Below are 115,343 nucleotides of genomic sequence, written 5' to 3'. Positions count from 1 at the left end.
ATCTTCTTTAAAAATTACGCTGTATTGATAAGGATTTGTGTACTCCCATTTTACCAAATTTGGAGCTTTAAACACCATTTTTCCTGAAGTTTGCACATCATTGGCTAAAAAATCTAGGTGCTTGAATTGCACAAAATCAGCTTTAATTGAATTTGTGCTTTTTGCAGTAGCGATAACTTTTTGTTTGAAAGCAGAAATTTCAGAAGCACTCATCGCAACTTCTTGTGCTGCAATACTACCGCCGATTAAAACAAAAACTAGTAAAAAAAGATAATTACGCATAAGGTTCTATTTCTAGCAAACGATCCACCGAAACCGACTGCAGTTCGTGCGGAGTCAAAGTTAACAATAACTGTTCCAATACGGCAACGGATTTTGAACTGCTATCGTGAAGTAACACTATATCACCTTTTCTCAGGTTGGGAATAATCCGTTTTAAAATCTTTTCTTCTGGAAGGTTCGTAGTATCCAAACTGCGTTTACTCCAACCAATAGAGTGATGCCCAGTTTTTTTCAAAGCTTTTTTGATATTCAGATTTGTTACACCAAAAGGAGGACGAAATAATTTAATTTCCTTTCCTGTGATTTCTTTCAGAACGCAATCAGATTTTTTTAAATCGGCTATAATTTTTTCAGAAGAAAAAAATCCAAAAGTATTGGCGTGTGAAAATGAGTGATTTCCTATAGTATGTCCATCTGCTATTATTTCACGGACTAAGTCTGGGTGTTTTTCAGCATTTTTTCCTATTATGAAAAAAGTAGCTTTTGCGTTGTGTTTCTTTAAAAGCGAAAGAACTTTTGGTGTATAATCTGAATTAGGTCCATCGTCGAAAGTGATGGATATATAGTTTTTTGAAGTTTTATAATTGTGGTTTAATGACTCTAAATGATAATTCCATTTTATTTGAAAAGACCCAATAGCAGTAATTACTATCCAAATAATTACAAATAATATATAAAGCCAAACCGGTACATCACCAAAAAAACCTGTTAGCAGCAATCCAAAAAAGATTACTAAGGCTATGGCGTTTATGGTGTAGAATTTCAACATTTTTTCAGGAGTACAAGACTGTGGTTTTCACCGCGATATTGATTGTAACACAAAATAATGTTAGGTTCTGTTGCTTCAATATCGTTTAAATTAACCATTGCTGGAATTTGTTGTGTTTTAATAATTTTTGAAGCCAACCAAACCCCAAATGCCGACACTGTATTATTTTCACCAACTAGGTGTTTGTAGTAAACCTGTTTCGTATTTTTAAAGATGTTTTTTGATAGTTGATTGTAATATCCATCAAACTCTACATCACCATTATTACCGAGCACCACAACATCTAAGTCTTCTGGTTTTAAGTTATTTTCTTTTAAAACGCTCTTAATTGCTTCAGAAACCTTGTCTTTTTCAAGAGTATTGTATGTTTCAACAGCAAGTAATTCAGCGTAACTGCTTTCTTTCCTATCGTTAGAAACCACAAAAAAATTAGCACCTTCACTAAACACAGCTCCTTCAGTATTGGAATTTAAAACTTCTGAAATTGTTACTGCCTCAGGTTTAATGTGATTAATAACCCGATGAACATCGGTTGTATGCGCACCTAATTCTTCTACGCCACCTACTAATATATTGTTTGCCTCGTCATTTTCTAATTGCATTTTGGCATCTAGCAAAGCCGATTCAAACGAAATGGCAGCGTGAACATAAGTGAAATTATAGGCTTTACACTCCATTCCTAAAGCTATCTGTCCAGCAACTGTATTGTGAGTACTTTGTATAAAGGAAGTCGGGGTCAAGTATTGCTCGTTGTTATCAATAATAGCACTGACAAATTTTTCAGAATCGATCATACACCCCATGCCTGTTCCTGTAATTATAGCATCTACTGTTCCAATCCCTGCTTCTTTCATTGCAAGTTTGGAAGCCACCACTCCCATTTTAATTCCTTTTGCCATCCGTCTAGCAGCTGCAGGCGGTATGTGCTCTTTATAGTTTGGGTCGAAAGCAGAAATTACAGTTTCATTATATTCAATAATATCATCTAAAAAGGACGCATTCTCAAAGGTTTTTTGAGGTGAAATAGAAGCGATACTATTAATATATACCTTTTTCATTAAGCTTCTTTTGAATAGATAACAGTTGAACAATTACCGCCAAACCCTAATGAATTTGAAAGTACTGTATTTAAATCTTTTTTCTTTAATATGGTTTGTGGAATTAAATTAAATTCTTTCATCGGAGTTTTAAAATTCAGGTTGGGAAAAATTACATTTTCTTGTAATGCCATAACTGAATAAACAGCTTCAATCGCTCCAGCGGCTGCCAAAGTATGACCGGTATACGCTTTTGTTGAGCTAAATTCAGGCATTTCATCCTTAAAAACGCGAAGTATTGCCCTTCCTTCCGAAAGATCGTTATTTCCTGTTGCAGTTCCGTGAGCGTTTATGTAATCTATATCAGACGGATTTAAATTGGCAACTTTTAAAGCCTTTTTCATCGCTAGTGTTGCGCCATCACCATCATCAGAAGATGCTGTTTGATGAAATGCATCATTGGCATTTCCATACCCTTTTACGTAAGCGAGTATCTTTTTATTTTCAGCTTTAACTACTTTATCGCTTTCTAAAACTAGATAAGCTGCTGCTTCTCCAAGGTTTAGTCCTTTTCTATCTTCGTCGAAAGGAGTGTTGAAAGTATCGCTTAAAATCATCAAGGTTTTAAATCCGTTGATGGTAAATTTTGAAAGGCAATCGGCTCCGCCTACTATTACTCTATCTAATTTTCCAGATTTTATAAGTCTCGCTCCCAACATAATTGCATTGGCAGCAGAAGAACAAGCAGTACTTATGGTTGTTACAAAACTTTCTTCAATGCCTAATTGCTCTGCAATTTTTTGTGTAGAATCTCCTGCGTGATGACTTTCAATATATTTTTGAGGTTCTTTTTCGGTGAGATATTCGTAATAGTACTTTTCGGTCATGTCCATTCCGCCTACACTAGTACCCGAAACAATGCCTGTTTTGTATTTTTTAATATCGCTTATTCCTGCCTGAGCAATGGCTTCTTTAGCTGCAATAACACCTAGCATCGCAGTACGAGAGTAATTGTTTTCAGGTGGAAGACCTAGTTGAGCTATTAATTCATCGTTTGTGAATTTAATTTCGCCAACCATAATTTCTTCGCGTTGTATGGTTTTAATATTATCAACACGAGTAATTCCTTTTTTTTGATTTATAAGCGCATCAAAGTTTTCAGCTACATTGTTTCCAATGGCCGAAATAATCCCCATTCCGGTTATCGCTACGCCTTTACTCATTTAAACAAGAGACTTTATAAAATTTTCAATAAGGTTTTAACTACCCTCAGTCTACAAAATTCAATAATTACTTAGTGCGGTTTGCATCTATATAATCTGCCATTACTTGTACAGATTCAAATATTTTACGGCCCTCTTTCGGATCACTCAAACGGATACCGTAATCTTTGTCCAACATTACGATAAGCTCCAAAGCATCAATAGAATCTAAGCCAAGACCATCGCCAAATAGTGCGTCATCGTCAGCAATTTCTTCAACTGAAACATCTTCAAGGTTTAATTGCTCAATTATTTTTGCCTTTAATTCTTCTTTTAATTCGCTCATAATAAATTATATAATCTGTTTATTTCTTCAGTGTTATGTACTATTTCGCCTTTGCTTTCAACTAAATATAAAAAAGCTTCATAGCTATTTTCATCAAAATCTACCCAACCACATAATACCTTTTCTGCTTTGTTATTTTGCAATAAATTATTGGCATACAGATATAAATGCTCGGCATTGAAGCGGTCAAAGATAAAAAAACTATTCTCAGAATAAAGCTTGTGTTTTATACTTATCTCACCAAGGCAAATGTTTGGTAAGGTATAAACAAAAACTGCCGGACTAGGGAAATATTCCTCTTGGTTTTCAATTGATTTTTGGTGTTTTCTATCTGTATCTAAACTCGATGCTTTATTTGAAAGTATAAGGGCAATATTGTTTTCCTCTTCACTTAAGCTTTCATGCATCAACAAGGTATCAGCCGCTAGAAATGCCAGCTTACTGAGGTTATCCATCTTGAAAAACTTAGAATAACTTGTCTTCAAGTGTTTGTACGCACTTTTTATAAAGTTTGGAAAATCAGCATCATCTCCTTTAAAAACCACATTTCCGTTTACTGAGACAGTTTGCCTTTTAATATGTGAGTAACTTTTTATGTGAAGTTTATTCGTCAATTTTATAATTCTTTAGAATCTCAACTTTGTATAGATGTTCAAATACGCTACTTTATTGTGATTTCTTTTTACAAACTAGCATAGTGTGATACTCCCCGATTTTGCAATCTTCGTGTAGTTGCAAGCCAGCATCTTCTATCAATTTAATAAATACACTCGCAGGGTACATTTTACTATTTCCATTTGCAAGCACTGTAAAATAAAGTGAAGTTGCTTCTAATATAAACTGCGAAGCCTTAAATGCTTGTCTATCTGTAAAGGTTTCAACAATAATCAACTCGGCATTATCATCCATCGAGTCTGCGCAAGTTTTCAAGATTTTTAAAATTTCATCTTCTGAAAAACAATCTAAAAACTGACACATCCAAATAAGATCTGCGTCTGTTGGTATCTGTGGATTTTCTGAAAGCCAATCTATTGGGTGACCTGTAATGCTGTCTTTAAAGCCTCGTTTTTCGGCATTGGCTAAAGCTATTTTTAATTGTCCAGGTAAATCAACAATAGTAATGTTTACCTCTTTATTAAATTCGGCACACTTAATTGAAAACTTTCCGGTATTCCCACCAATATCAAATAAGGTTTTTATGTCCTTTTGAAAAATCTTCTGAAGCGCTTCATCAAAAATGTTATCGGAATAATGATGATCGAAATCGAACCAAGCTTTTTGTTCCTCTGGTTGTAATTTTGAAAGCCCTTCGTATATAGTTGGCCATTCGCCTAATTCTTTAAGCCCTTCAGGTTTTCCAGTTTTTATAGCATCGTCTAAATGGAACAGCCCTTTATAGCAAACTTCATTAGTAAAATTGAGGTTTACGCTTGTTGTTGTGTCGTAATTTAAAAAATAACCAACCTTAGACAACTCATACTTTCCTGCTTCACACTTATTAACGATATTTGATGTTTCTGCGATTTCAAGAAGCACCCCCACACCATATGAACTTAGTGAAAGTTTTTCAGAAATTTCTTCGGCTGTAGGTCCTCCACCTTTTCTATTTTCAAAGATATAATCTAGGATCCCTAATTTCCGAAGCGAAACTGAAGCCTGAAAAACAAATGGCGCAAAGGCTATGCGATGCGCTTCTTCCAAAGCTTCAAATGCGTTAATATTCTTTTTATTTGCTTGCATTATGGTTGGTTAATTGGTTGTTTTTTGAAAAACTATTGCTGTATTACAACCTCCAAAACCTGATGCAGTTTTTAGGAAAACATTCAAGGTTTTCGGTGTATTGGACGTTATTATGTTTATATTTTGTGAAACCCCAAGTTCGGTAAATCCTTTGGAAGAAAAAAGTAAATTTTTCTTTACGGAATGCATCCCCACGATAGTTTCTAATAATCCAGAAGCACCCAAAGTGTGTCCGAAATATCCTTTTAAGCTATTTAAAGGTACGTTTTCTAATTGTAATCTATTAAATGCAATTGCTTCCATTTCATCGTTAAATGCAGTAGCAGTTCCGTGTGCAGACACGTAATCAACATCTGATGCCTTTATACTAGCCTCTTTCATTGCTGCCTTAACACTTCTATATAAACCTTCACCCGTTCGTGATGGGCCCGAAATATGATTAGCATCATTGCAAGTAGCGTCGCCTAAGATTTCAACCGCTTCACTATTTAAGTGAATTTTTGAAGAGGTAACCAAAATACTTGCTGCCACTTCGCCTAGGTTAATTCCTATTCTATTTTTATCGTAAGGCTTACAAGGTTCTGATGAAAGGGCTTGAAAAGAATTAAATCCAGATAATATAAATTTAGTAACTAAATCTCCACTTGTAATAAAAACGTGGTCGTATCTATTTTCAGCAATAAAACGCTTTGCTACCGAAATTGCTAAAACCCCCGAAACACAAGCATTAGAAACGACTATTGCCTCACTTTTAAACCCAAAGAAATCCTTTAGGGTTTTTCCTAACTCACTTAAATACGAGCGACTTTCGTGAAAACTACTTTCTTGTTCAAGAACGTCAATATTTCCTTTAGTTGTCGAAATTATTAGCCCAACCCGCTCATTTAAAGTTATCGAAGATGCATCTAAAACTTTTTTTAACGACAGAATTAACATCTGTTCAAGCTTAGTATATTTTGAAGCGTCTGATATTTTGTTGAATTCTTCTCTTACTACCTCGGTAGAAAGTAAGGAAGCGCAAAACGGTTGAGGTAAGAGAGAATTGTTGTCATATCTATCTAATCCTGAAACGTCATTAGACATTTTTTCAATAACAGTTTCAGAATCAAATCCAAGACTTGAAAAAATATTATTATATGAAAGATATGTTTTAGCCATTTTTAAACTCCCATTTTCTCTCTCCACTTAGCAAAAAACTCAGGCATTGTAAGAGAGAGCTTTCCGTCTTCATTTAAAAAAACCTGAATAGTTTCCCCTACACATACTTCTTTCCCTTCAGGGTTATAGATTTTGTATTTAAAAATCATTTTTGCTGCACGCGAGGGTACAAATGTGGTTTTGATAGTTGCTACATCTCCATATCGCAATGGTAATTTATGCTCACAAGTAGATTTAACAATTGGTGAGGTGTATCCATTGGCCTTTTGCTCTAAATACGAAATACCGTGTTCGCGCCCAAAGGCTTCTCTACCGTCTTCAAAGTATTGTATATAATTCCCGTGCCAAACAATCCCTAATGGATCGGTTTCGGTGAAACGCACTCGTATTTCAGAAGTGAAACTTATTTCATTATTTTTATCAGACGGCATTTTTACTACGATTATAAATTATTGCTATTAAAATTGTTAGCAGGAAAAACAGCAATAATAATGAAATTTCAGGAAGGATTTTAACAAAACTCACATTTCTTAAAAATACATCATAAAATGCTTCCAAGCCCCAATTCATAGGAGATATTTTTGAAATCAACTGCATAAATTTTGGCATCACAAATACTGGAACCCAAACCCCACCGAGTGCGGCTAAAATTACGACCGTTGTTGCTCCAAACGGCGCTGCTTGCTCTTGGGTTTTTGCTATCGTTCCCAAAAGCAACCCTAAACCAATAGCAGCCAATCCTGAAAATATAGCTACAACATATAGCAAAAACAGTTTACCTGTTACATCCACCACAGGAAGTCCGATGGCTGGAAAAATATATATTCCCACCAACAACATTAATGTAAATTGAATAAGGCAAACCCCTAAATACACTATCGTTTTTCCTCCTAAAACTGTGGCATAATTTACAGGTTGAGTTCGTAATCGAACAAAGGTTCCTTGATTTTTTTCTTTTACTAAATTTATTGATAGCGGAACAATAATGAAAAAGATTGCAAACAACGTCCAAGCTGGGACATTGTGTTGTGCCGAGTTTGGAACAATTTCTTCATTGTTCTTAGTTGGTAAAATTTCCTTGAAAGCAATAAAATTTTCTGTATCAAATATCGATTCGTCTTCGTCTTCCCCCAATTCCGATTGAAATGCTTTGTAAATACTTTGGGTTTCAATTTTTGAAATCATTTTATCGATTCCATTTTTAACTGAAGACTTAAAACTCACTTGTGTAGCTGGATCAAAGTAAAGTCGGACTTCCTTAACTGGAATAGTTTCTTTTTTAACAAGCAAACTATCTTCCTCCAATCCAAATTTGGATAATATTCCTTCAACATTTTGATTTACCTTCTTCTGAAGAGACGTAGAGAGACTTTCAGGAATTACGATAGCTAGCTGATATTTTCCTGCGAAAACAGCTTCTTTCGCTTCTTCTTCACTGTCTTTTTGAAGAATTTGAAAGGAATTAGATTCGGAAAGGTTATCTATAATATTCTTAGAAACTTCCCCTTTATCATTATCCACTAATAGCACAGGAATTGTAATGTCGCTTATGGTTTTAAACGTACTATCCTGAACCAAGGTAATAACTATAAGCAATAACATTGGCATTACGAAAAGGATTGCTATTCCGCCTAAATCGCGTAAAAGCAGTAGCAATTCTTTGTATGTTGAAGCCCAAAGTTTATGCATAATCTCGAAGTGCATTACCCGTTCTTGCCAAAAACACATCCTCGAGGTTGTTGGCAGCGACATGATTGTTTATTAATTCAGAAGGGACTCCTTCAACAATAATTTCTCCATTGTCGATTATAGCAACGCGCGTACAAAAAATCTCAGCTTCGTTTAGATGATGTGAGGTGTAAACAATAGTTGTTCCCTGCTTGTTTAAATATTTTAAATGGTCTATAATTACGTTTTTCGACTGTACATCTACTCCAACTGTTGGTTCATCTAGAAACAACACTTTTGGTTGATGAAGAATTCCCGCAATTAAGTTTACACGGCGTTTCATTCCTCCAGAAAAAGTTGCCGTTTTCTTATTGGCAAATTTTGAAAGCCCCATAATCTCCAAATGATGCTGGATAGATTTTTTTAAGGCTCCTCCGTTTATACCGTACATACTCCCAAAATACTCCAAGTTCTCATATGCAGTAAGTGTTGGGTATAGTGCGTATTCCTGAGGCACAATTCCTATTAATTGTTTTAGCTCATTTTTATGCTCTTTAAAATTTAAATCATCAATAGTAAACGTACCTGAAGTTGGTTTTAACAGTGAAGTTAGCATCGAAATAAGCGTGGTTTTACCTGCTCCGTTTGGACCGAGTAAACCGTAAATTTCACCCTTCTCAACTTTCAAATCAAGGTCTTTAACCGAAAATACTTCGGCACCTTTGTATTTTTTTGAAAGTTGATTAATTTGTATCATAAACTGAATTAAATACCAATGAGGGATTTTAAAACTTAATTAAATTGCCTTTTTTAATTTTTTGAAAAACACTTTTTCTAAGTCAGCTATATGGTCTAACTGATTGGCTACTTGGTTATAATTTTCGGATTGTCCTGCATCATTTCGCGATCTATTTTTATAAATTCTTGACGCTTCAACGGCAAAGTCACGCCATAAATCTCCAATTTCAGTCATTTCTTTTGCAAGTTCTATCAGTTTTTCATTTCCTATTAACTTACCAGATTCCTGAAGAAATGCAGCATAAATATATCGGAATCCACCGCCACCAGTTCCTATTTCTTCCTGCATTCGCACTACCTGTCCTAAATAATGATTCGCAGTTTTAATTCCTTTCTTCTTAGGCCATTTACGAATTAAATTTGCAATAGTTTTAATTCCCTTCACTCCTACAATTGGAATGGGCGCAAGCATAGTCTTACAAGTATCTTTAATACCTGAAACAATTGCTTTTTCAAGTTCTAGTTTTTCAGGAAAAGAAATAGGGTAATACATATGCCCTTTAGGTGCAAAAGCCCCTTTTGCAAATCGCACTTTTTCCAATTCTTTTTCAGAAAGTGAAGTAACTTCTTCCATTACGGGATCGCTAATTAAATAACGGCCATCTTGCTTTCCATACACCACCATATTGTGAGCGTTGAAATGGAAACGATATTCATCAGGAAAATATAAAAGGTTATAAACACCCACTTGTAAACCAACAGGATTGTTGCGCTCCAAATTTTCATCTAATTTGCTTTGCGCTTCTTTTGGATTACTGAACTTTTCACGCTTCATTTTTATACCAGTACGCTTGGCAAATTTTTTAAAGATATGACCAGGCATAGCGCGATATGTAATTACAGGGGCATGATTTACTTTTAGAAATGGTATATAACAGAATAGCAATCCACTGCCAATACCAAAAACCATAGGCTCGCTAACGCTAAAGCCGTTGTGTTTCATCAAGTTTGAAACTACCCCGTTCTCACAATGAGCAGTTTGATGGTGGGTAAAATTTATTATGGTTTCTTCTTTCAATATTAATGTTTTTAACCACAAATCTAAATAAGAAACAACTATCGTATTTATAGAGTTGCGGCAATTTGTATTCGATTAAAATTTAGGTTTTAACTGGATGAATTACGAAGTTTTAAAAGTGCTCATTAAAGGAATTAATTGTTTTCTATGTTGAGAATTATCACTTTATAGTTTTTAATTCATCGACTGAAATTTCGAAAACCTCAGCGTACTTCTGCAAAGTATTCATTTTTAATTTTTTAAAAACCGAAGGCTTAAAATGTCTTTTTACCCTCCATTGCCATAATCCAACATAGCTCGCTAAAATCCCAACATCCATTTTATGGAGTTCCATATGATATTCTATCGGGCTGGTTTTTCCTTCTAAAACACGCTTTTTCGCATCTTCAATTCTATCGTTTATTTCATCAATAGCATTGTTTAATGCCACTGTTTTAGGTTCCCAACCAGTGCTATTTGCTGTGGTATATTCACCATTTTCGTCAATCGCATAACAGAGTTCGCGAAAATTTGCAGATTCTAAATTACTCTTATCTTGTGGTACTTCTTCCTTTTTCATTATCAGACCTCGTGTATTAAAAAATTCATAGTAGAAGATACAATTAATTTTTCATCGATATAGGTTTCTGTGTCTAAACTACACATTGTCATTTCGCCTGTGTCAAACCGTGAAAGGAGTTTTGCCTTTGTTATAATAGTTTCACCTACTTTTGGCAACTGAAGTATCTCCACTTTTTTTACAGCACTTATATAACCAACTAACTTGTTGCCCGTTCCTTTTAGGTCGTCTTTTTCAAAAAATGTTTGTCCAACAACCCCAGAAGCTGCCTGTGCAGCATTTTCTATTAGTCCAGTTTCCGATAGAGTTCCGTTTTTTATAAAAACACCATCTTCAGCTATATAAAATTTCGTTGCCACAGAATCATCGTCTATCTCCACAACGGAGTCTACCATTAACATCGGCTTACGATGTGGTAGAAAATTTGAAATATCAATATCCGAAATACCGGTATCTTTCATTAGTTAGCTAGTACAGTTTTCATCTCACTGGATGCAATTACTTTTCCATCGCATTCAGTTTCAACATTAACAAGTGTAACTCCCATAATATCGTGGAGAATTTTAACAGTTGTTTTCAATTCTGCTCCCACTTCTGGAAGTTTAAAAATCTCAGCTTTTTTTATGGCTCCAATATAACCTATTGGCGCTTCTTCATCTTTTAAATGATATTGATAACCCGTATAAAGCGCTACCGATTGAGCCATATGCTCTATTAAACCTGGCGCCGTAAACTTTTTATTTTGAGTGAAAATATTTTCTTCGGAAATGGAAAAGCCAGCTACCACTTTATTTTCTTCAAAGTGAAGTAGTTTGTCTACCATTACAAACGGCGCTTTCTGTGGAATCAATTTTCCAATGAAATTTTTATCCGTTATTTCTTCCGTGAAATTAATCATTTATACTACAGTTAGGTATGCGTAAGAATAGGCAAAACGCGCACTTTCAGGAACCTGAAGAAATATTCTATCTCCTTTTTTAAGTTTTCCAGAATTAATTAATTCCTCCAACATAAGATATATTGAACCCGCACCTACATTCCCTACCTTTTGTAGATTTAAAAACCATTTTTCCCAAGGCATATGGAGCCCTTGATTTTCAATTTCTTTATACAAGTTTTCTTTAAAATAATATGAAGAAATATGCGGTAGGTAATAGTCGATATCATCTTCTGTAATATTGTGCTTTTCCATAGCCAACTTCATGCTTGCCACACCCTTTTGTAGGATATTTTCACCAAGTAATTTTACATCTTGCTTCATAGCAAAAAGTGACCTTTTACCCCATTCGTCTGCAGGATATTCACTCCACGGCTTTAGATGTCCGTTTTCTAACTTATCCCCACCAGCATACATACATGTTTCAAGCTCGAAGGCATAGCTATAGCCCTCCATCCATTCAATTTTTAAAGGTGTTTTTCCATTTGGTTCACTTTCTAAAAGCACAGCTCCAGCACCGTCAGAAAGCATCCAACGCAAAAATTCTTTGTTGAAAGCTAGAATAGGTTGCTCTTCTATTGATTCTAAATGCGCCACTTCATCTTCAAAAATATCAGATTTCATCCAAGAAGAAGTTCTCTCGGAACCTGTACAAACTGCATTTTTTACTTGATCAGACTTCACGGCCATATAGCCATACTTTAAGGCATTCATTCCCGCGCAACAAGCACCCGAAGGAGAGTTTACCTCAAGGTTTCCATTCTTTAAAAATCCGTGTACCATAGCTGCATGGCCAGGCAGAATTTGATCTGGACTTGAAGTACCGCAGGATAGGAGTTCGATATCGTTTTTGCTAAAAGTATCGTCGCATAAAGCCTCGACGGCTTCTGCTACTAACTGTGCATTGTTATGAGTTACATTTCCATCTTTATCGATGGCGTAATAACGGGTTTTAATTTGGTTGTTTCTAAGAATAATTCGGCGTGCTTTTGAGGTCTTGCCGTTAATAAAACCAAGTTTCTCCTCCATTTCCTCGTTTTCAACGGGGTCGTTAGGTAAAAACTTTGCAATTCTAGTAATGTAAACGTTCTTCATTAATCCTTCTTTAATTCAATTGATGAATAATAAGCTATATCTTTTTGTATTTTACGGTACATAGGGAGATAGGTAAGTAAAAATACAATAAATACTATTGGAGCTATAAGCCATATTGCAAATAACAAATAATATTTAAAATAAACGAGCCATTTCTTTCTTTCTTCGCCTTCTTTCTTAATTAATAGATTAGCCCATTTTTTAAAAACCATGTTTCCTCTAATGTCTGTAGCAATTAATGATGCTTCAACCTTTACCGATCCTATACTCAATAGATTATTTTGTAAATCTAAATAGTCATTTTTTAACAAAGCTGCTTTAATTGGGCCTCCAAATCGTGATGAAGCTTGAATATCACTATCAGAAACTCCTGGCTTCGGGAAGATACCAAACATTCTTGTTTTTTTACCGCCCATTAACCAATGTACGATTGTTATTACACTTATGTGATTTAGGTTTTTATCTACCAAAGCTATGTTCCCAACTAGTTTAGCCCTATTTGCTTGTAATAACATCTTAACTTTTTCCTGAGCCATAATCCACATATTTCTACTTGCGGAAACTGTAACTACAGGAGTGTCGTTAAGCAATACTTTAGCTTCTTCCGATTTTAAAAATGAATTTATAGGAATTGACGGTGTTAAATACCAAGTGGTATATCCTAATATTACTAAGTCGTATTTCTTTTGAAGCACATTAGGCGGTACTGCCTCTAAAGGTGTTGGAATTTGAAGAAAAGTTTCAGGAAAAGCACCATAAAATTCTTCTTGAGTCCAAGGGAAGGGAAATTTTTTCTTCGGAACTATTTCGTGATAAGAAATATTTACTTCTTCACCAGAAAGCTTTGTTGCAATATTATTTAAGATATTAGTTAACTGTCCAGTTTGGGAGTAATACACTATTAATACTTCTTTCATAAGCTGTCTATTTACACCTACAAGGCCTTGGATACTTTGAAGGATACGAAGGGATAATGACTGTACAAAAAAACTTTTCTTACTATAAAAGGTCGTGCAAGTCTTTTAGTAAGTTGCCAAGAAAAATAAAAACTAGTCATCTGTTTCCCAAAAATCAAAATAATTAAACCACTGCAAAGGATACATACCCAACATCCACTCTACACTTTCTGTATATTTTTTTAATAGCCCTTGTGCATCTCGGCTTTTCACTTCCGCTTTTCGAGCGTATAAATGGTAATGCTTGTTTGTTTCTTTCATAACATAAACAAACAAAACCGGCACTTTTAGTCTGCTAGCTAAAAGAAATGGTCCTGCTGGAAAATTAGCTTCTTTCCCCAACAACGGTTCGGACAACACCTTTTGATCTTTCATATATCTGTCACCAGTGAAGCAAACTAATTCTCCATTACTCAATGCGTTATTAATTTCAAATATATGTGACATATCATCCTTCACCAAAATAAATTTAATCTTAGAACGCACAGTAACTTTCTCCATATACTCCTTGATATTTCGATGTTCGGCATCTGTAGTTACAAGACTAATTTGAGATCTAGTATCAATTTCTTCAAAAAAGAATTCAGCAATTTCAAAATTCCCAACGTGAGCACTAATAAGTATTCCTCCTTGTTGCTTGTCAAGCAAGTCGGTTATATTTTCGACACCATCACATTCATGAGTGAATTTATTTTTTAAGCCTGAAGAGATTGCGGCTTTATCGATTATAGTTTTTCCGAAAACGTAATAACTTTTATAAATGCTTACCAAGCTTTTGAAGCTGGAATACTCAAGCCTTCTTCGAAAATAGTAATATATAGATTGAGTGCTTTTTCCTGCGAAGAAAACATAATAAAGCGCAACAAAATACAGCAAACCATAAGCTGCTTCAACACCAAGTTTTCTTATAAAAAAAATGAATATTTTATACCCTAAAACGGTGCCTTTGCTTTTACCTTCCCACTCGCCCGCCATATTAAGATAGGGTGTTTTATCCGATTTTTGTTTCGATTAAATCGTAAAAATCTTGAAGAGTTAGAATGTTTTGAAAATCTTCACCAGTTAATTTAACTCCAAAGTTAGCTTCAATAGCAACCACCAAATCCACGAAATCTAAGCTATCCAACTCAAGCGTTTCCTTTAGGTTTGCATTTGGTTCTATATCATCTTTATCCACCTCAAATTCATCTACCAAAAAGTAGTTGATCTTTTCTACTATAACTTCTTTGTTCATTTCTAAAGTTTGCATTTTTTAATAATTAATGCGGAATTGGTACCACCAAAGCCAAATGAATTCGACAAAAATACATCAATTTTTTTGTTTAACGTTTTGTTAACAAGGTTTAATTTTGAAGCAGCCTCGTCTACGCTTTCTAAATTGATGTTCGGTGCAACAAAAGAATGCTCCATCATTAGCATAGAATATATTATTTCGCTAGCTCCCGCCATCCAACATTCGTGCCCAGTCATTGATTTTGTAGAACTAACGCAAGGGCCATTTTCGCCAAAAACATCGGTGATTGCAAGGGCTTCATTGGCGTCTCCTACAGGGGTTGATGTGGCATGTGCATTTACATAATCTACTTCTGATGCTTTAATATTTGCCTGCAGTAAGGCCATTTTCATTGCTCGCGAAGGGCCATCGACGTTAGGAGTAGAAATATGATCTCCATTAGATGAAAATCCGTACCCAATAATTTCACCTAAAATTGGTGCGCCACGCTTTACAGCACTTTCGTAACTTTCTATTACTAAAGAAGCAGCTCCACCACTAGGTACCAAGCCATCGCGGTCTTTGTCGAAAGGACGACTAGCTTTAGTTGGATCTAATTGAGTAGAAAAAACTCCTAAGCCATCAAAACTACCCATAGCAAATTCGTTTATTTCTTGAGCTCCTCCTGAAATTATGCAGTCTTGTAATCCGTTTTTAATTAAAAAATATGCCATCCCAACAGAATGCGACCCACTTGCACAAGCTGCACTAATTGTAAAATTAATCCCTCTCAACTTAAAAATAGTAGCGAGATTCATAGTTACGGATGAGTTCATTGCTTTAAAAATAGCACCTGAACCTACAAGAGTAGTATCTTTCTTTTCTCGAATTTTATCTACCGATTCAATTACTGATTTTGCAGTACTATCATTTCCGTAGAGAATTCCTACTTCATTTTTTTCTAGAAATTGCTCGTCTATTTTTGCATTCTTTAGGGCTTCCAAAGTAGCAGCGTACGCATACGCTCCTTCTTCACCCAAACTAACACGTTCGCGACGAGAAAGTTGTTTTTTTAAATCTGGCTCTTCTACCCATCCTGTCAAACAAGAACGGTAACCAAAATCTTTGCGCTTTCCATCGCAGATAATGCCAGATTTTCCGTTGAATAACGACTCTTTTACTTCTTCTAGGTTCTTCCCTATACAGGAATAAATACCCATACCGGTTATAACTACTCTTCTCACTTTTCGTTCAATTTAGGAATAAATACCTCCATTAATATTAATAACTTCCCCGGTAATATATGAAGCTTTATTGGATGCTAAAAAACTTACTAAATGTGCTACTTCTTCTGCTTCACCAAAACGATTGGCTGGAACCATTTTTTTAAGTTCTTTCTGGTCAAGCTCAGCAGTCATATCACTATTTATAAATCCTGGTGCTACAGCATTTACAGTAATATTGCGTTTAGCAACTTCTTGTGCTAGGGCTTTTGTTGCACCAATAACCGCCCCTTTTGCAGCAGAATAATTTACTTGGCCCGGTGTCCCCTTTAGTCCAGAAACTGAAACCATATTTATTACTCTCCCATATTTATTAACCAACAGTTTCTGAATAAGAGCATTAGTAACATTGTAAAAACCATTTAAACTAGTATTAATTACACTATTCCAATCGTCTTGGTTCATCCACATAAACAAGCCGTCTTTAGTAATACCTGCATTGTTTACAATTACCTCAACAACAGCATCTTTGTTTTTTGAATGCCATGTATCAAGTGCTTTATTTACCGCTTCGGCATCGGTTACGTCGAACTGCATAATTTCACCTTTTCCTCCTAGGTCTTCAACTTCGTTCAGGGTTTGTTGAGCTGCTTCTTTGTTCCCGTTATAGTTTATTAAAAGGCCATAGTCTAAATCTTTTGCTAATTGTATGCAAATGGCACGACCTATACCACGTGACCCTCCAGTTATTAATGCGTATTTCGGTTTGTTTTTTTTCTCTTTCATATAAATTTATAACACGGAGTGACCCCTCCGCCTTCGGCACCTCCCCTTAAAAAAAAAGGGGAGAAACTTTTTGTAATTTATTTCAATCTAAGTCTTTTACTAAAAGATTACAACTAATAATTAGCTAGTAAAAACATTTAAATTATGCTATGTAATCGGCCCCACATATTCCTTAAAACAATAGAAAGGAACCTTTTAATTTATTTAAATCTAAGTCTTTTACTAAAAGATTACAATTAATAATTAGGTAATAAAAACATTGTTTATTCCTTGTAATCATCCCCAACTATTTCTTGAAAAAATAGGTGATACATTTTACAATATTAAAACTTAGACTTTTATTTTCAATTATTCTTAGCAGAGGTTCTATTTAGAAACATCTACAAAGTTTTCTGCGTTTTGAAACCATTTGCCAACTACTTGGCCGTTCTTATTTATAAACCCCCAGTTTTTCTTATACTTTACACGAGCAAGTCCGTTTTGAAAACCTTTTTCAGCACCTTTTTGTAAAAAGCCAAACATTCCCATTGAGATATCATATTCCATAGGAATTACTAGATTTCCTGTTTTGTCTATAAAGCCCCAAAGTTTTTTCTCTTTCACGGGTGCTAAACCATCGTCTGAAAATATTTCGGCGTCTCTGTATTTTATATCTATTACTTTTTCACCTTTTTCATTAATGTATCCCCATTCCTTACCTATATTAACGGGAGCAAGACCTGCATTAAACGCACGAACTTTATCGTAAGTTGGCTGTATAACCCATTCTCCCTTAGCGTTTACAAATCCCATTTTACCTCCGCTTCGAGCATAAGTTAAAGAGGAATCATTTGTGAAATCCCACATTTTTTCAACGCCATTAATCGGTGTAAAAGTTCCGTTGTTGACCACCCCAAAGCTATCGCCTTTTTTAGCCCAAATTCCGTTTTTGCTATAATTTCCTATCTCATCGTACTCGGCAGCTACAAACACCTTTCCTTTTTTACTTATCAACCCCCATTTTTCTCCTTCTTTGAACTTTGCATAGCCATCGTGAAAACTTTTAATTTCATCGTATTTTGTTTCAACAATCGCTTTCCCATTGGTGTCTATCAAACCTACTTTATCACCACTTCTAATAATCGCCACGCCCTGATCGAAATCGTAATACTTATCGGTGGCAGGTGTGTTGAGAGTTTCGCCTTTAGTGTTTATATACTTCCATTCTTTACCTTCTTCAACTAAAAAGTATCCAGAATTAAAAGGCTTTATACGATCGTAAGTAGGTTGAATCACCCATTCCCCTGAGGCGTTAATAACGCCCCATTTTTTATCTTCCATTACTGCAGCATACTTGCCCGAAAAGCTACCCGCTTTATCATACTGTGGTTGAATTACAAATTCACCAGATTTATTTATATATCCGAATTTTTTACCATCCCGCACCAAAGCAAGTTCCTGTGTATTTGCTGTATTGATACCAATAAAAAATAAGCTCAGAATTAAAATTATTGATTTCATAATAATATTATTTTAAGTTAGTTAAAGTTAAAATAAACAATTTTGAGGAGACTGAATAATTTTATTTGGAAGTATCCATCAAGTACTCTTTCACCTTATTTACATAAGGATACATTACCACATCCTCTTTAAATACAGGTACTATCGAACGAATTTGCTGATACATTTTTTTGGTTTCAGAAGACACCTGATCCTGCACCTCTAAATATTCGATAGCTTGAATAATGGTAATTAGCTCTATTGCAACCACTTCAAATGCATTTTCTATCACTTTTTTAGTGATAAGCGCAGCATTTGTACCCATACTTACAATATCTTGATTGTCGTTGTTATTTGGAATGCTATGGACATACATCGGATTGCTAAGCATTTGACTTTCTGCTGTTGTTGAAGTTGCAGTAAACTGAACTCCTTGCATTCCGAAGTTTAAACCCAATTTCCCCATATTAACAAATGGAGGAAGAATATCATTAAGTTTGGAATTCAATAAATAGTTAAGTTGACGTTCCGAAAGCATCGTCATTTTAGCCACAACAATTTTCAGTTTATCCATTTCTAATGAAATATAATCGCCGTGGAAATTTCCGCCGTGATATACATTTCTATTTTCAACATCTACAATAGGATTGTCGTTTGCAGAGTTTACTTCTTCAATCAAAATACTTTCAACTGAATCAAGCGTATCTAAAACTGGACCCAATATCTGCGGAACACATCGCAAAGAATAATACTCTTGTACTTTTTCAATAAAAACATCTTCTTTTTTAGTTCCGTTATAAAGATGGTGTTCACGTTTTCTTGTAAGCGCACTATCCTTTAAATGTGTGCGCATCATCTCGGCAACTTTACGTTGGCCGTTATGTTTTTTTGTTTGATTTAACTCGAAAGAAAGATGATCGTCGTAAGCTTTTACAATTTCATTGATGGCAGAAGACGCTTTAATCATCCAATCCATAATAGTTCTAGTATAAAGCACATTTACAACACCAATACCCGTCATAACCGAAGTTCCATTCATCAGTGCTAGACCTTCACGCAACTCAACTTTTATAGGTTGGAGGTTTTCAAGTTCGAAAACTTCTGCTGTATTTCTTCGTTCGCCTTTATAAAAAACTTCTCCTTCGCCAATTAGCACCAATGCCAAGTGTGCCAATTGTACCAAATCACCACTCGCCCCTACACCTCCGTGTTCGTATATTAGCGGAATAATATTTTTGTTAAGTAATTCACCCATCAAGTTAATTACAGACGGATGAACACCACTATTACCTAGGCTTAAAGTATTTAATCTAGCCAACATTGCCGCGCGTACGTGGTGCGCAGAAATAGGATTTCCAGTTCCAGAAGCGTGGCTGCGGATAAGATTGTATTGCAATTGAATTCGTTCCTCGTCCTTAATCTTGTATTGCGCCATCGGACCAAAGCCAGTATTGACGCCGTAAATAATTTTATTTTCAGAAAATTCCTTCAGAAAATTAAAACTACCTTGAACTCTTTCTATTATATCTTTGTGAAGTTGGACAGCTTCATTTTTGAAGATCGTTTTTTCAAAATCTGCTATTTCCAGTTTTCCTTGTAGTATTGGCATTTATTAATGAATCTAAGTGTGTAAAAATGTGTACTGCGAAAATAAATTGGTAACTTTCCACTGCAAATTTATATTTTTTTAACAATCTATTTCTTAATTATATGAATGATATTAATGTTGATGTGTTAATAATTGGAGCTGGTCCTTCGGGGTGCGTGGCTGCTGCTTATTTAAACAACAATGGAATAAGTTGCAAAGTAGTTGAAAAAAATATCTTTCCACGTTTTGTGATAGGTGAAAGTCTATTACCGCGTTGTATGGATCATTTTGAAGAGACTGGGCTATTAGATTGTTTGATGGCACAAGGATTTGAAATAAAATCTGGAGCTCGATTTTTGAAGGATAACATTGTTTGTAATTTCGATTTTAGTAAAAAACACACTCCTGGTTGGGATTACACCTGGCAAGTTCCTCGTGCTGATTTTGACAACACATTGGCTAAAGAAATAGTTAATAAAGGCGTAGATGTTTCGTTTGGACATGAAGTTGTCGATGTAAAATTCAATACAAACGATGAGGACATTAATTTAACTCAAGGGGTTGGAAGCTCTACCACAACTGTTAAAGATAAAAATGGAACACAATATAAAATAAAAGCCAAATTTATAATTGATAGTAGTGGCTACGGAAGAGTTTTACCTCGATTGTTAGGTTTAGACAAACCTTCGTCTCTTGATGCTAATTCAGCTATATTCACTCACGTTAAAGAGAATAAACGACCTGAAGGCGTAGAAGGAACTATTATAACCTTTGACGTTGTAAGAGATAATGTTTGGCTTTGGGTGATTCCTTTTTCAAACGGTGTTACTAGTATTGGTTTTGTAGGACCAACCTCGTTTATAGAATCTTACAAAGGCACAAATTCTGAGAAAATGAAGGAAATGCTGAAAATTTCAGACTACTACTATGATAGACTAAAGGACGAAGAATTTTTATTCGAACCCTATACAATTAAAAATTACTCGAAGGCCGTAAAACAACTTTACGGAAAGGGCTATGCTCTTACCGGCAACAGTGCCGAATTTTTAGACCCGGTATTCTCGTCGGGAGTAACTTTCGCAACAGAATCTGGATTAAAATCGGCCAAATTAATCACTAAAGAATTAAAAGGCGAACAAGTAGATTGGGAAACAGAGTACACAGGGTATATAATGAGAGGTGTAGATGTATTTAGAACGTATGTAAAGGAATGGTACACAGGGAATCTTCAGAAAATATTTTTTCACCGACCAGAAAATCCTGTTATTAAAGAACAAATCTGCGCTGTACTTGCAGGATATGTTTGGGATGAAACCAATCCTTTTGTAAAAAACCACAACCGCTTGGTTAAAACGGTTGCTAAGGTTATTGATATGGAAAATGAGCGATTAAGCGAGTAAAGTTATTTAGCTTTCTTTTTTATGTTGTAAGCAACTTCCTTAGCTAGTTTGGCATAAGCTTCTGAAATTCTATATCCAGAATCGAAGTCGTAACCCATAGCACCACTTCCTTCTACTTTGGTATAATTGGCAGACCATAGCACTTCTGAAGGGTTATTGGTTTTATAAACCGAAACTGTAGCTTCAAGCTTAGCGTTTTTTCTAACTATGCCAACGTTGTATCCTGCCCACATCATTGTGGAGTGAATTCTCATCGTGTATTCGGCATCTATATCTTTAGCTACCCTTACCTCACCATCAAAACGCTTATTAAAAGATTCGATAAATTTTGGCTCATATTTTTCTTCTCTATCTGCAAACCAAGATTTTTTAAATTCCTCTCCAGCTCCAGCTTCCTTATTTTCACGTTTTTCCATTTTGTCTTTTAAAAACGCTTCCTCTGAATCGTATTTAGGAATTTGAACTCCTGTGTAATCAAACTCAAGATTATACTCTGCAATACCCTTAAGGTTCTTGAAATCTCCTTCCATCACCTTTACTTTCTGTGAAAACATAACTGTAGAACTCAGTAAGATTGAAAGGATTAAAACTATTTTTTTCATAATTAAAGTGTGTTAGTTAAATACATCTTCTAAAAATAGCTAACATCTTCAATTAAATTATTTAAATCGTTAAAATAATATTGAGACGTATTTACTGCATAGACTGAGCAATTTTTTGATTGCTTTATATCTATTTCAAATAAAAAAAGCTGCCTCCCATTAGGAGGCAGCTTAAATTGAATTTAACTAAAATCAATTACTGCTTTATTACTTTGAAGTTTTCTGTTAATCCGTCTTCAAAAGTCACACGGAATAAGAAAGTTCCAGTTGATAATGCAGAAACATCAACCTTACCGTTAGTAACGTTAACGTTGCTCATTACTTCTTGCCCTAACAAGTTGTAAACTGAAATTGACTCGATACTTAAGTCTGAAGCAATGTTAAGTTCATTTTGCATTGGGTTAGGGAAATACGAGAAGTTAACTGCTGAAAAGTCATTCACACCCGCAGTACTATCTACTGTTAGGGTATAATCTTCAGTCTCTCCATATCCTTGAGTCTCATCACAAGACATATCCCATGTAGCTGTTGATTGACCAACGGCTGCTACACGAACTCTCATTCTGTAGTCTCCATCAGCAAGACCAGCTGGTATCACTAATTCACCAGTTAAAGCTTCATCCGTTCCAGTTCCTATGTAGAAGAACTCAGACTCCTCAAAAGTTTCGCTATTGTCAAAATCAATCCAAACAGAAACAGACTCGTTCGCCCATCCATCTCCTACACTTACAGAAATTGGGTAGGTTTCACCTGCAGCAACAGTTCCAGACATAGCAGTATAATCGCCATATCCATCAGGGCTACATGTAGTTGTGTTATCTATTTCTTGGAAAGTTACATTAGTAATCATATCGTTATCTGTACAATCTAATACAGGGATACAGTAACCTCCACCACCAGTTCCAGCTCCTACAGTGAATTTATAATCTTCAAATTCTCCATAACTAAATCCAGTTTCACAAGGATCAACATCTCCAGTTGTACTTAACCAGTGGCTAACAATTCTCATTCTAGTATCACCTTCTAAAGCGTCAGCAGGAACAGTAAACGCTCCAGCATGGCTAGTTTCATAGCTAGTAGAGTTGTAAACTACTTCAGTAGTAGTATCAAAAACACCATCCTGATTCCAGTCTACCCAAATTCTAAATCCAGCAGTTCCACCTTCCACATCAACAGCAAATTCAACTTCACCACCAAGCTCTTGAGCTACAGTATGTGTATCATAGAAATCTCCATATCCGGCAGGTGAGAAACCAGATGCCATATTTGAAACATTCTCAGAACCTCCTGTAGTACTAAAGTTGTCTATAAAACGAGTATCGTTTGTTCCTTCAGGTATACAGTAAGTAATTGTACCTCCGGTATCGCAATTTAAATCGCTAAAGGTAGCCTCTTCTCCACCTGGCAGAACGCCGTCTAAAATTTCGTTCCCATCAGTTAAAATGGTGTATGCTGGAGTATTATCTCCAAATGTACCAATAGAGTTAATATAGAACTCTAGCGGCCCCTCAGCAGTTGTAGATTGCTCGTCGTAGTAACCTTGACCGTAGCCGCCTCCAGACAGCAATATAGCACCACCAGCTTCTCTTAATTCCCATTCAACTTCATCACCAAAGCCAGTACCCTGAACGATAACTGTCCATTCGCAGCCACCGCCACCACCAGCTTCTTCACCGTGAATTTGGAAAGGCACTCCTTGTGGTGTATTAGTACCAGAGTCTAACCAAGGACCCCATCCTGTTGAACCTTTTTGTAAAGCGTCTCCTGTTGAATCAGAACCTAAAACAACCACCGGCGGCTGCCAAGGTCCAGACCCTCCGGTACCATCAAAAGAATATTCTAACCAATATGTTCCTGCACTTAAAGTAAGTCCCGTAATTGTAGCATTTACTTTTTGGATCATTCTTTGTCTACCTCCTTGATCATCCTCTGCAACTCTATATGTATCAATATCTTCTACCGAAGTGAACACATTAGTGGTTTGGTCTCCCCAAACTATAGAAGAAGATGCATCACTTGGGTCTCCATCCCAAATTGCTACATACATTGCATCAATGGTAGTGGAGGTAGCACCTGTTTGATATGCATATCCAGTAATTTCGGTGATTTCAGTTTCAGCAAGTAATTCAAAATCATCTGCAAAACCAAACCCAGCTACGTTTGACGCGTTTCCACCTAGGGTGTTCATTCCTAGTGTAATAGATTCTAGCACACTCAAATCTGGATTTCCAGCTACGTTTACAAGAGGTCCGTTATCATAGACAACCGTCGCTTGAGTACGTGGGTAAGAGGCTGTTGACGTGTTTTGGAAAGTAAACGTATTTGGATCTACTCCATTAACGATAACTTCTCCTACACCATTAGTTCGTTCATTAAAATTAGTCCAACTTGAATTAGCTTTAGAGCTACTCAAATCTGTTTGCGCCTCGCTATTCGGAACTGCGCCGAAAAACAACATGGTAGACATAAGCCATGTTCCGCATAAATACTTTGGTATTTTTTTCATCATAATTAAAAGATTTGGGGTTAAAAATTAAGTTATTATCAGAAGTAAGCCAGGCTTACCATTTTTTATCGCTGTAACACACTAAAGCAATCAAAACTCAACTAACATAGTTATTACACTTTATAACTAAATAGCATTCGATACTTTTTGATTTGAACATTTTGGAAATTTCATCTTCTGCCGTTGTACGTTTTTCAGATTTATTATTCTGTGATACAATCTTAGCAATTGACTATTTGAACTCCCTTAATTTATCAGCACAAAAATTGAATTAATGCGCAATTATATTAAGGTTTTATAGAATTATTAATAGCTAAAATTTTCTGCTTTGAAGAAAGAGCAGGGGATGCAAGAATATCAGTGAATACGTAATTTACTTTCATAATTCTAGGTTAATTAATGTTAATTCCTTTCAAACTTAGGAATAAATTATGATAAAAACCAATTCTTTTAAAATCTTTTTAAAAAAAATAAAATACACTTAACAAATTGCTCTCAGGTCCAGTAAAAACAGGTGTTTTCGGTAACTCACTGGCAGTCAACAGCATCCGATTTTGCGATGTTTTTCCGTCTAAAACGAACCCTTCATTTTTCATTATTTTTACCATACTAAACCTCCTGTTAATTCATTATTAATCATTTAACATAATTAACTAGGTTACATTTATTTAATTAACAATTCCTTAATGAATTTAGGTTTAAGTAAATACCGAATGGCTAAAAATAAAGATTAGTTGGAAAAAGTAGGTGGAAAGGGTTAAATACAATTAAAGCAACCTAACTTAAATGCCGTTATTTTTGTCGAGTTCCTTTTAATTGGAATGAAAGACTATGGAAGTTTTGTTGTTGTGAAGATTTAATTAAGGTATCGTGTTGCCTGTTACCATATCTTACTTTTTTTAATTATACAGATACTCACGAAGGAAGCTGGAAGATATTTATATTAATTAGCCAGATTTACGCTTAAGGTATTGTGTTTTCCCGACCTTCCTTTTTAATCCTAATATTTGAAGTAAATTTTAAAATGTATTTTTACACCAAAAGAAAAATTAAAAATGAATGAAAAAATTGCAAAACCATTCCTAAAATGGGCTGGTGGAAAAACACAACTTATTGAGCAAATTGAAAATCAATTACCTGAAAAAATAATTGAGAACAATTTTACTTACATTGAGCCTTTTGTTGGAAGTGGAGCCGTTCTATTCTGGATGCTAGAACAATTTCCAAATATGGAAAATGCAGTTATAAATGACATAAATTCAGATTTAACAAATTGCTATACCTCTATAAAAGAAGATGTTGAAGGTTTAATAAATATCCTTTCAGATTGGCAAACTGAATATTATTTTTTATCTCAAAATGACACTAAGAAAAAAGAATATTATTACGAAAAAAGAACACTTTTCAATTCAAGAACTTCAAATCAAACAACACAAAGTGCTTTATTTATTTTCTTAAATAGAACCTGTTTTAACGGACTTTTTCGAGTAAATCGTAAAAATGAATTTAACGTTCCAATTGGTAGTTATAAAAATCCTTTGATTTGTAATAAAGAAAATTTAAGAGCAGTCTCAAAAGTTCTTCAAAGAGTACAAATTTTAAATGGAGATTATTCAGAAACATTATATTTCGCAACAGAACACACTTTTTTCTATTTTGATCCACCATACAAACCATTAAGCGAAACTTCAAGTTTTAATTCTTATGCTAAAGAAGAGTTTAACGATGCTGAGCAAATACGATTAAAAGATTTCTGCACACAATTAGACAATTTAAATCATCGATGGATTTTAAGCAATTCTGATGTTAAAGGAAAAAATCCAAATGACAATTTCTTTGATGATTTGTATTCGGATTTTAATATTCACAGAGTAAATGCACGAAGAAGTATTAACGCAAATCCAACCAAACGAGGAGAATTAACAGAATTACTAATTACAAATAATAAATAACAATACCGAATATGTCTAAATCGTTTGAAGAATTTTTATCACAATTAAGCACAACAAATTCAACACTTGATTTTTTTGTTGATTTTGAGAAAATCACAAGAAATGTTGAAGCAATTTCTATAAAATTAAATCAACTAAATTACTTAATTGGTCAAGAAAATTTAAAAGAAGCAGTTGGTAAACTCTTTCAAGAAAACAAAAATTGTTTTTCTGTTCTCGATATAATTATTGCAGTAAGAAATAATCGTCAAGTTTTGGATGATGACGGTAATACAAAAGAACTTTATAGTTATTTTCAGTCTTCCGAATTAGTTTATGAATATTTAGTAAGAACTGGACTTGCTGATGTTTTCAAAAATAAGCAAGTGAAAAATCTAGTAGATTACGTTTTTGGAATTGAAGTCGGACTTGACACTAATGCACGTAAAAACAGAGGTGGTAAAAATATGGAAAAAGCTCTCTCGAAAATATTCAACAACAATAATATTCCGTTTGAAGCAGAAGTTAAACATACTACATTTCCAGAGCTTATACATTTTGGTAAAGATGTTAAAAGATTTGATTTTGTTATTAAAACAAAAGCCAATACTTATTTGATTGAAACTAATTATTATAATGGTGGAGGTTCAAAACTTAATGAAGTCGCAAGATCATACACAGATCTTGCACCCAAAATTAACCAATACGATAAATTTGAGTTTGTTTGGATAACTGATGGACAAGGTTGGCTTTCTGCAAAAAATAAATTGCAACAAGCTTATACTAACATTCCTCACGTATACAATTTAAAAACTTTACCTACTTTTATTGAAAAGATAAAAAAAGAAGAAATCTAGAACTTTTAAAAAAATATTATGGCTTGCAATAAGAATCACGATAATTCAGATACTATAGTTAGAGATTTACCAATCGGACAAGAAGGTGTTGGAAGACACAAATGTGCATCTTGTGCGTATGAAATTGGCTACGAACACGGACTTCAAAAAGCTGAAAATATTAATTTAGCAAATGTATTAAACAATTTAGAAGAAAGTCAAAGAGGAGATAGAAGGCATAGAAGTCCACACGCTGCATATTCTTTAGGTTATTATAATGGTGTTGTAGACAGTTATTAATGATAAGTCCATACTACAAATCGACTGATAAAAAATTCTGCCTCTTAAGAGGAGATTCTATGGAATTACTTCCAAAAATCAATCATAAGTTTGATATGGTTTTTGCAGATCCACCTTATTTTTTATCTAATGATGGTTTGTCAATTCAAAGTGGAAAAATTGTTTCAGTTAACAAAGGAAAATGGGATAAATCACTTGGCACAGAACATATAAACGAATTCAATAGACAATGGCTTTCATTAGTTAGAGAAAACATGAAAGAAGATGCTACAATTTGGATAAGTGGAACTATGCATAATATTTTTAGTGTTGGACAAATTCTAACAGAATTAAACTTTAAAATCTTAAATATAGTTACTTGGCAAAAATCAAATCCACCACCTAATTTCTCTTGTAGGTATTTCACCCATTCAACAGAGCAAATAATTTGGGCTAGAAAAAATGAGAAGACTCCACATTATTTCAATTATAACTTAATGAAACAACTGAATGGAAACAAACAAATGAAAGATGTTTGGAAACTACCTGCAATAGCACCTTGGGAAAAAAGCTGTACAAAACATCCAACTCAAAAACCTTTATCTGTTTTAACTCGTTTGATTTTAGCCTCAACAAAACAGAATGCTTGGATTTTAGATCCTTTTACAGGAAGTAGCACTACAGGAATTGCAGCTAATTTAGCAAATAGACGTTTTTTAGGAATAGATAAAGAAGAAGAATATTTAAAAATTAGTAAAAATAGAAAGTTGGAAATCGAAAATCCAATAATCGCATCCAAATATAGAAACAAAATACAAGGGTTTAACACTCAAACTGAATTAGATTTATTTTTAGCTAAAGAACCAAAACCAGAATATTCAGAAGAATTATTACTATGAAATCTCATTGTTGCAAAAAGCACCAATTGTCTCGAACACTCTTATCTGCTCCTAATCATCTCATAAAAGAGAATAACTACTACCCAAAAACATAAAAAAAAGTCCCAATCTTAGAAAGATCAGGACGCAAAATAGGGAACGGCATGACCTAAAACTTTGCAGCTTTTAGATCATGCCACCCACAATCACGTGGGCCAAATTGAAATATTCTGTTCTATAAATTGCTTAAAATAAAAAAGTCCCAACCTAAAATAGATCGGGACTTTTGTTGGCCCACTAGGGCTCGAACCTAGACTCTTCTGGACCAAAACCAGACGTGTTGCCAGTTACACCATGGGCCATTTCCATAATGAGGATGCAAATTTAATACATATTTTGGCTTGTACAAACTTTTTTTGAAAAAATTTTACCTTCTTTTTTTAATTTAAATTTTTCACCCTAAAAAAATAACATAGCAAGTTGCACGTTACCATTATTTACCTATGTAAGCTATATATATTATTAGTAAATTCGTGCCATCAAAACTTTAAATGTACTTATGGGTTCTTTCAACTTTAAAAAATGGAACAATATCACAGGTTGGATTGTTTTTGCTATAGCGCTTACTACTTACTGGCTCACGGTAGAACCTACAGCAAGCTTTTGGGATGCCGGCGAATATATTACCACTTCAAGCAACCTTGAGGTAGGTCACCCTCCAGGAGCTCCATTATACCAATTACTTGGGGCATTTTTCTCAATATTTGCACCAGATGCCACATATATAGCACTTACCATTAACCTAATGTCGGTATTCTCAAGTGCATTTACCATATTATTTATGTTTTGGTCGCTTACAATATTGATGACCAATCTAATTTCAAAAAAACAAGAAATAGAAAAAACCAACGCTTTAGCAATCTTAGGAAGTGCTGCTGTTGGTGCTTTAGCCTTTGCCTTTACAGATAGTTTCTGGTTTAATGCAGTAGAAGCCGAAGTATACGCAAGTGCGGCTTTTCTTATGTCAGTTTTGTTTTACACCGCGCTTCGTTGGGAACGCGAAATGCTTGAACCAAGAGGAAACCGTTGGGTGATTCTAATTGCTTTTATTATCGGACTTTCATTTGGAGTGCACTTTATGGCGCTACTTACCATTCCTGCTATAGGGTTTTTATACTTTTTTAAGCATTATAAAACAGTTACAATCAAGAATTTTATCATTGCAAACGTAGTTACTGTAGCCATCCTACTTTTTATCTTTAAGCTATTGCTACCAATGTCTATGAAATTCTTTAGTGCCTCCGAAGTATTTTTTGTAAACAGCGTAGGCCTTCCTTTTAACTCGGGAACCATAATAGCTGCTTTACTCTTCGTTATAGTATTTATCTACACTTTGCGATTAACACGCAAAAAAGGTTTTGTTCAACTCAATACAATTTTGCTGTGTGTGCTTTTCATTTTTATTGGATTTAGCAGTTGGTTAATGCTTCCAATCCGTGCTAATGCGGGAACGGTAATTAACGAGAACAACCCCAACAACGCCCGTGAACTTTTAGCCTATTACAATAGAGAACAATATCCAGAAACGCATTTGTTTTATGGACCACACTTTACCGAAAGCTATGTAGGTCTAGATGAAAAAAATCCGTATAAAGACGACAAGCCAAATTACGAAAAAGATGAGACTACAGGGAAATATGTGATTGTAAACAATTACAAAAACGCAAGTCAAAATACAGATGATGCACAAAAAGGGTTTTTACCACGTATGTGGAGTACAGAGCACAGCTCTAACTATATGGAGTTTACTGGAGGGTTAGATTTTTCGGTTAAAGCTGAATATCTTAATGAGCCTAGATTGATTGAGGAAGTAAATAAATTTAAACAAGCTCACGCTCAAGGTTTGGTCGACACTAAAGACTTCGACAAATTTCTAAAGAATTTCGGACAGTTCCTAGATATTAAGAGGCCTACCTTTCTTCAGAATATGAAGTTTATGTTCGAATATCAATTTGGATATATGTATTGGCGCTATTTTATGTGGAATTTCACAGGAAGACAAGACGACATTCAAGGCCAGTACACCGACCTACACGGAAATTGGCTTAGCGGTATTAAGTTTATAGATGAACTCCGTTTAGGCAGCCAAGACAACTTACCAAGCGATATAAAAAACAATAAAGCACGAAATACTTACTTTTTCCTTCCCCTAATTTTAGGAATTATAGGTTTAGTTTTTCACTTTAAAAACGACCAAAAGAGCTTTTGGGTTTTACTAGTGTTCTTCCTATTTACCGGACTTGCGTTAAAAGTTTACCTCAACGAGCGACCTTTTGAACCTCGTGAAAGAGATTATGCTTTAGTGGGTAGTTTTTATGTGTTTGCAATGTGGATTGGTTATGGTGCCTATGCCCTTTTCGATCTTGCAAAGGAATATATAAAACCTAAAATTGCACTTCCGGTGGTAATGACTGCTACTGCTCTGGCAGCACCTATACTGTTGGCGTCACAAAACTGGGACGATCACGATCGTAGCAACCGCTACACGGCCCAAGCAATGGGGAAAATGTACTTAGATTCCTGCGATGAAAATGGAATTGTATTTACTATTGGAGATAACGACACTTTTGCCTTGTGGTATATTCAGAATGTGGAGGGTTATCGTCAAGATGTACGCGTTGTAAATACAAGTTTATTCCAAACCGATTGGTATATAGACGATATGAAGAAAAAAGCGTTTACAAGCGATCCTATTCCGTCTCAACTTACGCACGATAAATATCGTTTTGGTACTCGCGATTTCCTTATTCACCAAAGAACAAATCAAGATACTATTGACATTAAAACTTGGATGAATTTTGTTGCTAGCGACAGTCCTGCCACACAAATGCAATTACAAAATGGTCAACAAGTACATACATTCCCTTCAAAGGTAATTCGCATTCCTGTAGATAAGGAAGCTGTTTTAAGAAATGGAATTGTTGACGCTAAAGACGCCGATAAAATTGTTCCGTATATCGACATTAATGTAAAAGGTGATGTTATTTACAAAAACCGCATGATGATGTTGGATATAATCGCAAACAACAATTGGGAGCGTCCTATCTATTTTAGTGGCGGAAGCTTTGGAGACGACGATTATATTTGGATGAAAGAATACCTACAACTGGAAGGTGTAGTGTATAAATTGGTACCGATTAAAACACCAATGAACAACCGTAACCCTTATGAAATGGGTCGTATAGACAGCGATAAAATGTACGATATTGTAATGTCTTGGGATTGGGGAAATAGCGGTAGCCCAGATATCTATCACGATACTGAAACACGTAGAAATGGTATTACCTACCGAAGTAATTTAGCACGTCTTGCAGAAACCTTAATCAATGAAGGGAAAGAAGAAAAAGCTGAAAAAGTACTAGATCTTGGGATGGAAAAAATGCCGGTGAAGTATTTTGAATACTACTCGCTACTAGAACCTTTTGTTATAGGATATTACGAATTAGGTAAAAAGGAAAAAGCGCGTCAAGTATATAATGATGTTACTAAGATTTACCAAGAACATCTTATTTATTACAACGGACTTAAATTTAATAGACAACGCAATATTGCTTCCGATATCATAAGTGATATGGAGCGCTACAGAAGTTTAATTCAGTTTGTGATTATTTACGACGATGAAGAGTTTGCAAGGTCTGAAGCAAAGAAATTTAACGATTACTTAAAAATGTTTCGTCATTTCTATACTCCAGATGAAGCGATTGACTTAGATAGAGAAATGGAAGCTAAAGAAACTCTTGAGGTGGAATTAGATTCTAGCTTACTAGAGAATATGCAGTTGAAGCCTACCAAAGCTATTGAAGAGGAATTGCCGGTAAACTAAATTTTAATACTTGGTTTTTTGAAAGAAAACCTGCAGCAGTCACAAACTTTAAAATTAAGAATAGCAAGTACAATTTTGTTTAAGCTTATTCAACTTTAAAAATTGAAATTTAAAATCGTAAAAATGCCCAGGTTTATTCAGCGGTTATACCCTGAACGGATTTGGGCATTTTCGCGTGCCAAAAACTCAGTTTACCTCACTTTTGACGACGGCCCTATTCCTGAAATTACACCTTGGGTGTTAAACGAACTAAAGAAACATCACGCCAAAGCTACCTTCTTTTGTATTGGCAACAACATTCAAAAGCATCCTGAGGTTTTTGAAAGTGTAATTTCTGAAGGTCATACAGTTGGGAATCACACCTACAACCATTTAAACGGATGGAAGACAAAAACATCACATTATATTGAAAATACCGAGAAAGCTTCTAAGCAAATACTCGATACCATAAAACAAAGTATTAATATGGATCAGAAGTCATTTGGTTCGAAATTATTTAGACCTCCCTATGGAAGAATAACTTCAAAACAAGCTAATATACTTCAGAAAAAAGGCTATAAAATTGTAATGTGGAATATCATAAGTTTTGATTATGACGCTTCCGTTTCAAAAGAAAAGTGTCTTCAAAATGTATTAAAAAATATAAAGCCTGGAAGTGTTGTGGTATTTCACGACAGTTTAAAAGCCGAGACAAACCTTAAGTATACTTTACCTAAAGTATTGCATTATATTTCTGAAAAAGGCTGGAAGTGTGCCTCACTTTAAAATATATAGTTATTAAAAACGAATTTTTAGCGACTAAATATATTCTTTAATAAGTCCGATAAGAGTATCGGCATCTTGCTCTCCTCCTTGTCGCCATTTCATCTCTGCATTCTTATAAATCATAAATGTAGGAAGGTTTTTAACGCGTAAAGCATCAGAAAGTTCCTTGTTTTTTTCTACATCTATTTTTATAACGCGAACATTTTCTCCTAGAGCAGTGGCTACTTCACGCATTACTGGATGCATCTTTTTAGAAGTTTCATCCCATTCTGCATAAAAGTTTAATAGCACTGGAGTGCGGCTTTCAATTAATTCTCCGAATTTCGACATTCATCTAATGTATTAGTTGAACAATGTATTACAAATATAATAAAATAACTTCCTAATGTTGCGTAGCACTTGTTATGTATGCTTAAAAATAGTTTGTTGTGTTTTCACTTAACCACTATACAAGGTAACAATTAATTAGTTAGGCTTCTCTTAAATTTTCACTACATTTAGTTGGAGGTTGATTTTTTTATGAGTTTAATAACGGTTATCTCCGGCCACATCCCTACTCTTCCTGGATAACCTAGAAATCCAAAACCCCGATTAACGTTTATATATCTTCCAAACTCTTGATAAATCCCTGCCCAATTTTCATACCTGTACTTTATTGGGCTCCATTTAAAAACTCCAGGAACATCAATACCAAACTGCATCCCGTGAGTATGACCACTGAGGGTAAGGTGAAAGTTTCGCGGGTCTTTTTTTACTTCAGATTGCCAATGTGAGGGATCGTGACTTAAAAGTATTTTAAAATCTTCTTTGGAAATTCCTTCGCAAGCTTTATTGAGATCACCTGCTTTTTTAAAACCGTTTTCTCCCCAATTTTCAACACCTACCAAAGCTATTTTCTGACCGTTTTTTGTAATAAATCGGTTTTCATTCAAAAGCAAATCCCAACCCATTTCACGTTGGATTGATTTTAATCTGTTAAGGTTTTCTACTTTTTCTGAAGCACTATTCCACTTTACATAATCGCCATAATCGTGATTTCCCAAAACCGAGAAAACACCTTGCGGTGCTTTTAATGTGCTAAACAGCCCTTTCCAATCGTCCATTTCTTCAGCGAGATTATTTACCAAATCTCCTGTAAAAACAATCATATCACTTTCTTGTTCGTTGATTAGATTTACTGCGTATTCAACCTTGTTTCTATTGCTAAAACTACCAATGTGAACATCGCTAATTTGTGTAAGTGTAAACCCATTAAACTCTTCAGGCAAATCGTCAAATTCTAATGCATATTTTAAAACTTTATAATTGTACCTCCCTTGAATCATTCCATAAATTAAAGAAGCAAATGGAATAGCAGCAATCCCCAAAGCAAGAGTACTTACAAACTTTCTTCGCGAAGCCATAAATGGTGTTTCGCTGCTTCCTGCTACTTTCATATAAGCACCCACAAAAAACCTCCCTATATCTTCAGCAAACATAAAAATAACGAGCAGTAATTTTGGAACAAATAGCGCAAGGAAAGCTCCAAATATATACATAGTGCTTACACTCATGTTCTTTCCCGCTCCCATTGCCGACAGCTCATAAATTAAAGCCCCCAAAACGGCTAGTGAAAGCAAAATATAGATTCCGTAAACAAAGGGATTTCTAGTAAGTGTTTTCACAGCTTGAAAAGCATAAATATCAACGAGAATATAAACTGAAATAAAAATAAACCAACGCATAGTGTAGATAGAATTTTTAAAAGTAACAAGATTGAAAAACCTTTATCGCAAACTTCACTTTATTTTAACGATTATCGAAAAAGGCATGGTTTTAAACTAAAATAGTTTCGCGCCCCATCACTTTATATAATCTCAGCGCCGTAAAGCTGTTAAATATTATTTTAGTATTTTAGAATCAGAATACTAAATATTGAGAACCTCACTTCTATTTTTAGCTATTATTATCGGCTTTTCTGGATTTTCACAAAAAAATCCAGAAACCAATGCTGCAGTAATAGATTCTCTTTTAAAAGTCACTGAAAGCTTATCTTCAGCAGATGAAAAAATAACAGCATTAAACACTTTTATCAGCAATTTACGTTATGGATCGGGAAGTGAAAAGCTCATCAAAAAAGCAGAAGAAGTTTCTACCTTAAGCAATACTCCCAAGCTGCTCGCTACCACATATTATTTTTACGGTAACTACTATTACTACAATTCGAAGTTAGATTCATCACTTTATTATATTGAAAAATCAAAATCCTTAATTGAGGAAGAAGACTTACCATTCTTAAAGTCATCATTATACAATACTGAGGGTGGCGTTTATAGAATAAAAGGAGATATGCCACAAGCACTTGCATTAACCTTAAAAGCACAGCAATATTTAGACAAAGTAGATACCAACGAACTAAATGCTTCAGATCTTAGAAAATTAAAAAAAGAGCGATTGTCGCTAGACAATAGTATTGCTAATTTCTATAATCAGATGGAAGAGTATGACAAGGCCTCCATTTATTACGACAAGGGATATCAAGATGCCTTAAACGACAAATCATACATAGCTGCTGGAGTTTTCATTACTAATAAAGGTGATTTGTTTTTAAAAACTAACAAATACGAACAGGCGTTAGCAGCCTTTCTCAAAGGAAAAGAATTAAAGGAAAAAGGTAACGCACCTCCTGTAATGTTAGTAAATTCAGATTTAAACATAGGAATTGCACACACAAACTTAAACAATTTTGAAGATGCCTTGCCTTTTCTAAACACTTCGATTGCCTTTTATGACAACAATAACATGTCTGGCCGATTAGCAGAAACATTAGCTTATAGAGGCGACTTATTTTTAAAACAGGGAGAATATTCGCAAGCCATTACCGATTGCGAAAAAGCCAAAGCAATGACTTCTATGTCTGATGGAATACAAGTGTTTTCCAAAGCATGTAACTGCCTGTACACAGCGTATAAAAGCACCGACAACCTAAGCAAATCGCTTGTAAATTTTGAATTATTTGTCGATGCTAGAGAGACCATTTTTAATGAGAAAAACATTAGAAAACAAACGCAACAGGAAATGCAGTTTGAATTCAATAAAACCTCTGCACTTAAAAATGCTGAGATATCGGCTCGTAAAAAAGAAAGTCAACTTTATGGTGTTCTTTCAGGTATAGGTTTTCTATTTGCTGGGTTTTTAGGGTTTTTCTTTTATAAAAACAGAAAGAAAAACCGCTCTTTGGCAAAACAGAAAAAATTATTAGAAGCTACTATTGACGAGAAAAACGTGCTCTTAAAAGAAACCCATCACCGTGTGAAAAATAGCTTCCAAATAGTTTCATCACTCCTCTATCTACAGTCTGAAAGCATGGAAGATAAAAAAGCACAAGTTGCCCTTCGTGAGGCTCAAAACAGAGTGAAGTCGATGGTGTTAATTCATCAAAGACTTTACAACAAAGACCAATTAGTAGGGATTAACAGTAAAGAATATTTGGAAGCATTAACCAAAGATATTTTTGAAACACATCAATTTAAAAGTGAAGTTTTACCTTACAAATTAAATATTGAACCTATCGTATTGAGTATTGAAACAATAACCCCCATAGGTTTAATTTTAAACGAATTAATTGTCAATGTTTTAAAACACGCTTATAAAACTATTAAACCAGAAAACATTCTTTTAATTGAATTCAGAAAAATAGATGACGAGCTTGTGCTAAAGGTAATTGATGATGGACAAGGTTTTGAAGGCGAAATTAAAGAAACCTCTTTCGGAATTAAATTAATGAAGGCATTATCAAAAAAACTAAAAGCTACTTTAAACTATAATTCGAAGGTAAATAAAGGCACTGAAGTAATTTTAAAAATTAAAAAGTTTGAAATACTTTGATTAAACTAAGCTAATTATTTTGAGTAAATTAAAAATATATATAGTTGAAGACGATCCGATTATCGCAATAACCCTTGAGTCCATTTTGCAGAAAAATGGATATAGTGTTTGCGGTCATGCCGATAGTGTGGACGAAGCATTAGCCGAAATTAAAAGCAACAAACCAGATCTTGTTTTAGTAGATATTCAACTCGATGGGGAAAGAGACGGTGTTGATTTAGCAGAAGACCTAGATACGCTTAACAAACCGTATTTATACCTAACGTCTCAAACAGATCCGCATACCATAAAAAGGGTTAAGCAAACGCGTCCATTGGGGTATATTGTAAAACCATTTACTGAAAATGGATTGCGAAGTAATATTGAAATTGCTTGGAATAACTATATTAACGATGAAGAATTTCTTTCTTTTTCAGCTGATAATGAACTTTATAAAATAAAACAGTCCCAAATTCTCTACCTGAAAGCCTATGACAATTACTGCTATGTTATAACTACCACACGTAAGTATTTAGTCCCTAAAACGCTTAAGTACCTGTCCTCTCAACTCAATCAAGAAAAGTTTGTTAAAACACATCGCTCCTATATAATTAATTTATTAAAAGTTGATGCGTTGTGTAAAAATGTTGTAATTATAAACAACATAGAAATTCCTATTAGCAGCTCTCGAAAATCTACGCTCAAACAGCTAATTCAAAGTTAATTTCTCATTCACTAAAAATTACACTGCACTCACTAAAGAATCTAAGCTAATTATTTTTTACAGTTTATATTCGATTATTAATTATTGGCAAACGCACCTTTAAATAAAGATTTCGTTACGGATAATGAACCAAATTAAAAAAGTATAAAATTTGGCTATGTTTAAAATCGTAATATATTTTGGTTTAGTTAATAGTATTTTAAATCATAGCTTCAATTGAGTTTTCAATTGATAATGAAGATAGCCACGGTGGGGCGTGGCTATTTTTATAAAAAATAATACCGAGATAAATTAAAGTAATTGTGGGGATAATTAATTTATAATTAGAAAACTAACTAACCGTGTTTTCATATTTCGGTACAAAGGAAAGTCGCTTTTGAGGAGGAGCGACTTTTTCTTATTTAAATAAACACAGAAAGCATAAATCAACTCTAAAGTTTACTTATTTTAAAAGTTTGCGACTTATCAGCCGAGTCAACTTTCACCAAATAGATCCCAATGTTAAATTTTGAAAAATCTATGGTAGTATTTTCCGACTGTGGAAGGTGTTTGAAAATTTCTCTCCCCGCTAAATCGTAAACCGAGATACTGCTTATTTCTTCTACACTCTGAACATTAATAAAATCTGATGTAGGATTTGGGAATATTAATACCTCATTTATCTCAGGTTTATTTACCAAAAGATTAGTGTTTATTCCAAAAATAGTTTCATACGTATTTCCCTTAAAGGTAACGGTTACATCGTAAACGCCATCTTCCCATGTGTTATCTGTAGGCCAAACCCAATAGGTGTAAGCCGCAAAATGATTAGGCCAATCGGAGACAAAATCGTAATCCCATAGTATAGTTCCGTTAGGCTTTTTCACTTGTATATTTGTTATATCGCCTGTTTGAATATCTCGATAAAACAGTTTAAAATAAATCGTTTCACCGGGTAAGAAATTGAGTTCTCCATAAGTATCTTCAATTTCTCCACACTCATCATCTAAAATTTCTGAATAATGAGTAGAAAGCGTTAGTATTTCGGGAACCATATAATCAGGTTGCTCGATCCACCAACTATCAGAATTTAAGTCATTACAAGGTCCGGCGTAGGGGTCTATAAGATCTCCGGCAGCATCGTGAACTTCAAAATGTAAATGTGGAATTGTGCTACTTCCCGAGCTTCCCGCCAAACCTAAATACTCACCACTTGCCACGGCATCACCAACATTTTTAGTTGTTGTACTTCCGTCTTTAAAATGCCAATACCAAGATTGTGACCCGTCGGAGTGTTCTAAAATAACGCCATTCCAATTCGGATTTCCATTGTTTACACAATTCTTATCAAAATGCCCATCCTTCTTCTGAATTATTATTCCAGGAGCAGCGGCAATTACTTCCATAACATCTTCATCCATTTTTTTCCATGGATATGGCCACACTACATAGTCTGTTCCGGCGTGATTTCCAGTTGCCCAATCATAAGTTCTTTCCCCGCAGTTATAATCTAATAATTGGCCTGCAGGAGCTATATTGTGATCTACCTGATTAAATAATGAATAATATCCATAATCTGTAAATCCCGACTTTGCTTTAAAAGGAAGTTCAAAAAGCGGATGTGTAGTTGTTCTATTCTGAAATATTTCTGGATTAACCTCAAGAATTGCTCGTTTATTAGTTTCAATTTCTTGTAAAATATTCTGCCTATGCGCATCGGGAATACACTCTATTTCTGAAATAGTTATAGGATTAAAATACGCCTGAGACGGGGTGCTGTTTTGAGCAAATACGATAGATGATACGCTCAATAAAAAATAAAAAATTAAGGTTTTCATAATGTGAGATTTTTAAGATTATTATGCCTGTTTACATTCCTATCGAAAAAAAATCAAGAAGTCATCATTTATAGACGGTTAACTTATAAGTGGTATTATATTTATTTTCAAATACTACTTTTAATAATTAGTTATCGTGCATCAATATTTTTCTTTATTTTTGCCGCAGTAAACCCACACTATGGACTACAAGAGAATATTATTAAAACTTTCAGGGGAAGCCTTGATGGGCGAACAACAATACGGGATAGACCCAGTTCGTCTTAAAGAATACGCTCAAGAAATTAAGCAAATAACCGATAAAGGCGTACAAGTAGCTATAGTTATTGGCGGCGGAAACATCTTTAGAGGCTTGGCAGGCGCTAGCAGCGGAATGGATCGAGTTCAAGGTGATCATATGGGAATGCTAGCCACTGTAATTAATGGCTTAGCATTACAGAGTGCTCTTGAAAATGAAGATATCCCAACCCGATTACAAAGTGCAATTAACATCAATGAGGTTGCAGAGCCTTTTATTCGTCGTAAAGCCATTAGGCATTTGGAAAAAGGTCGAGTTGTAATCTTTGGAGGAGGTACAGGAAACCCTTATTTCACTACTGATTCGGCTGCAGTTTTAAGAGCAATAGAAATTCAAGCAGATGTAATCTTAAAAGGAACTCGCGTAGATGGTATTTATACTAGCGATCCAGAGAAAGATAAACTTGCAGAGAAATTTGAATTTATCAGTTTTGAAGACGTGCTTCAAAAAGGATTAAAAGTAATGGACACTACTGCATTTACTTTAAGTCAAGAAAACGAATTACCAATTATTGTTTTCGATATGAATACCAAAGGAAACTTACTTAAAGTAGTTTCTGGTGAAAGTATTGGAACAAAAGTAAACTTATAACATTAACCCCCACTTTAAGAGGTTTTAATGATATAAAATAATATTGAGTTTTGAGTTTAAAATTCTTAATTTTGAACTATTCAAATTTCAAAAACAGAAACTATAAATAATAAATACGTTCGGATATCGAACTAAGTCGAGATATGGAAGACGAAATAGACTTTATAATTGATGGTACTAAAGAGGCAATGGCAAATGCGCTAAAGCATCTTGAAAAACAACTGGTGAATATTCGTGCAGGAAAAGCTTCCCCTTCAATGGTAGGAAGTGTAATGGTAGATTACTACGGTAGTCCAACTCCTTTAAGCCAAGTGGCAAATGTTAGCACTCCAGATGGAATGACAATTTCTATCCAACCTTGGGAAAAAAGCCTAATTCCTGAAATTGAACGTGGTATTCATTTAGCAAACCTCGGTTTTAATCCAATGAATAACGGAGAAAGCGTTATTATTAACGTACCACCACTAACCGAAGAACGCAGAAAAGATTTAGCCAAGCAGGCAAAAGCAGTTGCCGAAGAAGCAAAAATTGGAGTGCGTAACGACAGAAAAAATGCTAACAACGATTTAAAAAACTTAGATATCTCTGAAGACTTAAAAAAGAGTTTGGAAGATGATGTTCAAGAAATGACTGACACTCACATCAAAAAAATCGATGAAATTTTAGCGATAAAAGAAAAAGAAATTATGACAGTTTAATTTCCTTTTTCGTTAAACTATATACAATAAAGCGGCACCTGTGCCGCTTTTTTTTATTTTTACGACACAAATCAACTGCCTATTACACCTATGCGTAAGATATTATTTTTATTCTCCTTTTTAATTGGAGCCACTGCTATTGCGCAAGTAAACAATGAAACAAATAATGACTCTGTAACGGGAATAAAGAAAACTTTATTAGAATTTTCTAAAGAAAAAGGATATCCTCTAACGACCGGATATTTTCCTGTTGGTTTTTTCGATATTGATTTAAAAACACTCGTAAAGTATAACAATCACGAAGGATTACGTCTTGGTGTAGGAGGACTTACCAATGACAAGCTTTTTGAAAAGTATAGATTTGGCGGTTATGTTGCCTATGGATTTAAGGACGAGGAATTTAAATATAGCCTTGGTGGAAGCGCAAGAGTAAACAAAGACAAAAAAACCTGGATAAGCTTGTACTACACCGACGATATTAAAGAAATTGGTACTTATGATTTCTTAACCGATGCTAGGTTTTACTCGCTATTTGAACCAAGACTTTTAAATGTTATTGAGTTCTACGACTATAAAGAATGGCAAGCCAATATACAAAGTGAATTATCTCCAAGTATTTGGACCGAATTTAGAGTAGCTCATTCAGACGTTAATAATTTTGAAGACTACTATTTTATAGATGAAGGTAAGACATATAACCAATATAAATTGGCAGAAGCAATTCTATCTTTCCGAGTAAAATTAAAGACAGATACCATAGTTAACGACGACGGAAATAGAGTGCCAACCGATAGACTTCCAAAAATAAGTACACAAATCACAAAAGGATTTAAAGACGTGGCTGGCAGTGATTTTAATTACGCCAAATTTGGACTTAAACTCGATTATGAAATAAAACGCAAAAACCTCTCTTCTACTAGTTTCATACTACAAAGTGAAATTGCAACCGGAGATTTGCCTTTAACCCATTTATTTCACGCTTTTCCAAACCAACCTATTAAGGAAACAGTTTTTAAGCGATTTTCTGTGGCAGGTGTACAGAGTTTTGAAACGATGTATTTTGGTGAGTTTTTCTCCGATAAATTAGCGATGCTTCAAATGAAGCACACTTTTAGAAGGTTTAGATTAGCAGAAAAATGGAATCCTGAGTTGGTGTTAATCTCTCGTCACGCTATTGGAGATATGAAGGATACAGACCGTCATTTTGGTATCCCTTTCAACACCTTAGACCACCCCTATAACGAAGCTGGATTAGAACTCAATAAAATTGCACTTGGATTCGGACTTAGCTTTGCCTATAGATACGGCTATTATAGCCTACCAAATTTTGAAGACAACATATCATTTAAATTTACTTTTAATTTGAAGGTTTAGCAAAAAATCTAACTAGCTTAAAAATAAAGCTTTAACTTAGTTTTCTACCTATCAAAATGAGAGCTTTCCTAAATTGAGGGTCGTAAGTAGAAGAGGTTTTATAAGTCCATTCTCCACCATTCTTCAGTAATACTTTTAATATTTTAGGTTCGCTATTAGAAAACAGTTGAGCTGTATATGACATTTGGATGTATAGTTTTCTCCACCATGTTTTATTTGGGTTATAGTGAAAAATCTCTTTTATTTCAGAATATTTAAAAGATCTGTATTCCCAATGGTCAATCGCTTTGATTTCAAAATGCTTATCAAATATTTTAATCGATGGAAACCCCCTCTTTTTAAATATTAAAACTTCTTTTTGCATTTTAAAGCAATGGTTATTAGAAAAATACATATAGTCTATCACCTCATTCTCTTATAATCGTAAATTTAAACAAATTCTAAAACAATTTTTCTAAGGCATTAAGTTACTCCAAAATACCCTTAAAAATCAATCGCCTACTTATGGGGAATCCTTACCTTTGCGAAATCTTTAAAAAATTGCTTTGAACAAACTTTTTAGCATCGGATTTTGGAGTTGGGTTGCACGTTTTATCTTGCGCAACCGCACCTGGATTTTAATTGTAATTGCTGCAATTACAGTTCTTCTTGCACTCCAGTGGAAAAACATGCGCTTTACGTATACCGAAGCCAATCTACTGCCGGATGACCACCCAATAAACCTTGAGTACAATAAATTCCTTTCGCATTTTGGCGAAGAAGGAAACCTTATCGTGATGGGCGTAAAAGATTCGTCTATTTTCACACCTGAAAAATTTAAAGCGTGGAATAAGCTTTCCGAAGATATCGGAAAGTTTAATGAGGTTGAGTTCACACTTTCGGTAGGAAACCTTCAAAAACTTCAAAAGAGAACCGACACCACAGGCTTCGAACTCGTACCTTTTATAAAAGATTCACTCCTTACCAGTGAAAATTTGGCAGGGTATGAAGATGAGCTGTTCAACAAGCTTCCATTTTATGACGGCCTAATTTATAGCCCAGACAAACAGTCTATTCGCTCGGCTATTTATATGAAAAAAGACATCGTAAATACCGCAGCGAGAAAAGATTTTATAGTTGACGATTTAATTCCACTTATCAAAAAGTTTGAAGATGATACAGGCGTAAAGGTTTATACCTCTGGTATGCCCTACATCCGTACACTCAACTCACAAAGTATTATAGACGAAATCGGATTATTTATTGGGGCGGCACTATTTATAACCTCCCTGATATTTTTCTTCTTTTTCCGCTCTTGGCGCGCTACGTTTATTTCAATGTTTACCGTGATAATTGGAGTAATGTGGGCCTTTGGATTCTTAGGGTTACTGCAGTATGAAATTACTGTTCTTACAGCGCTAATACCTCCATTAATTATCGTAATTGGAATTCCAAACTGTATTTTTCTAATTAATAAATACCAACAGGAAATAAAACTTCACGGAAATCAAGCAAAATCGTTACAACGCGTAATTGCTAAAGTGGGGAATGCAACTTTAATGACCAACCTTACAACTGCCTCAGGTTTTGCGACTTTTATTTTGGTGAATAGTGAATTGCTTAGAGAATTTGGTATTGTAGCTTCCATCAATATAGTGGCTATCTTTCTATTGAGTTTATTCATTATTCCAATTATATACAGCTACATGGCGGTGCCTAAATACAAGCACCTAAAACACTTGAATAAAACGTGGATAAACAGTTTTGTGAATTGGATTGAGCGCATGGTAAAACAGCAACGCATTACCATTTACATTATGGCAGTGCTGCTTCTATGCGCAAGTATTATTGGCATTTATAATATCAAGATTTCTGGTAGTTTAATTGAAGACATGCCCAAAAACACTGGCTTCTTTGACGATATTCGTTTCTTTGAAAAGGAATACGAAGGTATTATGCCATTAGAGATAATGGTAGATACCAAAAAGAAAAAGGGAGTGATGAACCTTGCTACCTTAAAACGAATTGACAGGCTACAAGAGCATATTAAAGAAATTCCAGAATTTGCTAAACCAATTTCGGTAGTAGAATTGGTAAAATACTCTAAGCAAGCCTACTACAACGGAAATCCTGACTACTATCAACTTCCTAATAGTCAAGAGAGAAGTTTTATTCTTTCGCATGCAAAAAGCAGTAATACCGATACAAATATGCTTAGCAGCTACGTAGATAGCACAGGGCAGTTTGCACGTATCACAACGTTTATGAAGGATACCGAACCAGATAGATTCGACCGTATAGAAGAAGATCTAAATGCTGAAATCGTCAAAATTTTTCCTGAAGAAAGATACAACGTTACTGTTACTGGAAAAGCATTGGTCTTTCAAAAGGGAACTCACTTCCTGGTAAACAACCTTATCCTTTCCCTTTCACTTGCAATTTTCTTAATTGCATTATTTATGGCATGGATGTTTCGAAGCTTTAAAATGATTATTGTTTCGTTAATCCCTAACTTGCTTCCGCTAATTATAACCGCTGGAGTAATGGGGTTTGTAGGAGTTCCTATAAAACCATCTACTATTTTGGTGTTTAGTATTGCATTCGGGATTTCTGTAGATGATACTATACACTTCTTGGCAAAATACAGGCAGGAGCTAATTGCAAATAACTGGAAAATCAAGAAATCTGTATATGCCGCACTGCGCGAAACTACAGTAAGTATGTTTTATACATCTATAGTACTGTTTTTTGGGTTCTCAGTGTTTACAATATCTAGTTTTGGAGGCACAGTAGCTTTAGGAGCATTAGTTTCAATTACACTTCTTTTTGCTATGTTATCCAACTTATTATTACTACCTACGCTATTGCTTTCACTTGAAAAGAGCATTGCAAATAAGCAAACAATGAAAAAGCCTGCTATTGAAATTTTACCTGATGGAGAGGATGAAGAAAGTAATGTAAAATTAAAATAGCAAATTCAATTACACATTAAAGAAAACCTTATCAATTTGGAATTTGGTGCTTTTACTTTTATGGAATTTTATTTAAAAGTATCTTTGTTCCACTTAAAATATGACCATGCGATACAAAACTATTGATGAATTGCTGAATAGCGAAAAAACTCACATTGAAGTAACTGTAAAAGGTTGGGTTCGCTCCTTTAGAAGTAACAGATTTATAGCGCTAAATGACGGATCGACAATTAATACACTTCAATGCGTAGTGGATTTTGAAAATTTTGAAGATGAAGTTCTAAAAAAGGTAACTGTTGGTGCAGCAATTAAGGTTGTAGGAACACTTGTAGAAAGCCAAGGGAAAGGCCAGAAAGTAGAAGTTCAAGTGTCAAAACTTACTGTTTTAGGTGAAGCAAAACCTGAAGATGTAAAACTTACCATCCTTTCACCAAAAAGACATTCATTAGAAACGTTACGCGAGCAAGCACATTTGCGTATTAGAACCAATACTTTCGGGGCAGTAATGCGTACACGTTCAAAACTTGCATTTGCAGTACACGAATATTTTCAGAAAAACGGATTTAACTATATGCACTCACCTATTATTACAGGTAGTGATGCAGAAGGTGCAGGTGAAATGTTCCGCGTGTCGGCTTTAGATCCTAAAAATCCACCATTGGATGAAAATGGAAATATAGATTACAAGCAAGATTTTTTCGAAAAAGAAACAAATCTTACTGTTAGCGGGCAATTAGAAGCTGAAACTTACGCAATGGCACTTGGTAAAGTTTATACTTTTGGACCAACATTCCGTGCAGAAAATTCGAATACTAGCCGCCACTTAGCTGAGTTTTGGATGATAGAGCCAGAGGTTGCATTCAACGATTTGGATGCGAATATGGATTTAGCTGAAGACTTTATTAAATACGTAGTAAAATATGCTTTAGATAATTGTGCTGACGATCTTGAGTTCTTAGAAAATAGATTGCTAGAAGAAGAAAAGAGCAAACCGCAAAACGAGCGTAGCGAAATGAAACTTCGCGAAAAGCTTCACTTTATTTTAGACAACAATTTCAAACGTGTAAGTTATACCGAAGCAATAGATATTCTCAAAAATTCTAAACCAAACAAGAAAAAGAAATTTAAATATCTAATTGAGGAATGGGGTGCAGATTTACAGAGTGAACACGAGCGTTTCTTAGTTGAAAAACACTTTAAATGCCCAGTAATTCTTTTTGATTATCCTGCAAAAATTAAAGCTTTCTATATGCGTTTGAACGACGATGGAAAAACGGTTCGCGCGATGGATGTACTTTTCCCAGGAATTGGAGAAATTGTTGGCGGGTCTCAGCGTGAAGAACGCTTTGATGTATTGAAGGAGAAAATGGCCGCAATGGACATTGACGAAAAAGAACTATATTGGTACTTAGATTTACGTAAGTTTGGAACTGCTGTTCACAGTGGTTTTGGGCTTGGATTTGAGCGTTTGGTACAGTTTACAACAGGAATGGGGAACATTCGCGATGTAATCCCTTACCCAAGAACTCCAGGAAACGCAGAATTCTAATTATAATAACATAAGATTGTATTAAAACTAGCTACTTAATTATTTTAGTAGCTAGTTTTTTTTAACTTTATGATATAGTATTTATAACCATGTTAAAGCAACAATTAAATTTTAAACTATCCCAAAAATTATCTCCTCAACAAATACAGTTGATGAAGATGATTCAATTACCTACGCAAGCATTCGAACAACGAATTGCGCAGGAATTGGAAGAAAACCCAGCTCTTGAAGGTGGCAAAGAGGAAAGCGATGAGTTTGATGACGAATTCAGCAACGAAGAATACGACGAAGGCAACGAAGTAATCGAAACCGATATAAACGTTGACGATTATCTTAGTGATGACGAAGTGCCAAGCTATAAGCTTTCTGCAAACAATTACAGCGCAGACGATGAGGAGAAACAAATGCCTTATGCGGCCGGAACCTCATTTACGCAGCACCTAATGACGCAGCTTAACACCTATAGATTAAATAAAGAAGAAAAAGAAATAGCAATTTTCTTAGTTGGTAGTGTTGACGAAAGTGGGTACATCCGTCGTGATTTACAGGATATAGTAGACGACCTTGCTTTTACTCAGAATATATACACTACCGAAGATAAAGTAGAAAAAGTTCTGAAAATAGTTCAAGAATTAGACCCAGCAGGTGTTGCGGCTCGTGACCTACAAGAGTGCTTGTTGATTCAGTTAGAGCGTAAAGAACAAACCCCATCTATTGCATTAGCAATTGATATTATAGACGACTCTTTCGACCAATTCAGTAAAAAGCATTATAAGAAATTAATTCAGAAATTAAATATTACTGAAGACCAACTCCGTGAGGCAATTCACGATATTGAAGCGTTAAACCCAAAACCAGGAGGAACTTATTCTGGCAACAATAAAATAGTTGAACACGTAGTTCCCGATTTTACCATAAGAATTGTGGACGGAGAGCTAGATTTAACATTAAACGGTAGAAACGCACCCGAACTTCACGTTAGCCACGATTATAAAAATATGCTCAAGGGCTACAAGGAGTCCACGGAAAAATCGAAAGCACAGAAAGATGCTGTCATGTTTATTAAGCAAAAGCTAGACGCCGCAAAATGGTTTATAGACGCTATTAAACAACGCCAGCAAACGCTTTACATTACTATGAATGCAATTATGCATCATCAAAAAGAGTATTTCTTAAGTGGTGACGAACGAAAGCTTAAGCCGATGATCTTAAAAGATATTGCCGATAAGATCAATATGGACGTATCCACGGTGTCTCGAGTTGCTAATAGCAAGTATGTCGACACCCCTTACGGGACAAAGTTGATTAAGGAATTCTTCAGCGAATCGATGAAGAATGATCAAGGTGAAGATGTTTCCACAAGAGAGATTAAAAAAATACTTGAAATAACTATTTCCGAAGAAGATAAGCGCAAACCACTTACAGATGATAAGCTTGCTAAAATTTTATTGGAGAAGGGCTATCCAATTGCACGTCGTACCATTGCTAAATATCGCGAGCAATTGGACCTACCAGTAGCAAGACTTCGAAAAGAAATCTGATGAATTTATTTCTTAAAAGTGCCTCGTATATTTTCCACCCTCTTTTGATGCCACTATTGGGGGTTATATTATATTACAATGTTACCCCTAGGTATGTAGATGCAGAAATAATTCGAGCCGAACTTTTAGCTATAGCCATTATTACTGTTTTAATTCCCTTAGTAGTATTTTTCTTATTGAAAAACTTAGGAGCAGTTGAAACAATTTATTTAAGAAACGTAAAAGAGCGAAAATTCCCCTTAATGATTCAGTGCATACTGTTGTTGCTAATCGTTAAAATGGTTTTTGACATTTACGACGACCCCGAATTGTATTATTTTATAGTAGGTATCCTGTTTTCTACTTTTAGCGCTTTAATAATGGTGTTTTTTAAAGTTAAAATAAGTTTGCACCAAATGGGTGTAGCAGGTATCTTAATGTTTCTGGTAGGCATTAGCGCACATTTTAAAATCAACTTATTAGTCTCAATTAGTTTTTTTCTATTTGTAAATGGCTGGGTTGCTTCTTCTCGCTTAAATGCTAATGCTCACGATTATCGCGAATTAATTCTGGGACTTTTTATCGGAGTATTGCCTCAACTTATACTATTCAATTTTTGGTTATAGTATAAAAAATATTATACCCAATTTAAGAGAGCGGAATTCAAAAGGTTCACCATCAACAGTCTTAGCCTTATCGAAAAAAGGATTTATACCGTAGGCTGCAAAGAGGTTGAAATTACTAAAACCAGCACTCAGGGTGGCCGTTAATCTCAACGGGTTAAATTCGGGTATCTTAGTTTGGTTAACGTTATTTCCAGGCTGTTTAAACGTAGATTTATACCAAAAGGCATATCCTATTCTAAATCCGGGATAAACACGCCAGAACGCGTATTTTTCTGGCGTAGAAGTTCGCCATCTAAATTCAATAGGAACCTCAATTATACTAGTATTAAAGCGATTTCGTGAATAGTCTACATCCTCATCTAAAATCTTAAATATAGATTCATCCTTTAGCGATTCACCGATAAACAAATTTTGACCGTACTGATCTAATGCGATACCAAGGCCTACAGCTATTGCAATATTACGTTGCTTATTGATGGGCATATCTCTTAGAAAGCCAAAATGAATTCCCCCTGTCAATCCTCTTGTAGACACCTCTGAAGGAAGATTTAACGGCACATTATAGGTAACCCCCAAGTAGAATTGATCCTCTCTATAAACTGAATCTACCACAGGACGTGGCAATGTATCTTGCGCCAAGGCAGCAAGTCCAGTAAGAATAAAAAGGAATGTGAGTACTTTATTCATATCGATAAAGATAAACGTATTTTAAGAATCTTGGAAACAAAAAAACGCCTCATTATCATGAGACGTTTTTATTTATATTTATTGTTATGCTTAGTCTAACTCATTACCTGGAGTAGTGATATAGATAATTTTAAGCATATTAAGATCACGCAATTCCTGCTTAATGTCTGTTACCATACCTGTATTAGTTTCCTCATCTACTTTTAGGGCAACCATTACTTTATCCTGAAGTTCAGGACGAAGTTTTTGACGTGCTTCAGTAAGTGCGAATTTAATGTTAGATATATCTGTATACTTATCGCCTATTTGAATTTTCGCTTCAGTACCAAAACTCTCTTGGTAACGTGCTGAAGGCTTTCCAGCATAAATATACACCGATCTATCTTTCTTCAATTTCTCAACTTGGTCTGCTTTAGGTAATTTATTTTGAACCAATAAATTATCATCACGCAGTACGGTTACTACCATAAAGAAGAATAGAAGCATAAATACAATATCCGGTAAAGATGCTGTACTTACAGGCGGTAATTCATTACTTTTTTTCTTTCTAAACTTTGACATAGTTGTAATATTATGATCCAGATTTTTTAGGTTCAGCTTCTGACAGCTTCTGAGGGAATAGCTTTTGAATTGTTTGCAATTTTTCTTGCAATTGTTCTTTTGCTACTTCACCTTTAATCTTTCCTTCATTTAGATTTTTGGTCATTTCGGTAAACTTCCAGCCATAAAGCCTTTGTGATTCCCGATCTCTTAAATAGTTGTATGCTGCCACCAATTCATTTTGAACAGCGATATACATTTTATAAGAAGTAAGCCTATCGTTCTGAACAGAAATTACTGCTTTATCAGGGTTATCTGATGATTCTGGATTACGACTTCCTTTACAATAGTCACAGTATTCTGGACTTCCAGCAGGTGCTCCACCATTATCCAAGAATTCAATTGCTGCTTGACGCAAGTCTTTAAGATCCATTAGGTTTTGTTCAACTAGCAATTGATCCTCACGGTTAACGTTAACGATAAAGAGGTTCTTTTCTTTAATCTTTACTTGTTCATCCGTTGGCGGTTCTTTAGGCGGCAACTGTCTTCCAATCCCACTATCCTTCTCGATGGTAGTAGTTACCAAGAAAAAGATAAGCAATAGGAAAGCGATGTCTGCCATCGACCCAGCATTTACTTCCGGTGTTGCTCTTCTTGCCATTATTTTGCTAGTTTTTTGATTCCGCTAAATACCATTGCTGCAATAGCTAAAACTCCTAAGATGTAAAAGGTATATAAACCTGTACCCACCCATTTTGAGCCACTTGCAGAAAGCATATCGCCTTCACGCATTGCCATTGGATTGCCTTCAGCTAAAACATAAGAGATTACTACAATAAGTAAGAATGCTCCTACTGATAGTAATGTTTTCTTAACATCTCCGGCAAAAATACCTTTAAGAACGAAGAAGAGAACAAATACTAAGATTAAAGCGAAAGTGATATAGGCCACATACAAGAAGCCATCTACTCCTGCGCCAGTTTCAGCGACTGCAGTATCACCTTTTGAGATGATCATTGCAAGAAAAATAATTCCCGCAACGCTTAAAAGCAATGCTACAATTTTTAATATTTTATGTAATGCCATCTTGTGGTTTGTTTAAATTTATTTTTTTGAGTTGTAATCGAACAACATATCGATTAAAGTGATAGAAGCATCTTCCATGCTGTTTACAATACTATCGATTTTAGCGATAATGTAGTTGTAAAAAATCTGAAGGATAATCGCAACGATCAAACCAAATACAGTTGTTAAAAGTGCAACTTTAATACCACCAGCTACAAGAGAAGGGTTCATATCACCAGCTGCTTGAATTTTATCAAACGCAGTAATCATACCTATTACAGTACCCATGAAACCAAGCATCGGTGCAATAGCGATAAATAGAGAGATCCACGATACGTTTTTTTCAAGTTGTCCCATTTGAACACCTCCGTAAGCAACTACAGCTTTTTCAGCTAAGTCAATACCTTCATCGGCTCTATCAAGACCTTGATAGTAAATTGATGCAACAGGACCTTTTGTATTTCTGCACACTTCTTTTGCAGCGTCTATACCACCACTATTTAGTGCGTCTTGAACATCCTGAGCTAATTTTTGTGTGTTCGTTGTTGAAAGGTTAAGATAGATAATTCTTTCAATAGCAATTGCCAATCCTAGAATTAAACATAGAAGTACAACCCCCATAAATCCAGGACCACCCTCTACGAAACGTTCTTTTAATTCTTGGTGGAATCCTTTATCAGCAACATCGGCAGTAGCCGTTTCGTCCTGAATAAAAGATACTGTTGCTGCTGCTACCAAAGCTTGTGAGCTTGTTGGTAATGTTTGCGCTGTTGAAGCGTTTGCGTTTAACGTGCCTACAAATACCATTGCGGCGAGCGCCATAATAGAAAATAATTTTTTCATTGCTATCGACTTAAAGTTTGTTTTTAGTTAAAGGTTTAAAGATATAAAATAATTTAGTTAATCTACAAGAATATTAATTTGGACTAAAAAGGAATTTCCAATCCACCCTAAATAGGTTAATATCAGCTTCCTTTTTAAATTTTAATGAACTTTTACACTTATATATAGTATCAATTTTTCTTGATTGAAATCTGTTAATTATACTAATCAAGTCTATCGTTACTACTATTGCGTTTATTTCTACTTTATTTAGTTGCTAGAGCACGCGCTTTCATTACCTTAATAATGCAAAAATTTACTCGCAGAGAGGAAGGGATTCGAACCCTCGATACGCTTTTGGCGTATACACACTTTCCAGGCGTGCGCCTTCGACCACTCGGCCACCTCTCTAAAAAATGTTTTTTAGCTCAGAACTAATCTGAAGCAAAAATCTATTTCAAAATATTCGAATCGAACACCTACTAATTAGTTACAAAAATAGGTGCTTCCGCTTAACGAGTGCCAAATATCAAAAAAAAATCAACGCCATAAAAAAAAATAACAGATTAATTTACTGCATTTCTCCTCTTAATGAGGTTTCGAATATGGTTTTAAAGCTATTTGGAGATACATTTTCACCTAATAAATACATTAATTTAGCCAATGCAGCTTCTGTAGTGCTATCCTTTGCACTAATTACCCCCATTTTTTTAAGCGCTGTACTAGTTTCGTAAAGGCCCATGTTTACACTCCCACCAGTGCATTGGGTTACATTTATTACCGGAACCCTTCTTTTTATAACATTCTTAAGCGAATTGATAAACCACTCTTCAGTAGTTACATTACCTGCACCATAGGTTTCTAAAACTAAACCTTTCATTTCAGGATAATCAAATAAATACCTTATCGTCGACTCATCTATACCTGGAAAAATCTTAACCAACAGTATATTACTCTCCATCGTTTTATGAACTTTAAGCTTTTTTCTGCGGTTTGGCTTGTAAAGCGCTTCGTTATTAACCACTAAATGCAACCCACTTTGAACCAAATCTGGATAGTTTGGCGACTCGAAAGCCTCAAAATGTTCTGCATTTATCTTAGTTGTTCTATTTCCTCTATATAGTTTGTATTCAAAATAAAGACAAACCTCCGCAATTTTCGGAACACCCTTTTCTCGTAAGGATGCAATTTGAATAGAGGTAATTAAGTTTTCTTTTGCATCGGTACGTAAATCTCCAATTGGAAGTTGGGAACCAGTAAAAACCACAGGTTTCCCTAAATTCTCCAACATAAAACTTAATGCCGATGCCGTATATGACATTGTATCGCTACCGTGTAATACTACAAACCCATCTATTTCATCATAGTTTTCTTCAATAATAGTAGCTATATCTACCCAATACTTAGGGTTCATATTAGAACTATCAATAGGTTCAGGAAAGGAGGTTGTAGTAATATTACAGTCTAACAATTTAAGTTCGGGAATATGATTTAATAATTCATCAAAATTGAAATTGCGCAAAGCACCAGTTTCAAAGTCTTTTATCATCCCGATAGTTCCACCTGTATATATAAGGAGTATGTTAGGTTGGGTTTTCATATTAATCTCTAAGCTTTTAAATGAAAAATAAGATGTTGCGATTAAAAAATTTTACGATAATGCTCTTAATCATTAAACTTTAAAAACCGCTTTGGAATTTTCTGTCGTTATTCGAGCTACTTCTGCTTCAGTTATATTGTATAACGCTGAGAGTTTTTTACAAATTAAGGTCAAATAACTACTTTCATTACGTTTTCCTCGATAAGGAACCGGAGCAAGGTAAGGCGAATCGGTTTCCAAAACGATATGTTTTAAAGGAATTTGGTTTAAAAATGTATCAATCTTTCCATTCTTAAATGTAACTACACCACCTATCCCCAATTTCATATTAAATGAAATAGCTCTTTGTGCTTGTTCAAAATCTCCAGTAAAGCAATGAAAGATTCCAAAGAGGTCTTCACTTTTTTCGGTTTCTAAAACTTCAAAAATTTCATCAAAAGCATCACGACAGTGTATTACTATGGGCAGTTTGTATTTTTTAGCTAATTGAATTTGGCGTTTAAAAGCAATCTTTTGGATTTCTAATGTAGAAGTATCCCAATAAAGATCAATCCCTATTTCGCCAACAGCAAAGAAATCTCGTTTTTCGAACTGTTCTTCTACGTGAGCCAATTCTTCTTCATAGTTTTCTTTTACAGAAGTTGGGTGTAGGCCCATCATTAAGAAAACGTTTTCAGGATATTCCTTCTCTAGATCATACATAGATTCGGTAAAACCCGAGTCTATTGCGGGGATAAAAAAACGTGTAACTCCCGCATCAATTGCACGTTGCATCATATCTGCTCGATCATCAGAAAAGGCATCACTATATAAATGGGTATGGGTATCTGTTATCATAACTACAAAGCTACTTATTTTGTTTACTATCTTTGAGCAAAAAAATTGATGCATTTACGAGAATTTCTTGAAACCCAAGGTTTTTATCGCATTCCACTTAAAAAATTAGCAACAGGACATTATTTGTTCTCGGCTAAAATAAATGGTGTTTCAGGCGATTTCATTTTAGACACTGGTGCTTCTACAAGTTGTGTAGGCTTTAAAAACAGTACTCACTTCAAACTTATTAGTGAAGAGAGCATGATTAAAGCTGCTGGTGCCGGAGCTATAAACATGGAAACTATGCTTTCCAGAAAAAACATTTTTGCAATTAAGAAATGGAAGATTTCTAATATGGATTTTGTGCTATTTGATCTCACTCATGTAAACGCAGCATTAGCACAAGTTGAAGAAGGACCTATTCACGGTATTATTGGAGCCGATTTTTTAAAAAAAAATCGCGCAGTTATCGATTATGGAAGAAATTGCTTTTATATAAAGCTACCGAGTCTTTAACAAAAAGATTTATTGTATTTTTTTAAGTACATTTATAGTAAATAGATGATAATATAAACGTGCTCAAGAACATAGCTATATTTTTTATTATTATTGCGCTATCCCCCATCTTGGGATTCAACGCGCATGAAACTGAGTATTCTGAATTTGCTCAAATTGAACAATCTAGAACTGAAAGATTAGTAACTTTAGACAGTCTTATTTCTCTAAATAAGAAGACTAATATCGATGCTTTTATTGAATACAGTATCGAATACGTTAAATTAGCCCAAGAACTAGACTTTATAGAATCTGCTGCTAAAAAAGCGATCGACCTACAACGTCCACTTACAAACTTTCGCAACGACCCTTTAAACGCAATAACCGTTATAAACAGCGTTCTCGCGCGTAAGTATAAAATAAACGACAGCTTATTACTTGGAGGTTTATATCTAAAACGAGGTATGGCAAACTCACAAGTTGATGCTAATAAAGCAATCTCCGATTACAATAAAGCATTTTTAAATTTCTCTTATTGCGATTCACTTAGCATTGCAGAAACACATTATTATCGCGGGCAAGCATACTCAAGTTTAGGAAAATTCATACTTGCAGGTGAAGACCTACACAAGGCATATTCGATTTTTGAAAGTCAAAAAAAGTACGACTGTATGATTACTGCTCGGCAAGGAATCATTAATATGTTTAGTAGAAATGGTTTTTATGAAAAAGCAAAAACCGAAAGAAATGCCCTAATAGAGAAAATTAGAAAATTAAAATTAAACTCCTTCTTATCTCAAGAGTACTATAATCAAGCAATTGATTACCACAAAATGGGCGATAAAAATGCTGAATTTAAATCGTTGCTTTTAGCGGTAGAAAACTTTGATAATGAAAAATCTAATAAAACTGTATTTATAAACATTCACTCAAGTCTTGTAAACTACTACTGCGAGCGATTCCAGATTAAAGTGGCAAACATTCATTTAAACCTATTGGAAAATTTAAAACTTGACATTCTTGAAGACCAAGTAACAAAAATTAATTATTTAAGTGCAAAGGCTAAATTTTTACAAACCACAGGTTTTTACGAAGAAGCTGAAAAATTTGCCGTTCAATGTTTAGAAATCGCACAAAGCATTAATTCTGAAGACGATATAATGAATTCTTACAAATTCCTATCAGAAATCTACTTTGATATGAAAGAGTACAGAAAAAGCATCGAAAGTAACCGCGCCGCCTCTTTAATAAAAGATTCCATTTACAATAGAAGTACCGCAAATGCATTAGCTTACTATCTTTCTTTATATGAAACTGAAAAAAAAGAAAAAGAACTAATTGAAAAAAACACAAACATTAGTTTACTAGAAAAGGACAATGAAATTTTTAAGAAAGCAATGGTTTTTGGTGGAATAGCTTTAATCCTAGCTTTCGGAGTTGTTATTTTATATCGGAATCAAATACACTTAAGAAGTAATAAAGATCTTCAAGAAAAATTCAGTCAGGAATTACTTATTTCTCAAGAAAAAGAACGTCGCAGAATATCGAAAGATTTACACGATGGAATAGGGCAACAGTTATTACTCATAAAAAACAAACTGCTTAAAAAAGGTACCCCGGAAGTAAAAGAAATGGTGAATCACACAATTGAAGAAGTACGAAGCATATCAAGGGACTTGCACCCATTTCATCTTCAAGAATTAGGGGTTACCAAAGCCATAGAAAACACCATTAGACAAATAGATGAAAACACATCTCTTTTTATTTCTTCAGAAATAGATAATATAGATAACTTATTTACTAAAGAAGAGGAGGTTAACATATATAGAATAGTTCAGGAAAGCTTAAGCAACATCCTAAAACACGCAAATGCTGAAGCGGGTAAAGTTTCTATTAAAATATTGTCAAACAATATACTTATTTCTATTCGCGACAATGGTGTGGGTTTTGACTTTAGCGACAAATTTCAAGATCTAAAATCTCTTGGATTAAAAACCTTGCTGGAACGCACTAAATTTCTAAAAGGGCAAATGAAGGTAACTTCTAAAAAAGACTTTGGAACATTATTAGAATTTCAATTACCATTATGAGAAAGCATAAACACTCAATTATTATAGCAGATGATCACCCTTTATTATTAAAAGGGTTAAGTGATTTTTTGATTGAAAAAAATTATAATTTAATTGGTAGTGGAAATGACGGCAGGGAAGCTTACAACTTAATTGTGAAAGAAAACCCCGACATAGCAATTATCGATATACAAATGCCGTATATGTCTGGAATTGAAATCGCACAAAAATGCAAAGGCCTAGAAGGTATTGATACAAAAATTGTACTTATCACCCTTCATAAGGAGAAGGAGCTTTACCAAAAAGCACAAGAACTGAATATATTCGGATATATTTTAAAAGAATTCGCTTTAGATGAAATTGAAAATTGTATTAAAACCGTGTCTAAGGGAGAACCTTTTTTCAGTAATAGAATAATGGAGCTGATTGACATTAACCCTGTTGAAAATAATGACTTAAAAAAGCTCACACCCTCAGAAAAAAAGATTTTGAAGCTTATTGCAAATGACAAAACCAATAAGGAGATAGCTTCATTACTTTTTATATCCTACAGAACGGTGGAAAAACACAGAAGCAATATTATCAACAAATTGAATTTGGAGGCGAAAACCAATAGCTTGTTAATTTGGGCCAAAGAAAATCACGATAGATTACTATAAGCAAGTTCTTTTCAATCGTATACGAATTATCACAAATAAAAAATCCGGCCATTGGCCGGATTTTTAATGGATATCTATTCGTTAAACTATAATTCTAACGCTTTTTTCACATCGTTATTCATTAATAACTCAACTGGATTTTCTAATGCTTCCTTAATTGCAACTAAGAATCCAACTGATTCACGGCCATCAATAATTCTATGGTCGTAAGAAAGGGCTACATACATAATAGGTGCTACTACTATCCCTCCATCTCTTACAATAGGACGCTCAACAATATTGTGCATTCCTAAAATTGCAGATTGAGGTGGGTTGATAATTGGAGTTGAAAGCATACTTCCGAAAACTCCTCCGTTAGAAATTGTAAACGTACCACCTGTCATTTCATCAACAGTTATTTGACCGTCTCTAGCTCTAAGTGCAAGGCGCTTAACCTCATCTTCAACACCTCTAAAACTTAGGTTTTCAGCATTTCTAATAACTGGTACCATTAATCCTTTAGGTCCAGAAACCGCAATTGAGATATCTTTAAAATCGTATGAAATCTTATAATCTCCGTCAATCATCGAATTTACATCTGGGTAAAGCTCTAATGCTCGAACTACCGCTAAAGTAAAGAACGACATAAAACCTAATCCTACTCCGTGTTTAGCTTTAAACTGTTCTTTATACTGACTTCTTAATTCGAAAATTGGCGACATATCTACTTCGTTAAAAGTAGTAAGCATCGCTGTTTCATTTTTAGCTGAAACCAAACGCTCTGCAACTTTTCTACGTAACATAGAAAGTTTTTTACGCTCGCTTCCACGGCTTCCTGTTCCTGGAGTACCCATAGATGGAGTTGCCTTAATAGCGTCGTCTTTAGTTACGCGACCGTCACGTCCACTTCCTTTTACATCTTTAGAAGACATTCCTTTCTCGTCAAGAATCTTCTTAGCCGCCGGAGAAGGAGTACCTGTAGCGTAAGATTTCTTTTCTTCTTCTTTTGGAGCTGCTGGTTTAGAAGGAGCCTCTTCTTTCTTTTCTTCTTTTTTATCAGCTTTAGGAGCATCTCCGCCACTTGGCTTTGCAGCGTCTGTATCAATAATACAAACCACCTGTCCTACTTCAACTGTATCACCTTCTTCAGCTTTTAAAGTAATGATTCCACTAGCTTCTGCCGGAAGTTCAAGAGTTGCCTTGTCACTATCTACCTCAGCGATTGCTTGATCTTTTTCAACATAATCGCCATCGCTTACTAACCATTCGGCAATTTCAACTTCTGTGATGGATTCTCCCGGAGACGGGACTTTCATTTCTAATGCCATATTATTTCTGTTTTATATAAACCCTCGTTTATTAATCTAATAAATTTAAATGTTTTTACTATAATATTTACAAAGTAAGCATAATTCTTACTTCATATCTTTATTAAACACGTTTTCAATTACTTTAGCGTGTCTTGCTTTTGAGCGAACAGTACTTCCTGCAGCTGGAGCAGCATACATTTTTCTACTGCAAACTCTAAAGTTTTTAGCTTTTTCAAAATGCATCATTAAATATGAATAAGCCCCCATATTTTTAGGTTCTTCTTGTGCCCAAACTATATCGTCTGCATTTTTATACTTCTTAATTATCTTGTTAATCTCATCGGTTGGTAGTGGAAATAATTGCTCAATTCTTACTAATGCAACATCATCTCTTTTTAATTCCTCTCTTTTTTCAAAAAGGTCGTAATAAAATTTACCTGTTACAAACACCAATGATTTTACTTTATCAGCTTTTACCTCCGCATCATCAATAACCATTTGGAACGTACCATTGGCAAATTCCTCCTTAGTAGAAACTACTTTTGGATGACGTAGTAAACTCTTAGGAGTAAATACAATTAGTGGTTTGCGATATTTAGTTTTAATTTGTCTTCTCAATAAATGGAATAAGTTTGCTGGTGTTGTAACGTCTGCAACAAACATATTATCTACAGCACATAATTGTAAGTAACGCTCCATTCTTGCCGATGAGTGCTCTGCACCTTGGCCTTCATAACCGTGTGGCAACAGCATTACCAAACCATTCTGCAGCTTCCATTTATCTTCAGCAGCTGAAATATATTGGTCGATCATGATTTGAGCTCCATTACTGAAATCTCCGAACTGTGCTTCCCAAATGGTTAATGTATTTGGGCTAGCCATAGCATAACCATAATCGAAACCTACAACTCCATACTCAGAAAGCAATGAGTTGTATATATAGAAATTGGCTTGATCGCCTTTTAAGTTGTTTAAAAGAACTACTTCTTCTTCGCTCTCTTCAACCTTTATTACTGCGTGACGATGAGAAAAAGTTCCACGTTCTACATCCTGCCCACTTATTCTTACATCATGACCTTCTTTTAACAAACTTCCGTAAGCCAATAGTTCGCCCATTGCCCAGTCAAGTTTGTTTTTTTCAAAGTACATTTCTTTTCTAGACTCGATGAGTTTAGCTATTTTTTTAAGAAATTTCTTGTCCTTTGGAAGTTGGGTAATAACTTCGGCAATTTCGTCAAGTTTTTTTAAATCATATGTAGTATCAACAGGTTCTAGCATTTGACCCTCATCAGAATAATCGTAACCATCCCATTCATCTTGCATAAAAGGGGTTACAGATGTTTTATCCTCTTTTCTTGAATCCTCTAAATTTTCCTCTAGCTTATTTTTGTATTCCTTTTCTAGCTTAGTAACGTATTCGCTATCGATTACTCCTTCTTCAATCAGTTTTTCAGCATAAATATCTCGTGGATTTTGGTGCTTAGCTATTGCTTTATAAAGTTTAGGTTGTGTAAAACGAGGTTCATCACCTTCGTTATGCCCGTATTTTCTATAACCTAATAAATCGATAAAAACGTCACGACCATATTCCATTCTGAAATCAAGAGCGAAATTTATAGCGTGAACTACAGCTTCTACATCATCTGCATTTACGTGAAGTATTGGTGATAGTGTTACCTTAGCTACATCCGTACAATAGATAGAAGAACGCGCATCTAGGTAATTTGTAGTAAAACCTATTTGATTATTTACTACTATATGTATTGTTCCGCCAGTTTTGTAGCCGTCCAATTGAGCCATTTGCACAATTTCATAGACTAAACCTTGACCCGCAATTGCAGCATCACCGTGAACAACTATTGGCAATACTTTACTTGGGTTGTCTTTGTGATGGTCGTCTTGTTTAGAACGTGCAATACCTTGCACTACTGCGCCAACTGTTTCTAAATGTGATGGATTTGGTGCAATATTTAGGTTAATCTCTTTTCCTGAATCTGTTTTGCGTTTTGATGTCCAACCCAAGTGGTACTTAACATCCCCGTCAAAAATATCCAGGGCATAGTCTTTACCATCAAATTCACTGAAAATATTCTTTGCACTTTTCCCGAAAATATTTGTTAGGGTACTTAGTCGGCCACGATGAGCCATTCCCATAACAAATTCTTCCACGCCCTTTTCGGCAGCATTTTCTATCAAGGAGTCTAAAGCTGGAATTAAGCTTTCACCTCCTTCCAATGAAAATCTTTTTTGTCCAACATATTTAGTGTGAAGAAAATTCTCGAAAGAGACAGCTTCATTAAGTTTTTTAAGAATATGTTTCTTTTCCTCTGCCGTGAAGTTAGGCTGATTATCATTGGCATTTAGTCTTTGCTGAATCCAATCTATTTCTTCGGGTTTACGTAGAAACATGTACTCCATACCGATGGAATCGCAATAAATTCTCTTGAGGTGCATGATAATTTCCTCAAGCGTATTTTCGCCTATGCCGATAATTTCACCTGCCCTGAATTTCGATTTTAAGTCGTGCTCAGAAAGTCCGAAATTCTCAATATCTAAGGTTGGGGTGTAAGTTCTACGCTCCCTAACTGGGTTTGTTTTTGTGAAGAAATGCCCTCTTGTGCGATAGGCATCAATTAATTTTATTACTCGGAATTCCTTAATTACATCAGCACAAATTGCACCTAGATCATAATCCTGAGGATCTGCTGAAGCAACTCCTGAATCCGCAAAGAATTCTTGACTTCCTGGCTCGGAGCCAAAATCAAACCCTTGGAAGAATGCTCTCCAACTTGGTTCAATGCTATCTGGGTATTTTAAATATTTTTCGTATTGTTCTGCGATTACAGATGGATGAACCGCGTTTAAGAATGAAAATTTATCCATGATAAATATACAAATGGTCTTTTAAATAAAACGGTACAAATTTACAATAATTAAGCACAATAGGCGGCTCGATTTCATATATTTATTGTTTGAAACTCATAAAGTATTCATAATGGAAAAGACAGTATATAGACTAATTGCTAAATTATTACTAATTTTAGTAATATTCTACTCAAATAATGGGAATGCTCAGGAAGAACAGTATAATTTTTGGGACCATGTGCGATTTGGTGGGGGCGTGGGTTTAAATTTTGGAAATGGTTACTTTAGCGGTACTTTAGCTCCAAGTGCTATTTATCAATTTAACAATCAATTTTCTGCGGGAGTAGCGCTTACAGGAACATACGCAAGTTTAAAAAACAACAATTCTGCAACTATATTAGGTGGAAGTGTACTAGCACTTTATAACGTGATTCCTGAAATTCAACTTTCAGCAGAGTTTGAAGAATTAAATGTAAGCCGAACTTATAAATATATAGGTAGCTCCGATGTAACAAAAAGCTACTGGTATCCGGCCTTATATCTCGGCGCTGGATTCCGAAGTAATAATTTCACTATGGGAGTTCGATACGATGTGCTTTTTGATAAAGATGAAAGTATTTATGGAAGCGCCTTTGCTCCATTCGTAAGAGTATATTTTTAAACATTTCGCTCCATCAAACTATTTCCAAACTGACGAAGCATTTCTCTTTTCTCATCACTAATGTTTATCTCATCTAACATAGAATAGGCAAAATTACTGTATTTTTCAATCTCAACTTGAGTAGCTTTCGCAGCACCTGAATTAACAAAAATACCCTTAACTGTTGTGATTTTATCAGCTGGATCTTTTGGATTAATACTGTAAAGATGTTCCAATTCGTCAGCTTGACCTTTACTACTTTGTTCTATTGCTATTAGGTAAAGGAAAGTTTTTTTGTTTGCAATTATATCGCCACCAACTTGCTTCCCGAATGTTTCTGGATTGCCAAAAACATCTAAGTAATCGTCTTGCAACTGAAAAGCAATACCAAGATTTCTCCCAAACTGGTAGATTTTATCCATATCACTTTTAGAAGCATCCGCAACTATAGCCCCCATTTTCATAGCCGCTCCAACTAAGACAGCGGTTTTATGGTCTATCATATTAATGTACTCTTCTAACGATACATCATCACGTGTTTCAAAATCCATATCGTGTTGTTGCCCTTCACAAACTTGTAAAGCGGTTTCACTAAAAAGTTTAGCTAAATCCTGAAATGTTTTTGGATTGTAATTTTCAAAAAATCTATAGGCCAAAATCAGCATAGCATCGCCCGAAAGAATACCTGTATTTACATCCCACTTTTCGTGAACAGTTGCCTTGCCTCTACGTAAAGGCGCATTATCCATAATATCATCGTGAATAAGTGAAAAGTTATGGAACAACTCTACTGCCATTGCTGCAGATAAAGCCTCTTTATAATCTTTTCCAAAAAAATCACAAACCATCAGCGTTAGTGCTGGTCTAATTCTTTTGCCCCCTAATGAAAGGATATACTTAATAGGATCATAAAGTTGAGCTGGCTCGTTTTGAGAAACTGCTTGTTCAAGATTTTGATTGAGAAGTGTGTTGTATTTCGATAAAATTTCCATTGAATAAAAAATTTTGGCTAAGGTAAAATAAGCATTGCAAATGCACACAACTTATAACCGAAAAAGAGTGGAAACATACAAAGTAGATTTCTCCTGTTGAAGAATAACAAAAAAATTTATTCATCACGTCCGATTTTACAACCTCATATCCAAAATGTTAAATAAAATAAAACTTTGGAAACTGCTATTGTTTTAAAAGTTTCCCCAACCTATCTTTGCACCCCATTATGAAAGAACGAATAATCCATAAAGCTACAGACCTCTTTTTAAGGCTTGGCGTTAAGAGTGTTACCATGGATGATATAGCTCAAGAGTTAGCTATATCAAAAAAAACGATTTACACACATTTTAAAAATAAGACTGAACTTATAAAAGAATGTGCTTGGTTTATGCTAGACAATATCACATCTGGGATAGACGAAATATGTGCATTAGATATAAATCCGATTGAAGAATTATTTCAGATTAAGAAATTTATAATGCAGAAATTGAAAGATGAACATACATCTGCACAATATCAGCTAAACAAATATTACCCCGAAATAAGTGCACGTATTCATAAAAGTCAACTCGCAAAAATGTTGGAAAGCACCCAAAAGAATATCAAAAAGGGCATAGAACAAGGTTTATATCGAAAAAATCTTGATTCAGATTTTATAAGTCGTCTCTATTTTATGGGAATAACCAACATTCACGACCAAGCATTATTTCCTATTGAGAAGTTTTCATCAAAATATAGAGCTGAAGAATATTTGGAATATCATTTACGAGGAATTGTAACACCTGAAGGATTAATGACACTAAATAAATACCTTAAAGAACATCACACTAATGATTAAAAGAATTTTAATAGTCAGTATCATACTGTTCAGTTTTGCAGGATTTTCACAAGAGCAAAAAGAATATAATTTTAGCCTTGAGGAAGCAATTCTATTTGCTTTAGATAGCAATTACACTTCTATAAATGCTAGACGTGACATTGCTAAAGCCATAAAGCAAAAGTGGGAAACTACAGCTCAAGGGCTACCGCAAATTAGTGGAAGTGCAACTTATCAAAACAACTTAAAACAACCAGTAACCTTGCTTCCTGGGGAACTTGCAGGTGGAGAACCAGGCACATATATGCCCGTAACTTTTGGAACAAAACAAAATGCTAATGCAGTAGCTACTTTAAACCAACTTATTTTTGATGGCAGTTATCTTGTAGGTTTAAAAGCAGCAAAAACATTTTTAAAATACTCCGAGAATTACAACGAGAAAGTGCGTTTAGAAGTACGTAAAGGTGTTATTAACGCCTACGGCAGTGTTCTACTTTCTGAAGAGTTGGTTGCTATTTTTGAAAAAAACAAAACCAATCTAGAAAACAATCTTTTTGAAACCAGAAAAATATTTGAAAACGGATTGGCCGAAGAAGAGAGTGTCGAGCAGCTAGAAATCACACTCTTAGACATCGAAACACAGTTAAGCAATGCCAAAAGAAGTCGGAAAATAGCAAAGCAAATGTTTAATCTTGCTTTGGGAATAGATGTTGACACTCCAATTAAGTTAACAGACGATTTAGACAAATTAGCAAATGCAAATATTAGCCTTGAGCTTTTGGACAATTCAATAAATTTTGAAGAGAATGTAGACTTTAAAATCGCAAACAATCTTGTTCAACAACGTTTTTTTGAAAATAGATTAGAGATGAGTAAAGCTCTACCTACACTTTCGGCCTTTATAAATTATGGTACATCGGCGAATAGTGAGGATTTTACCTTTTTCAATGGAGACCAAAAATGGTATCAATCCTCAGTACTAGGTGTGAGTTTGAACATTCCTATCTTCAGTAGTGGTATGCGAAGTGCTGCGACACAACGCACAAGAATTGCATTAGATCAAGCTAAAACAGATTTGGAAAACACCAAGCAAGAAATTAAACTCGATTTAACTACAGCTCAAAGCAATTATCAATTCGCAATCGAGAATTATGAGAATTCTAAAAAGAACTTAAGATTAGCAGAGCGAATTGAAAATAAAAATCAGGTGAAATTTACTGAAGGCCTATCAACGAGTTTTGATTTACGCCAAGCACAAACACAATTATATACAGCGCAACAACAATATTTTCAATCGATGTTGGATGTAATAAACGAAAAAGCAAACCTGGAAACAGTTTTAAACATTCCGCAATTACGTATTGATTCGGATGAAATAAAAGGAAAATATTAACCCTACCGACTTAAATAAATCAACAAATGAAAAAAATATTCCTACTTATAATCTTTATAGCCACTTTGGTTTCTTGCGGCGGTGACCAAAAATCTGTGGATTCTCTCATAGAATCTGGAGATCTTTCTGCAATTAAGACTAAAAGAACTGAACTTAATCAACAACAAAGAGACCTTAAAGCTGAGATCGACAAATTAAATGAATATATCGATTCTCACGAAAAAAAGGAACGTCCAGCATTAATTACTGCTCAAGAGATTAACGACACCATATTCAAACATTATGTTGAAGTACAAGGAAATGTGGAAACAGATCAGAATGTTGTATTAAATGCCGAATATTCAGGTGTGCTTACCAATATATACGTAAAGGAAGGTCAGCGCGTGTCAAAAGGGCAACGTCTTGCAAAAATAGACGATGGTGGTTTATCTAGCCAAGTAGCGCAACAAGAAGCACAACTAGCATTAGCAAAAACAACTTTCGAACGTCAAGAGAGACTTTGGGAACAAAAAATTGGTTCAGAAATTCAATATCTCCAAGCAAAAACCAATTACGAGGCAGCAAAAAACACCACCAATCAGTTGCGTTCTCAGTTAGGAAAAACAATCATTACTGCGCCATTTAGCGGAGTGATAGATGATATTATTTCGGATCCAGGTCAAGTAGTTGTACCGGGACAAACTCCAATTATTCGACTAGTAAACTTAAGTGATATGTACGTTAAAGCGTCAATACCTGAAACCTATTTAACAAACATTAAAAAAGGGACACGAGTTGAAGTAAACTTAGCGTCAATTAACGAAAACTTTACAGGAACTGTTCGCCAAGTAAGCAACTATATAAATCCGAATAATAGAAGTTTTGAGATTCAAGTTGAAATTCCAAATAAGAACGGGAATGTAAAACCAAACCTAATTGCAACAGTAAAAGTGAACGACTACACTGCAGAGAATGCAATTACAATACCTGAGAATATACTTCAAGAGAATGCTGCTGGTGAAACTATTGCCTACATATACAAACCTGTAGACGACAGCACCGGTGTAGCGAAACGCATTATTATTGAAACAGGGCTTTCATATGGTAACCACACCGAAGTAAAGTCGGGACTCAAAAAAGGTGATACGATTATTATGGAAGGTGCAAAAACACTTCGTGACGGTCAAAAAGTAACTATCAAACAATAAGAAACTCTTGCAAAATGAGCAAAAACCCGTATAAAGAATTTAGTATATCATCTTGGGCTATCGACAACAAAATGACGGTCTATGTGGTAATGGCTATTATCCTGTTTTTAGGTGCCTTTGCCTACTATAGTATGCCACGTGAGGCATTTCCAGAAATTATTGAAACTAAGATTTATGTAAGTTCGGTTAACCCAGGAAACTCTGCCGAAGATGTAGAAAAGTTTATAACCGAGCCCTTAGAAGAAGAGTTTAAGGATATTGCAGGAGTAAAAGAAATTACTTCTACTACCCTTCAAGATTACTCCATAATTATTGTGGAATTTGAAGAAAGCGTAGAAATTCCTGTTGCAAAACAATCTGTTAAAGATAAAATAGACCTTGTAAAAGCGGAAGCTACTTGGCCGGTACTCACCAATGGTGCTAAAGTTGAACCAAATGCTTTCGATTTAAATTTTTCGGAAGAATTTCCTATTCTAAACATAAACCTTACAGGAGATTATACCGTTCAGACATTAAAGGATTACGCCGAATACCTTCAAGATAAAATTGAAATGCTGCCTCAAATAAAGGAAGCTACTATTCGAGGAGCTGAAGAAAAAGAAATTGAAGTAGCTGTCGATATTTATAAAATGACCGCTTCTCAGGTTAGCTTCGACAATATTATAAATGCCATTAAAGGTGAAAACACTACAATTTCTGGAGGTAATATTATAACCAATGGCGTTCAGAAAAATATTCGTATTACGGGTGAAATTCAAAATCCTAAAGAGCTAGAAAGGCTTGTAGTTAAAAAAGACGATGGGATTGTTTTCTTAAAGGACATTGCTGACATTAAATTTCACGAGAAAGATGCTACAACCTTTGCTCGTGAATACGGAGAACCTGTTGTCATGCTCGATGTTAAGAAACGAGCAGGAAAAAACATGATTGAGGCGGTTGAGCTAATTAAAGAACTTATCAAAGACGAGCAAGATAATTACCTGCCAGAAACGCTGCATATAAGTCTTTCTAATGACCAATCAATCAAAACTGAAAACCAAGTAAACGACTTGGTAAACAACATCATTTTTGGGGTTATCTTGGTGGTTGTGGTACTTATGTTCTTTTTAGGGTTTAGAAATGCGCTTTTTGTTGGTTTTGCCATCCCGCTCTCTATGCTTATGTCGTTGTTTATACTTTCGTCATTAGGCTTTACACTTAATACAATGGTGCTTTTCGGACTCGTTATGGGTCTCGGAATGTTGGTAGACAATGGAATTGTGGTGGTAGAAAACGTATACACCTTGATGAGTGAGGGTATGTCGCCTAAAAAAGCAGCAAAACAAGGTATGGGTGAAATTGCTTGGCCTATTATTGCCTCTACGGCTACTACACTTGCAGCCTTTTTCCCACTCGGACTTTGGCCAGGGATGATAGGCAAGTTTATGGTTTATTTCCCAATTACGCTGTCTGTAGTACTGAGTTCTTCGCTTTTTGTAGCCCTTGTAATTAATTCCATGCTTACTTCAAAATTTATGAAGATTGAAGAAGAGCCGCTTACAAAACGAAAGCTTATTCGCTGGAGTTTAATATTGTTTGGAGTTGGAGCATTGCTTCTGGTTGCAGGGTTTATTATGGATATTGCTGCCTTTAGAGGATTTGGAAATTTAGCAATCCTAAGCGCTATAATGCTATGGTTATACAAATACGTATTGGCCGGTGCAGTTGAGTATTTTCAGTATAAATCTTTAAAAAAACTTGAAAATTTCTATGAAGGCACTTTAAAATATGCACTAAAAGGACCAAAAGCCTATGTGTTTTTCTTCGGTACAGTGGTATTGTTAATTCTTTCGTTCGTCTTGGTAGGCTTAGTACAACCCAAAGTTCTTTTCTTTCCAGAAAATGAACCGAATCAGATTATTACTTACATAGAATATCCACAAGGAACAGATATCGATAAAACCAACGAGCTTACCAAACAAGTTGAGGAACGTATATATAAAGCCATTTCAAAATACGAAGACAATGGCTACAACTATATGGTTGAATCTGCAGTTTCGCAAGTAGGGCAAGGAGCGGGAAACCCACAAACCGATGGGGGCCAAAGTAACGATATGCCGCAGAAAGGTAAAATCACTTTATCTATGCGAGATTATCAGTTGCGACGTGGTGTAAAAAGTAGTGATGTTTTAGAAGAAGTTCGAGAATCGGTAAAAGGTTTTCCAGGAGCTTCTATTATTGTTGAAAAAGATGCTGCTGGACCTCCTGTTGGATACCCAATTAATATTGAATTAAGTGGGGATGATTATGAGGAAATGCTTCACGAGGCCGAAAATCTTCGTTCGTATATTGAAGGATTAGGTATTAGCGGGATTGAAGAGCTAAAAATAGACGTAAACAAGAGTAAACCTGAGATGAATGTAACTGTAGATCGTGAAAAAGCGGGACAGTTAGGTATAAGTACAGGCCAAATTGGGCAAACGTTACGTCGTGCTATTTTTGGCGAAGAAGCATCTACTTACAAAGATGGAAATGACGATTACGAAATAAACGTACGTCTTTCAGAGGCATCAAGGTATGACGAAAGTGCACTTTTTAATCAACCAATTACCTTTAGAAATAATCAAGGGCAAATTGTTCAAGTACCCATTTCAGCTATGGTTACCAAAAACAATACAGCTTCGTTTAGTGCAATAAAAAGGAAAGATTTAAAAAGAACCATTACTCTTTATTCAAACGTAATTGGAGGATACAACGGAACCGAAATTGTAAACGATTTAAAAACCGAACTTCAAAATTACGATTTACCTAATGGCGTTAATTTAACCTTTACAGGAGAGCAAGAAGAACAAGAAGACAATATGGGCTTCCTAATGATGGCGCTATTTTATGCTTTAGGAGGAATATTATTAATATTGGTTGCTCAGTTTAACTCACTTTCAAAACCTATTATAATTCTTACTTCGGTAGTATTAAGCTTAGCAGGTGTATTCCTCGGATTGGTAGTTTTCCAAATGGATTTCGTAATTATTATGACGATGATGGGAATTATCTCGCTTGCAGGTATTGTTGTAAATAACGCCATTGTACTTATCGATTACACCCAGATTCTTATAGATCGTAAAAAGTATGAGTTGCAAATGGACGAGGAGCAAATGCTTACCAAAAAACAGTATTTTGAGATTATTGTTGCGGGTGGAAAATCCCGTTTGCGTCCAGTGCTATTAACAGCGATTACAACCGTTTTAGGGCTTATCCCCCTTGCTATCGGATTTAACATCGATTTCTTCGGGTTATTTACAGATTACAGCCCAAACATTTATATTGGTGGGGACAACGTAATTTTCTGGGGACCATTGGCTTGGACAGTAATTTTCGGATTAATTTTCGCAACTTTCTTAACCTTAATTGTGGTTCCGGTAATGTTTTATTTGGTGAATCGCGCTAAAATTAGACTGAGAAAGAGAAAACGATTAAAGCAGTTAAAAAAGCAAAGAGCTAAAGAGGCTAATAATTACGAGCGGATAGCCTAAACTATTAATATTCAATAAAACACAAAACCCTTTTGGCTTGTAATTTTCCAAAAGGGTTTTTTATTGTGCATACCTAAACTTAGCAAAATAAAAGGGGGAACTCCCCCAACATAATACAGGGAACTACCTATCTTAATTTTGAAGGTTTTTGTATAATTTTAAGAAATTAATTAACTATAGTCCTCAAATTATGAAATTATTTTTCAAAATACACAGAAAAACAGCTACACTATATAAGCAATGTATATGGCTGTTTTTATTGCCATTAGGGCTTTACGCACAAGTAACAAATATACCCGATCCTAATTTTGAACAAGCACTTATTGACTTAGGCATTGATAGCGATGGTATGATAAATGGACAGGTTTTAACTAGCGATATTGAAAATGTAGTAACGCTCGATGTGAATCATCGATTTATAGAAGATTTAACAGGTCTCGAAGATTTTTCAGCTTTAGAATTGTTGGATGTAAGTGGTAATATACTTTATTTACTAGATGTGAGTGAAAACATTCTATTAAAAGAGCTTTATTTTAATAGTCAAAGTCCTGGCTTTTCAATGCTAATGACTTCATTGGACTTTTCCAGTAACGTAAATCTTGAAATTGTTGAAGCGGCGAATGTAATTTTTCTAGAAAATTTGAATTTAAAAAATGGAGCTAATTCAATTTTAACAATAAGCCTGCCCTGCCAATTTGAAGGTGAGCCTTGTGAACTTACAGAATTACAGTGTATTACTGTGGATGATGAGGTGGCTGCAAATAATAATGAATTACCATATTCTCGCTGGTATTTTGCTGCAAATTTTATCTATTCTGAAGACTGCTCTTTAGGAACAAATGATATTAATGAAAAACTATTTTCTATATATCCAAACCCAGTTAATGAAGTTCTGGTTTTAAATGGCACAAAAAACATAGACAAACTTAAAACCCATATTTATTCAACTGAAGGAAAACTTTTAAACACGCAGCATATAGATTTTAATAAGCAAACAACAATTAATGTTTCCAATCTTTCCAGCGGTATTTACTTTTTAAGCATTAAAGATGAAAGAGGAAATACAACTATCAAAAAGTTTGTAAAAGAATAAATAATCCAATGTAACTAACAGCATTTTTCTTAACCTGCAAAGATTTAAAAAACTTTGCAGGTTTTTTTACTGAGTATTTCTATATAATTCGTGTCCCAAGCCTTCGGGAGTGGCAAAACAGCCACAGAAATAATAATCCGCACAAAACCACAACAATTCGCTTTATACTTGTTAAATTTGCCCTGCTAATTTTTTTCAGAATAAGATGTACAGAACGCATAATAACGGCGAACTACACGCCGCAGATATCAATAAAGAAGTAACCCTTTCAGGATGGGTACAAAAAACTCGTGATAAAGGATTTATGGTTTGGGTGGACCTTCGTGACCGCTACGGCATTACCCAACTTATTTTTGATGAAGAACGTACCCCAAAAGACGTAATGGACAGATGTTCAAAACTAGGGCGAGAGTTTGTGATACAAGTAACGGGAACTGTGATTGAACGCGTTTCAAAAAATCCAAATATGCCGACTGGCGATGTGGAAATATTGGTTTCTAAATTAACTATATTAAACGAATCGCTTACGCCTCCATTTACCATTGAAGATGAAACAGATGGTGGTGAGGATTTACGTATGAAATATCGATACCTAGACATTCGTAGAAATCCAGTGCGAGAAAATCTTATTTTCCGTCACAAAGTTGCTATTGAAGTGCGTAACTATTTATCAAACCAAGGTTTTATTGAAGTAGAAACTCCGTATTTAATTAAATCAACTCCTGAAGGAGCGCGCGATTTTGTAGTGCCTTCAAGAATGAATGAAGGACAATTTTATGCCCTTCCACAATCGCCACAAACCTTCAAGCAATTGCTTATGGTAGGTGGTTTGGATAAGTATTTCCAGATAGTAAAATGTTTCCGTGACGAAGATTTACGTGCAGACCGCCAACCAGAATTTACCCAAATAGACTGCGAAATGGCTTTCGTAGAACAAGAAGATATTTTAAATGCTTTTGAAGGTTTAACGAGACACCTTTTAAAAGAAATTAACGGCGTAGAGATTTCTGAATTCCCAAGAATGACATACGACGAAGCAATGGCTAAATACGGAAACGACAAACCAGATATCCGATTTGGGATGGAGTTTGGCGAGTTAAATGAAGTAGCTCAACACAAAGACTTTGGCGTTTTTAACCAAGCTGAATTAGTGGTTGGAATTGCAGTTCCTGGTGGAAATGCGTTTACAAGAAAAGAAATAGATAAATTAATAGACTGGGTTAAACGTCCTCAAGTTGGTGCTTTAGGAATGGTTTATTCGCGTTGTAATGACGACGGAACCTTTAAGTCTTCTGTAGATAAGTTTTTCGATCAAGATGATTTAGCAAAATGGGCAGAAATTACAGGTGCAAAATCGGGCGATTTAGTATGTGTACTTTCTGGTGATAAAAACAAAGTAAGAGCACAACTAAGTGCTTTAAGAATGCATTTAGCTGAGCAGCTTGGTTTAAGAAAGAATGACGAGTTTGCGCCACTTTGGGTAATAGACTTCCCACTTTTAGAATGGGATGAAGAAACGGAGCGTTACCACGCAATGCACCACCCATTCACATCTCCAAAACCTGGACAACTAGAACTTCTGGATACTAATCCTGGAGAAGTAAAAGCAAATGCCTACGACTTAGTTTTAAACGGAAACGAAATTGGCGGTGGCTCTATCCGTATTCACGATAAGAAAACTCAGTCATTGATGTTTGATTATTTAGGATTTACCCCTGAAGAAGCAAAAGCACAGTTCGGCTTTTTAATGGATGCCTTCCAGTACGGTGCACCTCCACACGGTGGATTAGCTTTTGGACTGGATAGACTGGTTTCTATTTTGGGCGGACAAGAAACAATACGCGATTTTATTGCATTCCCTAAAAACAATTCGGGACGCGATGTAATGATAGACGCCCCTGCCCCAATTGATGAAAAGCAATTAGAAGAACTTCATCTTAGGGTTGAATTAAATAAATAAAACACCTTAAACCTAACAGGTCAGAGTGCCTTTTGCATGGCAATGTCTGTTAGGTTTTTTGATTTAGATTATCAATATAATTAATGAAAGCTCTAAAAATCATCACATTTATAGTTCTAGGTCTTTGCATTATAGCACTCTTTGTCTTTTTTGGCGGTTGGTTGTATTACCACAAAAAATTCCCAGTTAACGAGGAGGTCTATCCAAATTATGTGGGGTACATCAATCAAGAAACATCAGCCTTAAATAGAAGTTACAAACTTTGTGACCCTGAAGCAATATATCACGTACATCACGGTGCTTCAGAAGAAGGATATGCTGGTAATAAAAAGCAGTATAGGGATGATATACTGGCGCAATACAAAAACAATAGTTATACAGATTCTGGCTATCTAAACTTTAGATTTTTGGTTAATTGTGAAGGAAAACCAGGATGGTTTGAAACTATTGAAGTAGACACAAATTATCAAAAAACACAATTTTCAGAAGAATTAGTCTCCCAATTACTCGCATTAACAGCTCAAGCAAAACATTGGAATATAATACGTTTTGATGAACAACCCGTAGATTATTATATGTACGTATCGTATAAATTAAAAGATGGAGAAATTACTGAAATATTGCCTTAGCCTACTATTTATTGCAGCTTTGTTTACTTCTTGTGAAAAAGACACTTCACAAATGTCTGATGCTGAAAAGAAGCAATACTCGGTTGAATTATACAAAGAAGCAGTAGGCCTACACGCAGCACAAGGCGATCCAAGGGTGATGACAAAGCTGGAAGCTGCAGTTGCCATGGATCCTAACAATTGTAAAGCGCTACGAGAACTTTCTGTAGCCTATTTAAAGCGGGGATTGATTGATGAATGGAAAATCAAATTCGACAAAGCAGCTAAATGCGATCCAAAAATTTGGGTGCCATGGCGAGGGTATCTTTACCTACAGTTTTATAGAGATTATGAAAAGGCTATTGCAGATTTTGATGCTTCAGATACTTTAACCCCAAACTTCACCGATGCACCACAGGGCCACAGTGTAGATTATTGGCGTGGAATGGCTTATCTAGGTCTAAAAGATTACGAGAATTCAATTAAATATTTAAACCGATATATAGATGATGTAACAGAAAAGAATGGTGAAGATTGGGCTGAGCCTACTGCATTTCTATATAGAGGAATTGCTCATTATGAAAATAACACCCCTGAAGCTGCCCTAATAGACTTTGACAAGATGATTTTCTATAATCAAAACAAGACGGCAGATGGAAGTTATTATAAAGCTTTAATTTTATTTGAACAAAATAAATGTGAAGACGCTAAGAAAGAATTAGATATGGCCTTGGATAATTTTAAAAATGGTTATTTTAACAAACACGTTTACACCGAAGCTTTAAAACAGATCTATATTCAGGACTTAAATAATTTAGAAAACGCGATTAGCAACCAATGCCCGCACAAAAAAGAAGCATATTAGCACGCCTGCTTATCTGGCGAATTAAGAATATATCAAATCAGCGATTTGTATATATCTTAAGTATAATTGTAGGTTTCTTATCAGGCGTTGTAGCTGTAATTATCAAAAACGGCACTCACTTTATTCAGCTTTTATTAGAAGGAAAATTAATTGCAGACTACTATTCTGCTTTTTATTTTATCTTCCCACTTATTGGACTCGGAATTACTTATTTAGTTATTAAGTACTTAATCCGAAATAAAGTAAGCCACGGCATCCCCTCTACCCTTTTTGCTATTTCTAAAGAAAAGGGGTTGATGAGGCGTTTTCAAATGTTTGGAAGCATGATTGCCGCCCCAATTACAGTAGGTTTTGGTGGATCCGTAGGACTTGAGGGGCCTACTGTTGCTACAGGTGCTGCAATAAGTTCGAATCTTTCACGCGTATTACACGTAGACCAAGCCACCCGTACGTTATTAATAGGATGTGCTGCTGCAGGGGCTATGTCGTCTATGTTTAAGGCTCCAATCGCTGCTATTATTTTTGCGATTGAAGTATTTAGTTTGGACCTCACTTTGGTTTCAATGGTTCCTTTGCTGTTAGCTTCGGTTTCAGCAATATTAACTTCTTATTTTTTCTTCGGCAATGATGTGCTTTTACCTTTTAAAGAAACCGACACTTTTAATATTAGTAATATTCCTTTCTATATAATTCTTGCAGTAATAGCTTCATTAGTTTCAATATACTTTGCAAAAACCTATGCATTCTTTCAAGATTTGTTCGAGAAGATAAAATCGCCAATTAAAAGACTTTTTATAGGTGGTTTAAGTATTGGTGTACTTATATATTTTATTCCACCCCTTTATGGAGAAGGTTTTGACATTATAAACGATATAGTAAAAGGAAGGCCAGAATTAGCTTTACAGAATAATATATTCAATTTAGACCTAAATAGTGTGTGGATGGTGATTGCATTATTATCTGGATTAGTCTTTTTTAAAATTATAGCAAGTGCTTTGACATTTGGCGCAGGAGGTGTAGGAGGTATTTTTGCACCAGTACTTTTTATGGGAAGTATAATGGGGAATGTTGTAGCCAAAATAATAAATAATTGTGGATTGTTTCCAAATGGAGTTTCGGAAAGTAATTTTACTTTAGTGGGCATGACGGGGTTGATGGCTGGAGTACTATATGCGCCATTAACTGCAATTTTCTTGATTGCAGAAGTAACAGGTGGTTATGAGCTTTTTATACCATTGATGATTGTAGCTACCATATCATTCTCTATGACAAAGTACTTTATTCCTCATTCGGTTTATGCTATGGAATTAGGGAAAAAAGGAGATTTAATTACCCACAATAAAGATCACGCAGTACTCACATTAATGGATATAAAAACGGTGATAGAACGCGATTTCATAAGTGTTAATCCGCAAATGAATTTAGGTGAAATAGTAAACCAAGCGGTTGTGAAATCTAAAAGAAATATTTATCCTGTTTTAAACAAAGAAACAAAGGCTTTGGAAGGAATTATACTTTTAGACGACTTAAGACCTGTGATGTTTAATCAGAGTTTATACGAAGAAATGAAAGCTAGCGAGTTAATGCATCATCCACCTGAAGTGATTAATCTCAATGAAGATAAAATGACTGAAGTAATGAAAAAATTTCAAGATACCGGGGCGTGGAATCTCCCAGTAATCAGAAATGGCGAATATTACGGATTTATATCAAAGTCTAAGTTACTCACAGCCTACAGAAAAAAATTAATTGATTTTTCTAGAAATTAATACAGTAAAGAATAAGTATTTATGAAGTACATTTTAATAATTTTATTACTTGCCGTTTTTTTAGGACTAGGAAGCGGATTTTATATAAAACCGGAAGATGAAGCTACTGGCAACTTACTAATTGGTTTAAGTATTTCGGCTGGCTTTTTTATTTTGATGCCTCTGTTTATATACCATCGATGGAAGGATAAAAATGTAAAAGACTATATGCTAACCAAGGAGAATATCCTTAAAATGCAAGAGTATCAAAACTCAAAAGATAAAAAGTAATTTTTTTTTAGGCTTAGTACAAATCTAATTCAGATTTCTTTTTTCTATGAAAAAACGCTTCAATAATGTAGAAGCTTCTTTTTCCATAACCCCTCCTGTCATTACAGTTTTCGGATGAAGTTTTGTGTTTAATGAAATACAACCTCTAGCTTCATCTCTCGCACCGTAAACTATTTTTGAAATCTGACTCCAGAACAAAGCTCCCGCACACATTTGGCATGGCTCTATTGTTACGTACAATGTACAATCGATAAGGTATTTTCCGCCTAAATAATTGGCAGCAGAAGTAATGGCCTGCATTTCGGCGTGAGCAGTAACATCGTTTAGTGTTTCTGTTAGATTGTGCGCTCGAGCTATTATTTGATTGTTAATTACCACTACAGCTCCAATTGGAATCTCACCTTTTTGATAAGCTTCTTCTGCCTCTTGATAGGCGCGTTTCATGAAATAGGTATCGTCGTAAGGATTGATCATTTTAATAAATTGTATTCTAAATTCAGTTTAAAATTACGATTAATTGAATTAGCATTTACTTAATTGACAAATTAACGAATTCTCCAATTAACAAATTCCCAATAAATGTATCTTTACCACGTGTTAGTAAACATTCTAAATAATATTAAATCTCCAGAGGACTTACGTACGTTGCCTCAGGAAAATTTGCCACAACTGGCACAGGAACTTCGTGAGTTTATAATAAATATTGTTGCCACTAAAGAAGGCCACCTGGGTGCTAGTTTAGGCGTAGTAGAACTTACAATAGCCTTACATTACGTGTTTAATACACCCGAAGATATTTTAGTTTGGGATGTGGGTCATCAAGCGTATGGCCATAAAATATTGACGGGTAGAAAAGAAATTTTCCACACCAATAGGCAGCTTAATGGTATTAGTGGTTTTCCAAAACGCGATGAAAGTGAATACGACACTTTTGGAGTGGGCCACAGCAGTACTGCAATTTCAGCAGCATTAGGAATGGCGATTGCTTCAAAACTAAAAGGTGAAGCAAACAAACAACATATAGCGGTGGTAGGAGATGCCTCCATAGCTAGCGGAATGGCTTTTGAAGCGCTAAATCATGCTGGAGTTACAGACACTAACCTATTGGTGATTTTAAACGATAATGCCATTGGAATCGACCCTAGCGTAGGTGCCTTAAAAGAGTATTTCACCAAAGTAAAATTAAACGGAGCAAAAGAATCTGATAACATATTCGAAGCTTTAAACTTTAATTATTCCGGCCCTGTAGACGGTCATAATTTAGATCTTGTAATCTCAGAATTGGAGCGATTAAATAATATTCCTGGTCCAAAACTTCTTCATTTAATCACCAAAAAAGGAAAAGGATTACGTCAAGCAGAGGAAAACCAAGTGGTATATCATGCTCCAGGGAAATTTGATGCCTTAACAGGAAATCTTGCACCTAGAAGCAACGAAATTTTACCACCTAAGTTTCAGGATGTCTTCGGGAAAACGTTAGTAGAAATAGCAACTACAAATAACAAAATAGTTGGAATCACGCCAGCAATGCCTACTGGAAGCTCTTTAAAGTTTATGATGGACGCTTTTCCCGATAGAGCTTTTGATGTTGGGATTGCAGAGCAACACGCTGTAACTTTTGCCGCTGGATTGGCGACTCAAGGTTTTACTGTATTTTGTAATATTTATTCAACCTTTCTTCAAAGGGCATACGATCAAGTGATACACGATGTATGCTTACAAAAGATTCCTGTAATTTTCTGTTTAGATAGAGCTGGAATAGTAGGTGAAGATGGAGCAACCCACCATGGAATTTTCGATTTAGCATACTTAAACTGTATTCCAAACCTCATCATTTTTGCACCGCGAAATGCGATTGAACTTCGCAATATTATGTTTACCGCTCAGCAAGGACTACCGTTACCAATCTTTATTCGTTATCCTCGAGGTAGGGGAAATATTATCGATTGGAAACAACCTTTCCAAGCTATCGAGATTGGAAAAGCAAATGTTTTAAAGAAAGGTTTAGATATAGCGGTTATAACAATCGGCACTATCGTTAACAATGCATTACAAGCTATTGAAATGCTTAATCCTTCAGGTAAAGAAAAAATAAGTGTCGTAGATATCAGATTTCTAAAACCTTTAGACGAGGCATTACTTCATAATATATTCCAAAATCACCATACTATTATTACTATTGAAGATGGAACTACTATTGGCGGTTTAGGATCTACCATTGCCACTTTTGCTGCTTCGATGGGCTATAGTAACAAAATTGAAATTTTAGGCATTCAAGATTCATTCCTAGAACACGGAACCACTTCAGAATTACAAGATATTGCCGGAATATCCCCAGAAAAAATTAAGCTTACACTTCAACGATATATATAAAAAAAGAGGCTCTTTCGAGCCTCTTTTAAATTTTGAACTGATAATTTCTTTTCTTATTTAATTATCAGTTTTGAAGTTTGAGTTTTATCACCCCCTTCTACTGTAATCATATACATACCAGTAGACAATTCACTAGCGTCAATTAAAGCAGTATGGTGTAATTCAACTTGTTTGTTGAATACTAATCTTCCATTAATATCATAGATTGAAACTTTAGTATTACCAAGGTCGAATCTAGATTTAATGTTAATATGTCCGTTAGATGGGTTAGGGTAAATAATGAAATTATTTTCAATTTCATTGTTTGCTGTTCCAAGAGGACAATCTGCAGGTACGTCAAAAGCTTCAGTACCATCTTGCTTACTTGCAACACTTCCTTGATTTGCACTAAACCCTAATCCTCTACGAGCAAAAACATTCCAAATTAAACATTTGTTAGCTCCACCGTTTATAATTTCGTCTGCCTCAAGGATAGCATCTCTACCATCAATAAATCCTGGACTACATCTTTGTAGTTTTAAACCATCCATAACTAGCTGTAAAGCCATATTATTTCCTCCAGTACCATGGTAAATATCTTCATCAAAACCGTACTCATCTATAAATGCCCAAGTTAAATCCCAAAGCATTGTTGCCCAAACCGATCCTACTCCGTGAGGTGCAACTTGAGATTTAATACTGTTATAAGTAAAGTTATTAATTGACATGTCGGTAGTATAAGGCTTAGTTCTAATTCCGCCACCTGCTCTACTTTGTCCACTAATATAAGTTCCCATTCCTCTTACATCTTCACCAGATTCACCAGGTAACATAGTTAGCATAAGTGCAAAATAATCACTCCAACCTTCACCCATTTGCTCTTCGTTTTGTAAACATCCTGCAGCAGCTGGACCTCCAGTTAATCTGTTTGAAATTCCATGTCCGTATTCATGAGCTACAATACTATTATCTAAATCTCCATCTCGTTGGTTAAAATCTGTTCCAGACCCGTCATCAACTAAAGTAGTATTAATGGTTTCACCATTTAATAATGCATCGATAATGGCATCCCCATCGTTTTTGAAAATCATGATTGAAGGAATTCCAATTCCTGCTCCCGAACCACCCATTCTTATTGGGTCACCTGGTACATTATTTACCATTACAACAGCTACAGCTCCTGCATCTTCTGCAGCTTGTACTTTTTGTGCGAAACCACACTCTCCTCTTCTAACGACAACAATTTTACCGCTAAGCTCAGAAGCATTTGTTACGTTATCACAACCGTCGTGAGGATCTGTAGAGTTTCCAGAGTTATCGTCTTCAATTAATGCCAAATTAGCCGTAATTGGCGTTGTAGGAAGTGGAGTTCCACCACCGGTAAAAGCTGATTTATGCGCGTAATAATCACCTGCTAATGCCCCATTGTTTACAGTCATAAAAGTACCTAACACATTTTGAGGTGCAGACCATAGGTACATTTGCATCCTTCCTGAATATCCGTCTGGTGGAGTCATAAAGTTTGCGTTGTTAAAACCACCACCATCTTGAGCCTCTGCTACAACGTGGTCACCTTCTGCACCTCCATTACCATAGTTATTTGCTTGAAAGTTTCCACTTTCTTCATCAAAACCATATTGGTAAAACACATCGTGCATGATGTTGTTCATATAAAATAGGTTTGTGATAGCTCCTTCAGTATAATTTGATGGATTTTGCGGTAAGTCGAATGGAAAATCAAACTGTAGGGTTGCTCCTCCTTCAGCTTGCATACCTGCACCATTATTTCCTGCAATATCTTCTTTAGCCAATACGTTGTTTCCACGAGTAGTAGTGTATTCAGCACCTGCAACACCGTCTGTATCGTGCCATCCATATGGTGAAGCTACCACGTTTGAAGGGTCAGAAAGTAAAACATCGTCACCATCATTAGGCGCGCCAAATGGAATTGGGAATACTCTATATGCCGCTCCATTTACAACCGGCTGATGAAAGTCTGCTGACGATTTTTTAGAAAATAAAACACTCTCAGTTGACTCCATGGTATGTGAGTGAGGCTGAGCGTCAAAATTGCAACTAGCAACCCAGTCATTTATTTCCAACAGTTTTCCTGTTAAGGCATCAATACGTACACTATAGTAGTTTTGGGCATCTTTTTTATAAATACTAACATCCCAAGCCAAACGCAAAGTTTGGTTGTCGTCTAATCCTTGATAAACAAGTGTTACAGGAATGTTGTTTATTGAAATATTTCCATCAGAAAAAACATAAGAATTATTTCCCACTGTCTCAATAAGATTTAAACCTACAGGAGCTGGAAGTTCCAATTCTGATGCAGCATTCGAAATTGCCGCTAGAGCAGAAATAGAAGGCTGAGTAGTGTTCGCTTTAAGTGCGATATTGTTTGCAAATGCCAATTGAGCCGAGATTACTGATCCTTCTCTTAATACAAACGAAGAAATAGCATTGTGAATTTTAATTCCGCGGTAACGCTGTTCTACATAAACATTATCTGCTTGTAAGCTTTTCGAGTGGCTTTGTGATGTAATATTTATGTCTGAATAATCTTGTTGTTCAAGATTTAAGTTCGATCTATTTTGCTGAAGATAAGACTTGATAGAATTAGTGTAATCTTGCGCAAAGCTTAGATTAAAGGTTAATAAAATGAGTGAGTAAAGAATTTTTTTCATGAAAATTTGATTTAATATTATAAGAGTTTGCCGAGATTAGTGTTCCAATTCTACAAACAATTGTGAACCTAAAAGAGCAATGTAGCGGCTAAATTTAACATTAATTAAGGTATTTATTAACACAACAATACATTTTAACATTTACAGTGTCAATGGAATACCCTTAACATTTAAAGATTACCGTTTAGCTTTTGAAAAATTTGAAGTGCATTGCCATCTGGCATTCTTGAAATATGGTTGCAACTTTCCATTAAATACTCATATACACTCTTAGAATTTATCTTATCAAGAGCAGCCAACTTTAATAACACCTTGTCTTTTTGACGTGCTTGACCATTATAGGTGTTTTCAAAAGCAGTTGTATAAGCATCTAGTAAAGTAGTAAGAATAGTATACCCTGCAATTTCTTTTTCCATCACCTCATTACTTTGGTAAATTCTGTTTACGCTCACATCGATTATATCGGCGATTTGAGCTTTGTATTGACTTTTGTCCAATAGTGAGACAAAGAATGTACCTTTAAGTATTTCCTCTTCATTTTCAAGAAAGATAGAGGCGGCTTCTGCAATTAAAGTATTAATTGCAAGCGAACGCAAATAGGCTAATCTATCTGAGGAAGTTGAAAGTTTATAGTACACATCACTTTTGAGATTGTTTCTAACTAAATTTATAAGATACTCTAGCGCCACTTCTTCTTCAATCAACCCAAGATTTATCCCATCTTCGAAATCGATGATTGTATAGCAAATATCATCGGCAGCTTCTACTAAATACGCTAAAGGATGACGTGCATACCCCTCGCCTTCTCTTTTTAACAAACCAAGGTCTGAGACTACTTCATCAAAAAATTCAACATCACTTTGAAATACACCAAATTTTTTATCTGCCACGTGTGATGTAGGTTTCTTAGGAAGGGATTGTTTAGGGTATTTCATAAAAGCTCCCAAACTTGCATAGGTTAAACGCAATCCACCAGAAACTCCATTTTTAGATTCTGTCAAAATTTTGAAGCCGTTTGCGTTTCCTTCAAAATCAACTAAATCCTGATACTCTTTATCAGTAAGTTTGTCTTTAAAACGCTTCCCATTCCCATTTAAGAAATAATCCCCAATGGCTTTTTCCCCACTGTGACCAAAAGGAGGGTTTCCTATATCGTGTGCCAAAGCAGCAGCGGCTACTATTGCTCCAAAATCGTTTGCTTGGTAACCGTGTACACTTTCAAGATGTGGGTGTTTTTTTAAAATCTGTTTTCCAACGGTCCTTCCTAATGAACGTCCAACAACAGAAACTTCTAAACTATGTGTAAGACGAGTATGAACAAAAGAAGTTTTAGATAACGGGATAACTTGAGTTTTGTCTTGAAGACTTCTGAAAGCAGAAGAAAAAATTATTCGGTCGAAATCAACTTCAAAACCTATACGAGTTTCGTTTTCTTCAATCCTAAGTCGTTTGTTTTTATCGCCTTGCTTTCTAAGTGAGAGCAACTGTTCCCATTGCATCATAAGTAGTAATATTTTGAAGGCAAGATACTATTTTCAAAAGGGAAGTCAATATTATTTTTTGAATCGCTCTTAACATTAAGCTAACACATTGGTTACTTATTGATAATTCATAATTAACGTTGACTTTACAAGGTAGAGGTTTCTTTGCACCAATAAATCAAACGGCAAAAATGAAAACACTATTTAAAACTTTATTCTTACTAATTACGTCAATTACATTCGCTCAAAGCGGATCTATTGTTGGTCAACTCACCGACACCGATTACAATAACGAACCTCTTCCTTTTGCAAATGTATTTTTAAAGGGAACTTCAATTGGAGTAACATCTGATATAGACGGGTTATATTCTTTAGAAAATATTGAACCGGGTACTTATACCGTTGTTTATAGCTATGTAGGTTATAAAACTGTCGAAATCCCCAATGTAAATGTTACTGCTAATAAAGTAACTAATATTAATGTGCCGATGGGTGCAAGTGCCGCCGCACTAGATGAAGTTGTTATTAAAACTACAACTCGCCGAGAAAGTGCAGTTGCATTACTACTAGAACAAAAGAAAGCTGTAGGAATTTCACAAGCTATTGGTGCCGAAGATCTTTCTAGGAAAGGGGTAAGCGATGCGGAGGGCGCCGTAACTAAGGTAACTGGAGTGAAAAAACAAGCCGGTACCAAAAACGTTTTTGTTCGCGGTTTAGGTGATCGTTACAATTCAACATCCTTAAATGGTTTACCGCTACCTTCCGAAGATCCTGAATATAAAAACATTTCTTTAGACTTTTTCGGCTCAGATATAATTGAGAGCGTTGGAATTAACAAAACTTTCTCTGTGCCACTTTACGGTGATGTTGCGGGTGCTAACATTAACATAGTAAGCAAAGAACTTACGGGTCCTGGTAGTTTAAAATTTTCAATTTCACCAGGGATAAACTCTCGCGCAATCGGAAAAGATTTCTTAACAATGGATAACGCTAAATATGTTGGTAACATTCACAATACCAATGTTCCAATTACCAATTTAAAAAATCATTCTTTCGACAATAATTTTAAACCAGAAACTCAGAACGCGCAGCTAAACAGCAGCTATTCACTTTCTGGTGGAAAACGATTTGAACTTGGAGAAAATCAATTAAGTTTTTTCGTTATTGGAAGTTTCGATAACAATTATGAATATCGCGAAGGTGCTTCAGACAGAATAAATGCAGCAGGTGGTTTTAATCAGCAGTTTGATAAAACTGAATACAATTATAATGTGTCAAAACTTGCAATGGCAAATGTAAAATTTCGTTTTGAAGAAGGAGATTACATTGCTTTAAACAGTATGTTTATCAAGAGTAATACTCAAAGCATTTCAGACTATTACGGTTTAAAATCAGGATTAACTGAAAACGATGAACCTGGAAATCCAGTTCGTGCTTTTATTAGAAGACAACAGGAGGAAGAAAACAATCTCTTTGTAAGCCAGCTTTTAACTTCGCTTACACTTTCAGAGAAATTAAGTTTAGATGCAGGTGCTTCCTTTAATACTATCCGCGGATACGAGCCAGACAGAAGAACAAATACGTATGTAATTGATGTAAATAGCGACGTGGCAAAAGCTGCTTCTGGAAGTGCATTAAACAATCGTTTCTACTCGAATCTAGAAGAAGATGATTTGGCAGGAAAACTCTATTTAAACTATGCTTTAAATGGAGAAAACGAATATAGTAATAATAGTAAAATTCGCTTAGGGTACAATTATAGAAACACCGATCGCTCTTTCAATTACACTCAGATAAACTATATTTTAGACAGTCCTACTGTAGTGGATATAGATAATCCAGACGCATCATTATTTAACCAACAGTCTCTAAACGATGGAATTTTCAGACTTACCACCAATCGCGGGGATGGTCGTGACGGTAATGATCCATTCATTCCATTTTCGTATGACGGTAAGCGAACTATTCACGCTGGTTTAGGAGAAATTAGTTATGACTTTTCAGAAAAATTTTCTGCAAATATTGGGATGCGTTATGAAAAAGTAAAGCAAGAAGTGTTTTTCGATACTAACCTTGCCACTACAAACGATCCAAATACCGATCCTTCACTAATTGATGAAAACTTTTTCCTTCCAAGTTTCAATTTCAAATACAACTTTAATGAAAACAGCATATTGCGCTTGGCGGGAAGCAAAACATACACCTTACCACAATTTAAAGAAGTAGCTCCGTTTTTGTATGAAAATGTAAGTTTCAACAGCTTTGGAAACCCGCATCTATTAACTGCAGATAACTACAATCTAGATTTAAAATACGAGTATTATTTCAGTAGAAGTGAAATAATAGCGGTAACAGGTTTTTACAAAAACATTCAAAATGCTATTAACCGAATTGAAGTTAATTCGGCTGCCGGAGAACTTTCCTATGTAAATACTGGTGATGCAAATATTGCAGGAGTAGAACTTGAATTAAGAAAGGACATCTTAAATATTACTGATAACTCAGACTACGAAAAGAAATTAACTTTCGGGTTAAACGCTTCATACTTGTATTCAAATCAAAAACTTGAGGATGTTCCAACAGACAATCTAACTGTGAGATTTACAAATAAAGAGGACGAATTAGAGGGTTCTTCTCCATTCATCTTAGGAACCGACTTAACGTTTAATCTAAATAAAAACAATAGTGGAATTACAAGTTCAGTTGTTTTCAACTACAACAGTAAAAGTATTTACTCTCTAGGAACTGGTGGTGACGATGCAAATCCTGGTTCTGGAAAAAGCAATATTATGCTTGCTGCTGTCCCTACTTTAGATTTCATCAACAAAATTGCCATTAATAAAAACTTAGGAATCAAGCTTAACATTAAAAACATATTGGATCCCGAGTATAAATTAACACAAGCGGTAAACAATATTGGTGTTGCTAATCCTGCATTACCTAATGGCCAAGAGATTCCGGTTGAAAGTTATAAAAGAGGAGTTTCTTTTAGCGCCGGCGTTTCGTATTCATTCTAAAAAACTATTAACCCAAACTTAATATTAACCTAAACCATAGGAAACACTACAACGGTTTCTTTGCATCAAACTTAAAAATCAAAAATGAAAACAATGAAAAAATTACTTTTATCAACCTTTGTATTAGCAGCCCTATCAATTAGTAGCTGTAGTAAAGATGATAGTAGCGATCCAGTTGCTGTTACCTGTAATGACGGAATTCAAAATGGAGATGAAACTGGAGTAGACTGCGGAGGTTCTTGCGAGCCATGTGCTGTGGAAGGTCAAAAAGACGGAATTATAAACTCTCAAGACGATCCAGATTTAGATGCGTCAGATCTTAAAGGAAATGTTACTGCAGATGTTCGCCTTACAAATGATACTGTTTGGATTTTAAGTGGTCCATTAAGCGTAAAAGAAGGGGCAACTTTAAGCATAGACGCTGGAACAACAATTAAAGCTGTAGCCGGAGGAACTAACGTTTATGTGGTAATTGAGCAAGGTGCAAAAATTAACGCAGTAGGGACTGCAGATGCGCCAATTAGATTTACTTCAAATGCAGCTAACCCTCGTTCTGGTGACTGGGGAGGAATCATTATAATTGGGAAGGCACCACTTAGTGGGGGTGGAACTGCTACAACTGAAGTTGTTGACCTTACTTACGGTGGCACAGTTGAAAACGACAACTCTGGAGTAATGAAATATGTTGAAGCATCGTATACTGGTGCTAGAATAAACGGTGATAAAGAATTTAACGGTATTACTTTCTACGGTGTTGGAAATGAAACGGTAATTGAAAACTTAGCAGTTTTTTACTGTGATGACGATGCCTACGAGTGGTTTGGCGGAACTGTAAATGTGAAAAACCTAATCGCAGTAAACATTAAGGACGATATGTTCGACTGGACTCAAGGTTGGACTGGAACGGCAAAAAATCTTTATGGATTACGTGAATCTCACTTTACAGCAATTACTGAGGATCCTCGAGGATTAGAAGGCGATGGTAACCTAGATGGTAACTCTCCTGGTGATACTGGACAGTCTAACCCTACAATTGATGGATTAGTTTTAATAAACGGGTCTATCATTGAAATGGCAGACATGATTAAAGTACGACGTGGAAGCGGACTTACACTAACTAATGCTTATGTAGCCTTTGCAAATGAAGATGCTAAAGCTTCAGACTTTATCGACTTACAAGATGGTAAGGGTAATGCAAATGGCTCACTAGTAAATATATCAATTGTTGGAAATTCTTCAACAGGACTTGATATTTCAGACGTAAAATCAACAGAAAATGCTGTAATTGAAGTGACAGACGGGACTACTCCAACTGTAAGTAGAGACCTTTTCAATTGGACTGCATACGATTTTGAATAAGTACTTGAATTAGCAAAATCCAAAGCCCAGTTTCAGTTGAAAACTGGGCTTTCTTTTTTTCTAAGAATTTACGAATAACATAAAACCAAAAAATAATAATTATCTCAATTTAACCATTTGGTAATATTATGTTTACCACAAATAAACATTGAGTTTGTTTCTTTGGTTCAGCTTTAAGAGCAAATTTAAAATCGTTTTAGTTTTTGTCGACTAGATTTTAAACCGGGCTTCACCTTATCGTGAAGCCCTTTTTTGCTTGGTATTAGTTATTTAATTCTCATCCTTAACATTCAGGTAACATTAAATTCGGTTCTTTACAGCGACAAAAACTAAAAAACTGATTTTTTAATGCCACACAAGCGCTTGTTAATTAGCATCTTGATACTTTTCTGTTCAGTTGTGTCTGCTCAAGAAGATTCAGGAAATCCATTTACTTTTAAATGGAAAAACGGCTTTAAACTCACCAGCCAAGACAATCAAATTGCCTTAAAATTTGGTGGTCGAATAATGGTCGACCACGCTTATTTGTTTCAGAACGACGAACTAAATGATAGTTTTGGACCATTAATCTCAAAAAGTGGAACTGAAATTCGTCGTGCTAGACTTTATTTTTCAGGAGATATTTATAAGAACACCTTTTTTAAGTTTCAAGTAGGTTTTGCTGGAGATCATGTATCGTTAAAAGATGTTTACATCGGATTCAAAAACATTCCAATTGTAGGAAAAGTAACTGTCGGACATTTTAAAGAACCTTTTCGACTTTCTGCAATAAACAGTAGTAAATACACAACATTTTTAGAGCCTGCTCAGAATATAGATTTTGCACAAGTTCGCAACAACGGTATTCTTCTATCCAACAATTTTTTAAACCGACGTTTATCTGCACAATTTGGCGTTTTTAGAAATGCCGACAATAACAGCAAAGATATTCTGGCAGATGACGGTTATGTAATTGGGGGAAGAGTTACTGGATTGGTAATTAATGAAGAAGAGAAAAACCACCTTTTGCATTTAGGAGCGGCTTATAGCTATAGAAACCCTGAAAGTAAGGAATATAGTGTTGCTGCAAGACCAGGGGTACACCTAGCTCCTAAATACCTCGCTACAGGTTCTATTGAAAACTTAGATTATGTGGGACTTACAAATTTTGAATCCGCATATTTATATGGAGCTTTTTCATTCCAAGGAGAGTACTTATCAGCGTCGGTAAACACCTACTCCAACACCTATAAATTTTCAAATTATTACGGAGAATTCAGTTATTTTTTAACAGGAGAAAGCAAGAAATTCAAAGGGTCTTATTCCGGTTTTGACGGGGTAACACCTAATAAAAATTTCGGTGGAAATGGCAAAGGCACAGGAGCTTGGGAAGTAGCATTACGATATTCCGAAACAGATTTAACCGATAAATCAGTTCTTGGTGGAAATCAAAAAGATATCGCCTTAGCACTTAATTGGTATCCAAATCCAGTTACGCGATTGATGCTAAATTATGTTTGGGCGGATGTTGAAGGTAAAGGCCAAGGAAATTATTTACAGGGAAGATTACAAATTGAATTTTAAATTGCATAGTTAACAATTTGGTAACAAACACTCCTTTTTTATATAGGAAATTTGCACCAATTTAATAATCGACAAAAATGGACAATATTTATTTATTAATGATAGTTGCACTTGTTGCTTTAGCCATAGCAGATTTAGTTGTGGGTGTAAGTAATGACGCTGTAAACTTTTTAAACTCTGCAATTGGCTCAAAAGCTATTCCGTTTAAAGGAATTTTAATTATTGCCAGCATGGGAATCTTTATTGGAGCTGTGTTTTCAAGCGGAATGATGGAGGTCGCCCGAAAAGGAATCTTCGTCCCCGGGGAATTCTATTTTGATGAAATTATGATCATCTTTATGGCCGTAATGATTACCGATATCTTACTGTTAGACTTTTTCAACACTATTGGTTTACCTACCTCTACAACGGTATCAATTGTATTTGAATTATTAGGAGCTGCAGTAATTATGGCGCTTATAAAAATTGGCCATAACGATGCTGAAACAATCTCTTCTCTTTCAAAGTATATAAACACTGAAAAAGCAGTTGCAATTATTGTGGGAATTCTCCTCTCCGTCGTCATCGCCTTTACGGTCGGAGCAATAGTACAATATCTATCTCGTTTAATTTTCACCTTCCACATAGAGCAAAAAATGAAATATTTCGGAGCTATTTTTGGAGGGATTGCTTTAACTGCAATTAGCTACTTCATCTTTATGAAAGGACTAAAAAGTACACCTTTTTACAGTAGTTTTAAAGAAGTAGTAGAAAATAATACAGCATTAATTATAGGTATAAGCTTTATTATTTGGACTGTATTCTCGCAACTATTTATGATGGTTACCAAAAAGAGTATTCTAATTATAGTAATTGCAGTAGGGAGTTTTAGTCTTGCTCTAGCATTTGCTGGAAACGATTTGGTTAACTTTATTGGGGTTCCAATGGCCGCTTACCACAGTTATATGGATTGGTCTACCTCTGGGGTTGATGCTTCTGCATATGCAATGACCAGTCTTGAAACAGCAGTACCTGCAGAACCATTTTTATTGTTTGCAGCAGGAGCAATTATGGTTTTAACATTATGGTTCTCTAAAAAAGCAAGAACGGTATCTGATACAGAGATCGATTTAGCACGTCAAGGTGATGGTCATGAGAAATTTAGCCCAAATATGTTATCAAGGTTTTTAGTTAAATCTAGCACTTATTTAGCTACATATTTTGAACATATTCTTCCAAAATCAATACAGGAGAAAATTGATAAGCGATTTGAGAAACCAGTTATTGAATTACCAAAACACAAAGCATACGAAATGCCTGCTTTTGATATGATTCGTGCTTCTATCAACCTTGTTGTTGCAGGTATATTAATTGCTACTGCTACTTCAATGAAGCTTCCTCTATCCACAACTTACGTAACTTTTATGGTTGCCATGGGTACATCCTTAGCAGACAGAGCATGGGGTCGTGAAAGTGCTGTTTACCGCGTTGCAGGAGTACTGAATGTTATTGGAGGATGGTTCTTTACTGCCTTCGTTGCATTTACTGCAGCAGGAACCTTAACTTACTTAATCTTTATAGGAAGAGGGCCTATGATTGCTGTACTTCTTCTATTAGCTATTTTATTGTTGGTTAGAAACTACATTTCTCACAAAAACAAGGCTAAACTTAAGATGAATAAAACAGGTTTAAAGAAAACCGAAAGTAAAACTGTTCAAGGTATTATTCAGGAAAGTGCAGAAAACATCAGTAATGTTGTTTCTCGCTCAAACAAGATTTATACCGATATGTTGCGAGGCCTTGCAAAACAAGATACGAAGAAACTAAAAAAGAGTAAAAAAGGTGTTTCAAAATTAAATGCTGAGGTAGAAGAATTACGAGATAACTTATTCTATTTCATTAAAAATCTTGACGATACAAGTGTTCGTGGAAGTAATTTCTATATCATTATCCTTGGTTATTTAACGGATATTGCTCAGTCGTTAGAATTCATTTCTAAAGCAAGTTATAAGCACGTTAACAACAACCACAAAGCACTTCGTTTCAACCAAATTAAAGATCTACAAGAAGTTGATAGACATCTTGAACGCTTATTAAATGAAATTGAAGATATATTCGACAAGAAAGAATTCGAACGTATTGGTCAGGTTTTAAATAGAAAAGAGGAGATTTATGCTAGTCTTTCAAATAAAATTGAAAAGCAAATTGCGCGAACTAGAACTGAGGAATCTAGCCCGAAAAACACTACTTTGTATTTCAGCTTATTGCTAGAAACAAAAGACTTAGTGAAAGCCTTGATGAACTTGATGGAGGAGTATCACTCAAGTTATAAAAAAACGTAAATCATCGCTTTAACATAAAAATCCCTCAGTAAAACTTTCTGTTATTACTGAGGGATTTTTTTTATCACCTACTTAATTTATACAGTTTTTAACTAAAACAAAGATTGCTGTTGCGAAGGGTTTTCATGTTCTAACAACCATTTCTTACGATGTAGTCCACCAGCATAACCCGTTAAGGATCCATCACTCCCAATTACTCGATGACAGGGAATAATAATTGAAATTGGATTTTTCCCATTTGCCGAAGCTGCAGCTCTTATAACTTTGGGATCGCCAAGGTTATTTGCTATTTGCTTATAATTAAGTGTTTGTCCAAAAGGTATATTTAAAAGTTCGTTCCAAACCCGTTTTTGAAAATTTGTACCCTTTGGAGAAATTTTTACATTGAAGGTTGAACGTTTACCATCAAAATATTCTTGAAGTTGCGTAACCACATCAATTAATTCCTTTGGAATATTTTCTGAAATTACTAAAGAGTCGTCATCTTTAAAAAGTATGGACGATACTCCTTCAATATTCCCTACAATTTCTATCATTCCAATTGGAGATTGCAAAAAGACTGTGTGCATTACTCCGATTTATCTTGAGGCTTATCAATATCACTAATTTGAATTCCTATTCGCTTAGCTCGTTTTTCCCAGTTCTTTCGGGCTTGAAGTTGCAAATCTTCAATATTATCACTCTCGTCCATGATTTCGAGACCTAAAAGCGTTTCTATAATGTCTTCCATAGTAACCACCCCAATAGTGTTACCAAAATCGTCCACTACCGCTGCGATATGAACACGTTGTTTAATAAACGTCTCAAACAAATCTGGAATTGGTTTTTCTGCCGAAACCATAAATATGTCTCTTCTAATATCGCTTAATAACTTGTCTCCACGTTCTTCAACAATTTCCTCTAAAATATCATCTCTTAGCACGAAACCGGTAATGTTATGCGTTTTATCTTTATAAACAGGAATTCTTGAAAACCTAAGATTTTTATTTGATTCATGAAATTTTTGAAGAGTCATTTTTTCATCTTCTAAAGTTACAACAGGAAAGGGTGTCATTACATCTCTTGCCTGTACACTTTTAAAAACCAAAAGATTTTTAATTACCGTAGTCTCATTTTCTTCAAAAACACCTTCTTCTTCGGCAGCATCGGTAATCGCCATAAATTCTTCACGACTCATGGTACTTACATGGGCTGATTTTCCAACCATTTTGGTTACAATCATCAATAGCCAAAGTATTCCCGTATACTTTAAAGGGAAGATTATTATCTTCAGAAACAAAGCTGTAAAAGAGCCTAAACTCTTCCAATATGTAGCTCCAATTGTCTTTGGGATTATTTCTGAAACTATAAGAATTAAAATTGTCATTATAGCTGAAACAATTCCAACGATATTCATTCCAAAAATCTCCACTTTATAGGGTAGTTTTTCGGCTTGTACTCCCACCAAGATTGCACCAACAGTATGAGCAATTGTGTTGATAGTAAGAATTGCGATTAAAGGCTTATCTATATCCTTCTTAAAATTAGTAAGTGTTTTTGCATAGCCCTTTCCTTCTTTGGTTTTCATTCGCAAAAAGGTAGGAGTGAAACTTAACAATGCTGCTTCTAAAATAGAGCATAAGAATGAAAATAAAATCGATAAAACCGCATAAACTATTAATAACGTCATATATAGTTGAATTAATTTTTTGATAAAAATAAAGATTTATAAACGTTATTAACGATAAGGTCTTGTTAATTACTTAAAAAAACCGCCTCATTGGGCGGTTTTATATGAAGTATGTTTAGGAGGCTTTCAATAGTTGTCTTAATGTATTTTCCCATCGTTTAGCGTTTTGCAAACTAATATATGGGTCTGTACTAAGTTCCTCATCATCATACTCGTTGTAGAATGTTATTTCTTTATTGCCGGTATTATTAATAATTTCAAGCCCAACCCAATCTAATGTTTTTTCGGTTTGCTTTACACTCTTTACTTGACAAGCTTTTACCTCCTCCATATTTACAATAGTAAAATCGGCTACTGGATTTTTCTTAGTAGAATAAACCATTTTTTTAGTGTTTGGATCAACACCAATCACTACATTTCCAAGGATTTCTACATTGTCTAACCTAATTCCATTTTTTTCAGAAAGGGAATCGATAGTTTTTTTTACTTTTCTATCAAGGCCTGATGCGTTTACAATCATATAGCCTACAGGTACAGCTATCAACAATAATATTATTAGCCCAATTAGGGATGCACTTATTTCCATAATAAATAATTTTTAGATGAATAAATTGAATAAATAATGGCTTGAAAATCAATTCAAACCAGACGAAATAATTATCCAAAAATTACCAGAAGAAATGAAATGGAAAGAGATATTGAAAAATCAGTTCACGTTTGTCCTTTACAGAAAAAGAACATTTAATAACTGAAGAATTACAGGTATTTGGAAACTCTTTATTAGAATAAAAAAGCCCGGTTAATCCTGCATTCGAAGATTCATTTTGCGTGATTGTTTGAGAAGCCTCTCCAATTGATGCCTTATTAATTTCAAAAGGCTTGCTATTATCATCTTGTTGAAACTGAGAAACAACAACAGCTCTATCTATAGTAGAAAGTGCTTCACTTGCAAGAGCAACACTCCCGAATACCAAAAAAGCGGCAAACGTGATTAAGAATGTATTTATATGTTTTTTAGCAAGTTTCACTAAACAAATGTAATCTAAAATTGAATTGAAAAATTTAAATTTTTGCTAATTGTTAAATCTACCAAAACACCCAGAGCGATTTTCTTTAGACTAATATTTATCCAAAAAATACCACTCTAGATTGTGGTTATTAATTTGTACTATTCGAGTTATGAAATAATCTTCACTACGTCTTTAGCAAAGTAACTTGCAATCATAGAAGCTCCAGCTCTTTTAATAGCTGTAATTTGCTCCAACATAACTGCATCGTGATCTAACCAACCTTTTTCGGCTGCGGCTTTTAACATAGAATATTCTCCGCTAACTTGATAAACTGCCACAGGAATATTTACTTCATTCTTAATTTCACGAACGATATCTAAATAGCAAAGCCCTGGTTTTACCATAACAATATCAGCTCCTTCTTCTATATCCATAATGGTTTCACGAATAGCTTCTTCGCGGTTCGCAAAATCCATTTGATACGTTTTTTTATCCTTTGGAATATTTTTTAGATCTACTGGAGCAGAATCTAGTGCGTCTCTGAATGGACCATAGAATGCAGATGCATATTTAGCGCTATAAGCCATAATTCCAGTATTGTGGAAACCTTCATCTTCCAATAAGGTTCTAATCTCAAAAATACGTCCGTCCATCATATCGCTAGGTGCAATAACATCGGCACCTGCTTGAGCGTGACTAAGTGACATTTCGGCTAAAACGGCACTACTATCATCGTTAAGAATTAAACCTTCAGATACAATTCCATCGTGGCCATAAGCTGAAAATGGATCTAACGCCACATCGGTCATTACAAGCATTTCAGGTACAGCATTTTTTACTGTTTTAATTGCACGTTGCATCAGACCATCAGGGTTTAAAGCTTCTTTTCCGGTGTTATCTTTCAGTTTATCATCAACTTTTACAAAAAGTAAAACCGACTTTAACCCAAGCTTCCATAGCTCTTTTGCTTCTTTTTCAAGCAAATCTAAGCTCAACCTATAGTAATTTGGCATTGAAGCAATTTCCTCTTTAACACCTTTCCCTTCTACAACAAAAAGCGGAACGATAAAATCATTCGGACTTAAAATTGTTTCGCGAACTAAACTTCTCATACTTTCACTAGTTCGCAATCTTCTGTTTCTTCTTAATGGATACATATCTATTTAGATTTTAAATTTTAGACTTGAATTTTTAGATTGTTTGATAAATCTGAAATCGCAGATTTAAAAATCAAATCCGCAAAATTATTCTACCAAAAAGCATATTTTATATGATATTTTAAACTCGTTAAAATACTTTATTTTTAGCGTTGCAAATTTACTACTATAATCTGAGCCATCCATATATTGAACACGCTATCCACAACCCTACTTTTCAAATTTACCTGGCGAAGCTATCAAGCGCGTTTTTTGGAAGATTTTGAAAAGCATATAGAAGATAAACATTTGCATATAGTAGCACCTCCTGGTGCTGGAAAAACTGTTTTGGGGTTAGAAATGGTACGCAGAATAAACAAAAAGACACTCATTTTATCTCCTACTTTAACCATTCGTAATCAATGGTACGAGCGAATGTTAGAATGTTTTGTAAATGGTGAACATTCAATACAAGTTTCTTTTAACTTAAAAACACCAGAAACACTTACCTTTTCTACGTATCAATCTTTACATTCTTTTTATAAGAATGAAATGGAAAGTTCTGATACTAAATTGCTTCATTTTTTTCAGAAATGTGGAATCGAAAATCTTCTTTTAGACGAGGCGCACCATCTAAAAAAGGAATGGTGGAAACCACTAGTTAGTTTAAAACAACTGCCAGATTGCACTGTAATTTCTCTGACCGCAACCCCACCATATGATAGTGATGCAAATGAAATAGCCAACTATTTTAAATTGTGTGGCCCTATAGATATGGAAATCGGCTTGCCGGAATTGGTAAAGGAAGGGAACATATGCCCACATCAAGATTATATTTATTTTTCGCAACCTGATGAAGAACAAATTCGATATATAATCAAATATCGCGAGCAGATACTAGCCTTTGTTTTATGGCTAAAAGCAGATGAAGATTTTAAAAGCTTTATTCTTAAGCATCCATTTTATGAGAATACTGAAAATTCACTAGAAGCCATTTACGAACATCCAGATTTCTATTCGGCGATGCTTATATACTTAAATTCGATTGGTTTTGAAATTCCTTCAGAAAAAATTGAAGTATTAGGGGCGAACCCAAAAAACATCACCTTCCCTTCATTTTCTTATGAGTGGGTTGAAGCTTTATTGCAGCCCCTTTTAGTTGATAATAGAGAGGTTTATCTTGATAATGAAACTCTGCTAAATACCCTTGAAAAGAAGCTACGAAAAATAGGTGCTTTCAATAGACAACGGGTTAATCTTGTTGGCGAAGGCAATCTGTATCGATCCCTCTCCCAAAGTCCATCAAAGCTTAGGAGTATTGTTGAAATCACGAGGATAGAGAGTGAAAACTTAGGGAGTTCACTGAGAATGGTAGTTCTTTCAGACTATATTAGAAAAGAGTATCTCGATTTTAAATATGGTGAGACACTTTCAGACATCAACAAAATGGGAGTAGTTCCTATCTTTCAACATCTTCGAAACAACATAAAGAATGACGACTCTATAAAGCTTCATAAAAGTAAATTGGCCGTACTTACTGGCTCGTTGATTTTAATTCACAATTCAGTGTTGAATGAACTAACCTCTAAAATATCTAAAAATGCTTTCACCGAATCCATTTTATGGGACACAGAGTACATTATTATCAAGCCAACTTTATACGGAAAAAAGCAAATAATAGGCGCTATAACGCAACTATTTGAAGATGGATTTATTCAAGTCGTTGTTGGCACGAAATCGTTATTGGGTGAGGGTTGGGATGCACCAGCAATTAATACACTCGTTCTAGCCTCATATGTTGGCTCCTTTGTAACCTCCAACCAAATGCGTGGTCGGGCACTTCGGATAAACCCTTTAAAACCCGAAAAAGTTGCAAACATCTGGCATCTTGCTTGCGTGGATCCCACAAGTAATATTGGCGGTGCCGATTTAGAAACGTTAACCCGAAGGTTTAATGCCTTCTGCGGGCTTTCTCTTGAAGGACAGCCATATATAGAAAACGGTATTTCCCGTTTTAAAATAACCAGGTCTCTCTCAGAAATAGAAATTTTAAATGCAAAAATGTGCGCTTTGGCATTGAATCGCCCCAACGTAAAGAAAAGATGGGATAAAGCGCTAGAAAAGGGAAACATATTGATTCGGGAGTTGAAGCTAGATTTTGAATCCAAAACAACTTCTACAAAAGCAAAAAAGTATTATTATAGAGATTTAGTGAAATACGCCTTTGTCGAACTTTTAGTATTAATGGTAATTACTATTCCTGAACTTTTTCTAAAAAACTTTTTCACCTTAGTTTCACGTGGGTTTCTTTATTTCTTCTATGCCGTAGGAAGCGGAATTGTTTTAATATTTGTCCCAAAAACTTTTAAAGCACTCAAATTATATCTTAAATATGGCAGAAGAGATAAACAGTTGAAAAAAATGGCAAATGCCTTAAAAGGAGCTATGATTGAAAAACAAATTATAAAATCTGCCGCAACCGATATTGAAGTTGTAATTGAAAATATTAATCAAACCGAAATAAGCTGTTTCTTAAAAGGTGCCACAGTTAAAGAAGGTTGGCTTTTTACAGATTACCTTGAAGAAATTATTTCTCCTGTTGAAAATCCGCGCTATATTATTAGTCAATCTGGTTGGTTTAGAAATAAATTGGGGCTTGCCAATTATTACAGTGTTCCAAAGCTATTTGCCGAAAGGAAAAAGGATGCAGATTTATTCTTCAGACATTGGAAAAAACACAATGGAAAGGCAGAACTCACTTTTACTAGAAATCCTGAAGGCAGAAAACTATTGTTAAAAGCCCGTTTTCATTATTTTCAGCATGAGAACAACCTAAAATCAAAAAAGTCTTTGATATGGAAGTGATGGTAATTCCCTGCAAAGGCGAAGTTAACTCATTTATGGTCTAGGACTCCCTTGCAGGAACAGTGATATTTGTATTGCTGTGAAGAAAACTCGTCTATAAAAGAAAGTTACTGGACAAACAAGAAAAAGGCTGTGCAAATTAAACCCACTCTTTAGGGCTTCTTAATACCTCAACAAGCTTTTCTTCTTCACTCCCCACCTCTGGATGATGATCGTATTTCCATTGAACATGTGGTGGTAAACTCATTAAAATACTCTCTATACGACCGTTGGTTTTTAATCCAAACAAAGTTCCTTTATCGTGAACTAAGTTGAACTCAACATAACGCCCACGACGAATTTCTTGCCAAGTTCTATTTTCTTCAGAATATGAAAGGTCTTTTCTCCTTTCAACAATCGGCAGATAACAATCTAAGAAACTATTACCAACTTCGGTTACAAAATTGTACCAGTCTTTCATGTTCATCTCATCGGTCTTCTTTAAATAATCAAAAAACAAGCCTCCAACTCCACGAGCTTCATCGCGATGAGAATTCCAAAAATATTCGTCGCAACGCTTTTTGTACCTCGAATAAAACTCACCATTATGTTTGTCGCAAGCTGTTTTGCACACCTTATGAAAATGTACTGCGTCTTCTTCAAATAAGTAGTAAGGTGTTAGATCTTGTCCCCCACCAAACCAACTATCTACAATATTTCCTGTAGCGTCGTACATTTCAAAATAGCGCCAGTTTGCATGTACTGTTGGTACCATTGGGTTTTTTGGGTGTAGCACCAAGCTCAAGCCACAAGCAAAAAAATCTGCGTCTTGTACTCCGAAATACGCCTGCATACTTTCAGGTAACTTTCCGTGTACTTCACTAATATTAACGCCCCCTTTTTCAAAAACATTTCCGTTTTCAATCACGCGCGTTCGGCCGCCACCACCTTCTTTGCGAATCCATTTATCTTCTTGAAACTTCGCCTTACCGTCTATTGACTCTAAGGCTGAAGTTATTTCGTTTTGTAAATTTTTGATGTAGGCTACAAATTGTTCTTTCATGTTCTTTTTAGTTTGGGAGTTTGGGTCCACAAAAAAGTCGCTTTTGTTGTCATCGCCGGGCAAGTCAAAATTATTTTGAATCTGACTATTTCCTGCAAGGTGTTCCCCCGCCTTTTCTGCGGGGGCTCCTTGTAGGTCTTCTCCTGCAAGTATTTCTTTATTATGTGAATACGCCATATTTTCTATAGTTTCAAAAAGAGTGTTAACTGTATAATCTTTTGAAATTTTAAAATATTCTGGTTGACTTAGATTTAAATAATGATGAAAAGAGGAAAACTTATACTTTGTAATATCCTGTGTTTCTTTAGGATTATTATGAATATAAATTAAAAGAGACTTTATATAGTTTTCATCCTTAACCTTTATTCTTTTAAAATGCTTATCAAATAAGCTTCCCGTACGTCCTGCAAATTTATTGAATGCCTTTGCATAAGCATTGAAAAAATCGGAAATACTCTTAGTAAATTCTTCCGGTTTCGAATTAACTTGAATAAGAAAATGGAAATGATTATCCATTAAACAATAACCAAAAACTTCAACATTCTGAGCAACATATTTTCCAAATAATTGAAGAAAATAGCGTTTGTTTTCTTCAGTCTTAAAAATATTCTCCCCATTAATACCTCGATTGTAAATGTGGTAGTAATGTGATTGTTCAATTGTTTCTAGTTTCATAATCTTTCGTTTTTAATACCTACAAGGTCTTAGAGACCTTGCAGGATGTCTTAGAGACCTTGCCAGAACACAGACGAGTTACAGTATATTAGACACCCTTTGAGTTGTTTTATGGTTTTCCAAAACTCTTAAAGTTTCTGTGCTTGCTGCGGTAACTGAAAGCGGTAAAACCAAGATAATTCCAACCACAGGAATTAGTAGTACAAGCATAAATACCATACCGTTTCCTATTGCCAAACCTCGGTTTCTCTTAACAAATTGAATACTTTCAGCATATTTAAAATGTCGCTCTAGCGTATAGTCCATATTTCCAAAACCTGCGTAATAGCTCTGCACTAAAAACAACAAAATTGATGATGCTATTCCAATTACAGGGATAAATCCGATTAGAATTATAGGTATGGTAATCATTAACTCCATCAATAGGTTTCGGACATTTAGTCGAATTCCTCGCCATAATTGTCCCGCATTGGTTGTGTTTCTATGCGAGTGGTCTATGTTGTCCACCCCGTATAAGTGCTTTTCAATTTTTTCTGAAACAGGACTCATAAAAGGTGCACTAAGTGCCATAACAATATGCCTGTAAAGAATAAGCCCAAGTGCAATGATAATTAGGGCTCCTATAAATTCGCTAATCGTTTTAAAAGTCTCTGCTCCCCATTCCCAAAACCAAACTTTTGAAATAAAAGCACCAAGATTATCACTTAAACCCCAAGCTGAAACCCCAATTAGGATTGCCGTTAAAAAACTAATTGCCATCGGCACCCCAAAATACTTCCAAAGCCCAAGTTTACTTATAAGCTTGAAAGTTCCAACATATGCTCTTATACCTCTTAGAATGTTTTTAATCATAGTTCTGAGTTTCAAACATTGCAGAATAACTATAATGACAAATTAGGCTATATAGACTAATTTATCATTAAACCTCTCTACAGCATCAACAGTTTCAATCCTTACCGCTTCCTCTGCTTTTTGTTTCAAAAAAGTTACAGTTTCTTCCTCGCTTTTATTCTTTATAATTTCATAAAAAATAATTCCCATTGCATTATTATGTATATCCATGGCTCTGTCTAAAGGTTCGTTAGGCGAGAAATCCTCGTGCCAATCGGTGAACTTTTTAGCCCATGCTTTCGCTTTTTCTTCATCTCTCCTCCACTTTAAGCATCTTCGGATTATCAATATTACCCAAAGGGCGTGTCTAAATGCATTTGCCGGATTATTTAAATGATGCGTATTGCCGTATTCTTTCTGCGCAATAAGCATACAATTTTTGGTGGCAAAAATGGTTGGAATTCCGTAAATCGGATTTCTAATAAAAAGACCAAGCAACCCGAAGAGTTGCTTGAAATCTAATCTATTAAAAATCCGCCAAAGCATTTAATCTTGTTTGTATTCTTTTACAGCTTCTATAAAAGCACCTGCATTCTCAATCGGAATATTAGGTAAAATACCGTGTCCTAAATTTACTATATAACGGTCTTTTCCAAACTCATCAATCATCTGTTTCACCATCTTTTTAATTTCAGATGGCGGACTGAATAGTCTAGTAGGATCAAAGTTACCTTGTAGGGTAATGTTTCCTCCTGTTAGGTACCTAGCATTTTTAGGAGAACAAGTCCAATCTACACCTAATGCAGAAGCACCACTTTTAGCCATTACATCTAAGGCAAACCAGCATCCTTTTCCAAATACAATAACTGGAGATTCATCTTTTAATGCGTCTATAATCTGTTGAATATATTTCCAACTAAACTCTTGATAATCGGTTGGTGATAGCATTCCACCCCAACTATCAAAAACCTGAACAGCATTAACACCTGCTTTCACCTTTTCTTTTAAGTATAAAATTGTAGTATCAGTAATCTTCTGAAGTAATTCGTGTGCAGCAACTGGTTGCGTAAAACAAAACTCTTTTGCTTTATCAAAATTTTTACTTCCTTGGCCTTGTACACAGTAGCATAAGATGGTCCACGGACTTCCAGCAAAACCAATTAACGGAATTTCATCGTTTAGTTTTTCCTTGGTCATTTTAATAGCTTCCATCACATAGCCAAGTGTGTCATTAATATCTGGAACAATAACGCGCTCCAAATCTTTTTGAGTACGGATTGGCTCTGGAACCCATGGGCCGATTCCAGGTTTCATTTCTACGTGAATATTCATAGCCTGAGGAATTACCAAAATATCACTAAATAAAATAGCAGCATCCATTCCGTAGCGACGGATAGGTTGAACTGTAATTTCACTAGCAAGTTCAGGAGTTTGGCAACGAGTGAAGAAATCGTACTTCTCTTTAATCTCCATAAACTCCGGAAGATATCTACCTGCTTGACGCATCATCCATACAGGTGGACGCTCCACGGTTTCTCCGCGAAGTGCTTTTAAGAATAAATCGTTTTTTATCATAGCATTATTATTATAAACCTAGTAGCCTTTACTGCATAGGCTTATAGATATTAAGTTTGTAACATTTTTACAGTCTTCGCTATTACACTTTCAATAATTGTAGCGTTTGAAACAACTACATGATCTGTGTAATTTTTAGCTTCTGAAGCAGTTGTTATGCCAATGCAAACAGCTAAGGCTTCAGTTTTATTTTCTTTAAAATAACTTCTTACACCACTCGGACTAAAAAACATGATTGCATCAAATTGTCTTTTAATCGTTTTAGGTTGTAAGCTTGTGTTATATACTTTTATTTCTTCGAAAGAGACATTATTTTCATTTAAAGCTGAAGGAATAACGTCACTTCTTAAATTTCCACAGAAAAAATAAAAATGATCGTTTCTATGATTTTCAACCAAATACGGTGCTAATTCCGAAGCATATTCAGTCATTTTGACCACATTTTGACCATTTTTCTCTAAAAGAGCTTTAGTCTTTTCACCCACACAATAGCAATTCTGAATTTTAATATTCGCATTTTGAATTGCATTTACAGAGTTTTGACTTGTAATTATAGCCTTATCAATTTCAGAAGGCGCTTTAAAATCTATAAAGTCGATTTTTATCGCGTTGTATTCTACCAAGGACATCCCAGCGTTAAGCAACAATTCCCTTTGGGAAAAGCTCAGTTTTTTGGTAGATAGAACGCTCTTCATTTCAACATTATTGGCAGCCTATTAATTGGTATGCTTTTTAATTTCGGCCATTAATTCTTTTCCTCCATTAGACAGTATACTTAAAGCACATTCTTTTCCAAATCCTTTATATTCTGATGGCTTTACACTTTTTTCAATTTCAAGCATATCTTTTCCATCTAAAGAAAATAAGCATCCTTTAAACATCACCTCATCGTCTACAATTTGAGCATAAGCACCAATTGGCGCAGTACACCCACCTTCTAAAGTGTTTAAAAATTCTCTTTCTATATGTGTACAAATTTCGGAAGCGGAGTGATTCAATTTAGAAGTGGCTTCTAATGAAAACGGATCGTTCTCCATTGCAACTATCACCATCGCGCCTTGTGCCGGTGCGGGAATCATCCAATTTAAGTCGATGAATTTTTTTGGCAACACATTAATTCTTTCCAATCCTGCCTTAGCAAAAATTGCTCCTTCCCATTTATTGTCTTTCAATTTCTGTAAACGGGTATTTACATTTCCGCGTAAATCAACCAAGTTATGATTAGGATATCTGTGTAACCATTGTGCTTGTCTGCGAAGACTTCCAGTTGCGATTGTACAAGGTTTTTCAAAATCCACCTCAGTTTCAACTACTAGAATATCCTGTGATGTAGCTCTTTCTAATACTGCAGTTTGCACTATTCCTTTAGGTAAAAGAGTAGGTACATCTTTCATACTGTGCACAGCTATATCAACAATACCGTTAATCATAGCTACATCTAGCGTTTTTGTAAATATACCAGTAATACCCATCTCGTAAAGCGGCTTGTCTAAGACTAAGTCTCCCTCTGATTTTACGGGCACTAGTTGGGTTTTATAACCTAGATTTTCTAGTTTAGATTTTACAGTATTGGCTTGCCAAAGTGCTAATTCACTATCGCGGGTACCAATTCGAATGGTTTTTTTCAAGACTAAGCAGTTTCAAGTTGGAAAACTCTTCTAATTAGTTCAATACTTTCGGCAGAGCCTTCTTCGCCTTTTAAGTGATTGACAAAATGTGTAGTAATTTTTTGAATTAGCCTATCGCTGATAATATCGGCTTGTTCTTGATTAAAGCCTTCTATCTTTTTACTTTGATAGTCTATTTCTCCTTCTTTAATCTCAGCAAGCTTAAGTTTTAAAGCTCTAATGGTAGGAGCAAATTTTCTGTTGTCCGCCCATTTATTGAAATCTTTTTCAATTTCAGAGATAATCTTTCTCGCTTTTGGCAATTGTGATGCACGTTGTTCTAACGTTTCATCGGTTAAAGCTGAAAGTTCATCCAAATGAACTAGCGTTACCAATTCATTTTCTAAAACATTTTCAGAAACGTTCTTAGGAATTGAAAGATCTAAGATTAAAAGTGGTCTTTTTAAATATAAAAGTTCCTTTGAAATAGTTGGCTGTTGTGCGCCTGTTGCAACAATTAGAATATCGGTTTGCGCTATTTCACTTTGTATATCGGCATAATCCTTAACCACCAAATTAAATTTACCTGCAACTTTTTCAGCAGTTTCTTTGGTGCGATTTATAAGGGTTATATGATCGTTTTTTGTGTGTTTTATTAAGTTCTCACAAGTATTTCTACCAATTTTTCCTGTTCCGAACAGTAAAATATTCTTCTCTGAAACCTCAGGAACCATTTTCATGATATATTGCACCGCAGCAAAACTAACAGATGTAGCTCCTGATGAAATTTTAGTTTCATTTTTTATACGTTTACTTGCTTGAATAACTGCATTTGCAAGACGCTCCATAAATGGATTGAAAATATCGTGCTTTTTAGATTCGCGAAACGAATTACGCAACTGACTAATAATCTCGAAATCTCCTAAAATCTGACTATCTAATCCAGTTCCAACAGTAAAAATATGCGAAACGGCATCGTGGTTTTTATAGATATAGGCTACCTTTTCAAACTCTTCTACAGTACCATTTGTATATTCACATAGTAACTTTATAAGCTGGTAAGGATGTTGTGCAAAACCATAAAGCTCTGTACGATTACAAGTAGAAATAACGGTAAGTGATGGTATTCCGTTTTCTTTCGCTTTCTTTAAGATTTGCTTTTTTGTATCATCATCAATACTAAAATGACCGCGTATTTCGGCATCTGCTTTTTTATAGTTTAGTCCAATCGCGTAAAAATGACCCTCAAGGGTTTCACCAGAATATGACTTTAAGTTATTTTTCATCCACAAAGTATATTTGAGAAATAGAAATTAAGGATGCCTAGCTTATGCATTTCTGTAGTATGTAAAAGATTTTTAGGCATAATATTTAAAACTAGGCAAATGTACAGTCATACTTTTTCAAAAAGTAACGCTTGCGGTATCTTTTGTATCGCTACGTGTTAAATTTAATCAAAATATGACTTTTATCATATAAAATGCCCTAATTTAGCGGTTTCCCAACAAATATAACATATTTTTATTTAGAACTATTCTAAATAAATCAATTCAATATTTAAATGAATAATCAAAAAAATACCGCTCAAAGTTTACATGAAAACGGGGTAGGTTTTTATGAAGAAATAGCTATTGAAACTGGATTTTTCATTTTAAAATTCGACAACGAAACTAATGATAATCAAATATTTAAGCGAGAAGTAAGTTCTAACTTTATACAATTTCATTTTTGCATAAAAGGTGCTGCATCATTTTCATTCAACAATGGTACCTACGTTCTGCCTATAAAAGAGAATAATTCACTTCTACTATATAACCCTCAAAAAGATTTACCGTTAGATTTGCACGTAACCCCTAACACCTGGGTGCTTTCAGTATTGCTTCCTATAAATAAGTTTCACAGTTTTTTTTCAACGGAAGCCGATTATATCACCTTCTTAAATGAAGAAAATAAAGATCGGAAATATTACAAAGACAGTCCAATTTCACCATCTATGGCAATTGTGCTGAATCAATTGATGAATTACAACCTACACCCAACTATAAAACCTCTGTATTTTAAAGGGAAGGCTTATGAATTGCTAAGTTTATATTTTAATCGTCCTGCCGATGCCGATATAGAGCAATGCCCGTTTTTAGCAGATGAAGTGAATATATCAAAAATTAAACAGGCTAAGCAAATTATTATTTCTAGAATGGCTGAACCGCCTACATTACAGCAGCTAGCCGATGAAATTAATCTACCAATTAACAGGTTAAAAGAAGGGTTTAAGCAAATTTACGGCGATTCGGTTTTTAGTTTTTTATTCGACTATAAAATGGAAGTTGCACGTCAATTATTAGCGACAGGATCACATAACGTAAACGAAGTTGGACTTAAAGTAGGATATAGTACTTCAAGTCATTTTATATCGGCATTTAAAAAGAAATTCGGCACTACTCCAAAGAAATTTTTAATGGGTCTTAATGTTTAAACATCCTAATTACTAAAGCTTTTAAATGTCTATTGCAACTGAACTAGTAGAAATCATCTTTAAAGATCTCACTTTAACTTTTAAAGAGAAACAATTATTAGCGCAAAATTTTAAAAAACTAAATCTTCCAAAACACAGTTTATTGCTAGAAGCTGGACAGCAGGTTTACGACCAATACTTTGTTGCAGACGGATGTTTACGCACATATTATATAGACCCAGACGGGAAAGAACACACGGTTCAATTTGCAATCGAAGACTGGTGGATTAGCGATTACACCGCATTTTTTAGCAGCAGCAATGCAGTAATGAATATTGAATGTATTCAGGATGCTACACTTTTTAAAATATCTAAGAAAGACATGGAATTGCTTTATTTAAAGATTCCAAAGCTAGAATCATTCTTTCGCAAAAAAATGGAGCGCGCCTTTGCCTCTTTTCAAAAAAGAATAATTTCTAATCTCGCCCAATCTGCCTCCGAGCGTTATTTAAATTTTGTAAATTCCTATCCCAATATAGAGCAAAACGTAAAAAACTATCATATTGCTTCTTATCTAGGAATTACCACCCAAAGCCTCAGCCGAATTCGCAAAGACCTAGTGAAAGCTTGATTTATTACCATAGGTCAATTTTTTTGACACTTCTACCCGCTACCTTTGCCTTGTAAATATTTCAATAGAATATAAGGCCTATGAAACTATTTATTAAACAGCATTTAATTCTTTTTACGGTTATAATCGCCGCGTTAACTACTTCTTGTGGAAACTCACAAAAAGACGAGACAACAAATGAAGAATTAAAGCCACTAACACAAGAAAAGATGAAAAAGGTATTATTTGTTTTAACAAGTCACTCCGATTTAGGAGATACAGGACAGAAAACGGGATTTTGGGTAGAAGAATTTGCTGCTCCATATTATTTACTTAAAGATAAAGGTTTTGAAATTACAATAGCTTCTCCTAAAGGTGGTCAGCCACCAATAGACCCAAAAAGTGAATCCCCCGACTCACAAACCCCAGCTACGGTTAGGTTTTATAAAGATAAAGAAACGCAAGCCATACTTGCCAACACAGTAAAATTAGAGACAGTAGATCAGGCAAACTTCGACGCTGTTTTCTATCCTGGCGGACACGGACCGTTATGGGATTTAGCTGAAGACAAAAATTCTATTGCACTTATTGAATCATTTTATAATAGTAACAAAACCATTGCAGCTGTATGTCACGCCCCGGCAGTATTCAAGAATACTAAAAAAGCGGATGGATCACCTTTGGTTAAAGGAAAAAAGGTTACAGGTTTTACTAATAGTGAAGAAGATGCAGTACAATTAACCAATGTAGTTCCATTTTTAGTTGAAGACATGTTGAAAGAAAATGGAGGAGAATATTCTAAAGGTGAAGATTGGGCTGTTTACGCAGTTGAAGATGGACTATTAATTACAGGTCAAAACCCCGCCTCTTCAGAATTAGTTGCTGAGAAATTATTAGAAAAATTAAATAAGTAAAAGTTAAGAAAACTATAGATATATGAAATTAATTGAAGATTTGAAGTGGCGATATGCTACTAAAAAAATGAACGGAGAAACCATTCCACAAGAAAAACTTGATTATATATTAGAAGCAGCGCGATTAGCTCCTTCGTCTTCTGGGCTTCAACCTTATAAAATATTTGTAATCACCAATAAAGAGTTATTACTTAAATTAAAGCCAGCAGCTTGGGATCAAAATCAGATTTTGGATGCTTCACACGTTTTAGTTTTTGCTTCTTGGGATGGGTATAGTTTAGACAGAATAGAATCTGTTTTTAATTACACAATGAATGAGCGTGGATTACCGCTTGACACTATGGACGCATATAAAAATAATCTTTGGAGCATGTACGAACCACTAAGCCAAGAGTGGCATGCACATCACGCTGCTAAACAAGCTTATATATCATTTGGTTTGGCTATTGCCGCTGCAGCAGAACAAAAAATTGACGCTACACCTATGGAAGGATTTACTCCTGAAACTGTAGATGAGCTTCTAGATTTAAAGAAACAAGGACTAAAGAGTACACTTATTCTAACACTAGGTTACCGCGATGAATCGGAAGACTGGTTGGTAAATATGAAAAAAGTACGTACTCCAAAAGAAGAATTTATAACTGAGATAAGTTAGAGTTTGATTAATTGTTAGTTTGCAAACCCCGATATTCTATAAAAAATTGAATTTTCGGGGTTTTTTTGTTTTTATATTTTACACTTGAGCAATTGAGGCTTAAATAATACATAAGCTTTTCTAATATCTTCATAGGATTAATTACTAATATCACTCTTGAAGGTTCAACTTTAAAAGAGTAATTTTGTTTTTTTAAATTTAAATCACAAATGAAAGGAGTTCTCCTAGTAAATCTCGGTTCACCTGATAGCACCGACCCGAAAGACTTAAAAAAATATCTTGACGAATTTTTGATGGATCCACGGGTTATTGACGTTCCCTTTTGGCTTCGCTCTTTTATAGTAAGAGGGATTATATTAAACACACGACCTAAGAAATCAGCCGAAGCTTACAAAAAGATTTGGTGGGAAGAGGGGTCTCCTTTAATTGTAATTTCAGAACGACTTCAAGAAAAAATTCAGAAAAAAACTACAATTCCTGTTGCTTTGGCCATGCGTTATGGAAGTATGACCTTAAAAAAAGGATTACAAGAATTGGTTGACCAAGGAGTGGATGAAGTTTTAACGATTCCATTATACCCACAATTTGCAATGGCTACAACCGAAACCATTGATGTGAAAGTGGAAGAACTAAAGAAGGAGTTTTTTCCGCAACTTGAGATAACATCACTTCCGGCTTTTTACAATAAGCCAGAATATATTGAAGTGCTTTCAAGAAGTATTGCCGAAAGTTTGGAAGGTGTAGATTATGAGCATTTGTTATTTAGTTATCACGGTGTTCCTGAACGACATATTTACAAAAGAGATATAACTAAAAACCATTGTAAAATAGACGGCAGCTGTTGTGTAACAGATTCGCCAGCCCATGAATTTTGCTATCGACATCAATGTTTTAAAACTACCGAATTAGTTGCCGAAAAACTAAACTTAAAACCAGGAACATATTCTAATGCTTTTCAATCACGATTAGGTTTTGATCCATGGTTAAAGCCACCTACAGACAGAACAATTGAAAGATTTGGATTGGAAGGGACTAAAAAAATAGCTGTTGTAACCCCTGCTTTTGTAAGTGATTGTCTAGAAACGCTAGAAGAAATCGCTATGGAAGGTGAAGAAATTTTTCACGAAGCTGGCGGAAAAGAATTCACAACTATACCTTGTCTAAACGATCGTGACGATTGGGTTGATGTTTTAACAGGCTGGATTGACCAATGGCGAATTGCAGATGTAAAAACGGCAATAGCCTAATTGAAACATTTGCACTTCCTCTTAAGGGAATACAATTTTCAAGGGTAATAATTTTTCAAAAACTATATGAAACCTAATCAATCTGATGCTCTTGGCACCGATGCCATTGGTAGTTTATTAGTTAAACAAGCTTTACCCGCTTCCATTGGAATTTTAGTAATGTCACTTAATGTAGTGGTAGATACTATTTTTGTTGGAAATTGGATAGGTTCTATTGCCATTGCAGCAATAAATGTTGTTCTTCCTGTATCATTTTTTATTGCCGCTCTGGGTATGGCAATTGGTATTGGAGGATCTTCTATTATATCCAGGGCATTAGGTTCTAGCAACAGAGCAAGAGCTCTTAAAACCTTTGGAAATCAAATCACTTTAACCCTATTGCTTACTGTAGCAATGGTGATTTTTGGATTAATTTTTATTAACGATTTAATTCCAGCTTTCGGAGGTAAAGGCGACATATTTGAGCCTGCAAAGATTTATTATCGCATAGTATTATACGGAGTGCCCCTTCTCGCCCTTAGCATGATGGGAAACAATGTAATCCGTGCTGAAGGGAAACCAAAATTCGCAATGATTGCGATGATTATTCCTTCCATTGGAAACCTCCTTTTAGATTATATTTTGATTTACATCTTCGATATGGGGATGGCAGGTGCAGCGTGGGCGACCACTATTTCATACTCTTTATCTTTCTTTTACATACTTTATTACTTCTTAAGCGATAAAGCCGAGTTAAAAATAAACTGGTCACATTTTGGACTTGACCTTTCTATATTAAAGGAAATTTCGGCTTTGGGATTTGTAACCTTAGCAAGACAGGCAGTAGTTAGTGTAACCTACCTGTTAATGAATAATATTCTCTTTAATTTTGGCGGCGAAGCTTCAGTTGCAGCCTATGGAATTATTGGGAGGATGTTGATGTTTGCCCTCTTCCCAGTTCTTGGAGTAACCCAAGGATTTCTACCCATCGCAGGTTATAATTATGGCGCAAATAAATACAAACGCGTAAGAGAAAGCATTAACAAAGCCATATTATACGCAGGAGGATTAGGGATTCTAATTTTCATATTAATAATGTCGTTTCCTGCAGCTATAACTTCGGTATTTACGAATGACCCCGACATTCTTTCAGAAACCCCGCATTACATGCGCTGGGTTTTTGCCGCTACTCCTATTATTGCAATACAACTAATAGGTTCGGCTTACTTTCAAGCGATTGGAAAAGCAGTTCCCGCTTTGCTGCTTACCTTAACACGACAAGGATTTTTCTTTATACCATTAATAATAATTCTTCCGTATTACTTAGGCGAATTAGGGGTTTGGATTTCTTTTCCAGTGGCAGATATCTTATCAACTATAGTAACCGGATATTTTTTAAACAGAGAAATTCGTAAAACCTTAAAAGAATAAGTATTAAAAGGTTATTTTTAAATTGTTTTTCTACACTATTATAATGGAACAATATTACTTATACATAAAATCCCTACACCTTATATTTATAGTTACATGGTTTGCTGGTCTTTTTTATATAGTCCGTTTATTTGTTTATCAAATTGAAGCTTCACAAAAACCTTCTCCTGAAAAAGAAATTTTAGGAAAACAACTCAACATAATGGCCTCTCGACTATGGAATATCATTACTTGGCCAAGTATGATTCTAGCCTTAATTTTTGGCTTTTGGCTTTTGGGAATGCGCATGTTTTGGCTTACGGATGCTTGGATGCAAGTGAAATTGGTGTTTGTAGTCGCGCTTATCATTTATCACATTAAGTGCCATCAAATTTTTAAACAACTTCAAAAAGGGGTAATTAAATACACTTCAAATTCAATGCGACTCTTTAATGAAGTGCCGACCATAATTCTCTTTGCTGTTGTATTTCTAGTAATTCTAAAAAGTGCAGTAAACTGGATTTACGGAACTGTAGGAATCATCGCTTTTTCGATGTTATTGATGATGGGATATAAAATGTATAAAAGAATAAGAGAAGAAAAGAACAATTGAGATTTATGAAATTTATATTCAGATTTAAAGCGGATTAATTATTGCTATCTTTCTTCTTCAAAATAATATAAGTGTACTTTTATAAAAAATCGCTACGTACTAGAATCTTTCTCTCCATGATTTTTTTAGTCATTGGAGCTTCAGTTCTCATTGTTATTGTTACCGTTAATCAGTACAAAACAGAAGCCGAAGACTATCATCGTGATCGATTGTTGCGTAAAGAATCGGCTATTCGTGCTAATATTAAATACGTATTAGACAATACTACCTATCCCGAGGAAACAGACCAAATTCCGCTAATTTTTAAGGATAAGATTTACGAAATAAAAGATATACACGGACTCGAAATTTTCCTTTACGACCTCGATGGGAATCTTCTAAAATCTTCAAGACCTTCTTTTTTCAGAGATACAGTCTCACAAAAGATCCCAGACTTAGTTCTGGATAAGCTTCAAAATTCATCAAATAAAAACTATATAAAAGCCTTTGAAGAAGGAGGTCAAAAATACCAATCGTCTTACACTTATATTACAGATAGTTATTTTAAACCCTTAGCAATACTTAACCTGCCGTATATAGAAGACGACGATTTAATCAACAAAGAACTCATAGATTACCTCTACAGGCTTGGAATCGCCTATTTACTAATGTTGCTAGTGGCGATTGCAATGGCATATTTTCTTTCAAAATATATTACTCGATCTTTAAAGGAAATAAGTGAAAAGTTAGCAGAAACCCGTTTTGATACTCGAAACAAAAAAATACACCTTAGCGACACGCCTTCCGAAATCTCTACACTTATCAATGCTTACAATAGAATGATTGACGAATTGGAAAAAAGTGCTGCACAGCTCGCAGCTAGCGAACGTGAAACTGCTTGGCGTGAAATGGCAAAGCAAGTGGCACACGAAATTAAAAATCCGCTTACCCCTATGCGACTTACCGTTCAGAGTTTTGAACGAAAATTTGATCGCAACGACCCAGATATTGAACAAAAAATTGCTGAACACACCAACACTATGCTTCAGCAAATAGACACTTTAAGCTCTATTTCTTCGGCTTTTTCAACCTATGCAAAAATGCCAGCGCAGCAAGATGAAACTCTAAACGTTGTAAAAATCACAAAATTAGCCTTAGAAATTTTTACCGAAGATTATATATATTTCTTTTCAGAAGAAGAGGAAGTCCGCGTACTATTCGACAGAACTCAACTAATTAGGGTGGTTACCAATTTGGTTAAAAATAGCATTCAATCTATTGAGCAGAAAAACCCTGAAGAACCACGAATTGACGTGGAAGTAATAGCTAAAGAAACTTTAGTAAATATACGCGTTACAGACAATGGAATTGGAGTCCCTAACGAAAACAAAGAAAGAATTTTTGAACCGCAATTTACCACTAAATCTAGCGGGATGGGACTTGGCTTGGGAATGGTGAAAAATATAGTTGAGAGATACGGCGGAACAATATCGCTAACTTCGACTTCAGAAAAGACCACTTTCGAAGTTTCATTCCCCGCAATACTATAGGATTTTAGTAGCTTTGTGGTAACAACTTTTTTAAACATAAGGTCTAGCGGCCGCACATATTCAACTTATTACCAATTGGCATCCGAAACTATTAGTATCAAGGTCTTAAACCGAAAAAGTTAGTGAACAAAAGAAAAAAATATCTAAAAAAATAGAATATGAGTTATCAAAACATACTTTCCGAAACTGATAATGGGATTACTACAATCACAATTAATCGTCCATCCAAGTTAAACGCTTTAAACCGTGAAACTATACAAGAACTTCACACTGCTTTTAAAGAAGCAGATGAATCTTTAGAGACAAAAGTGATTATTGTTACTGGAAGCGGTGAAAAAGCCTTCGTAGCTGGTGCAGATATTAGTGAGTTTGCAGATTTTTCGGTAGCTAAAGGAGGAAATCTTGCCGCTAAGGGACAAGAATTACTTTTCGACTTCGTTGCAAACCTGACTACTCCTGTAATAGCAGCAGTAAATGGCTTTGCTCTTGGTGGTGGATTGGAATTGGCTATGGCAGCTCACTTCCGTATAGCTTCAGACAATGCTAAAATGGGATTACCAGAAGTTTCATTGGGAGTAATTCCAGGATATGGAGGTACACAACGCCTCCCACAGCTGGTTGGTAAAGGTCGTGCTATGGAAATGATTATGACAGCAGGAATGATTGATGCAAACCAAGCCTTGCAGTACGGATTAGTAAACCAAGTAACCACTCCTGACGCGTTAATTGAAACTACCGAAAAGATTGCTGGAAAAATTATGAGAAACTCATCTGTTGCAATTAAATCGGCTATAAAAGCGATAAACGCTAATTACGAAGACGGCGTTAACGGATTTAATGTTGAAATTGAAGAATTCGGAAACTGCTTTGGAACCGAAGATTTTAAAGAGGGTACGCAGGCATTTCTTAATAAGAGAAAAGCAAATTTTCCTGGGAAATAGTATTATCAAAATATTTAATTTAAAGCCTAGCAGAAATGCTAGGCTTTTTGCTTTTGTTTGGTTATTACCCCTGCTTCCAACCGAAAAAACCTTAAGTTTTCATTGGAGAAATAATTTAAAATTCTTATATTTATAACTCTCATTAAGAATCACACTAAGTGATAGCAACCTGCCAAAACAGGCGAAGGTGCTAAAGAAATGTGCCTACTTCCAGGAAAAAAATGTTTTCAATCCATTTATTACAATTTTAAATATTTAGTGTTTTTAGACTCCTAAAAACGCAACGAACTTCGAGTTCAAAACATACTAGCTCTGACCGAAGATTAGGTTAAAAGTTTGCGAAATATAACCTACGCAAAATTTGATCTGTGAGATAAGTTTTAGAAATGAATAATTATTAACCTAAATATATTTATATGACCAACATTACATTTAATGAATTGCTTAACGAGCACAAACACCTTTTAAAAGACTCTACTTACGTAAAAGTTTTTGATTTTTATATAAGTGGAAATACAGATCCAGAAAAGCTTCAAAGTTTGTTGTTTCACGAAGAGACCGATTGGATTTACGATTCAAGTTGGGACAAATCGGATAGAGCCAATGGAAAAAATCCAATGAGACAAGAATACACCGATAAAATGAATAAAAAAAGAACGTCATTAGGTGTTAGTCCGCTTACTGAAAATGGATATAACCCAGATGAAACATCTAAGAATTTCTGTATTGCTATTATAAAAAACTCGCCAAAGCACAGCGATCTTTAGCATTATAAGTGAATTTTCGAGTTTCAGGGTTTTCGTGAAAAACTATACGTAAATCAAAGTTTGAAGTGTAGCCAATGTAAAACCTTGAAAG

100 protein-coding genes, 2 tRNA genes, 1 pseudogene and 1 riboswitch (1 of these 104 running past the window's edge) are annotated in these 115,343 nt (G+C 35.0%); of the genes and pseudogenes, 46 read left to right on the top strand and 57 right to left on the bottom strand.

The window, feature by feature from the left end; translation table 11 throughout:
• From lolA2 to flxA, 23 genes are all read right to left on the bottom strand, one after another.
• Positions 1–282 carry the 5' end (the start) of a flexirubin biosynthesis/transport protein LolA2 gene (gene lolA2, locus K8344_RS05910; protein WP_237607826.1) on the bottom strand. 348 nt of this gene lie to the left of the window's left edge, so 282 of the gene's 630 nt are visible here — the first part of the coding sequence; it begins with the start codon at positions 280–282; its stop codon lies beyond the left edge, outside the window.
• Positions 275–1,051, bottom strand: a complete 777-nt coding sequence (locus K8344_RS05905) for a polysaccharide deacetylase family protein (protein ID WP_237607825.1) — start codon at positions 1,049–1,051, stop codon at positions 275–277. Before K8344_RS05905 ends, lolA2 begins: the two co-directional genes overlap by 8 nt.
• Complete coding sequence (locus K8344_RS05900; protein ID WP_237607824.1) at positions 1,045–2,109, bottom strand: beta-ketoacyl synthase N-terminal-like domain-containing protein; 1,065 nt, start codon at positions 2,107–2,109, stop codon at positions 1,045–1,047. The genes K8344_RS05905 and K8344_RS05900 overlap by 7 nt, the downstream gene beginning before the upstream one ends.
• Complete coding sequence (locus K8344_RS05895) at positions 2,109–3,311, bottom strand: beta-ketoacyl-[acyl-carrier-protein] synthase family protein (RefSeq protein WP_237607823.1); 1,203 nt, start codon at positions 3,309–3,311, stop codon at positions 2,109–2,111. The genes K8344_RS05900 and K8344_RS05895 overlap by 1 nt, the downstream gene beginning before the upstream one ends.
• A 67-nt stretch (positions 3,312–3,378) precedes the next feature.
• Positions 3,379–3,636: a phosphopantetheine-binding protein gene (locus K8344_RS05890; protein WP_237607822.1), complete on the bottom strand. Its 258-nt coding sequence runs from the start codon at positions 3,634–3,636 to the stop codon at positions 3,379–3,381.
• The gene (locus tag K8344_RS05885) at positions 3,633–4,250 is read right to left on the bottom strand and encodes a 3-oxoacyl-ACP synthase (RefSeq protein WP_237607821.1); all 618 of its coding nucleotides are present in this window, start codon (positions 4,248–4,250) and stop codon (positions 3,633–3,635) included. Before K8344_RS05885 ends, K8344_RS05890 begins: the two co-directional genes overlap by 4 nt.
• 52 nt (positions 4,251–4,302) lie before the next feature.
• A complete protein-coding gene (locus K8344_RS05880; protein ID WP_237607820.1) occupies positions 4,303–5,376 on the bottom strand; it encodes a methyltransferase in 1,074 nt (357 codons plus the stop codon).
• A 9-nt stretch (positions 5,377–5,385) separates the two neighbouring features.
• Positions 5,386–6,534, bottom strand: coding sequence for a beta-ketoacyl synthase N-terminal-like domain-containing protein (locus K8344_RS05875; protein ID WP_237607819.1), 1,149 nt, complete (start codon positions 6,532–6,534; stop codon positions 5,386–5,388).
• A gap of 2 nt (positions 6,535–6,536) precedes the next feature.
• Positions 6,537–6,965, bottom strand: a complete 429-nt coding sequence (locus K8344_RS05870) for an acyl-CoA thioesterase (protein ID WP_185097926.1) — start codon at positions 6,963–6,965, stop codon at positions 6,537–6,539.
• Positions 6,955–8,223, bottom strand: a complete 1,269-nt coding sequence (locus K8344_RS05865) for an ABC transporter permease (protein ID WP_237607818.1) — start codon at positions 8,221–8,223, stop codon at positions 6,955–6,957. Before K8344_RS05865 ends, K8344_RS05870 begins: the two co-directional genes overlap by 11 nt.
• Complete coding sequence (locus K8344_RS05860) at positions 8,216–8,959, bottom strand: ABC transporter ATP-binding protein (RefSeq protein WP_237607817.1); 744 nt, start codon at positions 8,957–8,959, stop codon at positions 8,216–8,218. Before K8344_RS05860 ends, K8344_RS05865 begins: the two co-directional genes overlap by 8 nt.
• A gap of 39 nt (positions 8,960–8,998) precedes the next feature.
• A complete protein-coding gene (gene darH / locus K8344_RS05855) occupies positions 8,999–10,018 on the bottom strand; it encodes a BtrH-related acyltransferase DarH (protein ID WP_237607816.1) in 1,020 nt (339 codons plus the stop codon).
• A 160-nt stretch (positions 10,019–10,178) separates the two neighbouring features.
• Positions 10,179–10,577: a flexirubin biosynthesis protein DarG gene (gene DarG / locus K8344_RS05850; RefSeq protein WP_237607815.1), complete on the bottom strand. Its 399-nt coding sequence runs from the start codon at positions 10,575–10,577 to the stop codon at positions 10,179–10,181.
• Between the two features lie 2 nt (positions 10,578–10,579).
• Complete coding sequence (locus K8344_RS05845; RefSeq protein WP_237607814.1) at positions 10,580–11,038, bottom strand: hotdog family protein; 459 nt, start codon at positions 11,036–11,038, stop codon at positions 10,580–10,582.
• The gene (locus K8344_RS05840; protein WP_237607813.1) at positions 11,038–11,475 is read right to left on the bottom strand and encodes a hotdog family protein; all 438 of its coding nucleotides are present in this window, start codon (positions 11,473–11,475) and stop codon (positions 11,038–11,040) included. The genes K8344_RS05845 and K8344_RS05840 overlap by 1 nt, the downstream gene beginning before the upstream one ends.
• On the bottom strand, positions 11,476–12,609 hold the full coding sequence (gene darB, locus K8344_RS05835) for a dialkylresorcinol biosynthesis protein DarB (RefSeq protein WP_237607812.1): 1,134 nt from the start codon (positions 12,607–12,609) through the stop codon (positions 11,476–11,478).
• The gene (locus K8344_RS05830; RefSeq protein ID WP_237607811.1) at positions 12,609–13,526 is read right to left on the bottom strand and encodes a dialkylrecorsinol condensing enzyme DarA; all 918 of its coding nucleotides are present in this window, start codon (positions 13,524–13,526) and stop codon (positions 12,609–12,611) included. The genes darB and K8344_RS05830 overlap by 1 nt, the downstream gene beginning before the upstream one ends.
• Before the next feature lie 132 nt (positions 13,527–13,658).
• Positions 13,659–14,540: an LpxL/LpxP family acyltransferase gene (locus tag K8344_RS05825; RefSeq protein WP_237607810.1), complete on the bottom strand. Its 882-nt coding sequence runs from the start codon at positions 14,538–14,540 to the stop codon at positions 13,659–13,661.
• Positions 14,541–14,556: 16 nt separating this feature from the next.
• Positions 14,557–14,799, bottom strand: coding sequence for an acyl carrier protein (locus K8344_RS05820; protein ID WP_139855619.1), 243 nt, complete (start codon positions 14,797–14,799; stop codon positions 14,557–14,559).
• A 2-nt stretch (positions 14,800–14,801) separates the two neighbouring features.
• Positions 14,802–16,022, bottom strand: coding sequence for a beta-ketoacyl-[acyl-carrier-protein] synthase family protein (locus tag K8344_RS05815; RefSeq protein WP_338144588.1), 1,221 nt, complete (start codon positions 16,020–16,022; stop codon positions 14,802–14,804).
• Between the two features lie 12 nt (positions 16,023–16,034).
• Positions 16,035–16,787, bottom strand: coding sequence for a flexirubin biosynthesis SDR family reductase FlxB (flxB, locus tag K8344_RS05810; RefSeq protein ID WP_237607809.1), 753 nt, complete (start codon positions 16,785–16,787; stop codon positions 16,035–16,037).
• Between the two features lie 366 nt (positions 16,788–17,153).
• On the bottom strand, positions 17,154–18,287 hold the full coding sequence (locus tag K8344_RS05805) for a WG repeat-containing protein (protein WP_237607808.1): 1,134 nt from the start codon (positions 18,285–18,287) through the stop codon (positions 17,154–17,156).
• 61 nt (positions 18,288–18,348) lie between these two features.
• The gene (gene flxA / locus K8344_RS05800) at positions 18,349–19,875 is read right to left on the bottom strand and encodes a flexirubin biosynthesis tyrosine ammonia-lyase FlxA (RefSeq protein WP_237607807.1); all 1,527 of its coding nucleotides are present in this window, start codon (positions 19,873–19,875) and stop codon (positions 18,349–18,351) included.
• 101 nt (positions 19,876–19,976) lie between these two features.
• Here flxA and K8344_RS05795 point away from each other — a divergent pair, with 101 nt between their 5' ends.
• Positions 19,977–21,254, top strand: coding sequence for an NAD(P)/FAD-dependent oxidoreductase (locus K8344_RS05795; RefSeq protein ID WP_237607806.1), 1,278 nt, complete (start codon positions 19,977–19,979; stop codon positions 21,252–21,254).
• A 2-nt stretch (positions 21,255–21,256) separates the two neighbouring features.
• On the opposite strand, the gene K8344_RS05790 is transcribed toward K8344_RS05795, so the two are convergent.
• Entirely contained in the window at positions 21,257–21,856 is a 600-nt protein-coding gene (locus K8344_RS05790) for a hypothetical protein (protein ID WP_237607805.1), read from the bottom strand.
• A 196-nt stretch (positions 21,857–22,052) separates the two neighbouring features.
• Positions 22,053–24,365, bottom strand: a complete 2,313-nt coding sequence (locus K8344_RS05785) for a GEVED domain-containing protein (protein WP_237607804.1) — start codon at positions 24,363–24,365, stop codon at positions 22,053–22,055.
• Positions 24,366–25,417: 1,052 nt separating this feature from the next.
• On the opposite strand from K8344_RS05785, the gene K8344_RS05780 reads away from it, so the two are divergent.
• The 4 genes from K8344_RS05780 to K8344_RS05765 are packed head-to-tail and all read left to right on the top strand — an operon-like array spanning position 25,418 to position 28,307.
• Positions 25,418–26,314 (top strand): DNA adenine methylase, encoded by an 897-nt coding sequence (locus K8344_RS05780; RefSeq protein ID WP_237607803.1) that lies wholly within the window; start codon positions 25,418–25,420, stop codon positions 26,312–26,314.
• 11 nt (positions 26,315–26,325) lie between these two features.
• Positions 26,326–27,150 carry a type II restriction endonuclease gene (locus K8344_RS05775; protein WP_237607802.1) on the top strand — a complete coding sequence of 275 codons (825 nt, stop codon included), beginning with the start codon at positions 26,326–26,328 and terminating at the stop codon, positions 27,148–27,150.
• An 18-nt stretch (positions 27,151–27,168) separates the two neighbouring features.
• Entirely contained in the window at positions 27,169–27,429 is a 261-nt protein-coding gene (locus K8344_RS05770; protein ID WP_237607801.1) for a hypothetical protein, read from the top strand.
• Complete coding sequence (locus K8344_RS05765) at positions 27,429–28,307, top strand: DNA-methyltransferase (RefSeq protein ID WP_237607800.1); 879 nt, start codon at positions 27,429–27,431, stop codon at positions 28,305–28,307. The genes K8344_RS05770 and K8344_RS05765 overlap by 1 nt, the downstream gene beginning before the upstream one ends.
• Before the next feature lie 268 nt (positions 28,308–28,575).
• On the opposite strand, the gene K8344_RS05760 is transcribed toward K8344_RS05765, so the two are convergent.
• Positions 28,576–28,648, bottom strand: a tRNA-Gln gene (locus tag K8344_RS05760).
• A 197-nt stretch (positions 28,649–28,845) separates the two neighbouring features.
• Here K8344_RS05760 and K8344_RS05755 point away from each other — a divergent pair.
• Positions 28,846–32,169 (top strand): glycosyltransferase family 117 protein, encoded by a 3,324-nt coding sequence (locus K8344_RS05755; protein ID WP_237607799.1) that lies wholly within the window; start codon positions 28,846–28,848, stop codon positions 32,167–32,169.
• A 123-nt stretch (positions 32,170–32,292) separates the two neighbouring features.
• Positions 32,293–32,934, top strand: coding sequence for a polysaccharide deacetylase family protein (locus K8344_RS05750; protein WP_237607798.1), 642 nt, complete (start codon positions 32,293–32,295; stop codon positions 32,932–32,934).
• A 33-nt stretch (positions 32,935–32,967) separates the two neighbouring features.
• Here K8344_RS05750 and K8344_RS05745 read toward each other — a convergent pair whose 3' ends face one another.
• Both K8344_RS05745 and K8344_RS05740 read right to left on the bottom strand, forming a co-directional pair.
• Entirely contained in the window at positions 32,968–33,264 is a 297-nt protein-coding gene (locus tag K8344_RS05745; RefSeq protein WP_237607797.1) for a thioredoxin family protein, read from the bottom strand.
• A 167-nt stretch (positions 33,265–33,431) separates the two neighbouring features.
• Positions 33,432–34,658, bottom strand: coding sequence for a metallophosphoesterase (locus tag K8344_RS05740; RefSeq protein WP_237607796.1), 1,227 nt, complete (start codon positions 34,656–34,658; stop codon positions 33,432–33,434).
• 190 nt (positions 34,659–34,848) lie between these two features.
• Here K8344_RS05740 and K8344_RS05735 point away from each other — a divergent pair, with 190 nt between their 5' ends.
• A complete protein-coding gene (locus K8344_RS05735) occupies positions 34,849–36,801 on the top strand; it encodes a tetratricopeptide repeat-containing sensor histidine kinase (RefSeq protein WP_237607795.1) in 1,953 nt (650 codons plus the stop codon).
• Between the two features lie 19 nt (positions 36,802–36,820).
• On the top strand, positions 36,821–37,504 hold the full coding sequence (locus K8344_RS05730; protein ID WP_237607794.1) for a LytR/AlgR family response regulator transcription factor: 684 nt from the start codon (positions 36,821–36,823) through the stop codon (positions 37,502–37,504).
• Positions 37,505–37,935: 431 nt separating this feature from the next.
• Here K8344_RS05730 and K8344_RS05725 read toward each other — a convergent pair whose 3' ends face one another.
• On the bottom strand, positions 37,936–39,321 hold the full coding sequence (locus K8344_RS05725; protein WP_237607793.1) for a T9SS type A sorting domain-containing protein: 1,386 nt from the start codon (positions 39,319–39,321) through the stop codon (positions 37,936–37,938).
• A 181-nt stretch (positions 39,322–39,502) separates the two neighbouring features.
• Between K8344_RS05725 and pyrH the strand changes: the two genes are divergently transcribed.
• From pyrH to K8344_RS05710, 3 genes are all read left to right on the top strand, one after another.
• Positions 39,503–40,210 (top strand): UMP kinase, encoded by a 708-nt coding sequence (pyrH, locus tag K8344_RS05720; RefSeq protein WP_237607792.1) that lies wholly within the window; start codon positions 39,503–39,505, stop codon positions 40,208–40,210.
• Positions 40,211–40,353: 143 nt separating this feature from the next.
• Positions 40,354–40,908, top strand: coding sequence for a ribosome recycling factor (frr, locus tag K8344_RS05715; RefSeq protein WP_237607791.1), 555 nt, complete (start codon positions 40,354–40,356; stop codon positions 40,906–40,908).
• A 90-nt stretch (positions 40,909–40,998) separates the two neighbouring features.
• Entirely contained in the window at positions 40,999–42,282 is a 1,284-nt protein-coding gene (locus K8344_RS05710) for a DUF5686 family protein (protein WP_237607790.1), read from the top strand.
• 31 nt (positions 42,283–42,313) lie between these two features.
• Here the strand turns inward: K8344_RS05710 and K8344_RS05705 are convergent, their stop codons facing one another.
• On the bottom strand, positions 42,314–42,646 hold the full coding sequence (locus K8344_RS05705; protein WP_237607789.1) for a hypothetical protein: 333 nt from the start codon (positions 42,644–42,646) through the stop codon (positions 42,314–42,316).
• Positions 42,647–42,827: 181 nt separating this feature from the next.
• Here K8344_RS05705 and K8344_RS05700 point away from each other — a divergent pair, with 181 nt between their 5' ends.
• The 4 genes from K8344_RS05700 to K8344_RS05685 all read left to right on the top strand — a co-directional run bounded on the left by K8344_RS05700 (position 42,828) and on the right by K8344_RS05685 (position 48,928).
• Positions 42,828–45,233 carry an efflux RND transporter permease subunit gene (locus K8344_RS05700; RefSeq protein WP_237607788.1) on the top strand — a complete coding sequence of 802 codons (2,406 nt, stop codon included), beginning with the start codon at positions 42,828–42,830 and terminating at the stop codon, positions 45,231–45,233.
• Positions 45,234–45,339: 106 nt separating this feature from the next.
• Positions 45,340–46,782, top strand: coding sequence for an asparagine--tRNA ligase (asnS, locus tag K8344_RS05695; protein ID WP_237607787.1), 1,443 nt, complete (start codon positions 45,340–45,342; stop codon positions 46,780–46,782).
• Positions 46,783–46,871: 89 nt separating this feature from the next.
• The gene (gene rpoN / locus K8344_RS05690) at positions 46,872–48,323 is read left to right on the top strand and encodes an RNA polymerase factor sigma-54 (RefSeq protein WP_237607786.1); all 1,452 of its coding nucleotides are present in this window, start codon (positions 46,872–46,874) and stop codon (positions 48,321–48,323) included.
• Positions 48,323–48,928: a hypothetical protein gene (locus K8344_RS05685; protein WP_237607785.1), complete on the top strand. Its 606-nt coding sequence runs from the start codon at positions 48,323–48,325 to the stop codon at positions 48,926–48,928. The genes rpoN and K8344_RS05685 overlap by 1 nt, the downstream gene beginning before the upstream one ends.
• Here K8344_RS05685 and K8344_RS05680 read toward each other — a convergent pair.
• From K8344_RS05680 to K8344_RS05645, 8 genes are all read right to left on the bottom strand, one after another.
• The gene (locus K8344_RS05680; RefSeq protein WP_237607784.1) at positions 48,923–49,615 is read right to left on the bottom strand and encodes a porin family protein; all 693 of its coding nucleotides are present in this window, start codon (positions 49,613–49,615) and stop codon (positions 48,923–48,925) included. The genes K8344_RS05685 and K8344_RS05680 overlap by 6 nt on opposite strands.
• A gap of 90 nt (positions 49,616–49,705) precedes the next feature.
• Entirely contained in the window at positions 49,706–50,176 is a 471-nt protein-coding gene (locus K8344_RS05675) for an ExbD/TolR family protein (RefSeq protein WP_139856151.1), read from the bottom strand.
• Between the two features lie 10 nt (positions 50,177–50,186).
• A complete protein-coding gene (locus K8344_RS05670) occupies positions 50,187–50,816 on the bottom strand; it encodes an ExbD/TolR family protein (protein WP_237607783.1) in 630 nt (209 codons plus the stop codon).
• The gene (locus tag K8344_RS05665; protein ID WP_237607782.1) at positions 50,816–51,241 is read right to left on the bottom strand and encodes a hypothetical protein; all 426 of its coding nucleotides are present in this window, start codon (positions 51,239–51,241) and stop codon (positions 50,816–50,818) included. The genes K8344_RS05670 and K8344_RS05665 overlap by 1 nt, the downstream gene beginning before the upstream one ends.
• An 18-nt stretch (positions 51,242–51,259) precedes the next feature.
• A complete protein-coding gene (locus K8344_RS05660) occupies positions 51,260–52,063 on the bottom strand; it encodes a MotA/TolQ/ExbB proton channel family protein (RefSeq protein WP_237607781.1) in 804 nt (267 codons plus the stop codon).
• 302 nt (positions 52,064–52,365) lie between these two features.
• Positions 52,366–52,453 (bottom strand) — tRNA-Ser (locus K8344_RS05655).
• Positions 52,454–52,613: 160 nt separating this feature from the next.
• Positions 52,614–53,642 (bottom strand): asparaginase, encoded by a 1,029-nt coding sequence (locus K8344_RS05650; RefSeq protein WP_237607780.1) that lies wholly within the window; start codon positions 53,640–53,642, stop codon positions 52,614–52,616.
• A gap of 72 nt (positions 53,643–53,714) precedes the next feature.
• A complete protein-coding gene (locus tag K8344_RS05645; protein WP_237607779.1) occupies positions 53,715–54,479 on the bottom strand; it encodes a TatD family hydrolase in 765 nt (254 codons plus the stop codon).
• Between the two features lie 48 nt (positions 54,480–54,527).
• Here K8344_RS05645 and K8344_RS05640 point away from each other — a divergent pair, with 48 nt between their 5' ends.
• The 3 genes from K8344_RS05640 to K8344_RS05630 are packed head-to-tail and all read left to right on the top strand — an operon-like array spanning position 54,528 to position 57,681.
• Entirely contained in the window at positions 54,528–54,974 is a 447-nt protein-coding gene (locus tag K8344_RS05640) for a retropepsin-like aspartic protease (RefSeq protein ID WP_237607936.1), read from the top strand.
• 59 nt (positions 54,975–55,033) lie between these two features.
• Positions 55,034–57,043 carry an ATP-binding protein gene (locus tag K8344_RS14245; protein WP_237607778.1) on the top strand — a complete coding sequence of 670 codons (2,010 nt, stop codon included), beginning with the start codon at positions 55,034–55,036 and terminating at the stop codon, positions 57,041–57,043.
• Positions 57,040–57,681 (top strand): response regulator, encoded by a 642-nt coding sequence (locus K8344_RS05630; protein WP_237607777.1) that lies wholly within the window; start codon positions 57,040–57,042, stop codon positions 57,679–57,681. Before K8344_RS14245 ends, K8344_RS05630 begins: the two co-directional genes overlap by 4 nt.
• Before the next feature lie 86 nt (positions 57,682–57,767).
• Here the strand turns inward: K8344_RS05630 and odhB are convergent, their stop codons facing one another.
• On the bottom strand, positions 57,768–58,988 hold the full coding sequence (gene odhB, locus K8344_RS05625) for a 2-oxoglutarate dehydrogenase complex dihydrolipoyllysine-residue succinyltransferase (RefSeq protein WP_237607776.1): 1,221 nt from the start codon (positions 58,986–58,988) through the stop codon (positions 57,768–57,770).
• Between the two features lie 87 nt (positions 58,989–59,075).
• Positions 59,076–61,853 (bottom strand): 2-oxoglutarate dehydrogenase E1 component, encoded by a 2,778-nt coding sequence (locus K8344_RS05620; RefSeq protein WP_237607775.1) that lies wholly within the window; start codon positions 61,851–61,853, stop codon positions 59,076–59,078.
• 112 nt (positions 61,854–61,965) lie between these two features.
• On the opposite strand from K8344_RS05620, the gene K8344_RS05615 reads away from it, so the two are divergent.
• Entirely contained in the window at positions 61,966–62,496 is a 531-nt protein-coding gene (locus K8344_RS05615) for an alpha-ketoglutarate decarboxylase (protein ID WP_237607774.1), read from the top strand.
• Here K8344_RS05615 and K8344_RS05610 read toward each other — a convergent pair.
• Entirely contained in the window at positions 62,493–63,467 is a 975-nt protein-coding gene (locus K8344_RS05610; protein ID WP_237607773.1) for a polyprenyl synthetase family protein, read from the bottom strand. The genes K8344_RS05615 and K8344_RS05610 overlap by 4 nt on opposite strands.
• Positions 63,468–63,694: 227 nt before the next feature.
• On the opposite strand from K8344_RS05610, the gene K8344_RS05605 reads away from it, so the two are divergent.
• The 10 genes from K8344_RS05605 (at position 63,695) to K8344_RS05560 (ending at position 76,942) form a co-directional block, all read left to right on the top strand.
• Positions 63,695–64,306, top strand: a complete 612-nt coding sequence (locus K8344_RS05605; RefSeq protein ID WP_237607772.1) for a TetR/AcrR family transcriptional regulator — start codon at positions 63,695–63,697, stop codon at positions 64,304–64,306.
• Positions 64,299–65,678 carry a TolC family protein gene (locus tag K8344_RS05600; RefSeq protein ID WP_237607771.1) on the top strand — a complete coding sequence of 460 codons (1,380 nt, stop codon included), beginning with the start codon at positions 64,299–64,301 and terminating at the stop codon, positions 65,676–65,678. Before K8344_RS05605 ends, K8344_RS05600 begins: the two co-directional genes overlap by 8 nt.
• Positions 65,679–65,704: 26 nt before the next feature.
• Positions 65,705–66,865 (top strand): efflux RND transporter periplasmic adaptor subunit, encoded by a 1,161-nt coding sequence (locus K8344_RS05595; protein WP_237607770.1) that lies wholly within the window; start codon positions 65,705–65,707, stop codon positions 66,863–66,865.
• Positions 66,866–66,879: 14 nt separating this feature from the next.
• Complete coding sequence (locus tag K8344_RS05590) at positions 66,880–70,377, top strand: efflux RND transporter permease subunit (RefSeq protein ID WP_237607769.1); 3,498 nt, start codon at positions 66,880–66,882, stop codon at positions 70,375–70,377.
• A 190-nt stretch (positions 70,378–70,567) separates the two neighbouring features.
• Entirely contained in the window at positions 70,568–71,470 is a 903-nt protein-coding gene (locus tag K8344_RS05585) for a T9SS type A sorting domain-containing protein (RefSeq protein WP_237607768.1), read from the top strand.
• Between the two features lie 205 nt (positions 71,471–71,675).
• The gene (aspS, locus tag K8344_RS05580) at positions 71,676–73,430 is read left to right on the top strand and encodes an aspartate--tRNA ligase (protein ID WP_237607767.1); all 1,755 of its coding nucleotides are present in this window, start codon (positions 71,676–71,678) and stop codon (positions 73,428–73,430) included.
• 83 nt (positions 73,431–73,513) lie between these two features.
• Positions 73,514–74,059: a hypothetical protein gene (locus tag K8344_RS05575; RefSeq protein ID WP_237607766.1), complete on the top strand. Its 546-nt coding sequence runs from the start codon at positions 73,514–73,516 to the stop codon at positions 74,057–74,059.
• On the top strand, positions 74,031–74,903 hold the full coding sequence (locus tag K8344_RS05570; RefSeq protein WP_237607765.1) for a tetratricopeptide repeat protein: 873 nt from the start codon (positions 74,031–74,033) through the stop codon (positions 74,901–74,903). Before K8344_RS05575 ends, K8344_RS05570 begins: the two co-directional genes overlap by 29 nt.
• Entirely contained in the window at positions 74,876–76,672 is a 1,797-nt protein-coding gene (locus tag K8344_RS05565) for a chloride channel protein (RefSeq protein ID WP_237607764.1), read from the top strand. The genes K8344_RS05570 and K8344_RS05565 overlap by 28 nt, the downstream gene beginning before the upstream one ends.
• Before the next feature lie 21 nt (positions 76,673–76,693).
• Entirely contained in the window at positions 76,694–76,942 is a 249-nt protein-coding gene (locus K8344_RS05560) for a hypothetical protein (RefSeq protein ID WP_237607763.1), read from the top strand.
• Between the two features lie 24 nt (positions 76,943–76,966).
• Here K8344_RS05560 and K8344_RS05555 read toward each other — a convergent pair whose 3' ends face one another.
• Positions 76,967–77,416: a nucleoside deaminase gene (locus K8344_RS05555; protein WP_237607762.1), complete on the bottom strand. Its 450-nt coding sequence runs from the start codon at positions 77,414–77,416 to the stop codon at positions 76,967–76,969.
• Positions 77,417–77,521: 105 nt separating this feature from the next.
• Between K8344_RS05555 and K8344_RS05550 the strand changes: the two genes are divergently transcribed.
• On the top strand, positions 77,522–79,315 hold the full coding sequence (locus tag K8344_RS05550; RefSeq protein WP_237607761.1) for a 1-deoxy-D-xylulose-5-phosphate synthase: 1,794 nt from the start codon (positions 77,522–77,524) through the stop codon (positions 79,313–79,315).
• A 53-nt stretch (positions 79,316–79,368) separates the two neighbouring features.
• Here K8344_RS05550 and K8344_RS05545 read toward each other — a convergent pair whose 3' ends face one another.
• Together K8344_RS05545 and K8344_RS05540 are read right to left on the bottom strand one after the other, a co-directional pair.
• Positions 79,369–81,984, bottom strand: a complete 2,616-nt coding sequence (locus K8344_RS05545; protein WP_237607760.1) for a T9SS-dependent M36 family metallopeptidase — start codon at positions 81,982–81,984, stop codon at positions 79,369–79,371.
• 170 nt (positions 81,985–82,154) lie between these two features.
• Positions 82,155–83,483: a deoxyguanosinetriphosphate triphosphohydrolase gene (locus K8344_RS05540; RefSeq protein WP_237607935.1), complete on the bottom strand. Its 1,329-nt coding sequence runs from the start codon at positions 83,481–83,483 to the stop codon at positions 82,155–82,157.
• A 173-nt stretch (positions 83,484–83,656) separates the two neighbouring features.
• On the opposite strand from K8344_RS05540, the gene K8344_RS05535 reads away from it, so the two are divergent.
• From K8344_RS05535 to K8344_RS05520, 4 genes are all read left to right on the top strand, one after another.
• Complete coding sequence (locus tag K8344_RS05535) at positions 83,657–86,482, top strand: TonB-dependent receptor (protein WP_237607759.1); 2,826 nt, start codon at positions 83,657–83,659, stop codon at positions 86,480–86,482.
• Between the two features lie 93 nt (positions 86,483–86,575).
• Complete coding sequence (locus K8344_RS05530; RefSeq protein ID WP_237607758.1) at positions 86,576–87,841, top strand: hypothetical protein; 1,266 nt, start codon at positions 86,576–86,578, stop codon at positions 87,839–87,841.
• A 348-nt stretch (positions 87,842–88,189) separates the two neighbouring features.
• Complete coding sequence (locus K8344_RS05525; protein ID WP_237607757.1) at positions 88,190–89,404, top strand: OprO/OprP family phosphate-selective porin; 1,215 nt, start codon at positions 88,190–88,192, stop codon at positions 89,402–89,404.
• A 77-nt stretch (positions 89,405–89,481) separates the two neighbouring features.
• Positions 89,482–91,725, top strand: coding sequence for an inorganic phosphate transporter (locus tag K8344_RS05520; protein WP_237607755.1), 2,244 nt, complete (start codon positions 89,482–89,484; stop codon positions 91,723–91,725).
• 92 nt (positions 91,726–91,817) lie between these two features.
• Here the strand turns inward: K8344_RS05520 and K8344_RS05515 are convergent, their stop codons facing one another.
• The 5 genes from K8344_RS05515 to hemB form a co-directional block, all read right to left on the bottom strand.
• Positions 91,818–92,294 carry a methylated-DNA--[protein]-cysteine S-methyltransferase gene (locus K8344_RS05515; protein ID WP_237607748.1) on the bottom strand — a complete coding sequence of 159 codons (477 nt, stop codon included), beginning with the start codon at positions 92,292–92,294 and terminating at the stop codon, positions 91,818–91,820.
• Complete coding sequence (locus K8344_RS05510; protein ID WP_237607747.1) at positions 92,294–93,394, bottom strand: CNNM domain-containing protein; 1,101 nt, start codon at positions 93,392–93,394, stop codon at positions 92,294–92,296. The genes K8344_RS05515 and K8344_RS05510 overlap by 1 nt, the downstream gene beginning before the upstream one ends.
• A gap of 115 nt (positions 93,395–93,509) precedes the next feature.
• A complete protein-coding gene (locus K8344_RS05505; protein ID WP_237607738.1) occupies positions 93,510–93,980 on the bottom strand; it encodes a hypothetical protein in 471 nt (156 codons plus the stop codon).
• Between the two features lie 82 nt (positions 93,981–94,062).
• The gene (locus K8344_RS05500) at positions 94,063–94,422 is read right to left on the bottom strand and encodes a hypothetical protein (protein ID WP_237607736.1); all 360 of its coding nucleotides are present in this window, start codon (positions 94,420–94,422) and stop codon (positions 94,063–94,065) included.
• A 149-nt stretch (positions 94,423–94,571) separates the two neighbouring features.
• Entirely contained in the window at positions 94,572–95,561 is a 990-nt protein-coding gene (hemB, locus tag K8344_RS05495) for a porphobilinogen synthase (RefSeq protein WP_237607734.1), read from the bottom strand.
• Between the two features lie 189 nt (positions 95,562–95,750).
• On the opposite strand from hemB, the gene K8344_RS05490 reads away from it, so the two are divergent.
• Positions 95,751–98,405 (top strand): DEAD/DEAH box helicase family protein, encoded by a 2,655-nt coding sequence (locus tag K8344_RS05490; protein WP_237607726.1) that lies wholly within the window; start codon positions 95,751–95,753, stop codon positions 98,403–98,405.
• Between the two features lie 139 nt (positions 98,406–98,544).
• On the opposite strand, the gene hemF is transcribed toward K8344_RS05490, so the two are convergent.
• From hemF to hemA, 8 genes and pseudogenes are all read right to left on the bottom strand, one after another.
• The gene (gene hemF, locus K8344_RS05485) at positions 98,545–99,447 is read right to left on the bottom strand and encodes an oxygen-dependent coproporphyrinogen oxidase (RefSeq protein ID WP_237607934.1); all 903 of its coding nucleotides are present in this window, start codon (positions 99,445–99,447) and stop codon (positions 98,545–98,547) included.
• A 321-nt stretch (positions 99,448–99,768) separates the two neighbouring features.
• Positions 99,769–100,122, bottom strand: a pseudogene (locus K8344_RS05480) (transposase); the annotation flags it as partial.
• Positions 100,123–100,200: 78 nt separating this feature from the next.
• Positions 100,201–100,974 (bottom strand): EI24 domain-containing protein, encoded by a 774-nt coding sequence (locus K8344_RS05475; RefSeq protein ID WP_237607724.1) that lies wholly within the window; start codon positions 100,972–100,974, stop codon positions 100,201–100,203.
• A 42-nt stretch (positions 100,975–101,016) separates the two neighbouring features.
• Positions 101,017–101,499, bottom strand: coding sequence for a DUF6973 domain-containing protein (locus tag K8344_RS05470; protein WP_237607723.1), 483 nt, complete (start codon positions 101,497–101,499; stop codon positions 101,017–101,019).
• On the bottom strand, positions 101,500–102,528 hold the full coding sequence (gene hemE, locus K8344_RS05465; RefSeq protein ID WP_237607714.1) for a uroporphyrinogen decarboxylase: 1,029 nt from the start codon (positions 102,526–102,528) through the stop codon (positions 101,500–101,502).
• A 50-nt stretch (positions 102,529–102,578) separates the two neighbouring features.
• Positions 102,579–103,223 carry a uroporphyrinogen-III synthase gene (locus K8344_RS05460; RefSeq protein ID WP_237607712.1) on the bottom strand — a complete coding sequence of 215 codons (645 nt, stop codon included), beginning with the start codon at positions 103,221–103,223 and terminating at the stop codon, positions 102,579–102,581.
• Between the two features lie 21 nt (positions 103,224–103,244).
• Positions 103,245–104,156, bottom strand: coding sequence for a hydroxymethylbilane synthase (gene hemC / locus K8344_RS05455; RefSeq protein ID WP_237607703.1), 912 nt, complete (start codon positions 104,154–104,156; stop codon positions 103,245–103,247).
• A gap of 2 nt (positions 104,157–104,158) precedes the next feature.
• Positions 104,159–105,421: a glutamyl-tRNA reductase gene (hemA, locus tag K8344_RS05450; protein WP_237607688.1), complete on the bottom strand. Its 1,263-nt coding sequence runs from the start codon at positions 105,419–105,421 to the stop codon at positions 104,159–104,161.
• Between the two features lie 275 nt (positions 105,422–105,696).
• Between hemA and K8344_RS05445 the strand changes: the two genes are divergently transcribed.
• The 10 genes from K8344_RS05445 to K8344_RS05400 all read left to right on the top strand — a co-directional run bounded on the left by K8344_RS05445 (position 105,697) and on the right by K8344_RS05400 (position 115,252).
• Positions 105,697–106,608: a helix-turn-helix transcriptional regulator gene (locus K8344_RS05445; RefSeq protein ID WP_237607686.1), complete on the top strand. Its 912-nt coding sequence runs from the start codon at positions 105,697–105,699 to the stop codon at positions 106,606–106,608.
• Positions 106,609–106,633: 25 nt separating this feature from the next.
• The gene (locus tag K8344_RS05440) at positions 106,634–107,218 is read left to right on the top strand and encodes a Crp/Fnr family transcriptional regulator (protein ID WP_237607684.1); all 585 of its coding nucleotides are present in this window, start codon (positions 106,634–106,636) and stop codon (positions 107,216–107,218) included.
• 80 nt (positions 107,219–107,298) lie between these two features.
• Positions 107,299–108,111, top strand: a complete 813-nt coding sequence (locus K8344_RS05435) for a type 1 glutamine amidotransferase domain-containing protein (RefSeq protein WP_237607682.1) — start codon at positions 107,299–107,301, stop codon at positions 108,109–108,111.
• Positions 108,112–108,133: 22 nt separating this feature from the next.
• A complete protein-coding gene (locus tag K8344_RS05430; RefSeq protein WP_237607680.1) occupies positions 108,134–108,766 on the top strand; it encodes an NAD(P)H-dependent oxidoreductase in 633 nt (210 codons plus the stop codon).
• Positions 108,767–108,975: 209 nt separating this feature from the next.
• On the top strand, positions 108,976–110,013 hold the full coding sequence (gene hemH, locus K8344_RS05425; RefSeq protein WP_237607678.1) for a ferrochelatase: 1,038 nt from the start codon (positions 108,976–108,978) through the stop codon (positions 110,011–110,013).
• A gap of 66 nt (positions 110,014–110,079) precedes the next feature.
• Entirely contained in the window at positions 110,080–111,423 is a 1,344-nt protein-coding gene (locus tag K8344_RS05420; protein WP_237607669.1) for an MATE family efflux transporter, read from the top strand.
• 43 nt (positions 111,424–111,466) lie between these two features.
• The gene (locus K8344_RS05415; protein WP_237607667.1) at positions 111,467–112,015 is read left to right on the top strand and encodes a CopD family protein; all 549 of its coding nucleotides are present in this window, start codon (positions 111,467–111,469) and stop codon (positions 112,013–112,015) included.
• Positions 112,016–112,131: 116 nt separating this feature from the next.
• Complete coding sequence (locus K8344_RS05410; protein ID WP_262913398.1) at positions 112,132–113,544, top strand: sensor histidine kinase; 1,413 nt, start codon at positions 112,132–112,134, stop codon at positions 113,542–113,544.
• Between the two features lie 158 nt (positions 113,545–113,702).
• Complete coding sequence (locus K8344_RS05405) at positions 113,703–114,485, top strand: enoyl-CoA hydratase/isomerase family protein (RefSeq protein ID WP_237607650.1); 783 nt, start codon at positions 113,703–113,705, stop codon at positions 114,483–114,485.
• Between the two features lie 134 nt (positions 114,486–114,619).
• Positions 114,620–114,716: riboswitch (SAM-I-IV-variant riboswitch) on the top strand.
• Positions 114,717–114,901: 185 nt separating this feature from the next.
• Positions 114,902–115,252: a hypothetical protein gene (locus K8344_RS05400; protein WP_237607648.1), complete on the top strand. Its 351-nt coding sequence runs from the start codon at positions 114,902–114,904 to the stop codon at positions 115,250–115,252.
• Positions 115,253–115,343: the final 91 nt, after the last annotated feature.

Origin of the sequence: Aequorivita xiaoshiensis, from assembly GCF_022008395.1 — a bacterium.
Taxonomy (GTDB): domain Bacteria; phylum Bacteroidota; class Bacteroidia; order Flavobacteriales; family Flavobacteriaceae; genus Aequorivita; species Aequorivita xiaoshiensis.
This window is presented reverse-complemented; position numbering and strand designations above follow the sequence as displayed.

Bases quoted from the DNA above. Each gene is read 5' to 3' on its own strand.
- K8344_RS05795 (WP_237607806.1), top strand. From the start codon at position 19,977: ATGAATGATATTAATGTTGATGTGTTAATAATTGGAGCTGGTCCTTCG.
- K8344_RS05755 (WP_237607799.1), top strand. From the start codon at position 28,846: ATGGGTTCTTTCAACTTTAAAAAATGGAACAATATCACAGGTTGGATT.
- K8344_RS05900 (WP_237607824.1), bottom strand. From the start codon at position 2,109: ATGAAAAAGGTATATATTAATAGTATCGCTTCTATTTCACCTCAAAAA.
- K8344_RS05600 (WP_237607771.1), top strand. From the start codon at position 64,299: ATGATTAAAAGAATTTTAATAGTCAGTATCATACTGTTCAGTTTTGCA.
- flxB (WP_237607809.1), bottom strand. From the start codon at position 16,787: ATGAAAGAGAAAAAAAACAAACCGAAATACGCATTAATAACTGGAGGG.
- K8344_RS05440 (WP_237607684.1), top strand. From the start codon at position 106,634: ATGTCTATTGCAACTGAACTAGTAGAAATCATCTTTAAAGATCTCACT.
- K8344_RS05585 (WP_237607768.1), top strand. From the start codon at position 70,568: ATGAAATTATTTTTCAAAATACACAGAAAAACAGCTACACTATATAAG.
- K8344_RS05550 (WP_237607761.1), top strand. From the start codon at position 77,522: ATGTATCTTTACCACGTGTTAGTAAACATTCTAAATAATATTAAATCT.
- K8344_RS05790 (WP_237607805.1), bottom strand. From the start codon at position 21,856: ATGAAAAAAATAGTTTTAATCCTTTCAATCTTACTGAGTTCTACAGTT.
- K8344_RS05680 (WP_237607784.1), bottom strand. From the start codon at position 49,615: ATGAATAAAGTACTCACATTCCTTTTTATTCTTACTGGACTTGCTGCC.
- K8344_RS05860 (WP_237607817.1), bottom strand. From the start codon at position 8,959: ATGATACAAATTAATCAACTTTCAAAAAAATACAAAGGTGCCGAAGTA.
- K8344_RS05865 (WP_237607818.1), bottom strand. From the start codon at position 8,223: ATGCATAAACTTTGGGCTTCAACATACAAAGAATTGCTACTGCTTTTA.
- K8344_RS05675 (WP_139856151.1), bottom strand. From the start codon at position 50,176: ATGTCAAAGTTTAGAAAGAAAAAAAGTAATGAATTACCGCCTGTAAGT.
- K8344_RS05740 (WP_237607796.1), bottom strand. From the start codon at position 34,658: ATGCGTTGGTTTATTTTTATTTCAGTTTATATTCTCGTTGATATTTAT.
- K8344_RS05520 (WP_237607755.1), top strand. From the start codon at position 89,482: ATGGACAATATTTATTTATTAATGATAGTTGCACTTGTTGCTTTAGCC.
- K8344_RS05445 (WP_237607686.1), top strand. From the start codon at position 105,697: ATGAATAATCAAAAAAATACCGCTCAAAGTTTACATGAAAACGGGGTA.
- aspS (WP_237607767.1), top strand. From the start codon at position 71,676: ATGTACAGAACGCATAATAACGGCGAACTACACGCCGCAGATATCAAT.
- K8344_RS05605 (WP_237607772.1), top strand. From the start codon at position 63,695: ATGAAAGAACGAATAATCCATAAAGCTACAGACCTCTTTTTAAGGCTT.
- K8344_RS05880 (WP_237607820.1), bottom strand. From the start codon at position 5,376: ATGCAAGCAAATAAAAAGAATATTAACGCATTTGAAGCTTTGGAAGAA.
- pyrH (WP_237607792.1), top strand. From the start codon at position 39,503: ATGGACTACAAGAGAATATTATTAAAACTTTCAGGGGAAGCCTTGATG.
- K8344_RS05595 (WP_237607770.1), top strand. From the start codon at position 65,705: ATGAAAAAAATATTCCTACTTATAATCTTTATAGCCACTTTGGTTTCT.
- asnS (WP_237607787.1), top strand. From the start codon at position 45,340: ATGCGATACAAAACTATTGATGAATTGCTGAATAGCGAAAAAACTCAC.
- darB (WP_237607812.1), bottom strand. From the start codon at position 12,609: ATGAAGAACGTTTACATTACTAGAATTGCAAAGTTTTTACCTAACGAC.
- rpoN (WP_237607786.1), top strand. From the start codon at position 46,872: ATGTTAAAGCAACAATTAAATTTTAAACTATCCCAAAAATTATCTCCT.
- K8344_RS05530 (WP_237607758.1), top strand. From the start codon at position 86,576: ATGAAAAAATTACTTTTATCAACCTTTGTATTAGCAGCCCTATCAATT.
- K8344_RS05570 (WP_237607765.1), top strand. From the start codon at position 74,031: ATGGAGAAATTACTGAAATATTGCCTTAGCCTACTATTTATTGCAGCT.
- K8344_RS05845 (WP_237607814.1), bottom strand. From the start codon at position 11,038: ATGAAAGATACCGGTATTTCGGATATTGATATTTCAAATTTTCTACCA.
- K8344_RS05905 (WP_237607825.1), bottom strand. From the start codon at position 1,051: ATGTTGAAATTCTACACCATAAACGCCATAGCCTTAGTAATCTTTTTT.
- K8344_RS05890 (WP_237607822.1), bottom strand. From the start codon at position 3,636: ATGAGCGAATTAAAAGAAGAATTAAAGGCAAAAATAATTGAGCAATTA.
- K8344_RS05895 (WP_237607823.1), bottom strand. From the start codon at position 3,311: ATGAGTAAAGGCGTAGCGATAACCGGAATGGGGATTATTTCGGCCATT.
- K8344_RS05840 (WP_237607813.1), bottom strand. From the start codon at position 11,475: ATGATTAATTTCACGGAAGAAATAACGGATAAAAATTTCATTGGAAAA.
- K8344_RS05415 (WP_237607667.1), top strand. From the start codon at position 111,467: ATGGAACAATATTACTTATACATAAAATCCCTACACCTTATATTTATA.
- K8344_RS05615 (WP_237607774.1), top strand. From the start codon at position 61,966: ATGGAAAAGACAGTATATAGACTAATTGCTAAATTATTACTAATTTTA.
- K8344_RS05540 (WP_237607935.1), bottom strand. From the start codon at position 83,483: ATGCAATGGGAACAGTTGCTCTCACTTAGAAAGCAAGGCGATAAAAAC.
- K8344_RS05515 (WP_237607748.1), bottom strand. From the start codon at position 92,294: ATGCACACAGTCTTTTTGCAATCTCCAATTGGAATGATAGAAATTGTA.
- K8344_RS05750 (WP_237607798.1), top strand. From the start codon at position 32,293: ATGCCCAGGTTTATTCAGCGGTTATACCCTGAACGGATTTGGGCATTT.
- K8344_RS05830 (WP_237607811.1), bottom strand. From the start codon at position 13,526: ATGAAAGAAGTATTAATAGTGTATTACTCCCAAACTGGACAGTTAACT.
- K8344_RS05460 (WP_237607712.1), bottom strand. From the start codon at position 103,223: ATGAAGAGCGTTCTATCTACCAAAAAACTGAGCTTTTCCCAAAGGGAA.
- K8344_RS05705 (WP_237607789.1), bottom strand. From the start codon at position 42,646: ATGCAAAAAGAAGTTTTAATATTTAAAAAGAGGGGGTTTCCATCGATT.
- K8344_RS05805 (WP_237607808.1), bottom strand. From the start codon at position 18,287: ATGAAATCAATAATTTTAATTCTGAGCTTATTTTTTATTGGTATCAAT.
- K8344_RS05630 (WP_237607777.1), top strand. From the start codon at position 57,040: ATGAGAAAGCATAAACACTCAATTATTATAGCAGATGATCACCCTTTA.
- K8344_RS05685 (WP_237607785.1), top strand. From the start codon at position 48,323: ATGAATTTATTTCTTAAAAGTGCCTCGTATATTTTCCACCCTCTTTTG.
- K8344_RS05775 (WP_237607802.1), top strand. From the start codon at position 26,326: ATGTCTAAATCGTTTGAAGAATTTTTATCACAATTAAGCACAACAAAT.
- K8344_RS05475 (WP_237607724.1), bottom strand. From the start codon at position 100,974: ATGATTAAAAACATTCTAAGAGGTATAAGAGCATATGTTGGAACTTTC.
- K8344_RS05410 (WP_262913398.1), top strand. From the start codon at position 112,132: ATGATTTTTTTAGTCATTGGAGCTTCAGTTCTCATTGTTATTGTTACC.
- K8344_RS05710 (WP_237607790.1), top strand. From the start codon at position 40,999: ATGCGTAAGATATTATTTTTATTCTCCTTTTTAATTGGAGCCACTGCT.
- K8344_RS05405 (WP_237607650.1), top strand. From the start codon at position 113,703: ATGAGTTATCAAAACATACTTTCCGAAACTGATAATGGGATTACTACA.
- K8344_RS05505 (WP_237607738.1), bottom strand. From the start codon at position 93,980: ATGGAAATAAGTGCATCCCTAATTGGGCTAATAATATTATTGTTGATA.
- K8344_RS05765 (WP_237607800.1), top strand. From the start codon at position 27,429: ATGATAAGTCCATACTACAAATCGACTGATAAAAAATTCTGCCTCTTA.
- K8344_RS05785 (WP_237607804.1), bottom strand. From the start codon at position 24,365: ATGATGAAAAAAATACCAAAGTATTTATGCGGAACATGGCTTATGTCT.
- K8344_RS05545 (WP_237607760.1), bottom strand. From the start codon at position 81,984: ATGAAAAAAATTCTTTACTCACTCATTTTATTAACCTTTAATCTAAGC.
- K8344_RS05620 (WP_237607775.1), bottom strand. From the start codon at position 61,853: ATGGATAAATTTTCATTCTTAAACGCGGTTCATCCATCTGTAATCGCA.
- K8344_RS05590 (WP_237607769.1), top strand. From the start codon at position 66,880: ATGAGCAAAAACCCGTATAAAGAATTTAGTATATCATCTTGGGCTATC.
- K8344_RS05420 (WP_237607669.1), top strand. From the start codon at position 110,080: ATGAAACCTAATCAATCTGATGCTCTTGGCACCGATGCCATTGGTAGT.
- flxA (WP_237607807.1), bottom strand. From the start codon at position 19,875: ATGCCAATACTACAAGGAAAACTGGAAATAGCAGATTTTGAAAAAACG.
- K8344_RS05645 (WP_237607779.1), bottom strand. From the start codon at position 54,479: ATGATAACAGATACCCATACCCATTTATATAGTGATGCCTTTTCTGAT.
- K8344_RS05665 (WP_237607782.1), bottom strand. From the start codon at position 51,241: ATGGCATTACATAAAATATTAAAAATTGTAGCATTGCTTTTAAGCGTT.
- hemE (WP_237607714.1), bottom strand. From the start codon at position 102,528: ATGATAAAAAACGATTTATTCTTAAAAGCACTTCGCGGAGAAACCGTG.
- K8344_RS05660 (WP_237607781.1), bottom strand. From the start codon at position 52,063: ATGAAAAAATTATTTTCTATTATGGCGCTCGCCGCAATGGTATTTGTA.
- K8344_RS05470 (WP_237607723.1), bottom strand. From the start codon at position 101,499: ATGCTTTGGCGGATTTTTAATAGATTAGATTTCAAGCAACTCTTCGGG.
- K8344_RS05560 (WP_237607763.1), top strand. From the start codon at position 76,694: ATGAAGTACATTTTAATAATTTTATTACTTGCCGTTTTTTTAGGACTA.
- K8344_RS05640 (WP_237607936.1), top strand. From the start codon at position 54,528: ATGCATTTACGAGAATTTCTTGAAACCCAAGGTTTTTATCGCATTCCA.
- K8344_RS05535 (WP_237607759.1), top strand. From the start codon at position 83,657: ATGAAAACACTATTTAAAACTTTATTCTTACTAATTACGTCAATTACA.
- K8344_RS05820 (WP_139855619.1), bottom strand. From the start codon at position 14,799: ATGAACAAAGAAGTTATAGTAGAAAAGATCAACTACTTTTTGGTAGAT.
- odhB (WP_237607776.1), bottom strand. From the start codon at position 58,988: ATGGCATTAGAAATGAAAGTCCCGTCTCCGGGAGAATCCATCACAGAA.
- K8344_RS05780 (WP_237607803.1), top strand. From the start codon at position 25,418: ATGAATGAAAAAATTGCAAAACCATTCCTAAAATGGGCTGGTGGAAAA.
- K8344_RS05825 (WP_237607810.1), bottom strand. From the start codon at position 14,540: ATGGCGGGCGAGTGGGAAGGTAAAAGCAAAGGCACCGTTTTAGGGTAT.
- K8344_RS05770 (WP_237607801.1), top strand. From the start codon at position 27,169: ATGGCTTGCAATAAGAATCACGATAATTCAGATACTATAGTTAGAGAT.
- K8344_RS05670 (WP_237607783.1), bottom strand. From the start codon at position 50,816: ATGGCAAGAAGAGCAACACCGGAAGTAAATGCTGGGTCGATGGCAGAC.
- hemH (WP_237607678.1), top strand. From the start codon at position 108,976: ATGAAAGGAGTTCTCCTAGTAAATCTCGGTTCACCTGATAGCACCGAC.
- K8344_RS05435 (WP_237607682.1), top strand. From the start codon at position 107,299: ATGAAACTATTTATTAAACAGCATTTAATTCTTTTTACGGTTATAATC.
- K8344_RS05575 (WP_237607766.1), top strand. From the start codon at position 73,514: ATGAAAGCTCTAAAAATCATCACATTTATAGTTCTAGGTCTTTGCATT.
- K8344_RS05610 (WP_237607773.1), bottom strand. From the start codon at position 63,467: ATGGAAATTTTATCGAAATACAACACACTTCTCAATCAAAATCTTGAA.
- hemF (WP_237607934.1), bottom strand. From the start codon at position 99,447: ATGAAAGAACAATTTGTAGCCTACATCAAAAATTTACAAAACGAAATA.
- hemA (WP_237607688.1), bottom strand. From the start codon at position 105,421: ATGAAAAATAACTTAAAGTCATATTCTGGTGAAACCCTTGAGGGTCAT.
- K8344_RS05725 (WP_237607793.1), bottom strand. From the start codon at position 39,321: ATGAAAACCTTAATTTTTTATTTTTTATTGAGCGTATCATCTATCGTA.
- K8344_RS05525 (WP_237607757.1), top strand. From the start codon at position 88,190: ATGCCACACAAGCGCTTGTTAATTAGCATCTTGATACTTTTCTGTTCA.
- K8344_RS05565 (WP_237607764.1), top strand. From the start codon at position 74,876: ATGCCCGCACAAAAAAGAAGCATATTAGCACGCCTGCTTATCTGGCGA.
- K8344_RS05875 (WP_237607819.1), bottom strand. From the start codon at position 6,534: ATGGCTAAAACATATCTTTCATATAATAATATTTTTTCAAGTCTTGGA.
- K8344_RS05555 (WP_237607762.1), bottom strand. From the start codon at position 77,416: ATGATCAATCCTTACGACGATACCTATTTCATGAAACGCGCCTATCAA.
- K8344_RS05870 (WP_185097926.1), bottom strand. From the start codon at position 6,965: ATGCCGTCTGATAAAAATAATGAAATAAGTTTCACTTCTGAAATACGA.
- K8344_RS05650 (WP_237607780.1), bottom strand. From the start codon at position 53,642: ATGAAAACCCAACCTAACATACTCCTTATATATACAGGTGGAACTATC.
- frr (WP_237607791.1), top strand. From the start codon at position 40,354: ATGGAAGACGAAATAGACTTTATAATTGATGGTACTAAAGAGGCAATG.
- K8344_RS05430 (WP_237607680.1), top strand. From the start codon at position 108,134: ATGAAATTAATTGAAGATTTGAAGTGGCGATATGCTACTAAAAAAATG.
- K8344_RS05400 (WP_237607648.1), top strand. From the start codon at position 114,902: ATGACCAACATTACATTTAATGAATTGCTTAACGAGCACAAACACCTT.
- K8344_RS05745 (WP_237607797.1), bottom strand. From the start codon at position 33,264: ATGTCGAAATTCGGAGAATTAATTGAAAGCCGCACTCCAGTGCTATTA.
- DarG (WP_237607815.1), bottom strand. From the start codon at position 10,577: ATGAAAAAGGAAGAAGTACCACAAGATAAGAGTAATTTAGAATCTGCA.
- K8344_RS05510 (WP_237607747.1), bottom strand. From the start codon at position 93,394: ATGACGTTATTAATAGTTTATGCGGTTTTATCGATTTTATTTTCATTC.
- hemB (WP_237607734.1), bottom strand. From the start codon at position 95,561: ATGTATCCATTAAGAAGAAACAGAAGATTGCGAACTAGTGAAAGTATG.